At 43.9% G+C, this 115,343-nt stretch carries 94 protein-coding genes (1 of these 94 cut by a window edge); 40 read left to right on the top strand and 54 right to left on the bottom strand.

Annotated elements, in window-relative coordinates:
• Positions 1-751, bottom strand: the 5' end (the start) of a protein-coding gene (exaC, locus tag L4D05_RS14525; RefSeq protein WP_428794454.1) for an acetaldehyde dehydrogenase ExaC. 770 nt of this gene lie to the left of the window's left edge; 751 of the gene's 1,521 nt are visible here — the first part of the coding sequence; the start codon lies at positions 749-751; its stop codon lies beyond the left edge, outside the window.
• A 342-nt stretch (positions 752-1,093) separates the two neighbouring features.
• Here exaC and L4D05_RS14520 point away from each other — a divergent pair, with 342 nt between their 5' ends.
• On the top strand, positions 1,094-2,869 hold the full coding sequence (locus L4D05_RS14520; protein WP_428794453.1) for a sigma-54-dependent Fis family transcriptional regulator: 1,776 nt from the start codon (positions 1,094-1,096) through the stop codon (positions 2,867-2,869).
• Positions 2,870-2,945: 76 nt separating this feature from the next.
• On the opposite strand, the gene L4D05_RS14515 is transcribed toward L4D05_RS14520, so the two are convergent.
• The 11 genes from L4D05_RS14515 to L4D05_RS14465 all read right to left on the bottom strand — a co-directional run bounded on the left by L4D05_RS14515 (position 2,946) and on the right by L4D05_RS14465 (position 21,426).
• Entirely contained in the window at positions 2,946-6,002 is a 3,057-nt protein-coding gene (locus L4D05_RS14515; protein ID WP_428794452.1) for a polysaccharide lyase family 8 super-sandwich domain-containing protein, read from the bottom strand.
• Between the two features lie 270 nt (positions 6,003-6,272).
• Positions 6,273-7,517 (bottom strand): linear amide C-N hydrolase, encoded by a 1,245-nt coding sequence (locus tag L4D05_RS14510; protein ID WP_428794451.1) that lies wholly within the window; start codon positions 7,515-7,517, stop codon positions 6,273-6,275.
• Positions 7,518-7,833: 316 nt separating this feature from the next.
• The gene (locus tag L4D05_RS14505; protein ID WP_428794450.1) at positions 7,834-9,936 is read right to left on the bottom strand and encodes a hypothetical protein; all 2,103 of its coding nucleotides are present in this window, start codon (positions 9,934-9,936) and stop codon (positions 7,834-7,836) included.
• Positions 9,937-10,224: 288 nt separating this feature from the next.
• Complete coding sequence (locus L4D05_RS14500; RefSeq protein WP_428754346.1) at positions 10,225-11,208, bottom strand: FHA domain-containing protein; 984 nt, start codon at positions 11,206-11,208, stop codon at positions 10,225-10,227.
• Between the two features lie 107 nt (positions 11,209-11,315).
• Positions 11,316-12,062, bottom strand: a complete 747-nt coding sequence (locus L4D05_RS14495; protein ID WP_428794449.1) for a hypothetical protein — start codon at positions 12,060-12,062, stop codon at positions 11,316-11,318.
• A 173-nt stretch (positions 12,063-12,235) separates the two neighbouring features.
• Complete coding sequence (locus L4D05_RS14490) at positions 12,236-12,568, bottom strand: hypothetical protein (RefSeq protein WP_428754349.1); 333 nt, start codon at positions 12,566-12,568, stop codon at positions 12,236-12,238.
• Positions 12,568-13,800, bottom strand: coding sequence for a hypothetical protein (locus L4D05_RS14485; protein ID WP_428794448.1), 1,233 nt, complete (start codon positions 13,798-13,800; stop codon positions 12,568-12,570). The genes L4D05_RS14490 and L4D05_RS14485 overlap by 1 nt, the downstream gene beginning before the upstream one ends.
• Positions 13,801-17,946, bottom strand: coding sequence for a TOMM system kinase/cyclase fusion protein (locus L4D05_RS14480; protein WP_428794447.1), 4,146 nt, complete (start codon positions 17,944-17,946; stop codon positions 13,801-13,803). It lies immediately after the preceding gene.
• A gap of 288 nt (positions 17,947-18,234) precedes the next feature.
• On the bottom strand, positions 18,235-19,416 hold the full coding sequence (gene uxuA / locus L4D05_RS14475) for a mannonate dehydratase (protein ID WP_428794446.1): 1,182 nt from the start codon (positions 19,414-19,416) through the stop codon (positions 18,235-18,237).
• 133 nt (positions 19,417-19,549) lie between these two features.
• On the bottom strand, positions 19,550-20,335 hold the full coding sequence (locus tag L4D05_RS14470; protein ID WP_428794445.1) for an FCD domain-containing protein: 786 nt from the start codon (positions 20,333-20,335) through the stop codon (positions 19,550-19,552).
• 107 nt (positions 20,336-20,442) lie between these two features.
• Positions 20,443-21,426 carry a TRAP transporter substrate-binding protein gene (locus tag L4D05_RS14465; RefSeq protein ID WP_428794444.1) on the bottom strand — a complete coding sequence of 328 codons (984 nt, stop codon included), beginning with the start codon at positions 21,424-21,426 and terminating at the stop codon, positions 20,443-20,445.
• 299 nt (positions 21,427-21,725) lie between these two features.
• Between L4D05_RS14465 and L4D05_RS14460 the strand changes: the two genes are divergently transcribed.
• The 5 genes from L4D05_RS14460 to L4D05_RS14440 all read left to right on the top strand — a co-directional run bounded on the left by L4D05_RS14460 (position 21,726) and on the right by L4D05_RS14440 (position 27,011).
• Complete coding sequence (locus L4D05_RS14460) at positions 21,726-22,241, top strand: TRAP transporter small permease (protein ID WP_428794443.1); 516 nt, start codon at positions 21,726-21,728, stop codon at positions 22,239-22,241.
• An 11-nt stretch (positions 22,242-22,252) separates the two neighbouring features.
• Positions 22,253-23,554 carry a TRAP transporter large permease gene (locus tag L4D05_RS14455; RefSeq protein ID WP_428794442.1) on the top strand — a complete coding sequence of 434 codons (1,302 nt, stop codon included), beginning with the start codon at positions 22,253-22,255 and terminating at the stop codon, positions 23,552-23,554.
• 115 nt (positions 23,555-23,669) lie between these two features.
• Entirely contained in the window at positions 23,670-25,133 is a 1,464-nt protein-coding gene (locus L4D05_RS14450) for a fructuronate reductase (RefSeq protein ID WP_428794441.1), read from the top strand.
• A 12-nt stretch (positions 25,134-25,145) separates the two neighbouring features.
• Positions 25,146-26,552 (top strand): glucuronate isomerase, encoded by a 1,407-nt coding sequence (gene uxaC / locus L4D05_RS14445; protein WP_428794440.1) that lies wholly within the window; start codon positions 25,146-25,148, stop codon positions 26,550-26,552.
• Between the two features lie 210 nt (positions 26,553-26,762).
• Positions 26,763-27,011 carry a DUF3297 family protein gene (locus tag L4D05_RS14440; protein WP_250618544.1) on the top strand — a complete coding sequence of 83 codons (249 nt, stop codon included), beginning with the start codon at positions 26,763-26,765 and terminating at the stop codon, positions 27,009-27,011.
• 66 nt (positions 27,012-27,077) lie between these two features.
• Here L4D05_RS14440 and L4D05_RS14435 read toward each other — a convergent pair whose 3' ends face one another.
• Both L4D05_RS14435 and L4D05_RS14430 read right to left on the bottom strand, forming a co-directional pair.
• Positions 27,078-28,127, bottom strand: coding sequence for a HEAT repeat domain-containing protein (locus L4D05_RS14435; RefSeq protein WP_428794439.1), 1,050 nt, complete (start codon positions 28,125-28,127; stop codon positions 27,078-27,080).
• Positions 28,128-28,139: 12 nt separating this feature from the next.
• Positions 28,140-29,486 carry an anaerobic sulfatase maturase gene (locus tag L4D05_RS14430; protein WP_428794438.1) on the bottom strand — a complete coding sequence of 449 codons (1,347 nt, stop codon included), beginning with the start codon at positions 29,484-29,486 and terminating at the stop codon, positions 28,140-28,142.
• Between the two features lie 198 nt (positions 29,487-29,684).
• On the opposite strand from L4D05_RS14430, the gene L4D05_RS14425 reads away from it, so the two are divergent.
• Positions 29,685-30,413: a formylglycine-generating enzyme family protein gene (locus L4D05_RS14425; protein WP_428794470.1), complete on the top strand. Its 729-nt coding sequence runs from the start codon at positions 29,685-29,687 to the stop codon at positions 30,411-30,413.
• A 124-nt stretch (positions 30,414-30,537) separates the two neighbouring features.
• Here L4D05_RS14425 and L4D05_RS14420 read toward each other — a convergent pair whose 3' ends face one another.
• From L4D05_RS14420 to L4D05_RS14390, 7 genes are all read right to left on the bottom strand, one after another.
• Positions 30,538-31,455: a LysR family transcriptional regulator gene (locus tag L4D05_RS14420; protein ID WP_428794437.1), complete on the bottom strand. Its 918-nt coding sequence runs from the start codon at positions 31,453-31,455 to the stop codon at positions 30,538-30,540.
• A 77-nt stretch (positions 31,456-31,532) separates the two neighbouring features.
• Positions 31,533-32,846 carry a BatD family protein gene (locus tag L4D05_RS14415; RefSeq protein WP_428794436.1) on the bottom strand — a complete coding sequence of 438 codons (1,314 nt, stop codon included), beginning with the start codon at positions 32,844-32,846 and terminating at the stop codon, positions 31,533-31,535.
• Positions 32,843-34,567 carry a vWA domain-containing protein gene (locus tag L4D05_RS14410; RefSeq protein ID WP_428794435.1) on the bottom strand — a complete coding sequence of 575 codons (1,725 nt, stop codon included), beginning with the start codon at positions 34,565-34,567 and terminating at the stop codon, positions 32,843-32,845. The genes L4D05_RS14415 and L4D05_RS14410 overlap by 4 nt, the downstream gene beginning before the upstream one ends.
• A complete protein-coding gene (locus L4D05_RS14405; RefSeq protein ID WP_428794434.1) occupies positions 34,564-35,664 on the bottom strand; it encodes a vWA domain-containing protein in 1,101 nt (366 codons plus the stop codon). The genes L4D05_RS14410 and L4D05_RS14405 overlap by 4 nt, the downstream gene beginning before the upstream one ends.
• Complete coding sequence (locus tag L4D05_RS14400) at positions 35,651-36,172, bottom strand: DUF4381 domain-containing protein (RefSeq protein ID WP_428794433.1); 522 nt, start codon at positions 36,170-36,172, stop codon at positions 35,651-35,653. Before L4D05_RS14400 ends, L4D05_RS14405 begins: the two co-directional genes overlap by 14 nt.
• Positions 36,162-37,136, bottom strand: coding sequence for a DUF58 domain-containing protein (locus tag L4D05_RS14395; protein WP_428794432.1), 975 nt, complete (start codon positions 37,134-37,136; stop codon positions 36,162-36,164). Before L4D05_RS14395 ends, L4D05_RS14400 begins: the two co-directional genes overlap by 11 nt.
• Before the next feature lie 14 nt (positions 37,137-37,150).
• The gene (locus tag L4D05_RS14390; RefSeq protein WP_428794431.1) at positions 37,151-38,137 is read right to left on the bottom strand and encodes an AAA family ATPase; all 987 of its coding nucleotides are present in this window, start codon (positions 38,135-38,137) and stop codon (positions 37,151-37,153) included.
• Between the two features lie 174 nt (positions 38,138-38,311).
• Here L4D05_RS14390 and L4D05_RS14385 point away from each other — a divergent pair, with 174 nt between their 5' ends.
• The 3 genes from L4D05_RS14385 (at position 38,312) to L4D05_RS14375 (ending at position 41,517) form a co-directional block, all read left to right on the top strand.
• Positions 38,312-39,877 (top strand): arylsulfatase, encoded by a 1,566-nt coding sequence (locus tag L4D05_RS14385; protein WP_428754383.1) that lies wholly within the window; start codon positions 38,312-38,314, stop codon positions 39,875-39,877.
• 156 nt (positions 39,878-40,033) lie between these two features.
• A complete protein-coding gene (locus L4D05_RS14380) occupies positions 40,034-40,531 on the top strand; it encodes a magnesium transporter (RefSeq protein WP_428754384.1) in 498 nt (165 codons plus the stop codon).
• The gene (locus L4D05_RS14375) at positions 40,528-41,517 is read left to right on the top strand and encodes an efflux RND transporter periplasmic adaptor subunit (RefSeq protein ID WP_428754385.1); all 990 of its coding nucleotides are present in this window, start codon (positions 40,528-40,530) and stop codon (positions 41,515-41,517) included. Before L4D05_RS14380 ends, L4D05_RS14375 begins: the two co-directional genes overlap by 4 nt.
• Before the next feature lie 155 nt (positions 41,518-41,672).
• Here the strand turns inward: L4D05_RS14375 and L4D05_RS14370 are convergent, their stop codons facing one another.
• The gene (locus L4D05_RS14370; protein WP_428754386.1) at positions 41,673-42,104 is read right to left on the bottom strand and encodes a glycine zipper family protein; all 432 of its coding nucleotides are present in this window, start codon (positions 42,102-42,104) and stop codon (positions 41,673-41,675) included.
• A 227-nt stretch (positions 42,105-42,331) separates the two neighbouring features.
• On the opposite strand from L4D05_RS14370, the gene L4D05_RS14365 reads away from it, so the two are divergent.
• Positions 42,332-43,084: a GntR family transcriptional regulator gene (locus L4D05_RS14365; protein WP_428754387.1), complete on the top strand. Its 753-nt coding sequence runs from the start codon at positions 42,332-42,334 to the stop codon at positions 43,082-43,084.
• A 20-nt stretch (positions 43,085-43,104) separates the two neighbouring features.
• On the opposite strand, the gene L4D05_RS14360 is transcribed toward L4D05_RS14365, so the two are convergent.
• The gene (locus tag L4D05_RS14360) at positions 43,105-43,785 is read right to left on the bottom strand and encodes an SDR family oxidoreductase (RefSeq protein WP_428794430.1); all 681 of its coding nucleotides are present in this window, start codon (positions 43,783-43,785) and stop codon (positions 43,105-43,107) included.
• A gap of 303 nt (positions 43,786-44,088) precedes the next feature.
• On the opposite strand from L4D05_RS14360, the gene L4D05_RS14355 reads away from it, so the two are divergent.
• The gene (locus L4D05_RS14355) at positions 44,089-44,499 is read left to right on the top strand and encodes a DUF6515 family protein (RefSeq protein WP_428794429.1); all 411 of its coding nucleotides are present in this window, start codon (positions 44,089-44,091) and stop codon (positions 44,497-44,499) included.
• A 262-nt stretch (positions 44,500-44,761) separates the two neighbouring features.
• Here the strand turns inward: L4D05_RS14355 and L4D05_RS14350 are convergent, their stop codons facing one another.
• The 3 genes from L4D05_RS14350 to L4D05_RS14340 all read right to left on the bottom strand — a co-directional run bounded on the left by L4D05_RS14350 (position 44,762) and on the right by L4D05_RS14340 (position 46,581).
• A complete protein-coding gene (locus tag L4D05_RS14350) occupies positions 44,762-44,929 on the bottom strand; it encodes a hypothetical protein (protein WP_428754390.1) in 168 nt (55 codons plus the stop codon).
• A gap of 202 nt (positions 44,930-45,131) precedes the next feature.
• Positions 45,132-45,449, bottom strand: a complete 318-nt coding sequence (locus L4D05_RS14345; RefSeq protein WP_428794428.1) for a hypothetical protein — start codon at positions 45,447-45,449, stop codon at positions 45,132-45,134.
• Positions 45,436-46,581 (bottom strand): lipid-binding SYLF domain-containing protein, encoded by a 1,146-nt coding sequence (locus tag L4D05_RS14340; protein WP_428794427.1) that lies wholly within the window; start codon positions 46,579-46,581, stop codon positions 45,436-45,438. The genes L4D05_RS14345 and L4D05_RS14340 overlap by 14 nt, the downstream gene beginning before the upstream one ends.
• A 382-nt stretch (positions 46,582-46,963) precedes the next feature.
• On the opposite strand from L4D05_RS14340, the gene L4D05_RS14335 reads away from it, so the two are divergent.
• Positions 46,964-48,046, top strand: coding sequence for an NAD(P)H-dependent flavin oxidoreductase (locus L4D05_RS14335; RefSeq protein WP_428794426.1), 1,083 nt, complete (start codon positions 46,964-46,966; stop codon positions 48,044-48,046).
• On the opposite strand, the gene L4D05_RS14330 is transcribed toward L4D05_RS14335, so the two are convergent.
• A complete protein-coding gene (locus L4D05_RS14330) occupies positions 48,043-48,786 on the bottom strand; it encodes a class I SAM-dependent DNA methyltransferase (protein WP_428794425.1) in 744 nt (247 codons plus the stop codon). The genes L4D05_RS14335 and L4D05_RS14330 overlap by 4 nt on opposite strands.
• Positions 48,787-49,219: 433 nt before the next feature.
• Between L4D05_RS14330 and L4D05_RS14325 the strand changes: the two genes are divergently transcribed.
• The gene (locus L4D05_RS14325; RefSeq protein ID WP_250618517.1) at positions 49,220-49,480 is read left to right on the top strand and encodes a DNA polymerase III subunit epsilon; all 261 of its coding nucleotides are present in this window, start codon (positions 49,220-49,222) and stop codon (positions 49,478-49,480) included.
• Positions 49,481-49,606: 126 nt separating this feature from the next.
• On the opposite strand, the gene L4D05_RS14320 is transcribed toward L4D05_RS14325, so the two are convergent.
• The gene (locus tag L4D05_RS14320; protein WP_428794424.1) at positions 49,607-50,608 is read right to left on the bottom strand and encodes a Gfo/Idh/MocA family protein; all 1,002 of its coding nucleotides are present in this window, start codon (positions 50,606-50,608) and stop codon (positions 49,607-49,609) included.
• A 169-nt stretch (positions 50,609-50,777) separates the two neighbouring features.
• Here L4D05_RS14320 and L4D05_RS14315 point away from each other — a divergent pair, with 169 nt between their 5' ends.
• On the top strand, positions 50,778-51,338 hold the full coding sequence (locus L4D05_RS14315; protein ID WP_428794423.1) for a DUF2301 domain-containing membrane protein: 561 nt from the start codon (positions 50,778-50,780) through the stop codon (positions 51,336-51,338).
• Positions 51,339-51,445: 107 nt separating this feature from the next.
• On the opposite strand, the gene L4D05_RS14310 is transcribed toward L4D05_RS14315, so the two are convergent.
• Positions 51,446-52,354, bottom strand: a complete 909-nt coding sequence (locus tag L4D05_RS14310; protein WP_428794422.1) for a LysR substrate-binding domain-containing protein — start codon at positions 52,352-52,354, stop codon at positions 51,446-51,448.
• Positions 52,355-52,497: 143 nt separating this feature from the next.
• On the opposite strand from L4D05_RS14310, the gene L4D05_RS14305 reads away from it, so the two are divergent.
• The 4 genes from L4D05_RS14305 to L4D05_RS14290 all read left to right on the top strand — a co-directional run bounded on the left by L4D05_RS14305 (position 52,498) and on the right by L4D05_RS14290 (position 56,388).
• Positions 52,498-53,652, top strand: coding sequence for a DSD1 family PLP-dependent enzyme (locus tag L4D05_RS14305; RefSeq protein WP_428794421.1), 1,155 nt, complete (start codon positions 52,498-52,500; stop codon positions 53,650-53,652).
• A 1-nt stretch (position 53,653) separates the two neighbouring features.
• A complete protein-coding gene (locus L4D05_RS14300; RefSeq protein ID WP_428794420.1) occupies positions 53,654-54,571 on the top strand; it encodes an ornithine cyclodeaminase family protein in 918 nt (305 codons plus the stop codon).
• 276 nt (positions 54,572-54,847) lie between these two features.
• Positions 54,848-56,188 (top strand): MFS transporter, encoded by a 1,341-nt coding sequence (locus tag L4D05_RS14295; RefSeq protein ID WP_428794419.1) that lies wholly within the window; start codon positions 54,848-54,850, stop codon positions 56,186-56,188.
• Between the two features lie 65 nt (positions 56,189-56,253).
• Complete coding sequence (locus L4D05_RS14290) at positions 56,254-56,388, top strand: hypothetical protein (protein WP_428794418.1); 135 nt, start codon at positions 56,254-56,256, stop codon at positions 56,386-56,388.
• Positions 56,389-56,682: 294 nt separating this feature from the next.
• Here L4D05_RS14290 and L4D05_RS14285 read toward each other — a convergent pair whose 3' ends face one another.
• The 3 genes from L4D05_RS14285 to L4D05_RS14275 all read right to left on the bottom strand — a co-directional run bounded on the left by L4D05_RS14285 (position 56,683) and on the right by L4D05_RS14275 (position 60,681).
• Positions 56,683-57,069 carry a hypothetical protein gene (locus L4D05_RS14285; protein ID WP_428794417.1) on the bottom strand — a complete coding sequence of 129 codons (387 nt, stop codon included), beginning with the start codon at positions 57,067-57,069 and terminating at the stop codon, positions 56,683-56,685.
• Between the two features lie 218 nt (positions 57,070-57,287).
• Positions 57,288-58,481 carry an acetate/propionate family kinase gene (locus L4D05_RS14280; protein WP_428794416.1) on the bottom strand — a complete coding sequence of 398 codons (1,194 nt, stop codon included), beginning with the start codon at positions 58,479-58,481 and terminating at the stop codon, positions 57,288-57,290.
• A gap of 283 nt (positions 58,482-58,764) precedes the next feature.
• Positions 58,765-60,681: a DEAD/DEAH box helicase gene (locus L4D05_RS14275; RefSeq protein ID WP_428754400.1), complete on the bottom strand. Its 1,917-nt coding sequence runs from the start codon at positions 60,679-60,681 to the stop codon at positions 58,765-58,767.
• Positions 60,682-61,057: 376 nt separating this feature from the next.
• Between L4D05_RS14275 and rnb the strand changes: the two genes are divergently transcribed.
• The gene (gene rnb / locus L4D05_RS14270) at positions 61,058-63,082 is read left to right on the top strand and encodes an exoribonuclease II (protein WP_428794415.1); all 2,025 of its coding nucleotides are present in this window, start codon (positions 61,058-61,060) and stop codon (positions 63,080-63,082) included.
• 165 nt (positions 63,083-63,247) lie between these two features.
• Here rnb and L4D05_RS14265 read toward each other — a convergent pair whose 3' ends face one another.
• The 8 genes from L4D05_RS14265 to L4D05_RS14230 form a co-directional block, all read right to left on the bottom strand.
• Entirely contained in the window at positions 63,248-65,032 is a 1,785-nt protein-coding gene (locus tag L4D05_RS14265) for an exo-alpha-sialidase (protein ID WP_428794414.1), read from the bottom strand.
• 115 nt (positions 65,033-65,147) lie between these two features.
• Positions 65,148-66,236 (bottom strand): YjhT family mutarotase, encoded by a 1,089-nt coding sequence (locus L4D05_RS14260; RefSeq protein ID WP_428794413.1) that lies wholly within the window; start codon positions 66,234-66,236, stop codon positions 65,148-65,150.
• A 9-nt stretch (positions 66,237-66,245) separates the two neighbouring features.
• Positions 66,246-67,424 carry an N-acetylneuraminate epimerase gene (locus tag L4D05_RS14255; protein WP_428794412.1) on the bottom strand — a complete coding sequence of 393 codons (1,179 nt, stop codon included), beginning with the start codon at positions 67,422-67,424 and terminating at the stop codon, positions 66,246-66,248.
• 238 nt (positions 67,425-67,662) lie between these two features.
• The gene (locus L4D05_RS14250; RefSeq protein ID WP_428794411.1) at positions 67,663-68,499 is read right to left on the bottom strand and encodes a MurR/RpiR family transcriptional regulator; all 837 of its coding nucleotides are present in this window, start codon (positions 68,497-68,499) and stop codon (positions 67,663-67,665) included.
• Between the two features lie 220 nt (positions 68,500-68,719).
• Positions 68,720-69,610, bottom strand: a complete 891-nt coding sequence (locus tag L4D05_RS14245) for a dihydrodipicolinate synthase family protein (protein ID WP_428794410.1) — start codon at positions 69,608-69,610, stop codon at positions 68,720-68,722.
• A 150-nt stretch (positions 69,611-69,760) separates the two neighbouring features.
• Complete coding sequence (locus L4D05_RS14240) at positions 69,761-71,044, bottom strand: TRAP transporter large permease (protein WP_265673836.1); 1,284 nt, start codon at positions 71,042-71,044, stop codon at positions 69,761-69,763.
• Positions 71,045-71,052: 8 nt separating this feature from the next.
• Complete coding sequence (locus tag L4D05_RS14235) at positions 71,053-71,574, bottom strand: TRAP transporter small permease (RefSeq protein WP_265673835.1); 522 nt, start codon at positions 71,572-71,574, stop codon at positions 71,053-71,055.
• A gap of 73 nt (positions 71,575-71,647) precedes the next feature.
• Positions 71,648-72,613 (bottom strand): sialic acid TRAP transporter substrate-binding protein SiaP, encoded by a 966-nt coding sequence (locus tag L4D05_RS14230; protein WP_265673834.1) that lies wholly within the window; start codon positions 72,611-72,613, stop codon positions 71,648-71,650.
• 252 nt (positions 72,614-72,865) lie between these two features.
• On the opposite strand from L4D05_RS14230, the gene L4D05_RS14225 reads away from it, so the two are divergent.
• The 7 genes from L4D05_RS14225 (at position 72,866) to L4D05_RS14195 (ending at position 81,329) form a co-directional block, all read left to right on the top strand.
• Positions 72,866-73,549, top strand: coding sequence for an N-acetylmannosamine-6-phosphate 2-epimerase (locus tag L4D05_RS14225; protein ID WP_428754418.1), 684 nt, complete (start codon positions 72,866-72,868; stop codon positions 73,547-73,549).
• Entirely contained in the window at positions 73,549-74,409 is an 861-nt protein-coding gene (locus L4D05_RS14220) for an N-acetylmannosamine kinase (protein ID WP_428754406.1), read from the top strand. The genes L4D05_RS14225 and L4D05_RS14220 overlap by 1 nt, the downstream gene beginning before the upstream one ends.
• Positions 74,410-74,495: 86 nt before the next feature.
• Entirely contained in the window at positions 74,496-75,635 is a 1,140-nt protein-coding gene (gene nagA / locus L4D05_RS14215) for an N-acetylglucosamine-6-phosphate deacetylase (RefSeq protein WP_428794409.1), read from the top strand.
• A gap of 457 nt (positions 75,636-76,092) precedes the next feature.
• Positions 76,093-76,722: a heme-binding beta-barrel domain-containing protein gene (locus tag L4D05_RS14210; RefSeq protein ID WP_428754408.1), complete on the top strand. Its 630-nt coding sequence runs from the start codon at positions 76,093-76,095 to the stop codon at positions 76,720-76,722.
• A gap of 488 nt (positions 76,723-77,210) precedes the next feature.
• Positions 77,211-78,650, top strand: coding sequence for an ethylbenzene dehydrogenase-related protein (locus L4D05_RS14205; RefSeq protein WP_428754409.1), 1,440 nt, complete (start codon positions 77,211-77,213; stop codon positions 78,648-78,650).
• A complete protein-coding gene (locus L4D05_RS14200) occupies positions 78,647-79,345 on the top strand; it encodes an Lcl C-terminal domain-containing protein (protein WP_428794408.1) in 699 nt (232 codons plus the stop codon). The genes L4D05_RS14205 and L4D05_RS14200 overlap by 4 nt, the downstream gene beginning before the upstream one ends.
• A gap of 91 nt (positions 79,346-79,436) precedes the next feature.
• On the top strand, positions 79,437-81,329 hold the full coding sequence (locus L4D05_RS14195) for a cellulose-binding domain-containing protein (protein WP_428794407.1): 1,893 nt from the start codon (positions 79,437-79,439) through the stop codon (positions 81,327-81,329).
• Between the two features lie 189 nt (positions 81,330-81,518).
• On the opposite strand, the gene L4D05_RS14190 is transcribed toward L4D05_RS14195, so the two are convergent.
• Both L4D05_RS14190 and L4D05_RS14185 read right to left on the bottom strand, forming a co-directional pair.
• Positions 81,519-83,573, bottom strand: coding sequence for a di-heme-cytochrome C peroxidase (locus L4D05_RS14190; RefSeq protein ID WP_428794406.1), 2,055 nt, complete (start codon positions 83,571-83,573; stop codon positions 81,519-81,521).
• Between the two features lie 30 nt (positions 83,574-83,603).
• Positions 83,604-83,795, bottom strand: coding sequence for a hypothetical protein (locus tag L4D05_RS14185; protein WP_428794405.1), 192 nt, complete (start codon positions 83,793-83,795; stop codon positions 83,604-83,606).
• 300 nt (positions 83,796-84,095) lie between these two features.
• Between L4D05_RS14185 and ylqF the strand changes: the two genes are divergently transcribed.
• A complete protein-coding gene (gene ylqF, locus L4D05_RS14180; protein WP_428752254.1) occupies positions 84,096-85,034 on the top strand; it encodes a ribosome biogenesis GTPase YlqF in 939 nt (312 codons plus the stop codon).
• 133 nt (positions 85,035-85,167) lie between these two features.
• On the opposite strand, the gene L4D05_RS14175 is transcribed toward ylqF, so the two are convergent.
• The 4 genes from L4D05_RS14175 to L4D05_RS14160 all read right to left on the bottom strand — a co-directional run bounded on the left by L4D05_RS14175 (position 85,168) and on the right by L4D05_RS14160 (position 89,431).
• A complete protein-coding gene (locus L4D05_RS14175; RefSeq protein WP_428794404.1) occupies positions 85,168-86,103 on the bottom strand; it encodes a hypothetical protein in 936 nt (311 codons plus the stop codon).
• Positions 86,093-86,734 (bottom strand): DUF1007 family protein, encoded by a 642-nt coding sequence (locus L4D05_RS14170; protein ID WP_428794403.1) that lies wholly within the window; start codon positions 86,732-86,734, stop codon positions 86,093-86,095. The genes L4D05_RS14175 and L4D05_RS14170 overlap by 11 nt, the downstream gene beginning before the upstream one ends.
• A 16-nt stretch (positions 86,735-86,750) precedes the next feature.
• Positions 86,751-88,034, bottom strand: coding sequence for a peptidoglycan DD-metalloendopeptidase family protein (locus L4D05_RS14165; protein WP_428794469.1), 1,284 nt, complete (start codon positions 88,032-88,034; stop codon positions 86,751-86,753).
• A 452-nt stretch (positions 88,035-88,486) separates the two neighbouring features.
• Positions 88,487-89,431 carry an aldo/keto reductase gene (locus L4D05_RS14160; RefSeq protein ID WP_428752251.1) on the bottom strand — a complete coding sequence of 315 codons (945 nt, stop codon included), beginning with the start codon at positions 89,429-89,431 and terminating at the stop codon, positions 88,487-88,489.
• A 611-nt stretch (positions 89,432-90,042) separates the two neighbouring features.
• Between L4D05_RS14160 and L4D05_RS14155 the strand changes: the two genes are divergently transcribed.
• The 3 genes from L4D05_RS14155 (at position 90,043) to L4D05_RS14145 (ending at position 94,097) form a co-directional block, all read left to right on the top strand.
• Complete coding sequence (locus L4D05_RS14155; RefSeq protein ID WP_428752250.1) at positions 90,043-91,290, top strand: porin; 1,248 nt, start codon at positions 90,043-90,045, stop codon at positions 91,288-91,290.
• A 412-nt stretch (positions 91,291-91,702) separates the two neighbouring features.
• The gene (locus L4D05_RS14150) at positions 91,703-92,899 is read left to right on the top strand and encodes a porin (RefSeq protein ID WP_428794402.1); all 1,197 of its coding nucleotides are present in this window, start codon (positions 91,703-91,705) and stop codon (positions 92,897-92,899) included.
• Positions 92,900-93,200: 301 nt separating this feature from the next.
• Positions 93,201-94,097, top strand: coding sequence for a hypothetical protein (locus tag L4D05_RS14145; protein ID WP_428752248.1), 897 nt, complete (start codon positions 93,201-93,203; stop codon positions 94,095-94,097).
• An 85-nt stretch (positions 94,098-94,182) separates the two neighbouring features.
• Here L4D05_RS14145 and L4D05_RS14140 read toward each other — a convergent pair whose 3' ends face one another.
• Positions 94,183-95,064 (bottom strand): LysR substrate-binding domain-containing protein, encoded by an 882-nt coding sequence (locus L4D05_RS14140; RefSeq protein WP_428794401.1) that lies wholly within the window; start codon positions 95,062-95,064, stop codon positions 94,183-94,185.
• 91 nt (positions 95,065-95,155) lie between these two features.
• Here L4D05_RS14140 and L4D05_RS14135 point away from each other — a divergent pair, with 91 nt between their 5' ends.
• The 7 genes from L4D05_RS14135 (at position 95,156) to idi (ending at position 102,530) form a co-directional block, all read left to right on the top strand.
• Positions 95,156-96,037 (top strand): DMT family transporter, encoded by an 882-nt coding sequence (locus tag L4D05_RS14135; protein ID WP_428794400.1) that lies wholly within the window; start codon positions 95,156-95,158, stop codon positions 96,035-96,037.
• A gap of 91 nt (positions 96,038-96,128) precedes the next feature.
• Complete coding sequence (locus L4D05_RS14130) at positions 96,129-97,139, top strand: ABC transporter substrate-binding protein (protein WP_428752245.1); 1,011 nt, start codon at positions 96,129-96,131, stop codon at positions 97,137-97,139.
• A gap of 271 nt (positions 97,140-97,410) precedes the next feature.
• On the top strand, positions 97,411-98,304 hold the full coding sequence (locus L4D05_RS14125) for an ABC transporter permease (RefSeq protein ID WP_428752244.1): 894 nt from the start codon (positions 97,411-97,413) through the stop codon (positions 98,302-98,304).
• Complete coding sequence (locus L4D05_RS14120; RefSeq protein ID WP_428794399.1) at positions 98,304-99,542, top strand: quaternary amine ABC transporter ATP-binding protein; 1,239 nt, start codon at positions 98,304-98,306, stop codon at positions 99,540-99,542. The genes L4D05_RS14125 and L4D05_RS14120 overlap by 1 nt, the downstream gene beginning before the upstream one ends.
• 386 nt (positions 99,543-99,928) lie before the next feature.
• Entirely contained in the window at positions 99,929-100,447 is a 519-nt protein-coding gene (locus L4D05_RS14115) for a hypothetical protein (RefSeq protein ID WP_428794398.1), read from the top strand.
• 129 nt (positions 100,448-100,576) lie between these two features.
• Positions 100,577-101,749, top strand: a complete 1,173-nt coding sequence (locus L4D05_RS14110) for an MFS transporter (RefSeq protein ID WP_428794397.1) — start codon at positions 100,577-100,579, stop codon at positions 101,747-101,749.
• 232 nt (positions 101,750-101,981) lie between these two features.
• On the top strand, positions 101,982-102,530 hold the full coding sequence (gene idi / locus L4D05_RS14105) for an isopentenyl-diphosphate Delta-isomerase (protein ID WP_428794396.1): 549 nt from the start codon (positions 101,982-101,984) through the stop codon (positions 102,528-102,530).
• A 58-nt stretch (positions 102,531-102,588) separates the two neighbouring features.
• Here idi and L4D05_RS14100 read toward each other — a convergent pair whose 3' ends face one another.
• The 5 genes from L4D05_RS14100 to L4D05_RS14080 form a co-directional block, all read right to left on the bottom strand.
• A complete protein-coding gene (locus L4D05_RS14100) occupies positions 102,589-103,773 on the bottom strand; it encodes a hypothetical protein (RefSeq protein ID WP_428794468.1) in 1,185 nt (394 codons plus the stop codon).
• Positions 103,774-103,845: 72 nt separating this feature from the next.
• A complete protein-coding gene (locus tag L4D05_RS14095; RefSeq protein ID WP_428794395.1) occupies positions 103,846-104,538 on the bottom strand; it encodes an ABC transporter ATP-binding protein in 693 nt (230 codons plus the stop codon).
• 98 nt (positions 104,539-104,636) lie between these two features.
• Complete coding sequence (locus tag L4D05_RS14090; RefSeq protein WP_428794394.1) at positions 104,637-105,872, bottom strand: ABC transporter permease; 1,236 nt, start codon at positions 105,870-105,872, stop codon at positions 104,637-104,639.
• Positions 105,862-107,103 carry an ABC transporter permease gene (locus tag L4D05_RS14085; protein ID WP_428794393.1) on the bottom strand — a complete coding sequence of 414 codons (1,242 nt, stop codon included), beginning with the start codon at positions 107,101-107,103 and terminating at the stop codon, positions 105,862-105,864. The genes L4D05_RS14090 and L4D05_RS14085 overlap by 11 nt, the downstream gene beginning before the upstream one ends.
• Positions 107,104-107,171: 68 nt before the next feature.
• Entirely contained in the window at positions 107,172-107,921 is a 750-nt protein-coding gene (locus L4D05_RS14080; RefSeq protein ID WP_428794392.1) for an outer membrane lipoprotein-sorting protein, read from the bottom strand.
• 273 nt (positions 107,922-108,194) lie between these two features.
• On the opposite strand from L4D05_RS14080, the gene glgC reads away from it, so the two are divergent.
• The gene (glgC, locus tag L4D05_RS14075; protein WP_428752236.1) at positions 108,195-109,451 is read left to right on the top strand and encodes a glucose-1-phosphate adenylyltransferase; all 1,257 of its coding nucleotides are present in this window, start codon (positions 108,195-108,197) and stop codon (positions 109,449-109,451) included.
• A 145-nt stretch (positions 109,452-109,596) separates the two neighbouring features.
• Here glgC and L4D05_RS14070 read toward each other — a convergent pair whose 3' ends face one another.
• Together L4D05_RS14070 and L4D05_RS14065 are read right to left on the bottom strand one after the other, a co-directional pair.
• Positions 109,597-112,026 carry a chitinase C-terminal domain-containing protein gene (locus L4D05_RS14070; protein ID WP_428794391.1) on the bottom strand — a complete coding sequence of 810 codons (2,430 nt, stop codon included), beginning with the start codon at positions 112,024-112,026 and terminating at the stop codon, positions 109,597-109,599.
• 509 nt (positions 112,027-112,535) lie between these two features.
• Positions 112,536-114,116: a BCCT family transporter gene (locus L4D05_RS14065; RefSeq protein ID WP_428794390.1), complete on the bottom strand. Its 1,581-nt coding sequence runs from the start codon at positions 114,114-114,116 to the stop codon at positions 112,536-112,538.
• Positions 114,117-114,638: 522 nt separating this feature from the next.
• On the opposite strand from L4D05_RS14065, the gene L4D05_RS14060 reads away from it, so the two are divergent.
• Positions 114,639-115,247 carry a YMGG-like glycine zipper-containing protein gene (locus L4D05_RS14060; protein ID WP_428794389.1) on the top strand — a complete coding sequence of 203 codons (609 nt, stop codon included), beginning with the start codon at positions 114,639-114,641 and terminating at the stop codon, positions 115,245-115,247.
• Positions 115,248-115,343: the final 96 nt, after the last annotated feature.

The raw sequence follows: 115,343 nt of genomic DNA, 5'->3' as shown, positions 1-115,343 counted from the left end.
ATTTAAGAATATGGTGACCGATTTCCGTTGAACCTGTAAACGCAAGCTTAGCAATACGATCGCTGGTCGCCAGAGCTTGTCCAGCTTCACTGCCAAATCCATTAACGATGTTGACTACGCCTGCGGGTAACAATGCGCCGACCTTTTCCATTAGCACCAATATGGACGTTGGGGTTTGTTCTGCTGGCTTTAATACCACACAACAGCCCGCAGCCAGTGCAGGAGCCAATTTCCAAGCCGCCATAAGAATTGGGAAATTCCAAGGAATGATTTGACCTACAACACCAACCGGTTCAGGAAAGTGATAACTTGCCGTGTTCACATCTAGCTCTGCCGCGCTGCCTTCTTGCGCACGAATGCACCCGGCAAAATAGCGAAAATGGTCAACAACTAAAGGAATGTCTGCCGCTAACGTTTCGCGTACGGGTTTACCATTTTCCCAACTCTCTGCCACGGCTATCTCTTCTAAATTTGCTTCAATACAATCCGCGATTTTCAACAAAATATTGGCTCGTTCCGCCACACTCGTGCTCGCCCAACTTGCACGGGCGGCATGTGCGGCATCCAGCGCTAATGAAACATCAGCATCACTAGAGCGCGCTACTTGACAGTAAACTTCACCATTCACTGGTGAGATATTGTCAAAATACTCTCCACCAACAGGCTTGACCCATTCACCGCCGATATAATTATCATACTGATTTTTAAAGTTAATGACTGAGTTTGGGCTGCCCGGTTGTGCATAAATCATCGTGAGATCCTTCTGTATATTACATTACGTTGTGTCGGTTCATTGTTTAGGAAGCGTCTAAAAGTATGGCGATATTCGACGTGCGACTTAAACGATGCTGATGCAGCGAATGAGTCAGCACTTAAAATATGGTTTAAAACAGCCATCAAAAAATCAGCTTCACAAAACCAACAACGCAATTCACGCGCCAACTATGAAAACTTGCCGTCAACATGGCGCAACGCTATGATTACAATCCATTAACATAAAACACAATAATCGACAGGTGCGATATCGCGGGAATGCCCCCTTGTTCAACTGTTGCAAATTGAAACACCCTAACTGTCACAGGATGGAACATTCATGCGGCTACAACATGTTCACACTTCAGATTGGCTCTCAAGCTCATGGCACCGTAGTAGTGAAGCCGGACTCAAACAAAGAAAGCGCCCTGATGATATTCACTTAGCACCTTCCGTACTGAAACAGCGACGTCACCAGTCCTCTGCACTGATTAACGTCGTGGAGCGTTATGCTTTACCTTTGTTTAGCCAGATGTTTGCTCGAACGGACAGCCGTCTTATTTTAACAGACCAAGAAGGGGTGATATTGGCAAGCTGGGGACAGGAACGGTTTAAGGAAAAGCTCACGTCTATTGCGTTAAGCTCAGGGGCCTGCTGGCAAGAACAAATCAAAGGCACCAACGCCATTGGCACCGCATTAATTGAAGCAAAACCCGTGACAATTATCGGAGAGCAGCACTTTATTCACCAACATCGCTTCATCAGTTGTTCTGCTAGTCCTTTATTCGACCACCTTGGACAACTGATCGGCATTTTAGATATTACCAGTGAGCAGCAACAGCACGACACCACCATTCAAGTATTAGTACAAAGTATGGTGCAACAAGTTGAAAACCACCTTCTTGACACCATTCCAGATGGCTCGATCAGAATCGACCTTGCTTGCGACAAATCCCTATTACGCAGTGGTTGGCAAGGGATTGTTATTGCAAATGAATCTGGTGAAATATTAGCCCATAACCAAATCGCTACCCAACTATTAGACCAGACCCCTATATTAGGAAAATCAATAGATGCGTTATTGGATGGTTCGCTTTCCCCATCACCTTTAGTATTTCAAAAACAACACCTAACACCAAGTCTTCCCCGCTCTCAATCGTACACGGCCTCCAGTGATTTACATTTTGGCGAGCAATCTATTGAAGATGCGTGGCAACAAGCCAATCGAATTATTAATAACGACATTAGCCTGCTTATTTTGGGGGAAACTGGCGTTGGTAAAGGAGAGTTTGTTAAAGCGCTTCACAAGCAAAGTAAACACAAATCGTCACCGCTTGTTTCCGTCAATTGTGGGGCGTTGCCTAAAGACCTGATTGAGTCTGAACTGTTTGGCTACGCACCTGGCGCATTCACTGGAGCAAACAACAAAGGTTATCAAGGCAAAATTCGGCAAGCTGACAAAGGCATATTATTCCTAGACGAAATTGCCGACATGCCTCTTGAGGCACAATGTCGTTTATTGCAGGTATTACAAGATAAAACGGTGGTGCCTGTTGGTTCCAACCAACACTTTAACGTTGATTGCCAAATCATTGCTGCCACACATAAAGATCTTGAACAATTGATCGCCGATGGCCAATTTCGAGAAGATCTCTATTATCGAATTACGGGTCTTACCTTTAGAATCCCGAGCTTAAGGGATAGGCATGATAAACTGGCGCTAATTTCTCATATTCACCAGAAATATGTGTCCGTAAAACAAACTCTTTGCCCACAGCTCATGGCCTTGCTTTGTCATTACTCTTGGCCGGGTAACATTCGTGAATTAGACAATGTTCTAAAGGTCTCCACTTTGCTATCTGGTGATGAAGCCGTTCTTACACTTGATCACCTCCCGACACAATTAGCCGCACGTTTGACTTCAGAAAAGCCATCCGATGCGACAAGCCTTCATTTATCGGTTGTTACCACTCATGCCGATTTAAAAACTACCGTCGACGACACCTTACTGCAAACCTACAACGCGAACCAAGGCAATATCAGTAAAACCTCGCGGGTCTTGGGTATCAGCCGTAATACAATCTACCGAAAACTAAAGCAACTCGGCATTCTCTAATGCTCAAAAAAAGCACCGACCTTCTGTCAGTGCTTTGCCTTCATTTATCCGCTGATTATTTTGAGTATCGGTGCGCTTACCGTTCTCGTACGGTTATGGTCGCTGGCATCCCAACATAGAGCTCTTCTTTACCCGCATAGTCTTTAGAGTCCGTTGTGTCGGGAAGCTCAAACACTATCGTACTATTGGCATCATCGCTGCTTACCGTTGCTATTTGGCTCGGCGTATTAGTATTCACGCGGCCTTGTCTTGGGTAGTCATACTGCCCACTTTGGAGCGCTCGGTTTACACTCACAACGATTTCATTTTTTCCTTTTCTCACGCAAAACTTAAATCGCTTTCCTCGTTCTTCCATCGCATCTTTATCAACATGATGTAAAGGATCCTGAACCGTCACTTTCCACGTGCTTTGTGCTCTATTCATGATCACCAATGCCGGCTTATCGACCGAAACAGTCAAAGGATTCCCTTGAGGTATAGAGATTGTCTTTTCACCCGCAGTAAAGAAACTCATAGCGATACTCTCATTCGCGCCATCATGTTGATACATACCGTGTATTGATTCATCTGCTATCAAAGTAGATGAGCGCGTTAACCTTGTGACAATGCTAGGCATTTGATCTGCCGTTATATTAGGAACTGCCACATAGCGGTAATGTGAACGCTCTTCATTAGCTTGCGGCTCAACGCCATGATTAATCGCAAGGTGGATAACAGGAACATCACCACGAAGCGTTGAGTTGACGGCATCCCCTCCTCGCAACATCACATTGGTTTGTTCCGCTAAGCTTGCCATCACGACATAACCGACGTCCCCTTGATGGAACCACACAGTGCCTCGCACAGGCAGTACTTGATCAACATAACTGCCCATCTCGATTGTCTCAAGCTCTTCACCCTCTATTTGATAAGTCACATCGCTCTTCCACTCCACCTGATCAATGGTAGTAATAATGGGCTCATCGGATTCTTGGTTTTTTACTCGGGAAACTTGGCTTCCAGTCGCATAGGCAGCATCGCCAATAAAAAAGACCGATTTATTCGCTGATGCGGAGTTATAAGGTGATTCACTTGCGTATTTAAAACCAGCAACACCGATGTCACCGTCCGAAGCCACGCCAGAATAGTGATTTGGATTAAACAGCTTTAAGTCACTTTTCATCGGTAATTCGTCAATTCGAAGCTCCTCTGTTAGCCCTGGGAGCGCGTGCCAATCCCAGCTGTCCATCACATTTGAATACTCTTGACCATTGACTTTAATTTGCAGTATCCCACTGCCATTATGATAGCCGGTGTCTGGATCGAAACTTTCCGCACCGAGTGTCCTCGATGAGTTCATTTTAAAAGACATGTAATACGCGGGGCTGCCCTGCTCACCACTACGATGTACCAGAAAGTCACTATTCCAAAATGCCACACTTGCCGATTTTTCATGTACTTGGTTTAACAACTGATCACCCAGAGTCACTAAATCGGTTTCATTTTTTATTTCGGTATCATGGCTCTTAGCTTCTAGTATTGAGGCAATACCTTTTTGCATTTTTGTACTGCCAAATACTTCCGTAAGTGGAGAAGCATGGCTGCGACCACTTACTTGAAAGTCCAATCCGCCCTTATAGATTAGAGCTGGGTACACGTCAGTTAGGAAATAGCTAGAATCATTGTATGGCTGCGAGCTGACTTTCCATGGTGTATCGGCAAGCGTTTTCATTGCTGAAAAAGGCGTGTCGGTCATCCATTCAAAGCCATAAGCAAAAAACGCCATGTCTTGGCGAGAGCCTGTGTGATGCGAAATAGTACCATCAGGAAGCATGCCTGCCTGCCCATACTTATATGCATAACGAGCATTCGTTTCTAACCAAGTATTTAGGTCAGATAAGCTACCTTTTGGCTCCCATCCCGGAAGCAAGGTTGTATTTTGCTTCGCAAATGGCGCGTAGTCACGATACCACCACCTTTGATAGGTAAGAGGTCGATTATAGTCATGCCATAATGCGGCCATCATCACCCATGTCCGCATTCGGTGATGGCGATTGGCATCGGCCCATGCTCCGGGGCTGTGTGCAAGATCATTAGGCAAGTAGTATCGATTGAACTTTGGCCGCCTTTGCTTATACGGTAAGTCAAATGCGATCTGCAATAATTCATGGAAACGCTCTTTTGCTCTTATGGCCAAACTATCGCCCGAAGCAATGTCTTTTTCCATATCAACAACCATCATCAATCCGGTTGAACTCATTGGATCGGTAAATCGCCATTGATGCGTCACCATGTTGTGCATCAATGTTAACGTATTGGCAAAATCACGTACAGGGAAGTGATCAACATAACGAATAACCGCTAAGTACAAAGCATGTTGTAGATTTGCTCGCTCTTCTGGTATTCCATTAGGTCCATAAGTATCACTATCACCCAACGCTGCGGCTAATGCTCGAATTTGATGAGCGGCTAACGTTAACTCTTTGGCAAGTTGACGAGCGCCAATATCTAACCGTTCTCCTTCGCTATTGGCGTGGTAAAACTCAAATCCCGTAAAGGCGCCATTATTGTCGTTCAATTCGTCTATGTAATCTGCAACTTCGCTATCCTCGAAATAAAACACTTCCTGAAGTCGCTTGGACGATTGCATAAACTCAAACGCTCGCTGATAAAAGCCTTGCCATTGTGTTTGGGCGCCGACATTCACCGTTATGTCGTAACGTCTTTTCGCTTGGTTGGCCTGCATTAAAACAACTTGCAACGGATACGCACCTACCTCTAATGGCGTGGCCGATTGATAGACTAATTGACCAAACAAACGACCTTTACTATCGCGAACATTTTCAATCGTAAATAACGACGCTCCCTCACCAGAGCTTTCGGCAATACGATAATGCAAATCACTTGATACATTATTCGGTCGACGATTACCTTCAAAATTAATCCGACCAACCACCCGACTTCCCGGTGAAGCATCTTGGTTTATATCAAAATAATTCGAAGTCAGTGCACCCATTGGTGCTAAGGTATTTTCATTCTCTTGCGAAGAAACCCCATTATCGATATCAATTAAAAATGGATTGCCTTCCCACGCACGACAATGCCCCGTTGTAATTAACAACAGGGCAATCGCACTTATTACTTTACTTTTCATTATATCCCTACAGTACTGTGAATATTACAAAGCAGACAGTCGTCGGCTTAACGCAGGGATTTTATGTTTCATTCGTTACTTTAAAACTCTCTTAAAGTAATTTTACTGTCAACGACTAATTTATGAGAACACCGTTCAAACTCACTTGAACAAAATTCAAACTAGCAATTAACAACTTATATTAATCACACAGAATATAACGATTTGGTGAATACTATACTACTAAGTCTAGAACAATACTCGCACATCAAGGTAGCCTAAACATTGTTATTATACGCTTTCCGGTTGAGGCTCTTTTGATATTGTAACCTGACTCATAATATTGTTTGTTACATCAATAGATTGATGTTCACGCACAGGTAGTCGATATCGAACATCATTAAGTGCATCTAAGTCCAGTTTCTTCAAGTCAATTTTAAACACCTGAGGAGACCCGTACATACGAATAGAATAGACTTGATGAGTAAGATCCGACACCGTCGCCCATAAAGTGCGATCCGAACCATTGCCCGTTTCACTATTGATATGTTCACGACTTGTACCATCAGGTATATCTACGGTATTTAGAATGTGAAACGCCAAGTTGGTTGCTTCTACTGTGTCATCAGCTTGAAAAGCAAAATTTGTCATCATGGATGCACGAACAAAGCGGTCAACAGGCGTTGAGCTGCCCGGTAACCCCGTAAAGCCAGTACCTTGTGCTACTGTATGACATTCAAAGTTGTTGTTCAGCCCAAACGCATTTGGATTTAAGTTTTGTATATTAACGGGCGTAATATTCATATAGTTATTAATGACATTTTCTTGCTGCCATCCGATCACAGGATCGTTGGTCAAAACACCAATCGGCATTAAATCTGTAATCGTTAAACGTCCATGTGTATATTCCAGCACAATGCTGTGGCCGAGTCGGTCTTGAATCGGCATATGAAATTTAAACCCAGGCGGTAATGCGTCAGTAAATGGGTTGGAGACTCTTAATTTTTCCTCTCCATTATCGGCCATCACTGTCGACAGAGTACTTTCTTCAGATAAACGAATGTCTTCACGCCTTACATCAAGAGAATCAATAATATCCTGACACGAAGCGCAGTTTGACAAAATCCAGTTTGTTAAGCATGGATAGAGTAGTGTTTTCGAGTTTTTTTCCGCTACAAAAGGCTGATATTCACTTTGTGCCAACGTCATCGTGCCCGTTGTTAACCCTTGTGTATTTAAGCCATTCGTTGCAAAACTTTGTCTTAAACTGCCCATGGCCACAAAACCATATTTTCCTTTCCAGCTATAAAGCTGTTCTACGTCCGGTGTTTCAGTATTGATAGCAAAATCATTCAATTGCTCATCTGAAAGCCCAAGATCGGTTTGAATCTGACTCAGAACCTGACGTATATTTTGACTATACTGATAACCGGGCTTTCGAAAAAATATATCTGACTCTACATCTAAAGCAAACTCTAGTGTTCGACCAATTACCATATCGTTGTTTGTTGTTTTGATATAAAAGTTTGTACACATAACTAACCTTCCCTTGTAATATATTTACATGTTGATATACCAACCATGCTCATCATCGTTATCAAAATAACGTGCTTATTCTTATGATATGTTAATCGCCAGGTTGCTATTTTCTGAATTTCATTCGTGTGGAATTCATTCACTTAGCGAATATATATTTTAATAACCATGGTCCAATTATGCTATTACACTCTATTACAGCAAGGTAGGAGCTTATGATGGAGTCATCGAAATCGAAATTAATTAACCTACAAAATAATGATAAAAAATGACAAGGAGCACGCTTCCTTGTCATTGAATAATCAATTAGCCCAACCTAGTTTAGCTGTTGGTTACAATCACCAAAGCAGAGTGGTTGAGCATTAAGAAAGCCCCAAACAAAGTCTGTTTGTAGCACTTCTAAAGATTGGTTACCGTTGTCTTGGTAATACCATTTTTGATTGGGGATCCCATCATGCGACTGTTGATAGCCAAATTCACTGAATGTCGGCTCAAATACACCTAGGTGGAAGAAATTTGCTTTATCTCGCTCCCCCGCTTTCGTTGCTTCAATGAGTGCAACACCCGCCCTTGCATGACAACCAATACAACTTGAGTTAGACATAAATCCAGCCTCTGTGATCGAGTTCCCTAAATGAGTTGGTCGACCTTGGTTATCCGTGAAGTTCACCTGAGAGCCCTTCAAGCGATAGTTTTTCCAAGCAAAGTCCGATTTACTCGGAAGCACACTGACAGCTTGCGGTTTGCTTTGTGTTGCTATACCAAAATGCGACAATAACACCGTGAGTTGCTCTGTTGGCTTCCCTTCTGGGTACTGGAGATCGCGAGCGAATACCACGGAACTTTGAGCTAAATTGTCGCTTTTCTGCCATGGAGAAATATAGTTAGTGGATTCTCCAGTAACAGGCCTTATTGCCCTATACCCAAAGCTATCATTACAACCCGTAAAGTCGCAGCGCCCGGGGTTATTTTTATGCTCAAACGTCGTCCAGACCCAGCGGGGAATATCTTTCGAAGAGACATGAAAAGCCATTAACAGGTGATTATCCGTAATATGGCAATTTTTACCACTTTTCAACGTGACCGGTGTCTTGTGTATCTGCCTGATGTATTGATCTGAAGCTGCAAAGTCAACCATTTGCTCTGGATATTTTGCGCGCATCGCGCTGATCAATTTTTCACTTAGCCAGTTACTTTTAATCATTATTGATTGAGGAGGAAGGTCAACCGTTGCTAGCTTGCTTGAAGCAGAATTCGCCGCTGACTGATTACCAAGATGATAAGGTGCATTGTTAACTTGATTAGCATCGTTTCGACTATACACCGCTAACACACCATCACTATTATATAAATTGTTGCGATATAGGTACTCGTGAAACTCCTGATTTCTGATGGTCACTTCAGCATTAGTTTGGCGAAGTACACGGCCAATACTTTCAGGGTCGTTCGGCAAAATGGTATCGATCTCTGCAGAAGTACATTCATTGGCTAAATAGGTCACTATTTGGTCCCGTTTCTCCTTGATTACCGGATTACCCACTTTGATCAAACTCTCAAAGTTTTCCACGAATGACTGTACACTACTGCTATTAGCACTTTTTGCATTGGTGGCATGCTTCGCTTTTTCAATAAGTGCCTGTTGCTCCTCCCCTGGAAAATAAGGGCAGTTTTTAAAGTGAGCACTGTCTTGATTAACCACCTGATTAGGGTTGCAGCAATCCGTTGAATTTTCTGAACTACATAACGGTAACGGATTTTCGGGCCAATTTTGGGTCTCATCTGCCCATTTCACCCAAAACTCATCATCAATCACTTTAGTAAATAAGTACCACGAGAATAAATCTGGACAGGTCATCGCCGGATTAGTCACCCCGTCTCCAAAACTCAATCTCCCACTATCGACAGAAAGCTGGCAAAACTCCGCATCGCGAATATCAGCGTCAAAGTACATACCATAATCAATATTGGTGGGTATGATCTGAACGAGACCTTCTTTGCCACCTTTAGCATTAGCAAACGCTCCCTTACCATAATAGGTGCCACTCTCAACTGAACCAGTCGCAACTTTTGTCTCAATGACATTGCTACCAAGTGCATTTTCAAAGGTAAGCCTAAAATACCTTGAACCATTAGGGCACTCGCCCTCACAAGCATCAAGATAGTTTTCATCGCATGAAATTCGGTCTTTATAGCTTGCAAAAGTAAAGTCAGCACCATTGAACAAAGGGCCACTCACTGTGACGTTCACTGCTTCACATTGACCTGATTCTGAAGAAAAAACAAACGACCCCTTTGCCTTTCCACCATCATCAAAGATGACATTCCCCAGTGTCCATATGTTCGACTCGATACCGCTCGCCACGACAGGTCCAAGTGCCAGCGATGCCACTAAACCAATTAATATCCGTATTGTTTTCATCCTAGTCTCCAACTCTTTAACCCATGCCTGATTGCATAACCAGTGTAACGTCAGCAAACAAATGGCCTCTGCGCGTTATCCAGCGCAAACATTCTGTTCACCACAAGGATAATCACCACGGACAAAGAGTAGAGCGAAAACACGCAAGATGTTATTACGGGGTATTACAGCAGGATCTGTCGAGAAGTACGGCTAGCCATTTCGCCTAAGCAGCGAACAGCTAACCTATTGACTTTTATGAATATCGTAACGCTCAAAATGATAAGGAAGAGAGCAATGAAGTCATCACTATATAGATGTTGAATCTAATTCTAGCGCTTGCCCTTTGAACACTTTAAAATTGGTTGCTGCCAATCTCACTCGACCGCGTTTTCGCTCGATAAGCAGTGGCTCACAAATACCAGCAGATAACAGCTTGTCTGAAATCTGCTTCCTCGCCCTATGAATTTGAATATTGACATGAGATTCAGACAAACCAATATCTTTGGTTAACTGCTCTATGCTACGCCAGCCTTGTAGATCGGCTGGCAATGAATTAAGTCGATCTTGCCCTTTGTATCTCGCCAGCAACGCTGTTAAATAGTGATGAGTGCGTGTATCGCAATCAATATCACCATTGCGATTCTTTAATGTGAGTTCCGTCAACTCTTCATCTTGGCTAATGTTGAAGACATAACATAAGTCAGCGTCGACATTTTCGTTAATCGCGACGGTTTCATTAACAGTTTGATCAACACCTTTCATCAACTGCCACATTGAGTGAGAAAACTCCAACATCTCTCCATCTTCAATTTTATGAACCGAGGATTCCGATAAGTTTTCGCAATACCACTGCTTCTCACTGACGTCATAGTAAATGATCAATTCAGGTGAGGTTTCAGACGGTAAAAAGTGATATTGCTGTAATAAAATGGGCTTATAAGTTTTACTTTCATCGGGCTCAGAGGAAGACATAGGCACCAAAGCATCACAAGGTTTATCTAGGTTTTCGACCACGAAGGTAATGTCTCGACGATTTGCAAAACTGATCGTATCGTTGAGTGATAAGGGCTGCAATGAATTGGCAGTAATAGGTTGATTATTCAGCCAAATTCCATTTTTACTGATATCTCGAATATACCAACCTGCGTCTATCCACTCAATAATGCCATGAATTCGTGAAATTTCCGGACTATCAATGACGGTATCGACTGCCGAGGTCAAACGCCCAAACTGATGGAATGCTTTCAGGTAAACCTGATAATTTGTCGACTGTGATATTAAAAATGCCATATACGATCTCCTGTAGAAAGTGAGCCTCTCTGTTCAACCCCTATACCTAATCAAACAATACGCCATTCAACCTAGATAACCATTACATACCCATTACAACCTTGATCCTACTTTGTCGCACCGCTGAAAAGCCGAAAGCTACTGACTTTGGTGTACGATTTGATATTTGTCACCTCCCCATGCTTTAGCGAAAGCTTGACATGAGACAGTGCTAACATTGAAACATAGTCCACATTGTCAGGAGCTAATTGGTAGGACGTATTAGCAACACTCTGGATACTTTGAATCCAACCTTCAGGAAGGCTCATTACCTCCGACAGAATGTGGAATAGATCACTCCATCGATTTTCCACCCTGTTGATAGGGTGAAATTCGACACCAACAACGTGATACACCGTGGAGACATCGATTGAAAGCTTCACCTCAAAGTCATTCCGTACAGCACTAAAGATCGACGATAACGGATTAGACCCTAGCAATGCTGGGAACAGTTTATTGGCACTTTCTATTGATAGTGCACGACTACAAACCCTCAAGGTTGAAGGTTTTCTGGGCGTCATATAGCCAAAATGTTCAATCGGAACTCGACGCTGTAAAACTCGTAACCTACAGAGTAAAAACGGCAGAGATCTCTTTCTACCAACTTTTGCTAACACACGATGGTAGAAACGTCTTACCATCTCATTCTGCTTAATTGACACCGAGTATTTTTTACTGTCATCACTCGACAATGAAATAAATTCAGAAGGCGAGGATGTTAAATAATCAATTCGCTCGTAATCATATTCGAACCAATATAGTTGTCTGTCTCTATAGATAGAAAAAGCAACATCGGTTGGAGTCGGTAAAGTCAAACTCTTCTCAAAATATACGCATGCGCATAATCTATGTACTCGACACAGTTTATGCGCAAACATGATCTCTCTCTCATTCAACGCTATCGATTTGGAATGAGACACCGCACACACAGACCTAAAGCTGTTTGTCGAATTTGAGCTAGGGATACTTGTTAACCTCACCAATATTTCTACCAAGTAGCACTGTATGCGATGTCACCAAGCAAAAATTTAGTTTTATCTCTGTCCCCTTCTGCCATCGACTCAGTCAGGATTCTCGCACACCTCTCATTCAAATCAGCTTCGCTGATAAGAAAACTCTCCATTGCTTTTGAAGCCTCTTTTTTTGCCTGTTCGCCCTGAGCCTCCAATATATTGTTGACTAGACGAACCATTTCAGATTTTTTACCGTTATCATTTGCAAACGAGTCCATACAGTTCACTATAGATATACGCTCTTTAACTGATAACTCGACTACCGTGCTGGTATTATAATTATCTATCGTAATATTTTTAATCGTCATTACCTTTCCTTATGTAGTTGTTTTGGAAAAAACAAGAAATCTTCCGTTTTATTTTTCTTACCACCATTATGACATGACATACAACTTTCATGTTGTTCATATGGCTCGATTGCCGTATTAGATAAGTAAGATGGCATTATGCAAAGGTTACTATCACCAGCATTCAAATATCGACAAAACTTTTGTTGCTTAGTTGTTAACTTTTCACCCTCAACATCTAGTGCCCACTGGGTACCAACTTGAATATAATTCATCCAATGACTCATTTGGGATTTCAATGATGAAGTGCCTTCCATGTTACGCAAAACATACTGATAGTTTTCATACACCGATTCCGGAGAGTTAGTTAAATAATCTCCATACAAGCTATCAAACCATGGAACATAGGTATCAATTATCCTAGAATTCCCTCCCTTCCTGTCAAACTCATTAATCTTTGCACTTGATGATTTATCATACAAAGTCCAATATTTTTCTTTGTTAATGTTACTTTCTGTTGGTGCATTTAATCGATGTACAAACGTGCTCCAAACCCAATTAGGTTGTTTCACTGTTTTGTAAATCATATGCATAGAAATCAATCCGACTTTTAATGTACGGCAACCATTACCATCTGATTTCAGAGTAACGGCTTCAACGTTATAATAATCGCTACTTATATCGGAGCTCGTTAATTCCTTCCAAGCCAACTTGATAACCATTGAACCAAAATTATTCTGATCACCTTTTGGGAACGATAGTGGATGTGTTGGGTTTGAGTTTAGATAATCTACAACCCTTGGGCTAATTACGGTTTCATAATGAATTTTATTCCCTGAGGAATCCTTTAAATATTCAATGTTATACGATGGAACCGTTGTATCGACCAAGATACGTTTGCCCACCACATCACATCGCTTAACCACCTTATTATATTCAACCACTTGGTTGTCACCCTTTTGACGATAAGCATCAACAGTTAACCAATTAAACCAAATTGGTGGTTGTATCTTGTTGGTTTTGCTCGAATAAATCATTCCATTTATCGCTTCAAACTGTTGATACCCATATGATAATATCTCAGAATTCGTACTGTTTATATTTCCAAACCCTTTTAATGAAGACTCTTTTGATGGTATATCATAGACAACTTCATATTCAACATACTGCTCAGAATCATCATCTGCAGCCACGATACAACTATTAAAAGACAAATATAAAAATATAAAAATATTGAACTTTGTTCTAATCATTTATAAGCTCCTAAGGTATAGCTTTCGTAGTTTTTTAGAAGTTACAGTATCCAAAGAAAATGCATCTAATCTGACATTTTCCCGAACAAACCTCACCAATTCATACCTTTTCCCTAACGAATACAAGATCAAACAATGTTGATACACAACCTCAAAAATACCGGGCCACTCGCTCTCTCGACTACTCTGCAATATTGCTTTACAAAGTTCAGATTGATACACCCCCGAAACAGATCTAGTCATACGATATATTGCCGATAATTTAATAGAATATATAAACATTGTATTCCAAGTTAGACCCATACTCTTCATTTTGGATAATGCTTCTTCGCAAACATTGATACAGTCGGATAGATTTTTCATCCTAAGTAATTTAACAGCTAACATATACTCATATGTACTAATCACACAAACCCTTCCCAAGGAAATTTGTTCTTCAATATACTCACTCAAACTAGAAACATTGCCTTGATTCCATTCATATATCATATTTGACCCAAAGACTATCCACTCATTTTCATTCTGAGATGTAAACGAATCATAGTACTCTGACGAGATAGACACTATTCTCTTGTGATTTTTTGTATAAACAGAAATTAGAAATTCAAAATGTATTGCTAAATCTAAAGATAAACTACTTCCTACTAATTTAGCATGAATTTTTGACTCCTCTAATTTCTTGCTAGACAACGTATAATTTCCAGAAAGAGAGTCTTGTAATGCCCATGTGTATAATGTCGTAACTTTAGGATCTGCGCCAGTTTCAGTATGCAAATGTATATCTTTCTCTTGACTATAAAGCTCTAAAACCGTCGCCCATATCTTTTCTGAATTTTTAAACTCTCCTTTCAGCATCATTATATTTCCTATCAGAGGACCGTACATAACGATAGCAAGCCGTAAGCTTTCTCCTTCTAAGCCTTTAATTATATCGAGTACCAGTTCCATCGCCCTATCTGGGTAGCCATTAAACAAAAGGTCTTGGAACTTTAAAAAATTGGAGAATAAATAGTTTTGATCAGCAAACGTTGCGCTTACTGAGTCATCTGTGATGTCTGTAAATAGCGCTATTTCATCAACGACACTTCTTGCCCCATAGCCTGAAACACTGAGCTCAGAGACAGCTTTCAGTTTTTTCGCTCGTTGTTGCTGTGAATGATTACTTTCAGTCAACGATCTTTCAAAGCAATCATCTAGCATCTTTACAACTTCTAGAACATCAGAAATAGCAGATTGTGATAGTTTAGTTTCACCATAATCAAGCAGATATGGTATGGCCTGAGCATGCATTTCTGCATGAAAGAAGTGTAACGATATTGCATGATAATCTGCTGCACCTTGACCACTTTTCTGAAGTGCACTTGCAATCGCTTTGTGTTTGGACAGACGTTTATCCCCTAGCTGACTTTCATACGCCGCATCCCGAATCAAAGCGTGCTTAAAAATATAGCTATCCCCATCTACTTTACGCTGCAAAAATATCAACTCTGCGTTGAGCAACTCATTCAGATCCGTCTGAACTTGCGCTTCGTCTTTGTCGGAGGCAGCAACCAGTAGCTGATAGTCGAAACTGCGTCCAATACAAGCAGCAAGCTGAACCGTATCTTTAGCAAATGACAAATGCTCGAGTTGCTGTTGTAGTGATGCTCGTAGGGTTATTGGCACTAAATGTTGCCTATCTTTGTCGATAAAATCGACAACGCCATTCACTCTATGAACCAATTTTTGTTTTCGTAAACTAGATACCAACTCTTCAGCAAATAACGGAATACCATCAGTCCGTTCAATAAGTAACGCCAGTAATGCATTAGCTAAGGGTTGATTATCGAAAAGATCGTTAATGAAGGTACGTGTTTGTTCCTGACTGAGCTTACTAAGAGTGATAGTTGTCTTGGATAACGCCGCGAGTGACTGAGGTGCAGAGTTCCTTGATGTGTTAACCCAAGCATGATCGCTTTTTATAAACGCATCACTTTGCACTAGATCCAAAATGAATGTTTTGCTAGTTGGGTCGATCCAATGTATGTCTTCTAAAATAAAAAGGTGATGCGAGCCACCTTGCTTCGCCATACGCCTATCAACTTGACAGAGCAATAAGCGTAGGACCTCAAACAAACGCGCTTTTTGCAGTTCCGGTGACAAGCCACTGAGAGGCTCTAAACCTTCTAGCGGCAACCCTAACCAAGCTGATAATACGAGTAGAGCTTGCTTAGCGTGTTTATGGTCCAATGAGGTTTCTGCTATAGCCCGCTCAAGACGGTAAAGACTTTGTTCTTCCGTTAAGCCTGTCAGTGAAAATTTGTGCTTAACCATAAGTAATATGGGGTATAACGCATTATTTCTGTGCTCAGGTAAACATTGACCAATAAAGCATCGTCTCTCTTTTATTTGTTCTCTAAGCTCAATAATGAGTCGAGACTTTCCAATACCGGGCCCGCCCAAAAGATGAATGAGGCCCTTAGCACCAACGGAATGTCCAACCACGGACTGGCTGGAAATCGACACGCTTTGTTTTAACTCTGCAAGTTCAGTTTCTCTCCCTACAAATGCGCTGTGTTTGCGTCTGCCACGTAGAAAGCCAAACGCTTCAGACTGACGCTCCCCTCGTAACAAATAATACGCTTTCGCATCTTCATCACTCGTTCTTCTTGTTTGATTATCAAACAAGTACCCATCAAAATATGCGTAACTATCTAGCGTGGCATGAACTTGTTCAGTACATACTATTTGACCATATTTTGCTTTTCGTGCCAGATTCATTGCACTATGTGCCACTTTCCCCTCAGGGGCGCTATCAGAAATCGTCATCATCAAGCCGGTATCAATACCCATTCTTACTCGAGTTTCAATCGTATGACGTTGTTTTAATAGCGCATTTTTATTTGTGACATTACTGGCGATTTCTAATGCTGCTCGGCTGCATAAACGACTGTCATTGTCCGTTACATGAGGGTAGCCAAAATAAAACAGTAATGTGTCGCCTAAAGTACCAACATGGCTAGCACCATATCGAACGGCAATATCAATGCACTGTTGCATTTGGTCTCGGTGCAACATGTCCACAATATCTTGGTCAACAGCTGACACATGTGAAAATTCAGCGCCATTGGAGCTAATTATAAGAGCCAGAGCAACAATTTGTTTTCGTTCCGCTAAACGAGAAAATGAAATCGGTCCATCTGTGATAAGTGTTTCATCATGAACTTGTGAATTGAGCTTGAGGTTAGCGTTAGACGGCAATGGTTCTTCCAACACGCCGACTAAATTACTGAAATTAAACCCCATAAATTCATGATACAACTTAGCCGTGTCACTAGGTCTCTGTAGCGGTCTTTTATTTAAAACCCGCCTAAAAAAGTTCGCCGAACTATGACCGGCGAGAACTCCCAAAGGGACATTAGCTTGGCTAAGCTGCTGATGAAAAATTGAAGCTAAGCTCGTTCCTGTGAATGTCGGTACTCCGGTCAAGCATTCTAAAAATACCAACCCCCAGACATAGATATCCGTTTGCGGTAAGGGCGGCTCTCCCCTTAGCTGCTCCGGTGCACTGTATGTCGGAGTACCTAGTGTTTCTTGAGTGAGCGTAATACTTTTATAATCAAGCTGTCTTGCTTCGTTTTTTAGAGTGCCGATACCAAAATCTAAGACCTTTACATGTGTTTTTGCCCCAACTTGATACAGCATAATGTTGGCAGGTTTAATATCACGGTGAATCACACCTTTCTGGTGAGCGTGCGCTAATGCATCCAACACACACGACATAATTTCCGCAGCCAAACACGCATTGAGCGCGCCATGAGTTTGCAAATGCTGTTGTAGTGTTTCGCCCTCAATATACTCATAAACGGCGTAAATTAAGTAATCACCTTGCTGACCTTTGTCGATAAGCGTGACGATATTAGGGTGATTTAGTCGAGAAATTAACTCTGACTCTCGGTGGAAACGTGAAATATAACGATCTTTTTTGCTAACGCTAAAGTCATCGCTGAGAATCAAAAATTTTATCGCAACATACTTCCCTGTACTATGTTGCTGCGCCTTATAAACTTGGCCAAAGCCTCCCTCGCCAATCTTCTCTACTAGTTGATATTCCGTAGAGTGAAAACACGTTTCAACAGAACTCTTTGTCCTTTGCAAATTACCCACACTGTTCCTTAGCATTTGATAAATTGACAGAAACCGAAGTATAGGCAATGTATTGCCTATCTGCTGTAAATGTGGGAGTTTTTATTGACATTATGCATAACGTTACGACATACGCCACAAATTGCGTATTGATAAACCGCATTATTACAGTGCGATGTGACCATCGCGCATAATTATGCTGAAATTAAGCACGAAAAATCACCAAAACAACGAAGATTTGGAGGGCTAAAATAAAAATGGCCAATCATTTTCGATTGGCCACTTAGCGTCACGATACTTGTCGTTATTTTATTCGTAAAATGTTTTTCTTAATGCTAATTCAAGCCCACGAATCTCAGCGAGCCCTTTTAAGCGCCCAATACATGAATACCCAGGATTAGTTTTTTTCTTCAAGTCATCAATCATTTGATGTCCGTGGTCTGGGCGCATTGGTATCATACAAATCTGCCCGTTTTTCTTACGGCGATTTTCTTCTTTAAGCAGCGCATTTATAACATTATACATGTCCACATCACCTTCTAGATGAGCAGCTTCGTGAAAGCTCATTTGATTATCTTCACGCTGCGTTGAACGCAAATGAGTGAAATAAATACGCTCTCCGTAAGTATCGATCATGCTAACCAAATCATTGTCACCACGAACACCATAAGAACCTGTACACATTGTGATACCATTCATTTTACTTGGCACGGCGGTGACTAATGCTTCAATATCTTCAATCGTTGACACAATTCGAGGAAGACCAAGAATCGGACGAGGTGGATCATCAGGGTGAACGGCCAATTTCAGTCCAAACTGTTCGCAGGTTGGCATGAGTTCATTCAAAAATAAGACCATGTGCTCACGTAACTTTTCTTTATCAATTCCTTTATAGGTATCAAGTCGAGCTTGGAACTCCTCCAACGTATAACCTTCTTCTGCTCCAGGTAAACCAGCAATAATATTTGCAGTCAATTTATCTATATCGGTTTGTGACATCGACTCAAAGCGTAATTTAGCTTCTAACTGCTCTTGCTCAGTGTATTCAGCATTAGCATCCTGGCGCTTCAAGATGTGTAACTCAAACGCTGCAAATTCAACTTGGTCAAAACGCAACGCTTTTGAACCATCTGCTAATTCGTACTCTAGATCGGTGCGTGTCCAGTCTAGTACGGGCATAAAATTATAACAAACCGTGTCAATTCCACATTCTGCAAGGTTTTTTAACGACTCTTTATAATTATCTATCCAAAGTTGGTAGTTTCCACTGCGTGTTTTAATTTCTTCATGTACAGGGATACTTTCAACAACAGACCAACGAAAGCCTTTGGCTTCAATAATAGCTTTTCGCTTTAATATTTCTTCTTTTGTCCAAATTTCACCATTTGGAATATGATGTAATGCATTAACAATACCTGTTGCGCCTGCTTGCTTTATATCATCTAAAGATACGGGATCATTAGGACCGTACCAACGCCACGTTTGTTCCATGACAATCACCTTATTTAAGATGCACTTAACCCGCTCAAATTGACCAAGCTAAGCACTAACCACTTCTTAATATGCTGCCACAATTAGGCGACAGCGTAATGAAAGCTGAATTACATCAGCAATATGACTGCCCTTACTCTGAACCCTGTAAAATTACCGGATTAGAGCTGAAAAGATAGCCATCAAATTCTGGGTCATCAATGTCCGACAGTTCCAATAGTCGCTGTTTGACATTCTCAAGGTGTTGCCACATAGCGTTTTTTGCTGCGATGGGGTCTTTGCGCTGCAAAGCCGCGAGGATTTTTGCGTGATCGTCTAACCATTCTTCACGGTAGTCTTGTCCACTAATATGAGAATGTAGCTTCTTCCACATCGGACTACTTTCACGACGATTCCAGGATTGCTTCAGCATATCAACCAATACGGAATTCTGAGTCGCTTCTGCTATACACATATGAAATTTTTCATCACCGTTGCAATCGGCTGTTCCGCAAGCGAGTTCATCTCGCTCTAACTTCAAGGCTGCACGCATTTTCAACACATCATTTGGCGTTACCTGCATAGCGGCAAATTCTGCAATATTACTCTCTAGGAGTTGGCGTGCTTGAAGCATTTCAAAAGGTCCAGCATCATCACTAATTACGTTCTCACGCGAATGAAGTAAAGATGGAACATTGATCACGTAGACACCAGAACCTTTTTTTACTTCGACCAGATTCTCCAACTCAAGCATGATAATTGCTTCACGAGCAACGGTTCTGCTAACATTTAGACGTTCAGCGATATCTCGCTCAGGAGGAAGTCGATCACCCACTTTGTAATGACCGTTTATTAACTCTTGTCTTAATATTAGACCTATCTCTTGATAGGGTCGTTTTGGTTCAAAAGGCATCATGATGATATTGTCACTATATTCCATCTAACTTCTCTCGCCATCATAGCGACCAATATAAATTGGTCAACCTCTACATACGCTAATGTGGTAACACACTTTACTAGACTGCTATTTACATCAACTTTTGCGAACTATTTAACCGCTTTAATTTTGTCGATTAGTGTATTTAATGTTGGGTTCGACTTTTCGATATTTTGATACATCGGTTGAACAGCTTCAACAAACGCAGCTTTATTTGGCTCAACAAAGGTTACGCCCATTTTTTCCGCTTTTGCACGTTCCTTTGCTTCAGAATCCGCCCAAAGTTTCTTCATAAGTTCCGAAGAATCTGCCGCGGCCTTCATAAGTGCGCCTTGCTGCTCAGACGTGAGTTTATCGTAAGAAGCCGTTGATATTACAAGTACATCCGGCACCATCGTATGTTCATCCAAACTAAAATATTTCGACACTTCACTATGTCGGCTCAAGCTAAAGGATGGGATGTTGTTTTCAGCCGCATCAACTACACCCTGCTGCAAGGCAGTGTAGAGTTCACCATAAGCGAGTGGTGTTGGGTTACCACCCAGTGCTTTTACCATAGCAATAGCTGAAGGACTCGGCTGCACTCGGACCTTAAGCCCCTTCAAATCTTCAGGAGTATTAATTGGCTTATTCGTATAGAAACTACGTGCGCCCGCATCATAATAGGTAACCCCAATAAATCCGCTACTTGTTGAAGAATTCAATATTTCTCGTCCAACATCACCATCTGTGACTTGATAATAGTGTGTTTTATCACGGAACAAATAAGGCAAATTAAAGGCGGAATAAGCAGACGAAAATGCCTCTAACTCTGCAGCATTACTCTTAACCATATCGAGAGCGCCATTTTGCATTAATTCCATGGATTCGCGCTGTGTACCTAGCTGCGCATCAGGGTATATACGAATGCGTACTTCGCCATCCGTCATCTCACGCACTTCTTTTGCCATATAGTCCATTGCTTTGTGTACGGCATGGTCACGAGGGTGATTATGGCTTAGCTTTAATGTTGTCGTTGCGTAGGCAGAAGCCGCTACACCGAACGTCATTGCAACACCGACTACAGTACTTAAAACAGTTTTACGCATCATCATGGGTCTCTCTCCGTGGATTGGTTTTCCAATATGTAGGGTATTTATGCTTTCGAGCTTGATATTGGCAACCAAAATTAAAACCGTCAAATCAATATAGCGAATTGCTTGACCAAAATCACAGTCAAAACACTTTAATTGGTTAACCAATCCATTTGTGAGCAAGCTCACGTGACTCTATTAGTGACTATCTTATAATTTCACCAACATTGAACGGATATAATGACCCTATCTGGGACTCACTCTTCATATTGGTGAACCAGTTATCATGAAGTACGCATTTTTATCGAAAGGAAATAGTAATGAACAAATTGGTCAAATACATAAACAAGGGGCTGGCGGCATTTACCATCTCTCTTTCGACGTTCCTCGTATTCTGTGTAGTCTGGCAGGTTTTATCTCGTTATGTAATCGGTAAACCAAGCACGGTAACGGATGAACTTGCTCGCTATCTATTTATGTGGGTTGCTTTAATTGGTGCCGCCTACACTACAGGTCTTAAACGTCATCTAGCCATCGATTTATTAACGATGAAGCTCCAAGGCAAACGCAAGCTTATCAACGAGCTTATTATTCAAATCGCCATTGGCTTGTTTGCCTACGTGGTTTTGGTACATGGCGGTACACAACTCGCACTAAAAACACTATCAACCGGGCAATTGACTCCAGCCTTAGGAATGGAGATGGGCTATATTTATTTCTGCCTTCCTATAAGTGGCGCGTTGATGATTTTCTATTCCGTCGTGTTCGCTTGCGATCGAATAAAACAGATGATTTATGGTGAAGCGTTAATCACCGATACCCAACTTGATCAATAGAGGTTTCCACAATGGAATGGCAATTAATTCTTACGTTATTCGGTAGTTTCGCACTGCTTCTCACAATTGGTGTACCCGTTTCCTTCGCGATTGGATTATCATCACTTGCAACCATCTTAATGACTTTACCACTTGAGCCCGCCATTGCAGTTGTTGCTCAACGCATGGCCGCAGGGCTGGATAACTTTGCCTTGCTCGCAATCCCGTTCTTCATTCTTGCGGGTAACATCATGAACCAGGGTGGCATTGCGTTGCGTCTAATTAACTTAGCGAAGGTACTTGGTGGGCAACTCCCAGGCTCACTTGCCCACGTTAATGTAATGGCAAACATGATGTTTGGATCTATTTCTGGGTCAGCGGTGGCCTCTGCTGCTGCTGTTGGTGGAACCATGTCACCACTACAGAAAAAAGATGGCTATGACGAAAACTTCTCTGCTGCCGTCAATATTACATCTTGCCCTTCAGGCCTCTTGATCCCACCAAGCAACACCTTGATCGTCTTCTCGTTGGTATCTGGAGGAACCTCAATAGCGGCCCTGTTTCTAGCCGGTTACATCCCTGGCATATTGATGGGACTCAGTATTATGATTGTTGCTGGAATTATCGCTAAACGTCGGGGTTACCCTATTGCCACTCGTCCGTCTTTGGCAATGGTTTGGGATACTTTCTTAAAAGCGGCGCCTTCTCTTGCGCTTATCGTCATTATTATGGGTGGCATCATTGGCGGTATATTTACCGCGACCGAAGCCTCGGCGATTGCCGTTGTCTACACCTTTACACTCGCGGTCATAATTTATCGTGAAGTAAACTGGCGCCAACTTCCAAGCATCATATTAGAGTCAGCTGTTACCACCTCAATCGTTTTGCTGCTTGTTGGTGCGTCAATGGGTATGTCTTGGGCAATGGCGAATGCCGACATCCCGTATATGATTTCCGACGCACTATTAGCCATTTCCGATAATCCACTCGTCATTCTATTGATCATTAACGTTATTCTTTTGATTGTGGGCATTTTCATGGATATGACGCCAGCCGTGTTGATTTTCACACCGATATTCCTACCAATCGCACTGGATATGGGAATTGACCCAGTTCACTTTGGTATCATGATGACATTCAACTTAGCTATTGGTATTTGCACACCACCCGTTGGTAGCGCGCTATTTATTGGCTGTTCAGTAGCAAACATTTCTATTGATAAAGTCATTAAACCATTATTACCATTTTATGCGGCGCTTATTTTGGCACTAATGGCTGTCACTTTTATTCCTGAGCTTAGCCTGTTCCTACCAAACTTGGTTCTTGGCTACTAAGTGATTATTCATTGCTATTTCGGAATAGATGACTAACCCAATATTTTCAACTTAATTAACAAAATTTCATATTGATATCCCGCCGTGTATACGACGGGATTAAGGAATAAGCCAAATGAACACCCTCTCAAATACGCAACTAAACGACGAGATTATTCAGCCTAATTACAACCGAACCGCTTTAAAAACCAAAATTGTTCACCTAGGCTTTGGGGCCTTTCATCGTGCTCACCAAGCCCTTTTTACCGACGAAGTCGCCCAAAAATCGGACAGTGACTGGGGGATTTGTGAAGTGAACCTTTTCGGAGGAGAAGCGTTAATTTCCGCGCTTCGCCAACAAGATCACTTGTATAGCGTCGTAGAAAAAGGCGCAGAATCAACAACAATAAAGGTCATTGGCGCGGTTACTGAATCTTTCCACCCTGCATCTAACGGTATCAATACCATCATCGAAAAAATGGCAGAGCCACAAGTAGCCATAGTTTCAATGACTATTACTGAAAAAGGTTATTGCACCGACCCTGCAACAGGGCGTTTGGACAAGAATAATCCACTAGTCATCGCCGATCTTAGCAACCCAACTCAACCTTCATCAGCGCTTGGTTACATTGTCCAAGCATTGCAACTTCGACGAGAACGAGGACAGAACGCATTTACCGTAATGTCTTGCGATAACGTACAGGAAAACGGCCATGTTGCAAAAGCGGCTATCTTAGAGTTCGCAGCATTGCTAAATGTAGAACTTGCAGCCTGGATTGAAGCTCATGTCACTTTCCCTTGTACCATGGTCGACCGTATTGTCCCTGCGGCAACAGAAGAGACACTAAACGAAATTACCACCTTACTCGGTGTTCAAGATCCTTGCGGCATTGCTTGTGAACCATTTCGTCAATGGGTCATTGAAGACAACTTTGTTGCAGGTCGGCCAGAGTGGAATCTTGCCGGAGCAGAATTTGTTGAAGATGTCGTACCCTATGAGGAAATGAAACTACGTATGCTCAACGGTAGCCACTCATTCCTAGCTTACCTAGGTTACCTTGGCGGCTACGAACACATTGCAGACACCATGACAGACCAAGGCTACCGTAAAGCTGCTTTTGATATGATGATGCGCGCTCAGGCATCGTCACTCTCTATGCCAGAAGGCACAGACCTCAACGCCTACGCCACTTCACTGATTGACCGCTTTACTAACCCGAGCTTAAAACATAAAACGTGGCAGATAGCGATGGATGGTAGCCAAAAAATCCCGCAACGTATGGGCAGCAGTTTACAATTCCACTTAAATAACCAGACTGATTTTCGGTGGCTTGCGACAGGAATTGCGGGGTGGATGCGTTACGTTAGCGGTGTTGATGAACAAGGTCAAGACATTGACGTACGCGATCCTATGGTTCACCACCTTAGTGACATTTGTAGCCAGCACGGGCTCAACGCTTCTGTTGTTCCCGCCCTTCTTTCTATCGAAGCTATTTTCCAAACAGAAATTGGACAGAACGAACAAGTGATTGCAGCCGTCACACTTGCTTATCAGTCACTCATCGACAATGGCGCCAAAGCGACCGTTGCGGCTTTATAAAGGAATGAAACGATGAAAAACTTCTTATGTGACGACTTCCTACTAGGAAATGAAACCGCTCGACACCTTTATCATGAGCATGCCGCGCATCAGCCTATTTACGACTATCACTGTCATTTAAACACCGCCGATATCGCGCAAAACCGTCAATTCTCTAATTTAGCGCAAATCTGGCTAGAAGGTGACCATTATAAATGGCGTGGTATGCGCTCAGCAGGAATTGCGGAGCATTTTATCACCGGTGATGCATCAGACTACGACAAATTTCAAGCATGGGCAAAAACCGTTCCTCAAACGTTAGGTAACCCTCTTTATCACTGGACTCATTTAGAGCTGCGTCGTCCTTTTGGGATTACAGGAAAACTTCTAAGTCCAACAACTGCTGATAAAATTTGGCATGAGTGTAACGAGAGACTTCAGTCGGACGACTTCTCCGCTCGAGGAATTATGAAACAAATGAACGTCGTTATGGCAGGTACAACCGATGACCCTGTGGACACGTTAGCGCACCATAAATTGATTGCAAATGACGATAGCTTTGACGTTGATGTATTACCGAGCTGGCGTCCTGACCGAGCCTTTAAAATAGAGTTAGGCGGCTTTGCACAATACATGCAGTTACTTGGTTCTGTTGCCGATGTAGAGATCAACAACTTTGACTCTTTGTTAACTGCCCTCGATAAACGTTTAGCACATTTTGATGCTCACGGATGCCGAGCTGCCGACCATGGCATGGAGATTGTTCGCTATGCCGCTATTCCATCCGAGAAAATACTCTCTTCGTTAGTGCAACGTCGCATTAAAGGTGAAACTTTATCTGAAACCGAATGCGCCCAGTTTTCTACCGCGGTACAAGTCTGGCTTGGTAAACGCTATGCAAAACTGGGATGGGTGATGCAACTGCATATCGGCGCTCAACGTAATAACAATACTCGTATGTTTAAACTCCTTGGAGCAGATGCAGGATTCGATTCCATTAGCGATAGAGCTTTTGCTTTCGAATTAGCGAATTTACTCGACGCCATGGATCGAAGTAACGAGCTACCTAAAACCATTTTATATTGCTTAAACCCTCGCGATAACGAGATGATGGCAACCATGATTGGTAACTTCCAAGGGGGAGGCATTGCCGGTAAAGTACAGTTCGGTTCTGGCTGGTGGTTTAATGATCAAAAAGATGGCATGCAGCGCCAAATGGAACAACTCGCACAACTCGGCCTACTGAGCCAATTTGTCGGTATGCTTACCGATTCACGAAGCTTCTTGTCTTACACAAGACACGAGTACTTTCGGCGTATACTCTGCGATATGATAGGACATTGGGCTGAAAATGGTGAAGCACCAAATGATATGACGCTCTTAGGGCCAATGGTCGAGAACATTTGCTTTCACAACGCTAAGCGCTACTTTACTAAGTAAACTTCGTGATAATAGGCCATCACCTCGAAAAATGCTCACATTTGTCATGTTTTTGTGCCCTTTTAGACTGTGCGTCGAGGGCATTTTCACCATTGACTCATGATTGCTCTAAATATGCACGTTCTGAGTCATTTCTTTCCATCTCGATGGTGATATTTATCGAATTTTTGTCTACAATAACGCACTTTTTATTTATGTCAGGTCATGAACATGAACGACTCTAAGTCACAACCAGCTTTACCCGATCGCCTTGCAGGCAACCCTCGTAGCCCGCACCACGTAGCAGAAATTTTTGAGTATAGTATTGGTATCCGCCTAAATGGCAAAGAGCGTTTCGACGTAGAAGAATACTGCATCAGTGAAGGTTGGGTTAAAATTCCTTCACCTAAAGCGCTTGATCGTTGGGGCCAACCAATGCTTATCACGCTAAAAGGCACGGTTGAAGCGTTTTACAAATAAAACGAATTCACCAAACGAAAAAACCTCCGAAAGGAGGTTTTTTTATTATGCGGTATTACTTATCCATTAAGAATCCAAGCCTTTCTGTTGCTTTGCTCTTAAGTCTTCCAGCACATAAGGTGGGGCTATTTTACCAAGCTCATCTAAACATGAATTTGCATGCTCATTTCCATAGCGCACATAAATGTCACAAACAGCGTATAATTGCTCCGGGGCACCAGAAATTAAATACGCTTTTTCAAACGACTTTGTTGATTTATCAATGTCATACTCTTCTTGCAGCACACCATTTAAATACCAGTAGTAGCTATTGTCTTTTGCTAACGTTGCAGCCGTTTCAATCTCATTGGCCGCGTTCTTCTTTTCATCCATACGAACCAAAGTTAACGATTTAGCATAGTGGAGAGACGCCACATCTTCATTAATGCTTATTGCGGTATCGAGCGTTTCAATCGCCAATTTATCTTGATTTTGCGCGCGATAATTATCAGCAATATTTAACCACACTTGCGGGTTATCATCGTTTTCGATGAGCAACGTCTGATAGTGTTTGTCGGCCAGTGCCCACTCTTGGCTCCAGCGTAATACATCGGCTAGCAGCAACTGGGAATCAAAATCGTCTTTGTTGGCTAAATAGTCCTTAAGTTCTGCAATAGGTATTTGCAATTGTTGCTGCTGCTCTGGCGTAACATTGGCGTAATCGCGCACTAAGCTGGCGGTAGCCGTCACTCGCACTACCTCGTTGCTATCTATCAGTAATGGCGCAACAATACGCCAACGATGCTCGATCTGATAAGGCTCGGCACCAATTATGGCCGCTTCTCTAACCACGTAAGACGGGTCTTTTAGCCCTCGAACTACTGCCACCAGCGCGTTTTGACTAGGGTAATTCTCTAACTCTCTTAGTGCCTTGGAACGTACTTGTTCCGATTCGTTGATGTTCTGCGCGGTATAAGAGAGTTGACTCAGTTGCTGCTCAAGGGTTGTTGTCACGGTTTGCTCATCAGAAATTGTAGCAGGTCGTTCATTTGGAATTGTTCCAGATGGCGCAACATTGGCGGCGATAACGGATGCTGATGCAAGCGTCAGAAAAACACAGGCTAACGATTTTTTCATTTGAGTTGCTTCCTAAAATTTGCTGCTAAATGACGCTGTCACGGTGGTCTTTTTCGCGGACATCTCGACTTGGTGTTTGCGCAGTGCTTCATCACTAAACTTACCGTGAGTAACAGGGTGACCCGTCGCTCTTAAGATATAAGACAGCGCCTTATCGGCATGTGCAAAAAACTTATGCCAACCAGCGCATAAATAGTTAAGCCCCGGCTCGCCTGTTTTGGTTCTGATAAAACGGTTCTTAGGACATTCGCCATGGCAGGCAAATTTATAATCACAACTCTGACACTGGCTAGTTAATGTGCGTGATTTAGCAAACCCAAAATTTTGTTGGGCTGGGCTGTACGCCATCTCATCCAATTTTTGATGGTGAATATTGCCGATTTTGTATTCTTGGTAGACGTAGTGATCACAACTATACACATCACCATTGGGTTCCATTGCTAGCCCTTTGCCACACAACTCATTGAGCGTACATAGTGGGTTAGGACGACCAGTCCACGTTTCAACGCTCGCTTCAAAATACTGAACGAACACTTTACCGATGTCTTTTTGAATCCATTCATCAAATACCGCGATAAGAAAGTTCCCCCATGCTTGATCAGATACGCACCAAGGTTCTACGACTGAATCTTTATGGCCCGGGATCAGACGTTTATCGCCTTGCTTTAACTGGTCCGAAGCCGCCCATGTTTGCGGCGCTGTAGTTCGAAATGTTTTCTGCTCAACAATAGGGATAAATTGCATCTGAGGCGACTTAACGACATCGCGCAAGAATCGATAGACTTCTAGAGGGTTTTGACTAGTCAGATTATTCACGCAAGTTAATGTCGCAAACTTGACGTTATGTTTATGCAGTAACTCAACCGCATTCATCACCTGACGAAACGTACCGCGCCCTGCTCTATTGGTGCGATAAGTGTTATGAAGCAGTTCGGGACCGTCAATGCTCAACCCAACTAAAAACTGATGCTCAGACAAAAACTCACACCACTCATCATTAAGGAGCGTACCATTGGTTTGTAAGTCATTGGAGATCCGAATGCCTGCAGGACGATACTTCGCCTGTAGCGCGACAATTTTTTGAAAATACTCCAACCCAAGCATGGTCGGCTCTCCGCCCTGCCAAGAAAAAATAATCTCTGGTGTATTTTGTCCTTCAATGTACTGACGAATGTAAATTTCTAACGTCTCGTCATCCATTCTAGGAGAGCATCCTTTTTTGTATTCCAGCAAGTCCTGTTTGCTTAAGTAATAACAGTAAGTACAGTCGATATTACAAGCTGCGCCAATGGGCTTAGCCATGGCATGTAACCGTTTCGACGCTTTACCGTTAAATTGAGGGCCTTGAGTGATATGCATACTGGGAACACCTGAAATGAGTGGGTCATACCCATCATAATTCTGATACGTTTTCTTTGCCCGTTATACCCTTTATAACCAATTGGAATGACCAAAATCGGTAATCTAGTGCCCTACACAAGACTGGAGAACCCTGTCATGCCGACGTTGAAAAGTAAAACTTACCTTGGGTGCTGCGCCCTTTCATTAGCTCTTGTCATGACAGGATGTGCGACACAATCTAGCCACCCCATTGCCAAACTCATCAATGATGATTTAGTTTTGGTCGAAGGCGGGAACTTCGTGATGGGTTCTGATGAGGCGAGCGCTTCGAAAGCGGAGCAACCATCTCGAGAAGTCACTGTGAATAGTTTCTACATTTCAAAGTTTGAAGTGACTCAATCACTATTCGAGTCCGTTATGGGGTCATCGATGAGTTATTTCTCTGGCGATAATATCCCAGTCAATAATTTAAGCTGGCAACAGGCAAACTACTTCATTGACCGCCTCAATGAACTAACGGGCGAATCCTACCGACTCCCTACCGAAGCGGAATGGGAGTTTGCTGCAAGGGGTGGCAATAACAGTAAAGGTTATACCTATAGTGGCTCAAACGACATTAATGATGTCGCTTGGTATGCAGGTAATGCGAACAACCAAGCTCATCCAGTAGGCCTAAAAGCCCCCAATGAACTTGGGTTGTACGATATGACGGGTAACGTCGGTGAATTTGTTATCGACGCTTTTGATGATACTTACTATCGTTATGGACCAACCGATAATCCGAATAACGCTCAGGATAGCGATGTTAACCTTGCGCATAAATCGTTACGCGGTGGCAGTTTCTCTTACCCAAAACACGACTCTGAAAACTATCGTCGTGATTTTGCTAGCCAATCTATCATCATGTCAGATATCGGGTTAAGGCTGGCTAAAGATAGCCAGTAATCTTCGAATAGCGAATGTAGCCCAGCACAACGCGAGCGCTTGGACAAAGAAAGGGCATTCCGTATCCCACTCCCTTTCTTTTAAGCGCCCAGTGAAGACATACATCCCAATGACTACAGTTTAGTTAAGCCAGCCTTTCTTGGCTCCACATCTTGGCCGCTTTCTTAAACTTCCCCCTTAACCATCGATGACCACAATCATGGGTGCGACTTGGGTGCCAGATCATTGACAATCCCAAGTCGGGCAAGTCAAAGGGCAAAGGTACTGCCTTAATGTGGTACTTTTCTGCAAAGTCAGCGATGGTTGTGCCCGGTAGCATGCCAATATACTCAGTGCCTTCTATCACCGGTAACATTTCCACCGCCCCTGCTGCTCGATATACTACCCTTCTTTGTTGAAGGTCGCTGCAGTCTTCTACCTCTAATAAACTCCGTCTAGTATGCCATCGCGACACCACAACATGCTCCTCTTTAAGGAACTGCACCATGTCAATTGAGTCATCAATTCGAGGATGGTCTTGACTACAAACAACGGAAAGGTCTTCGTTATACAGCAATTCATGCTTTAAGGTTGTTCTCCCCTTCGGCGTCATATCCACGATCAAATCATAACGTTGTAAACGAAGGTCCGACTCATAATCTTCAGTGAACAACGGATGAACTTCCAAAAACACGTCAGGAGCAACTGCGCTGATCAGTTTTACGACAATAGGGATTAGATTGAAATTTGTGGGAGAAACACACGCAATAGAAAAAATACGTTTAGATTTCTTTGGATTAAAATCACGTGACGCCGACAACGTCGATGTATAGTTTTTAAGCGCTGCCGCCATCGCCGGGTAAATATCCCCTGCAAATGATGTTGGTTCTACACCAGACGAATTCCTATGAAACAAAGGATCATCGTAAATATCGCGCAGTTTTGCTAACGCTTTACTCACCGCTGGCTGGCTAATATCCATGCGGTTAGCCGCTTTCGACAAGTTTTTTTCTTCATAAATCGCAACAAAAATAGGGATGAGATTCAATTCAGTGTTTTTCATAAGCTTCCATAGCATCCCCACCAAAAGGCAGCGTTGCTGTTAAAATCGACACCGTCTGCAATATCATGTCACAGACACTATTGAGACTGCTCGCTGTTGGGCTCCTCTGGCAACGTAAGCGCAGGAGGACATATCCGTTTTCTTAGTGCAGTCAGCGCTGACCTGCCCTTTTTACTTGGTTTTGCCGCCTCTTCGCCTTGTTTTTGGCTCACTTTACGCCACACCTGCATTAACAAACTGGTGCTTTCTTTCCCTGCCTGCCACTGCCTAGCTTGCTCTTCCCAATGGTCATTGTTTGAAACCGTCGATAAAGTGACTTTCCCTTGGGACATTTTGAGCTTTCGATAGGTCAGTAAGCGTAACTGCGAAAAGTTATTATTTTTCAATGCAAATAGTAAATTAAAACTATCTGAAAAACCTTGCTGTTGAACACGTCTGTAAAGCAAAACGCCACCGACAATAAGCGTTATCAGTAAAACGGCTATACCAACAAGCCAGCGCTGATATTGAGTAACAAAAGACGAAAACGTATGACGAACCGAAATTGCTTTACCTTCTAACATCACTGTTTCCAGTGTTTTTTTGCTGCTGTTCCACCAGACAACATCGATATCTGGGAGTGTAAAGTTGCCTCCTTTTTGCAACACATAAGTATGCTGTTCAGTTCGCTGCGCTTTATACGCTCCCCTTTCATGGCTATCGCTTAGGCGAGGCGGTTGACGATAAACTTGATAAGCATGCGTTGCATCTTTGGGTATTAAGCTAGGAATAAGAATAGAAAGGGTATCGTCAGCGTTAAGTGTTACCGTGCGGGTAATTGAGTCTCCGGCCTTGAGCTCATCATTCGACGTCTCCCATTGCTGTGTTAGCGTCATATCACTCGCCGAAAGCCATGACTGTTGATCAGACAATTTTCCTATCGGCATTCTAACGTCAAACGACATCGGCTGCGTATATAACGTGCGAGAAGCGGAGCGTACATTTGGTGTCGATACCTGTGTTTGGATGGCGATCGGGGGTATAACAAATGTCCCAGATGTTTGTGGATATAATGTCACCTCCCAACGCTGCTTTGACCATGTGACGCCATTTTTGCGCTCTGTGGAATTGATGGCCATTGGGTTACGCTGTTTAGCAATAAGGTTTGGCACATCAATACGACTAATACGCGTCCCTCCCGTAAACCAACGTGGTGTCGCCACTTCAATCGACAAAACCACTTGCTCATTGACGGTAAAGTCTTGAGGCTTCGAGGCATTTTTCTTGCCTAACCAGGCCGACATTTTAACGGTCTGTGTCGTCGAACTGTCCTTCTCAGTGGCCAAGGCTGAATGAGACAGCATCGCGACTGTCGCAAGCAACACTAAAACGAATTTATATTTAAGGTTCACTTGCTGCCTCCCAACGCCATTTGATCGCGATATTGAAGTTGAAATTTGGCACGTAAAAATTGTTTTGGATCTGCCTCTACCCGCTTTAACCACTTATCCGCAAGCGCCTCGCTTCCCAAAATCTCGTTGGCATTCAACGTCTCTTTTTTCATCAATATACCCGAGGCCATTTCTTCTGCACCATCCGCCGTTTGGGGGTTGTCTCCTAATTCAATCGACTCTTCCATACTTTCAGTTGTGTTGGTTTGGCTCTCACTGACCCGATTAATTTCTTCAATAATACTTTCCATGACTTTCAGATTCTGCGTGGCGTTACTTCGCAAGGCGTCATCAATGGTATTAGACTCCAACACGCTACGAAGCATATTTCTTGCTGCTAGATATTCTCGCTGGCGAGCAAGGGCAATGGCGGCGTAATAATCGCCTTGCTCATTGTCCATTTTGAGGAACTCCGCATGCGCCAACCGATACTCCATACCATAATAGTAAGCCACACCTTTATATTGCGGTTGCGTATAATGGCGCGCCGCTTCTAGATAACGCTGTTGGTCAAACAGTCTCTGACCTTGCTGATCTTGAGTAAACCAAAGATCCATCCACCATTGATACCCTTTATCCCTTAACGTTCGCGTTTGTATGACTTCGTTGTCGCCTGTCTCAATGCTAGATGTCTCAACGCTAGATTCAGCGCTCTCCTGCAGTAATGAATCTTGGTTGGCAAAGGCTGTTGAAGGCGTGATTGTGGGTATAACCAACACGATAAGCAGGCACCATTGAACCAACCAGCCTTTTCTAAACCAAAGCAGCATCAGTAACGCAATGGGAACCAATAGGCCATACCCCATGTCTTTCCATGGCATGGTCGACTCTCCATTGATTTCCATATGCGTATCAATATCACGAGACAACGCCTGAATATCACTGCTATCAATACTAGTCTGAAAAAGGCGGCCATTGGCGGCATTAGCCAATTGCTTCAATGCCACTATATCTAACGGACTATTAGTGACAATGTCACGGTTCCCCATCGCAAGCACCAATAGTTGGGTAGAAGATGACGCAAATTCAGATTCAAAAGCCTTGACCGTTGCTGGGGTCGCACCATCGGTAATGAGTAGCACCGTGCTACCAGGCTGGCCGTCGAGTTGCTGTTTAATGATCGGTAAAGTGTTCTCTGCGGCTTTCCCCGCCACTGGCATTATTTGTGGGTCTATCGCCGCAAGAAACGGCGCAAAAACGCGGTTATCCTGCGTCGTGGGCATCGCTAAATGCGCCGAGCCGGAATAAACCACAAGCCCCGTTCGACCGCCATGTCGCATCTCTAGCAAATCGTGTATTTTATGCTTCGCGCGCTCTAAACGATTTGGCGCAACATCGGTTTGCAGCATACTTTCGCTAACATCAAGCACAATCATTAAGGACGCTTTATCTTCACCAAAGGGCGAGGCCTGACGTTGCCACGTCGGTCCAGAAGCGACGACAATAAGTAGAGTGGTACCGAGTATCAGCATTTTTAGCGGCAGTTGGTTATTCCATCCTTGTGATTCGATAGTCAATGCTTGCCGGAGATGTGACGGTAAAAATCGGCTATCTTCAGAATTCGCTTCTTGTTTCCACCGCACATAGAACACCACTGCCATCGGGATAAATGCCAATAGCCATAATGGTCGTATAAAATGAAACTGGGTAATAACCTGTTCTAACCATTGCGTGTCTATCATAACGTGTCTCCCGCTTTCTTATCTTCAGCGCTTCTTGGCTGAACGGGGAAAAATCGCCGGGTCACACTTGCTACAGTAAATGCCACCAACACTAAACCAATCACAATGGACACAAGATAGTGATGGATACTTTGCTTTGGTCTGAAACTGGTACTCTCATATAGCCTTGGCTCGAGTTCAGAGATTACCTGGTATGCTGCCGTTAGCGAATCACGATCGAGCGCCTCAAAAGACTCGCCTCCTGTTTCACTCGCAACACGGCGAATGGTCTCCATGTCCAACGCTTGTTCTCCAACGGTTCTCGGATCGCCCATTGCAATCATATGGATACGCACGCCTTTTACAGCGGCCACTTTGGCGGCATCAATTGGTTCAACAAAGCTTCCCGTATCATTGCCGTCTGTCAAAACAATCGCCACTTTTTCTCGCTCAGACTCATTACTGTTGTCTTCTTGCTGATTTTCAAACACCTTAATTGCCAGACCTATGGCATCGCCTAACCGCGTGCTTGGTCCTGCCATTGCCACACTAGTTTGTCCTAAAAGCTCTCGCCACGCTTTATGATCAGCGGTAAAAGGGGCTTGTACAAAAGCCGCGTCACCAAACAAGATCATCCCTAAACGGTCACCTTCTCGTCCATCTGCAAACTCGTTCAAAACGTCTTTAGCCGCATCTAAGCGCGTCACTTTCTTGCCTTGGCGTGAAATAAAGTCTTCTTCTGCCATGGAACCAGATAAATCCAGTACCACCATAACATCACGCCCGAAACTTTCTCTAAATTGCGGCGGCCCTAGCAACGTTGGTTTTGTCAACGCGATGACCACTAGCACCCACGCAACCAAAAGTACAGCACGCTGCCACCAACGCGCCTTGAGTTGGTGGGCGCCTTGGCGTGGCGGTTCCCCTAATGCATTGACGAGCAATTGGAAAAACGGTACTTTCGTCGCTTTTTTCTTGGTTCTATATGCGGGAATCAGATGATAAATGACTAAGGGTAACGGTAGCAATAACAGCCATAATGGATGGACTAGCTCTAAACTGCTCCATTGGAATTGACGGGCATCAAGGCCAGTAATGCCTAAACTAGCAAGTAACATGCGCGTCTCCAGAATCATGATGAAGAATCCACTGCTTTAACTCACTCACTAAGGCTTGCTTTTGTTCAGGGGTTAACGTTGATTTTGGATTAACGATACTCTCCATCCATTGCATGCCTAAATGCTCATCAACATGACAATGATCGTTAGGCGCCCAAACAGGGCTACCTGGATTCATACGGTCCAACGTAGTAAGAAAATCCACGCCATACAGCGCTGCAGCCTCTTTCTCTCTGTAGCGTAATACCGCTTTTATCACCAAAAATAATTGATACTCTGCTTTAGGTTCAAGCACGTTAACTTGTTGTATCGCTTGCAATGCTTCGCCACGATAACGATTTTTCCACCAATGCTTCACTAATTTGGCAATAACCACCAGCAATATAGCGACAAGCACCACTGCAACAATCTTCCAGCCTAATGTTTGAGGAAACCAGCTAATGGATTCAGGTATATCGACATCCACCATCTCTCGAAGGATGTAGGTACTTGGCGGTTTATGCTCCATCTTTGCAGCCTCCCACCGTTTTCTTAAATTGGGCGATGTGCTGCCCAGATGTATCCAGCTCGACTAACGGAATATGATAACGATGCATCAGTTTGGAAAGTTGCTCTCGCTTGGACTTAATGTGGTCTTGTAACTGACGATTGACGACCTGTAACATCGCATCATTTTGGATACTAACTTGTTGCGAGCCATTACCCATCACCCAACCTTGCGTTGATGCATGAGTAGGTAACTGCTGTTCAAACTGATCAGAGACCATGATGGCTAGTACGTCATTGTGCTGCTGTAGACGTTGTAAGTGAGAGATATTTTGAGTACTCGCATCACTCCAATCGCTGATCAATATTAACGTTGTCGACTTAAGCTTTAAGCGCAGTAATAACTGAACAATATCATCAAATTGAGTCCCTTCTGCATCGATACTCGCAGCATCAAGCGTTTGATTAGCGTGAGCAATGCGTTTTAACTGAGCCAAAAGATCATTTTGGGATCGTTTCGACTTGCTCCACGTCAAACGTTGGCTACCAGCGAGCAGAAAGCCAACTCTATCGCTGTCTTTTAATACCCGCCAAGCACACAATGCGGCGATTTCCGCCGCGACGACCGATTTCATCACTTGCACAGAGGAGAAAAACATCGCACTACGTTGATCAACAACAATCACAACATCTCGATCTTTCTCTTCGGTATAGGTGCGAACATGCGGCTTTCCTGTTCGCATCGTCACCTTCCAATCTAAGTTTCGAATGTCATCGCCGAGTTGGTAATGGCGCAGTTCTTCAAAATTGAGTCCGCGACCTCTAAACAGAGATTGATGTCGCCCTGACAAAGCACTTCCCGCTTTTAAGTTGGGAAGTAAATGAAAAGATTGAGATTGAGACTGTAAGCGAACCAATTGCGCATAATCGCAATAAATTCTCGCGTCGCGACTTACCGAACTTGGAGGACTGGTTGGGCTTATCATATCAATGACATCCTCTATCCGATTTCAACGCTATCAAGTAACGTGTCCACCACGGTTTGGTGGCTCACACCATCAGCCAAAGCGTCATAAGACAAACTAAAGCGGTGGCCAAGAACCATGGACGCCATTGCTCGTACATCATCTGGCAAGACATAATCTCGCCCTTCCAACCACGCATTTGCGCGGGCGCATTTATCCAAAGCGATGGAGGCACGCGGACTTGCCCCTACCGCTATCCATTCACTCAGCTTGCTGTCCGGGTAACGCTGAGGCTTACGCGTTGCCATCACAAGCGCCACAATGTACTTTTCAACTAAGTCTGACACGGCGATCTTCGGCAATTCGCCGCGTGCTTGAAGAATTAATTGAGGGTCAATCGGAGGTAAAGGTGACGCATGACCGGCTTGGCGATCAACCTTCTTCTCCTCACTTCGAACTAAACGAATAATGGCAAGTTCGGCATCATCTTCTGGATAATCCACGTTCACTTTCATGATGAAGCGGTCCATTTGCGCTTCAGGCAAAGGATATGTTCCCTCTTGTTCGACTGGGTTTTGGGTCGCGAGAACCATAAATAATTCTGGCAATGCGTGAGTTTGGTCACCAACCGTTACCGTTGATTCAGCCATTGCTTCTAGTAACGCTGCTTGCACTTTAGCGGGTGCTCTATTGATTTCATCCGCCAATACAATGTCATTGAATATCGGACCTTGCTGAAACGTAAGCTGTGGTTTGCCTTCTAACTCTTGATATACCTCCGTACCCGTGACATCGGATGGAAGTAAATCTGGGGTAAATTGAATTCGCCCAAACCGACTATTTAAGGCATTAGCCAATGCCTTAACCGAGCGTGTTTTTGCCGTACCCGGCAGACCTTCTAACAATATATGTCCATTCGTAAGCAGTCCGAGCACTAACGCTTTCACAACATGCTGCTGACCTACTACGTCTTGTTCAATACGAGTAATTAGTTCGGCGATTTTTAGTTGTGCTTGGTTCATGTCTTGTCCCATCGAGTTAGGTGTTATTGGATAGTACTCAAGCTGCCCATAACCTTTGGTTATAGTCACTATAAAGCGACGCTCGCTCGTAATAGGATTAGTTTAGTTGGCAGTAGGACGTTTCACAGAAATAACGTCCCAACGTCCAATCACAAAATAACAATTGGAGTCCCTATGACGACCCGTTTAAACAAAGCTGCTGTTGGAGTCAGCTTACTGGCTGCTTCTGGTGCCGCAGTCGCTGCTGAACAACCGAATATTCTTGCCATTTGGGGTGATGATATTGGTATCTACAACATCAGTGCCTACAACAATGGCATGATGGGATATCAAACGCCAAACATCGATCGCATTGCCAACGAAGGTGCATTGTTCACCGACCATTATGGACAGCAATCCTGTACTGCTGGTCGAGCTGCATTTCTAACGGGTCAAGAACCATTTCGTACCGGTCTGTTAACCATCGGTATGCCGGGATCAGATCACGGCATACCAGACTGGGCGCCGACCATTGCGGATTTACTCAAAGAGCAAGGTTATATGACCGCGCAATTTGGTAAAAATCACATGGGTGACCAAGATAAACACTTACCTACGAACCACGGTTTTGATGAGTTCTTTGGCAACCTTTACCACCTCAATGCCGAAGAAGAACCAGAAACGTATTACTACCCTAAAGATCCTGAATTTCGTAAAAACTACGGCCCTCGTGGCGTCATTAAATCGACCGCTGACGGAAAGATTGAAGATACTGGCCCTATGACTCGTAAGCGCATGGAAAACGCGGATGAGGAGTTTTTAGAAGAGTCATTAGCGTTTATGGAAAAAGCGGTCAAAGCGGACAAGCCATTCTTTATTTGGCACAACACGACTCGCATGCACGTTTGGACTCGTTTACAAGAAAAATACCAAGGTAAATCTGGTATCAGCATCTATGCAGACGGTATGTTGGAGCACGATGATCACGTAGGCGTACTGCTTGATAAGCTGGACGATCTGGGCATCGCCGACAACACCATTGTTATCTACTCAACCGATAACGGCGCGGAAACCGTATCTTGGCCAGATGGTGGTGCAACCCCTTTCCATGGCGAAAAAGGCACAACCTTTGAAGGTGGCATGCGTGTCCCTCAACTCGTCCGTTGGCCTGGTGTGATTGAGCCTGGGTCAAAAATTAATGACATCATGGCACACCAAGACTGGATCCCAACACTGCTCGCCGCTGCCGGCGACGATAAAGTGGTTGAAAAACTCGCGTCAGACAAAGGCGCAAGCTACAACAATAAGAACTGGCGCGTGCACCTCGATGGTTATAACTTCCTGCCTTATTTTGAAGGCAAAGAAGACAAAGGCCCTCGTGACTCTCTATTGTACTTCTCTGCTAATGCTGAATTAAACGCGGTTCGCTGGAATGACTTTAAGATCTCGTTCGCATTACTAGAAGGTAACATCACTGATGCGGTTCGCTTCCAAACAAACTGGCCTCAGGTTGTTCACTTACGTGCCGACCCATTTGAAAAAGCGCCACACGAGTCAGGTATGTACCTTCGTTGGATGGCAGACAACATGTGGTTGTTTGTACCAGTAGGCGGCAAAGTTCAGGAGTTCATTGCGACACTACCTGATTACCCAATGCAAAACAGCCAAGTGCTCAACCCAGGTAACTTCAACCAGAACACTTACATGCTTCAAGGAAAATTAAAGCAGCTTGAACAAGTTAGCCAGCAAGTCCTGAAGTAGTCGAAGCTACTCATTACCTTAAGTCCAAGCCGCTAATAAAATTAGCGGCTTTTTAACGAAAAATAAAATGAAGGTAATGGCACAAAACACCCGTTATAAACTGCTTGCATGGTAGTCAATAACCGTGAAAACCTACAAACTAAAACGAGAAACTGTATGAACGCAATAAGAAATATAATGCGTATCGTCATGGTGATAACTAAAGTACTGATGAAGTTCTCAGCCTTTATGCTCACTATGTTATTAGGCGCTTATTTGTTAGCGCCTATGGGAACCATCAACTCTAAAGATGTTGATATGGCGACTTTTACCAACACGCCAAACGACGCCATGATGGTCATTTTTAATTCAGAATATTTTAGTGGTTATCTATTTTCCGTCACCATTGCCCTTGCTATCTTTGTGATCTATTTACTGTGGCGGGTTCATGAGGTTGCCGTTCACAGAGCTCACGAGAAAAGAAGCTCGCATATCCAACTGGTCTTCGCCCTGTCACTTTGTGGATTATTTTTACATAAAGCATGGTGGGTACTCGCGATTATTATTGCATTCGCTAACTGGGAACACATTGGCGCATCAATTAGCCGCGTTATAAAAAATAGTCGTACTTCAAACTTAGAGAATTCTACAGACCCACACGAGGCTCAATCATGAAAGAAGTGATGATTCCTTATATCCTCATTATGTGGATTCTAGTCTCGACAGGCGCAATAAAATGGACGCTAAAAAGTGCGTTTTGGATTATTTCTGGCGGTGCACTGATACTTGTCGTGTTAGGTGTCCTCTCTCGATTATGGGCTCCGGTCGATTTAACCTACTCTTCAACGATCAAAGCGCCTCACTCGGTCTTATCCCCTCTGCTACGTGAACAGATAAATGAAATTCACGTCGACCATAACCAAGTGGTCAAAAAAGGCGATGTCATCTATACCTTAATCGACACCACTTCCTATGCTGAATTAGAAAAAATTAAAGCATCAATAGTGAAACAAGAAGAATCGATTGCTCAAATGAAGCGTGACCTTCATCGAGCTAAAACTTCACCAGAGATCTTTAAAGAACGTGATGTTGAAAATTACGCTTCTCAACTTAGAATTTCTGAGTCTTCTCTTGCTTCATTACACGCCGATTATGATCGCGTGGAATTCGAACAAGACAGAAAAACGGTACGTGCCCCGTTTGATGGTCAGGTCGCAGTGGTCAATGTCGCCGATGGCAGTCGTGTGGGCAACATGCATATTTATGATACGTCTCGTAAGTTTCTGGAGATGCGGATCCCAGATCAAACATTCCGATACGTTAAAAAAGGCCAATTTGCTGAATTCTATGTCGATGCCTACCCAGGTGAAGTGTTCCGTGCTCGTGTTCACAGCTTCACTGCGGGTACTGGAGAATCGTCAATATCGCCAATACAAGGTCCACAAAGCGTGCGTCAGCATGTGGGGGCGAACACCAGCACTCACGGACGCACGGTCGTGCTTGAAATCATTGAACCTGAGGGAAAAATCATTCCTATTGGAGCGACGGGATCAGCATGGATTGCAGCGACTAAGCCGCATGCTTTCTTTGGGTTTATTGATGTAATTGGCGCAGCAACAGTGCGTTTGCACTCTTATAAATCTTACTTAAACGCCATGTGACCCCTTTGCTCATACGCGAAGAGAAAGGTCAGTAAGAAATGAAGAAAGTATGACGTAAGAAGAGTAATAAATGTTCAAGGTGTATCACTCGCGATATGTACCTTGAACATTGATTTAAATACGATAAGAATCATTAATGGCTAACCGTCAAAGTACTAATTTAACGCCACGTACTGACGTTCTACCATGCAGTTTCTCATCACCGTTTTGTAGTTATTCATATTACTACTCTGCTGCGCCGACTGCTTCGCGTTGCCTTGGACGCGCCCAACAACCAAACCGCCAGCAGCGCCAATTTTCGCCGCGTCAGAACCGCTACCACCCGAAATTGCGCCGACAGCAGCGCCCGCCGCCGCACCTTTTAATAAACCACGAACACCAGAGCCTTGATTGCTCGTGACCGATTCTTGCGTATGGTTTGCTAATGTTTGGCAGTGAGCAAGCTCTTGTTGAGCCACCTCAGCAGTGACATTGTTATAAGTAAAAATCAGCTTGGAGGTAGGGTCAACAATATCCCCACCCGTAGTTTCAGCAATGGAAAATGGCGATGCAATAACCATCATCGCAGATATAAGGTGCTTATTCATGAGCGCGCTCTCTAACTTGTTAATTAATAAGATTTGATAATCATTAAGGCTTATTAACGAGTCAGTGAGTTTGAATGAAACCCTATCGTTTCAATACCGTAAAAATACTGTTTTTTGATAACACTATTTTTTATGACAAATAGCAATAACATTCAGTAATTTTACTGTATTTATGATTTTATAAATATGGACAATAAATGAAAATACATAACCATAGGTCCTCTTCCTTGAAGACTAGTAAACACAAAGCAATGGCTTATCTAACACGAGATATCCTCAATCAAACCATTGCACCAAATGAACGGCTCGTTACTCAAGATCTTTCCAATCGATACGGTCTTGGCCTATCTCCCATTCGCGAAGCGACACAAGAGCTTGCTTCGATGGGTTTTGTTGACTACAAACCCAATATAGGTGCTTATGTCACACCACTGACGGCGATCGAATTGCGTTCCCTAATACAATTTCTGATATTCCATTTTGATAACTTCAGTTCCCCTACGCAGAACAGCCCAGTCACTCACGAAGAAGTAATAGAGTCGGATGAAAAATACTCAAAGCAACACGCTGAGGTTATTATCCACTTCATACAACTGAAACAAGAATTAAATAACAAAGATATTCAGCGTGTAAACGCGATTATCATTGAAGACCATTTTATCGCACTGTTGTCATTACTTCGAAACCAACACGTCGCCAAAGTAGTAGACCTGTTTTTTGACTCCGTATTGACCAATCTACGCCGTTATATTCGGCTTTATATAATGCATGATCCCAAACAGTGCTCGCAACTGCTGCCTATTAATACAATGGAACAAATCATGGTCGCCTTTACCCAAGATAACCATCTTGAATGCGCGGAGCTCGTTGTTCAATACCTTGAGAAGCTACTAAACCATCTTCTCCCGGCATTTTCTTGGGACTCAGGCCATGGAATAACGATATCACCGAACACGCGAATGTCAGGTGATATCGTCTAAGATTTCGATCACAACAGATGTTACTCGAGTTCAACGGGTGGACGGAATGTCATTTCATGCATAACAATATCCGCGGGCAGTTCAAGCAACTGTGCAATGGTTTTGGCTACGCTGGTCGGATTCATGTATTCCGGACGCTCAGCCTCGCGAAAATTGGTATCCGTACCACCGGGAAATAGTGATGTCACTTTAATGCCATGCGGCTGCGCTTCTTTCATTAAGATAGCGCTAAAACCTGCAAGACCTTGCTTCATAGCAGTATAGATGCTCATGGTCGCATTCGCACGCTTAGCCACTGTACTGATGACATTGATAATTTGTCCTTGTTGCTGTGGCTTCATCACTTTCAATGCTTCACGACAAAGTAGCGATGGCGCTCGAAGATTAATGGCATACTGCGCTTCATATTCTTCGAGTGTAAAGTCTTCAATTGCGCATTTTCGTGAAATCATACCTGCGTTATTAATTAACACATCTAAGCCACCTAAATGTGCACACGCAGACGTAAACATATTCAAAACATCGTCCACAACACTGAGATCGGCAACAATAGTATGGCAACCTGTTATCGCGCTGAGCTCATTCAGTTTTTGCGCATTTCGTCCTGTAGCAACCACGTCGTGCCCTTTTGCACACAATTCGACCGCTAATGCGTAGCCTATACCGCTTGTTGCGCCTGTTACTAGAATTTTCTTTTTCATGAGAGCCCTTAACTGTCTTCAAAAGGAGAACGAAGTTACTCGCTAAGCTGCTGAGTAACTGATCGGCTAAGTGTAATATTATCTGCTAACGTTGGTCTGTAAGATAACAGCGTCACATCACATTCTGGTAAAAAACTGTCGTTGTGAATAACTCTAAAGATCTCTTACATAACTGAGACTTATACTGACTACCGTCTATATTGACGTCCAATGCAAACCCTACCAACTACTGACATCCTCTTCACTTAGATTCACTCATCATCAATAAAAATAGGCGACTTACTATTATTAGGTGCAGAATTTATGAAGAAAAATACCCGCTATATAATCGGTATAACTTTGCTTGTCCTTTCTTGCAGTAGCATGGCTGACCCATGGAAAAAGCACAAACATCATCGGCATCATCGGCATCATAAAAAGGAAGTCCACGTTGTGCACCACTATGACCGACACCGCCCACCCGGTTCAGCCGTATTTCTTGCCATCGCGGGCGTATCTTATGCCTTAATTAATGGTCAATACTATAAAGAGAGCGATGATCATTATGTGGTTGTAGAGAAACCACCGAAAAGACGCTACCGGTTAGGTCAAGTGATCAGAAAGTTGCCAGAAGGAGCGACAGCAGTAAATAAAAAAGGACAACAGTACTTCGTTTCAAGGGGTGATTGGTTTTTACCCACGGGTCAGGGGCGTTTTGTGGTCGTTAGACCGTAATAAATAGCATGGTAGTTAGGCGTTTATTGTCGAGGCTCTATAAGCCATAGCGCTCGCGGATGAGGGAAAAACGTAGCGGAATTGACTATGTGTGAAAAACTCACTGTAAAACGCTTATTGTAAATAAACTTAGTGTAAAAATATGTCCAAGTACTCGTAAAAAGATCACTAAGGGACTAGAGGTAATCAAACAGGGAACGTACGCGATACTCATGATAATTCTATGAGTATCGCTCGGTTTCATGTCCCTGAAAACGAAGTATTACATTACCCAAGTAAGGCTAAGTAATAGAACCACTGCTGACGTTGCTAAAAACATTGTCGCAAGGGATACGATCTCTACAAGCGTTGATGTTTCTTTCGTTGCAGTTTGGACTGCTTCTGTTTTTTCTGATGAATTGTCGAGTGTTGATAATAGTGCTGAGTTCATTTTATGTACCGTTTTGTAATTTGATTTCAAGAACAGGACAAATTTTACTCTAAATGTGACGTAGGTCAAACATTATTTGGTAATTAACTTACTAATTATATTCATGTTCGCTTATTAGAAAAGCTAATGCTTTCCCATACGCATCGCCACCGAATCTCACTATCGTCTTACGAATGTTGCCCATCGCTGTTAACGCTATTTATCAAAAACGTCGATTTAATGCGGAAATGAATTGGCGTTTCCTATCACTTTTCCAGCCGTATTCCATCATTAAGGACCAATCACGATTAAAGTTGTAGTTCGCACCAACAAGGCCAGCCCACTTATCGGTATTGCTTTGTTTAACCTTATAGTCAATACCAACCCCACTGTAGGTGTAAGTCCCTGTCAGAGTTAGCGTGCTATCGAGATAAGTTGCACCAGTATATAACGCCACAGATTGTGAGCCGATAGTAGGGATCACTTTACCCACTCGAGGCGAAACATTGAGAATCAGCCCTTCGGCATCATTTTTTCGCATAAGTAAATGAAATTGGTAGGGTAACAAAATAATCATTCCACCCGGTCGCTAAAACGGTGCCTAACGTATAATTATTTCCGTCAAGCTGAGCAGGCACGGTAACCTCTGGATTTGCATCCTTTAATAAACACACTTTTGGTCTTTGCAGAGGAGGTAAGCTACAGTCAGCTTCCATTTGATCAATCAAGTCGTTACCACTGAATTTAATCCCTATATCAGCCGTACCACTGATTTTCCCCACTGCGCCAAACACATTCATGAATGGAAACACCCAAGCATCAAGTTTGAGCTGAGGTGATTGTGTATTGTTGCTGTTGTTATCAAAGGAAACAAACTCTATCGGATACTTCTGAGAGCCGTTTATCCCCACATTAAGGTCTGTTATGTCCATATACTGAAATGTATCGGTGTAAATAACGCTAATACCATAAGGCTTAGGCAGTGAATATCCTTTATCAATCACCTCTTGAGCAAAAAACGGCAGTGCTCTATCCCACTTCTTTGCACCCTTGGTTGGAGCAGCGGTGTTTAAGTCTTTATTGGCAATACTAATATCACCAACTCCGGTTTCCGTTAAGTCATAATTCACTGAACTCGACACCACCCTTACGCTACCAATCGCTGACGCACCAGAGCTTGTGATTAAATAGATTGGTACATCATCATCACCCGCTAGAGTAGTACTGGCATGAGAGCTACTTTCCCCTAAGCTCACATCTGCCCCAATTGAAAATCGCCACACACCTGCTCTATAGGACTCCAACGATTGCTCATCATCAAAGATAAGCAGAGCCTCATTGTTGCCCAGAGCTAATCCAGCCCCGACATCGTAACGATCAACATCAATGTAGGTCACGCTACCATCTTGATTATTATAAATCGCCCCAATACCCGTGCCCCCGCCGATGACAGGCACTTTGACTCCCGCCATACTGACTGCCGCATAGCCGTACGCTTCATCGACTAACGTAGGAATTTCACTGTATTCATCACTCAATTTTTCAACAATTTGTGCGGATGTTGCATCTATCTCATCACGAACGGTTTGTCGCTCATCGGGAGGAATATTACTGCTGCACCCAAGTAGCGCTAGGGATAACAAAGAACCTAACCAGCGTAGACGTATCTGCATTCCTCAGAACCTCATTGTTATTATCACAGTACTTTTTATTATTACTGTGCTATCGACACTATGGCGGCACATCCTACTAAAACCCACCCACTAGAAATACCGTACTTTTACTATTGGCGAGGCAACCCTCTGCTTTTGTATCCCTTATATTCATCACAAAACCCAAATACTCATTTTCAGTTACTAATAGTAACCATACGCCATGACTAACAATTTTTCGCCATGCCTCAGAAGACTATTTGTTGTTACTTCACAACTTCAGTCGAAATACAGAGTCAGTCACCATGCCGTGAACTATTATTTTTCGCTTACCGACAACGACACAATGGATGTGGAAAAAGGGCATGTTTAGCTGAAGATACCCAAATAAAGGAAAGTGGTGATGCATAAAAAGATCAACAACGCAGACAAATTTAAGGCGCTAATTGGAACCGATTTACCCATTATTCAAGCACCAATGGCAGGCGTGCAAGATCACCGTCTTACCGTTGCGGTTAGTCAGGCTGGAGGACTTGGTTCACTGCCATGCGGCATGTTAGATATCGACACCATTGTCAATGAGATTAAAGCCATCAAGGCTAAGACGTCGTACCCTTTCAACCTCAACTTCTTTTGCCATAACATGCCGAATTATGACGTAGAGAAGCATAATAAATGGCAGCGAGTCCTCACGCCTTTCTTTAATGAATTAGACATTGATAGCAATACCCTAACGACAAGTGCAAGTAGAACGCCGTTCAATCATAGTATCGCCGATGCGATTGAGCCCTTCGCCCCTGCGGTGATTAGTTTTCATTTTGGTCTTCCTAGCCCGGAACTCATTAGCCGAATAAAAAATTGGGGAAGCAAAATCCTGTCAACCGCAACCACCGTTCAAGAAGCAATATGGTTGGAGTCTAATGGAGCGGATGCGATTATTGTGCAAGGTGTAGAGGCTGGTGGACACCGGGGAATGTTCTTATCTGAAGATCTTTCCACTCAGACGGGGCTTATGGCGCTTCTTCCGCAGGTTATTGCTCAAGTCAATGTCCCTGTCATCGCCGCAGGAGGAATAAGCGATCAATGTGGTGTAGAGGCAGCCCTTATTTTAGGAGCAAGTGCCGTTCAAGTAGGTACCGCCTATTTGTTATGTCCGGAGGCTAGCACCTCCCAACTCCACCGTGACGCGATAAAAGCAAATAGGACACAATCAAACACGGCAATAACCAACTTGTTTACTGGTCGTCCAGCAAGGGGCATTGTCAATCGAGTCATGCAAGAACTCGGCTACATCAATAACCATGTCCCGGATTTTCCGCATGCTTCTATAGAGATGAGTCAATTACGCACAAAGTCTGAGAAACTCGCATCCAGTGATTTTTCACCACTGTGGTGCGGGCAAAATACCATGGGATGTGCAGAAATCTCAGCAAAAGACTTAACCTTGCATTTAGTTAATCAAAGATCAGCGTCACTGCATGATTAAGCTTTTACACAAACGATGATCGCATTACCCGAACGTTGGTCCCAAGGTAATATCTTATCGTAATCGTGTTCAAAAACATGAACCTCAAACCAAGGTTTCAGAAGGTCTGATATTTCTTCAATGGTGAATGCAACCATTGGGTGCTCATCATGCCAAGATAATGTCTCGTTGGCGGTATGCTTTTCAATATTGAGTTTCAGTGATTGCTTTTCACCATGCCCTGCGTAGTGCCAACCAGAGCAGAAACTAAAGGTCTCTCCAAGATGTTGAGTACTGTGCTTAACAAAAGAGCGGTTGTCGATTTTAAGCCTGTCCACCACATTAAAGCAAAACACACCACCACTATTGAGCGCTTTAAATACGTGATGAATACAATCTTGGAGCTTTTGTAAGCCATCGCAATAATGAATCGAATATAAAAAACAGGTTATCAAGTCTAGTGGTTGGGCGACGTTAAAATCGCTCATGTTTTGCAAAGTAAATTGTGCTTCAGGGCATCGTTGTGCTGCGATATCAAGCATAGGTTGGTTGATATCTAGCCCACTACTTTGGTAGCCAAAATCAATAAAATGACGTACGTGAGGGCCAGTACCACAGGCTAAATCGAGATGTGATTTACCCGAATTGCCAAATATTTGGTGCAACCTTTGAACACAATGACTCTGAGATTGATAGTCAATATCAGCGCACATAAGATCGTAGTAATGGGAAAGGTCAGTATAAAGGGCGTTAGCAGACATGGTGGCCTAGTCGTGGTAGACATAATTTTTTGGTGGCGCATCGTATACGACTTTACTGGTTTCCCTAACAAGATATTGCCTCAATGGCTTATAAACCCGAGCGACAGCATCTAAGAATCTATTAAATTCAATAAAAACAAGTGGTTAACAATCATCTTTCTAAGGAGGTATGAGATTTACTGACTATTTATCATGTAAGATTTATCTGAGAAACACATTTTGGGTCATTTGCCACCTAGATAGCTTGTTAGACCTTCACGGCAAAGCACGAATTTATTAATAGACGATTGGCTGCACAGCCCATATAGAATAGGGCTTCCAGCGTGTTATGTGATAACATACGCCCATCAGCTTTATGAATGTGCAACTGATCTCATTTGTTTGACTGATCATGGTAGCAATCTGCTATGAATTAACTAATGAGGATAAAGTAGTGAGTAAATTAACGGCAGAGCAAAGAAAAGCTCGTGATGATGAGCGCTTTTCACAACGTGTGGCAGAACGCAGAGAAAAAGGCGAAGACGTTATCGCCTATGCCCTTACGACAAAAAAAGCCGTGAAGTTTTTAAGTAAGTCTGAGAGAAAAGAACTCAACCGTAGAAAGCTTGCTAATCAAGAAGAAAAGCAACTCAAAGAAAAAGAAGAACTTAAGCGAATTGAAGCGTCATTCACCAACGACACTGACGCTGAATAAATTAATTAACCTTAATCGGTGAACGGTAAGCCTAGTATCGACATCATGCCTTTAACAGGAAGAGTGTCGCGACTAGGCTTTTTCAATGTTACCGCTTCTCTAGCAACCCTATTTAAAATCAATTATTCACGATTTACTGTTAAGTAACTCAGCATAACCACCTTCACGCAGCGCTTTCTCCATAATATTGACCACACGACGACTGGTTGTGTGATTAAGTAACTCAGATCGAGTCTCACTGATTAACAATAACGATGATATATGCTCAATTTCATCCGCAAATCCCCCACCTTTTACTGGCATTGATATCTGCTTGAGCTGACCTTGATATGTTATGTCTATCGTCGTCGGGTTCCACCACTTACCATGAATAATAATTTCTAGCTCTGGACCACGGATAATGGCTTCTCGAGCGAGATCTCGAGTAATGGAAGCGCCAATTTTACCTTCCAGCGCACCTGAAAAAGTAAACGTAGCGTTTTCATCCACTTCACTTTGAGAATTATCTTGCGCAAATTCAACCTGTGGTTCAGTCACCGATACTCCGGCCAGTTGGCATAAATCCGCGTACAACCACAGACCATAAACGCCAACATCTAACGTCGCACCACCACACAATTTAGGGTTGAATAAATGCCATGCACTGTCAAATTCATGCCAATTACCAAATGAAGCTTCCACGGACCTAATGACAACGTTTTGCTGTCTAATAAATTGTTTCATTTCACGATATGCAGGGAATGTGACGCTCTTCATGGCTTCAGCTAACAGTAATCCGTTCTCTTCAGCCAATGCTGCCATCGCGTCCCAGTCGGCAAGATTGGTCAATGCAGGCTTTTCAACGAGCACATGTTTACCGCTGTTTAAAAACAGCTCAATCAATTCTTTATGAAATGGGTGAATGGTAGCAATATAAATGGCATCGACTTGGCTGTCTGCCGCTAGGTCTACGTACGACCCATAACTCGTATCACAGCCATATTGTTCTGAAAACTGCTGTGCTCTGCTCAGATCTCTCGCCGCTACAGCGTAAAGTTCTGCATTTTCCACCGACCCAGTTAAGTCCTTAACAAATCGATGAGCAATATTACCCAGACCTGCAATGCCCCAGCGTACTTTGTTATTCAAACGACTCTCCTTCACGGTTTTCCTACAAATAGCAATTTTATTAGGTTATTTTCCCCATCTCAGGCAAGCTAATCAAGCAAACCTGCCATTATTCTTTATGATAACTATATTGACATTGCTACATGAATCACCAATCAGCGCAACATTCACCAACCAAATGGATTAACTTATGGCAAACCCTGAACATCGTGAAGAATTGGATAAGCTCGACAAAGTGAGCGTCTGTTTTTATCGGTTTGGTATCTCTCTATTTTCTGTTGCCTTATTTGGCTGCGCCTTTATCGCGTCACATCAGCTTAAATTAATCACACTGCCTGGCAATGCATCACAAGTGGTGATATTGGTATTTTGTCTTGCGAGCGTGTTCACCGCTGCGAACTTGCATGTTTACAGCAAACACGTCCGAGCGATTATAGTTTGGTCCACGTGGCTGGGTTTATTGATCATGCTATATGCCGCGCAACAAAACCTATACTGGCTCGCGCTTGGTTTTTTCTTCGTTACTTTTTCCGGTATCGCCCTAAAAGAGTCATTCTGTTTTAAGGTTTACGGTCTAAAATTGGTGCCGCTATTTCTCGCGATGAACACCCTTTTCATATTTCTGGAATACTGGCAAGGCGTACTCGTTTTCTCTTCTATCACTGGGTTAATCATGATGTATCTGGCAGTACAAAAATGGCGAATGCCGCTGCATTTTGATATTGGTATTAAAGCCAATTATGAAATTTAGTATACAGCCATACAGAATTCAAAAAATGTTCCTATTAGCAATAATGGTGTTCTTATAACTTGTAATTAATTGAGGCGACTTAGCAAGTCGTTGATAGCTGTTCTGCATTACTTCCAAGGCACAGGCGCCAATCGCTGCTTTAATAACGAGATAAACCCAGAGATACGAGCGGAACGTTCTTTCTCTGGGCTGCTTAACAGGGCGACGATATTAGCGTTAGGTAAAGAATAATCCGGTAACAGGCGCACCAGCTCACCACTATTAATTTGAGGTTGAACGTCCCATTCCGATCGCATGATGACGCCTAAGCCCGCCATAGCCCAGTCCTTAATCACTCGACCTTCGTTACTTGCCAACGCCGGATTGATTCTGATTACTTCATGTTTCCCATCTTCAACATGGGTAAACTGCCACAATGTGACGTCCTCATTATTCTCTCTTAGCGCAATACACTGATGTTTAACTAACTCTTGCGGGGTTTCAGGGCACCCCATTGCTTGAATGTAAGTTGGCGATGCGCAAATAAAGCGCTGATTCGTCGCCAGGGTGATCATTTTTAATGATGAGTCATTTAACGCGCCAATATAAATAATGATGTCCCACTTATGGTGACTCGACCAAATAGGATTGTCGGACAGCTCCAACTCGATATCGAGTTGCGGGTGTTGCCGTTTATATTCCCCCAGCAACGGAGCAACATAATCATTACCAAAACCAAGCGGAGCCAAGACTCTCAGCTTGCCACACACCAGTTCTTTTCTCTCATCAAGCTGTTCTTGTAACTCATCCAACTCTCTAAGAATAGAAAGCCCTCTCTCCAACAAGATCTGCCCTTCTTCTGTCAGGCTCACGACTCGTGATGGTCGCTGGATAAGCTGAATCGATAATTTTCGCTCTATGTGCTGGAGCCTAAGAGTGACAGAAGGCGGCGTGATATTTAAAGCTCTGGCCGCATCGGCTAACGTTCTATGATTAGCAATCGTGGCAATAAATTTAAGGTCTTCCGTCGTGATCATTTAGCTCAAACCTAATCTATGAGTTAGTAAATATTAATGTAAAACAAAACATAGTTTTTAGATACTGTTTACTCATCAACAGATTTGGTGTCTTTGAGATACATCAATCTAATTTAGCGTCTGATACATTAGGTAATGCCACTATGCTTCAAAATTCAGATTTAAAGATTCACTACGATAAGTTGGATACACCATTCTTATTCGTCAATAAACCAGTATTTCTTAATAACTTAACAAGATTGCGTACAGAAATAGAGGGACTCAAGTGTGAGCTGCGACCACACTTTAAAACCCTCCGAGCCCTTGAATCAACACCGTATCTACTGCCTAAAAAAAGTTCTCCTATTACCGTCTCTACCATGAAAGAAGCGGAAGCACTGGCAAGCGCAGGCTATCGCGATATCATTTACGCGGTTGGTATTGCAGCGTCTAAGTTACCGCGTGTCGCTAACCTCTTATCCAAAGGCATCGAGATCAAAGTCATACTAGACAGTGTCGAACAGGCTAAGCTCCTGAATGAATTCAGCATAAACAACCATTGTGCTATCTCGGCACTAATAGAAATAGACTGTGATGGACATCGAGGTGGCATCACACCTGACGATCCTACATTGGTCAAAATTGCTCAATTGTTGGACCGTGGTGCAGCCTGCTTTCAGGGCATACTCACTCATGCCGGAGAGTCTTATCAATGCTTTGATCAAGCATCATTACGCGCAGCAGCCCAAAACGAAGTCGACGCGGCAGTCAACGCAGCCCGTCACCTTCGCGCCGCCGATATTATCTGCAACATTGTCAGTATTGGCTCGACGCCTACCGCACACAGCTACCAAAATTTAGATGGCATCACCGAAGTGAGAGCCGGAGTCTATGGCTTTTTTGATCTCGTCATGACAGGAATTGGGGTGTGCACGACCCATGATATTGCCGCGAGTGTTGTCACCACAGTGATCGGTCATAATAAGGAAAGAGGCAGCCTTTTTATTGATGCGGGATGGATGGCGCTCTCTTCTGATCGGGGAACGGCTAGTCAACCAAAAGATTGCGGGTATGGTCTATTAACAGATAGCGCAGGTAAGGTTCTCGACAACCTGCAAGTCACCACCGTAAACCAAGAGCACGGTATTATTGAAGCCGTGGACGACAACAACATTAATTTTGATAATTTCCCGATTGGTTGCCGCTTACATGTCTTACCTAACCATGCTTGCGCAACCGCTTCAATGCACCAGCACTATCACGTGTTTGATATACAGACGAATGCCTACGATGTATGGACCAGAGTTCAAGGGTGGTAACATGATTTATTTAAGCGAAACACAAACAGCACAATTAATCTCTCACGAGCTCGCCTATGTTGCAGTAAAGGAAGCGCTCGTCGCCGCAACAAACAGTGAGACGCAGTTGTTTCCCGTTGTCAATGCACAGGGTCCACAAGTCGACTCCATGTTTTCACTAAAGTCTGCCTGTACTGAAAATTTGGTTGGTTGGAAAACCGGAAGCTACTGGCCAGATAACCATCAGCATGGCATACCTTGCCATGGTACGACCGTTTTTTTATTAAGCCCAGAAACGGGTGAGTTAGTTGCAGCGGTCGCTGCGAGTCAAGTCAATGCCTACCGGACTGCTGCTGCGGATGCAGTTGCCGTCGATTACTTAGCTAGAAAAGATGCATCAGTATTAACTGTGTTTGGAACAGGCCATCAAGCTCAGTATGAAGTATCTGCCATTGTCGCCATTAGACCAATATCTCGGGTCATTGTGGTTGGCAGAAACAAAAGTAATACCGACATATTTGTTGAAAAGCTCATCAAAAAAGGCATTCCTGCCGAAGTGGGCACTGCTCAATATGGTTGTGAGCAAGCCGATATTATTGTTACCGCTACGACAGCGACCGCGCCATTATTCCAAGCCGACTGGGTTAAGCCTGGCACCCATATCTCTGCGATGGGCGCAGATAAAGTTGGCAAGCAAGAGCTACCAACGGAACTCTACCCGCGTGCAAGACTATTTTGTGACTACGAGTCTCAATCTGTTGTTATTGGCGAGTTCCAGCATACGACCAATGCTTCTATTACAGAAATTGGAAAAGTCATTACCAGTGTCGCTATTGGGAGTGCAAATACCGACGATATTACTATTTTTGATAGTTCAGGTATCGCAGTTCAAGATCTGTTTGTTGCAGCTAAACTACTTGAAATGGCGCAATCTAAATGATGACTAACATCACGTCAACGCAATACTAAGACCATATCGTAGCACCACAAGGGCGATTCATATGGTTCTCTTTCTAGTATGAGCTAATACGGATAATCAAACACTGTATCCCATGAATATATTGTAGCTATGGTCATTAGTTCACTTATAACCACATGTTTGCTAAATCAGGATGGTTTTTCACAACAATCTCCTGATTTAAAAAAAGAAACGTTTACTATCAAGCAAAAAAGGGTATATACCTAAACTTCTACAATTAAAATAACTGACTAATTAATGACGCTCAAAGAAATCCTTCAAATTGGTAATGTTCGCTACTTCTTAATGTTTCGAAGCAGCTACTTTGCACGCTTTTACTACCCCGTATTCACCCTACTCTATTTGGATTACGGCTTAACCCTGTCTCAGTTTGCCATGCTAAATGTGGTTTGGGCCGCCACCATTGTTCTGGCAGAAGTGCCATCCGGCGCATTTGCCGATACGTTAGGCCGAAAAAAGCTTGTCATGTTGTCTTCGATTGTCATGTTTATCGAAATCGCCATGATAGCTCTGGTGCCCACAGGCGATCCCAACTTGGTGTTCATCGTATTTTTGATCAACCGAATATTAAGTGGTTTAGCGATGGCTTTGGCCAGTGGTGCCGATGAAGCGCTGGCCTATGACACCTTAAAAGAACAAGGCAAAGAAGACCTTTGGCCGCGAGTGTTACAAATCCAGATTCGTATTGCTTCCACCGTGGGTATCTTTGTCACTCTGCTTGGGGCTGCAATGTACGATGTTAACTTTATGGCTAACATTTTTCACTTCCTCGGGTTCTCGGCACCAGAAAGTACCCAAGACCTCATGCGCATCCCCGTCTTTGCCACTTTAATTGTCGCAATGATCGCCATTTACGCAGCGTTCAGCATGAACGAAGACAACAAACCACTGCCAAGTGATAGCACGAAGGCGTCCACAACGATGGCAAGCTTGAGGCTCACGTTCGCCACAGGGAAATGGGTACTTTCCACGCCTTATGTACTGTTCATATTGCTCTATTACAGTTTGTTCGAACACATTTCGCGCATGTTTTTAACGATGAACAGCCAATATTATCGCGCGATTGATATCCCTATCATCTATTTCGGCTTTATTGGCGCAGGAATAAGTGTGCTTCAAATTCTATTAGCAGGGAAAAGCCGTAAGCTAGCAGAAAGCATGGACCCAATAAAATTCATACTTGTCATGGGCTTAGCAAGCATGGCCACTTACTATTGGATCAGCCTTGGGTGGTCAATTTATGGGGTCATACCCGCGCTGCTTCTCATTTTCATTATTATGACGATGAACATTTTCATCAGTTATCATCTCAACAAAAAAACCGCCTCTCACAACAGAGCAACCGTACTTAGTTTTAAGGGTTTGATGTTTAACCTTGGATACGGTTCGATTGGTATTTTATACGCCTATTACTATAAGCTCGTGTCTCAAGGCTATACGGCGCAAGAAATCGAACAGAACATTGACTTTCTAGCGTCACTGTCTTCATTTTTCTACTATTTTACCTTTTTGTTTATCTCAATCAGTGCCGTATTTTATGTTAAAAATAAAAGGAAAATGATTTTTGGAAACACCTGAACAACACGTTACTGGTCGCCTTTTGATATCTATTGACGGTCACTTGATATCAAAGTTTGATTCCTATGATGTACGTCATCGCTATTGCTGAATATCTGGGTCAATTTACTATTGGCCATTTTAAGCCTGTTGTGGCTCTAGGGCATGCTTGGGGTACTGGTCAATCTGCCACTCACGATCATATGTATTATTACATTTGAGGTTCGCTCTATTGCTACAATGATGGCGAATCTCACAGCGTTTAAGGACACTAAAGGCATTGTGTTAACCATCACCACACCGCCCTTCTGAAATAAGGACTCGGCAAAAAAGCAAAAGCGAGTTCTAGGCTCGCTTTTGCTTACTCATTCAATGGCAACAGTTCAACAGACGGCCTCGTAACCACAAACGCTTCATTAGGCCACAACCTATTAATATTATGTGTACCAACACGTTTTGGGGCATAACTTAGCCAGCAAATAGTAAGCTGGCTATAAAGTATTCAAGAGGTTAATTTATTGTTGTTCAACGTAAATTGCTTGGCCACTTATAGTTTGCTCTGATACGGGAATCAGGTACTGGTAATCTGTGCCTTGCCCACCTAGCATCACTGAATTGTTACTGCCTGTCGCTCCTAGTAAAACCCCATTTGCACCAAGTTTTGCTGCCTGATTTTTCAGTTCCTCAATAGCATAGTCAATGGAACTTTGCTTAGTTAGACCAGCGTCACTTGAAGCATTGACTAAGGCGATTGTTTCATATATCTCTGGCGGTTCAGCATAGAAGCGTACTGATCCTGGATCGATAGGCTCTCTTGCTTCGCCCACTAGTATAGAAGATCCAGAAGCACATCCAGTGAGAGCAAGGACGAACGCAAGTACGAGTGATTTATAGGTTCTCATTTTAAACTACTGCTATATGATTATTTGAGCACAACATTATACAGCCAATTATCAGCATCATGAGAAAAAGTATCACCATCTACTTACCTTGATTCGCGACAAGCAACAGACACAAACACGGAAAGGGGCAAATACTGTAAGGTAAAGCTGTCTCAGCTACCTAACCAATTAAAAAAGCGAGCTCTAGGCTCGCTTCTTACTAACAAATTGTGAACTGATTACAGTAATTCTACCGACTGCTGAGCAATCACAAACTCTTCATTAGTTGGCACAACTAATGCCACTGCGCCTAGCAATTCTGATTTACCAATGATGCCTGCCGCGCCAAAACGAGCAGCTTCATTGCCTTTCTCGTCTTCAACAAAACCTAGTAGCTTAAGGTTACGCATGATCTCACGACGGATAGGAAGCGAGTTTTCACCAATGCCGCCCGTGAAGATAACTGCATCTAAGTGGTCAAGCGGAATCAGGTAAGAACCAATGTACTTCGCCACACGGTATGTAAAGACTTCAAACGCTAGCTTAGCACCCTCATGACCGTCCTCCATCGCTTCTAGCACGCCACGAGCGTCAGAAGTGATACCAGACACGCCTAAGAAACCAGACTTCTTATTAAGCGTCTCAAACACCTTCTCTTGGCTCCAGCCTTTCTTCATCAAGAATTCAATAATTCCTGGGTCAAGGTCACCACAGCGTGTGCCCATCATCAAACCTGATAACGGGGTAAAGCCCATAGACGTATCCACACTGTTACCGTTACTAATGGCACATACAGATGCGCCATTGCCAAGGTGAACAGAGATAAAGCTTGATTCTTCTACTGGCTTGTTAAGCATTTTCGCAGCTTCTCGGCTAACGAAGTAATGGCTAGTCCCGTGGAAGCCGTAACGACGGATACCATATTCAGAATACAATTCACTCGCGATAGCGCCTGTGAACGCTTTTTCAGGCATTGTCTGGTGGAAAGCCGTATCAAATACTGCAAATTGAGGAAGCGCTGGGAACGCTTCGATTGCAGCACGAATACCAATAGCGCCCGCTGGATTATGCAATGGTGCAAGATCGGCAAGTTTTTCAATTTCTGCAGTTACTGCTTCATCAATACGTACTGTCTTAGTAAATTTCTCACCACCGTGAACAATACGATGACCGATTGCAACGATGTTACTCGCTAAACCTAACTCTTCCGTTAAACCAACTAACTTACCGATTGCTAGCTTGTGATGGTTTTCTTCACCTTCTACTGCGATTTCGGATTTTTGCCCGTTAAATTTCCAACTCATACGAGCATCGGCTAGACCAAAACATTCACCCAAGCCACTTAAGACTGCCTCACCGCTTTGAGAATCGATAACGGCAAACTTGAGAGATGAACTACCAGAGTTGATGACGAGAACAAACGAATCAGACATGCGAAAATGTATCCTGTTATTGAGCATTAGTGGAAGAACGCCTTCCTAATATATTCTACACGTATTATTCAATAATTTTTGAATCTTTCAACTTTCTTTTAAATAAACATTTGTATCAAAATGACATTTGTTGATGATGATCAATATTTAAATTAATTCACCCATTGAATTTAATCAAAGAACCTAACCCTTTTGGGTTAACAGTCTGCATGTGCGAATCTTATAGACACAAAAAAGCCGAGCATTCGCTCGGCCTTCAATTAGTGTTTAATGCTCAATCGCATTAAGACTCAGTGTTGCGTGATTGACCACGCTCACCACGGTGGCTACCACGGTGGTCGCCGCCACGGTTACGGTCGAAACGACGTTCACCTTCAGCGCGTTGACCACGGTTGGCACCGTCACGGTTACCACGGTAGCCGCCGCCTTCGCGACCGCCTTCACGGTTGCCGTCACGTTGACCACGATGGCCTTCACGACGTGCACCACGGTGGTTGTCACGACCGCCGTCACGACGAGGACCGCGAGATTCACGGAAGTCGTTGAATTCAACAACTACTGCGCCTACTTCTTTCTGACGAATGCGAAGCTTACGAAGTTTGCCAGCAACGTCAGATGTCATTTGCTTAGGCAGTTGAACGTAAGTTTGACCTTTATCTAGCTTGATAGCACCGATAGAGCCTTTAGTCAGACCAAGTTCGTTTGCTAGTGCGCCAACGATGTCTTTAACTTGAACACCTTGCTCACGACCTACTTGAAGTTGGTATGTATCCCAATCTTGAGTGTTGAAGCTACGACGACCATCACGGCCAGCATCCGGGTTATCACGACGCTCTTTACGACGCTTCTTGTCACGTTCAATCGCTTCGATCATTGGATCTGGACCAACGTAGAACAATGGACGCTTACCTTGTTGACGCTTAAGTAGAATCGCTGCAAGTGTTGCTGCATCGATTTCTAGACTTTCTTGTAGCTTTTCAACTAGCTCAGCAAAGTTTTCTAGTGACTTGTGTTCTTTCTCTTTTTCTAGCTCAGCACCAAGCTTAACTAGACGAGCTTCTGCAACTTGGTCACGAGGAGGAAGTTGAATCTCTTCCATTTGAGACTTAGTTACACGCTCAATCGTACGCAGCATACGGATTTGGTTTGTGCGAACAAGAAGGATAGCTTTACCCTTACGTCCAGCACGACCAGTACGACCGATACGGTGAATGTATGACTCAACATCGAATGGGATGTCGTAGTTAAATACGTGAGTGATACGTGGCACATCAAGACCACGAGCAACAACGTCTGTTGCTACTAGGATATCGATTGAACCCTGTTTGATGTTGTCAACAGTACGCTCACGTTGAGATTGAGGAATATCGCCGTGTAGTGCTGCAGCGCTAAAGCCACGTGCACTTAGCCAATCCGCTAGACGCTCAGTATCTTGACGAGTACGAACGAAAACGATAGAAGCATCAGTCTCTTCAGTTTCTAGTAGACGAGCCATTGCTTCGTCTTTTTCTACGCCTTTCACTACCCAGTAGTTTTGAGCAACTTTATCAACCGTGTGGTTAGTACCCGCAACGTCGACACGTGCTGGATCACGCAAGTAGCGGTCAACAATTGTTTTTACCATTGGAGGCATAGTTGCAGAGAACAGAACGCGTTGTGCTGTTTCTGGCGCTTTTTCTAGAATCCAAGTAACGTCGTCAACGAAGCCCATTTTTAGCATCTCATCCGCTTCATCAAGAACGAATGTGTGAGCTTGGTCTAGGTGTAGACGGTCACGAGTTAGAAGGTCTTTAACACGACCAGGTGTACCCACAACAATGTGAGCACCGCGGCTTAGAGCACGCATTTGATCAACGATAGAAGCACCACCGTAGATCTCTAAAACTTTCAAACCTTTGATATCACGACCAAGGTTTTTGATTTCAGCAGCAACCTGAATCGCAAGCTCACGTGTAGGAGCCATGATGATCGCTTGAGGTTTGTGTTGGTTAAGATCGATTTTGTTAAGAAGCGGCAAAGAGAATGCTGCTGTCTTGCCCGTACCCGTCTGAGCTTTACCTAACGCATCTCTTCCTTCTAGTAATAGAGGAATTGCAGCCGCCTGGATTGGAGTTGGCGATACAAAGCCCATAGAGTCTAGAGCTGAAAGGATGTTTTCGTTAAGCGCTAATTCATTGAATTGAATTACAGAATCTTGCATTGGGATCCCATTAAAGTAAATATAAACACAGGTCCCATGAGCTCTACCAATTCCAAACTGATCCAATACTGTCGAAATGACAATAGATAAGAGCTGATTCCATTCAGATGCGGAAAAGTGACAAATCGCATCAAGCCACTAGGGACGTAAACAAGGAGGCGGATTATTCCCTAAATGCACAAAAAAAGCCAGAAAAAATTGAAATACATCACAATTTTCTTCATACATCGTCATTATTGAGTAATGTGCAATCGAATTGGCAACTTTTTAAGCGCTTCCCTCTTATATTACTGCGCTTTCACCCTTGAGTTTCAACTAGGCATTAACCTAGCCTTTGGGTATAGTGTTGGCACTTTCATTGCTAAGAAGTAGATACATGTTTCAAGATAACCCGCTACTCGCTCAACTCAAACAGCAGATTCAAGAGAACCTTCCTAAAAAAGAAGGCACAATCAAGGCAACCGAGAAAGGTTTTGGCTTTTTAGAAGTTGATGCTAAAACCAGTTTCTTTATTCCACCACCGCAAATGAAGAAATGTATGCATGGTGATAAAGTCGTGGCTATTATCCGAACTGAAAATGATCGTGAATTAGCAGAACCACAGGAACTGGTAGAGCAAGGTGTCACTCGTTTTATTGGACGAGTAAAACGCTTTAAAGGCCGTCTCAATGTCACGCCTGACCACCCTGCCCTTAAAAAGCTATCACTGAAAGCGAAAACGCAAAAAGGCATCAAAGCCGATGACCTTAACGACGGTGACTGGGTTGTCGCACACGTTATCAACCACCCTCTAAATGGGGACAGTGGTTTCTTGGTTGAAATTTCTAAGAAGATTACCGATGGTGACGACAAAATTGCGCCTTGGTGGGTCACGTTAGCGCAAAATGACTTACCTAACAGTGAACCTACTGGTCTAGAGTCTTGGGAAATCAAAGACGACTCAGCATTAGAGCGTACTGATCTTACTGCCATGCCATTTGTTACCATTGATGGTGAGTCTACCAAAGACATGGATGACGCGCTGTATGCGAAGAAAAAAGACAATGGCGACTTTGAAGTCACCATCGCCATCGCTGATCCTACTGCTTATATTACACCTGAAGATGAAATGGACGTTGTGGCTCGCCAACGTGGCTACACCATCTACCTGCCAGGTCGCAATATTCCAATGCTTCCTCGCGATCTCGCTGACGATGTCTGCTCACTGATTGAAAATGAACTGCGCCCAGCACTTTGCTGCTCAGTCACCGTAGATAAAGATGGCGTTATTCAAGATGACATCAAATTCTTTGCGGCAACCATGAAGTCTCATGCAAGATTGGCTTACCAACACGTATCCGATTGGTTAGAGACTGGCTCAAGTGATACTTGGCAACCAACTAACGAAATCGCGACGGTTGTCCGTGACCTCTACGACTTCTCTTTAGCTCGCGCAGCATGGCGTGAAAATAACGCAGTGGTTTTCCCTGACCGCCCAGATTACCGCTTTGAATTGAGCGAAGATAATGATGTTATCGCTATTCACGCTGACTCACGACGTTGTGCTAACCGCCTTGTTGAAGAAGCCATGATCACTGCTAATATTTGTGCGGGTCGTACGTTAAAAGAAGCGTTTGGCTTTGGCGTCTTCAATACTCACGCAGGTTTTAAAGCGGAGAAAATTAAAGACGTACTCGAGTTGGTTAATCCAGTAAACGAAGAGCCTATCTACACCGATGAGCAAATCACTTCATTAGAAGGTTTTGCTGCATTACGTCGTGATTTGGGCGGATTAGACTCAAGTTATTTGGATAACCGCGTTCGCAAGTACCAAGCCTATAGCGAAGTGGGTAATGAGCCACTTCCTCACTACGCGATGGGACTTGATGTCTACGCAACTTGGACATCACCAATCCGTAAATACGGCGATATGGTCAACCACCGTCTTCTTAAAGCACATATCACTCAATCTGAGCCAACCCAAAAGCCTGATGATGTATTAGGTGATGAACTGGCAATCCACCGTAAGCACCATAGAATGGCGGAACGTACAGTGGGTGATTGGCTCTATGCACGTACGTTGGTCAATGAACCTAAAAATGGCACCGAGTTCACTGCGGAAATATTCGATATTAACCGCGCTGGCATGCGTGCCCGTTTAACAGAAAATGGCGCAGCGGTATTTATTCCAAACTCGCTCATTGTGAATAACAAAGAACGTATTGTAAGTAATAACGAAAATGGCACCGTGTCGATCGATAAAAACCTCGTTTACCGACTAGGCGACACACTCAAAGTCGTGCTGTCAGATGTGAATTTAGAAACACGTAGCATTGTCGCAAAACCAGTTGAAGTGTTTGCTGAGCCCGCGCCAAGCAATGACGTAAACGCGCCAGAACAAAACGCTCCATCAGAGAAGTAACGCTTCACGCATAACTCGGTCATAGCAGACATGTTCATTAGTTTGTCTACCATGTTCATTAATTTCTCTATATAGAAAGAAAGCCAGTAGAATCCTACTGGCTTTTTATTGGCTTGTAATTTATTGATTTGTAACTTTCTGGCTTATCACTTGACTGTTCGTTAATTAGTTGACGACATTGACATCAATAATCATCACTCGAATTTCCGTACTGGATGCGGCTTCATAAATGACCCCTAGGGTTTCATCACCATTCACACCTAAATCTTGCAATACGACAATATCTGAATAGGCACTATAGCCATCTCTAAATTGAGTACGCTGCGTGAAATCGTAAACACCGCTGCCGTTATCTACTGCACTCCATATTGCCAGATCGTTTCTATCAGAACTGATTGCACCGTTTCCTTGCGGCCCTGACATGAGCACTCGATTGTCGCCGTAACGAGCCAAGCCGATATCCACTTGATCCAATTTGAAAAAAATCGAACCATTTACTGAATTGCGCGTTTCTGTAACTTCAACCCAACTTACCCCATCGTCTTCGCTAATATAGTGGTAACGATTAAAGTTACCCGTCCCAGTGACACCATCGTTACGAGCAGACATGAGCAACCGTCCATCATTGAGCTGCACCATATCTGCCTCACTTGGCTCTTGAGCATAGGTCGGGGTTTGCTGGCCGGCGTGCCAAGTTGTGCCATGGTCATCACTATATATAGAGACGACCGACAGATGGGAGAAAGCATCAAGAACAATAGCAGGGAAAATTAATCGACCTGATGCCAATTGAATACCTTGACCTGGGCCGGCGTTAATGCTCTTCCATCCAGGATCACCTTTCCCACCGCTTGCGCCTGTTTTAGTCCATCCCTGCTCACCTGGATGATTAACCACATTGCCATTTTCACGTCGCATTAAACTGGCATTAAAATCACCCTGTAATACATTCGCCACAGTGAACGAAACCGATTTATACGCTGAACTTCCTTGCGTGGAAGAACAGCCATTCCCCCACGTGACTGTTTTCGATCTGTGTGATTGTCCAGCCCATTGGCTGGCAATTAACGTACCATCGACATAGAAACTCGCATGAGTTCCATCGCCAGTAATACGATAATCATGGTAACCACCAATATCGAAACCTAACGGGTACTCGAGATTTTGACCATTCGCGTACAACACCGCTTTGACTGACTTGTCCTCGTTCACGACTAAATCAACCAAAAATCGCGTGGTACCGTTACCGTAGTATTGAACGTTACAAGAGCCATTTGCCACTCTTGACTGCCACCCTAACTCCCAACCGTTACTGTTTGCTTGGGTAATGACACTCGATGCCGGTGTTAGTGACCATGTTGCTCTACCATTAATAGCCGCATCTCCGTTAGCAAACCAGTTCACATCGCGAACTTGGTCCAACACATCCGTTGCGGCAGACCACGTCTGACCATGATCATCACTCACGCGATAAAGCAATTTATGGTTGGGGTCATCAAACGGCACGCAGTTGCCATTTTGAGCGCAATCGATATCCCACTGCGTATAAAAAACAAACAACCGCCCTGAAGTGGAATCTAAAATAGGTCTAGGATCAGAAAACGCCTGACCAGACACTTCATGGATCGCTTGATAAGCGGACCATGTTTGCCCGTTATCCACTGAACGTCGGCTTTTTATACTGGTCGCTACGCCATTGCCCGGATCCCCAGATGTACCGCGACCTTCGGCAAACGCCACGAGTGAACCATCAGCAGCGACGATCATTGATGGTATTCTAAAGTGGCTGCTGCCTCCTTCTCCCCCTTTAAAAACCACCACATCTCGAATATTTGGGGCGATAGCATTCGCTGGTGACGTCATTAGTAATAGCGTAAACAGCAACGATGCCAGCCACGCCACTTTCATCAAATCCGTCATCCCTTTTATTGACTTTATAAATTCTTGCACTGTCTTTCTCCTTGTTGATACAGAAAACGACACGCACCACCACAGACATCGAGTATCCAGAGAGGATACTCACAAAGTGTTTATCGTTTAAATATTGTTGGCGATAGCTCTCGACTTACATAACGACTTGCAAAAGCGCACATTGCGTCGACGCATGCCCCTTACCGTCTTCTCCCCCGATAACTAACATACCCAGATCTGTCGAGACACTCATCCCGTATGCACATGCACGGGGCAACCGGCCTATGCGCTGCCATTGCCTAGCAGAAAATAACCACACATCGTCGCAATAGGTCTTGGTTAACCCCTGATGGGTATACCACTGCTTCTCTTTCGCTCTTTGTTGACTACCAATAAAGTAAGCGCCACCCGCCACTAAATACCCAGAAGTTGTTAGTCCGGAAAAAGCACCCGCTACACCTTCATGTTTGGGAAACGACTGCTGAATACAGGGCAATAAATGGCTAACGACTGGATGGCGAGGATGGAACGTGAACTGTTTAACTTGAGTACTGCGTAATCCTGGTTTCACTTCACCTTCAATCAAAACCACCTTATGCCCATCATGAATCAAACTGGCACCACAATTAGCGGGGTATGGATTTTTCATTAAGACTTGCCACGTTTGAGTTTGGCAATCGAACAACCACACATCCTGATTCCATTGGTAATCTTCTGGTGCCATTGACATATATTCGACTAACGTCGCTTGATGTTTAACTGGATCTTCCTGCGGATCGATTAAAGACAAACGCCGAACAAAATCGTCAAACAACGGTTTGTTATAGCCGCCAAAAAATGCGATTTTGTCAGGACTAATCTCACAGGCATTGGCACCTAGCAATCCAACAGGGGTATCTGAAGACACTCTAAGCCACTGACTTTCTTCAAAGGCAACGGATGCACCAACCTCTAAATAATATCCATCCGTCAGCACTTGAGTTGTAAGGCTGTTTTCGGCTAATCCAGCACCAGAAAATACCCAGATACGGTGCTCGGTCGCCACCATAACTGCGTCGTTTCGCTCTGAAGCAGGAAAGGTGGGCAACGGCTGCCAGCCTTGATGCAACGTCTCTAAATCTAAATAAAAAAGTTGCGTTCCAGCACTTCCTAGCCCAGCAAAGACTCGCTGACCAACACGCGCCGCGACACCATTTTTTATAGCGATGGGAAAATCAGGATAAGCGGTTATTGACAGAGTCATGATGCGCTCCTAATTCGTCACTTGAACCGATTTACCATCCCAAGACAGTAAGTACACTTCTTTACGAGCCTCACGTTGTTGATCTTCCCCGCCAATAATGAGAACCCCGTTTTCCGTGGTAAATGACGCCCCATAAGCTAGCCCATGCGGTAAACTTGTCGATTGTGACCAAAGCCCATCAGAGAGCACGTAGGTTTCTCGGTTAAATGCTTTGCCAAATCCGTTATGGGCAAACATGTTACCTTGCTCAAAAGCGCCTTTCGCACCATGAAAGTTGGCCCCGCCAGCCACAATCATGACACCATTACTTTCACCTGCGTATGCCCCTGCTACTCCTTCTTGCACACTCTGGCCAGTAGGTTGAGGAAGATCATGCAAACTTACCCATGGTTGCGCCGCACCAAACCGGAATTGCTTCACCTCAGCCGTTCTCAGCCCTGGTTTAATTTCACCGCTAATCAACGTTGCCATTGGCCCTTTCGTTACAATGGCAGAGCCACAATTAGGGATAAATGGTGAAGCCCCTAAATCATCCCAACGGCCAGTTTGAGGAGAGTAGCTCAACACATTCTGATTCCATTTATAATCTAGTGGCTTCATTCCCATGTAATCATCAACAATTTTCTGCCATTTTTTAGGCTGCGTTTCCTTATCGGTTGCATTAATCTCTGAAAGATATTGGTCAAAGTAACCCTTGTTGTAGCCGCCAAAAAACAGCACCTGCTTCCCATCGGGAGAATAAGACGCCGCTCCTAATAAACCTACTGGTGTTTCCGTCTCAACCTGCGACCACTCATTGCTCTTAATGTCATAGCGGTACACCGTATCAAACAAAACAGGAGCAGCATCGTTAGCACTTTGCTTTCCTGAGCCACCAAAAATATAAATGTTGTTATCAACGACTGTCGCGGTTGCACCACTACGAGAAGGGCCGGTAAACGTCGCTTGTTCTCTCCAGCCTTGCGTTACATTATCAAGGTCAAGCATATAGAACCCTTTACCTGCTGAGCCAAGTCCAACGTAAAGCTTGTTGTCAACCTGGACACCGACGCCACTTTTAAAACCAACCGGCAGATCCGGCCATTGTTGGTTGGCATATAGCGATGCGCTACATAAAAGTGTGAGACTACCAAGGATTGAAGTCGCAAGAGCCGGGATTCGGGTACGGCGTTTAGTGAGATTGTCCATTCTAATTATTCCTTTTATCTATACCATGATGCCAAGAACGCTCCAGCCAACGTGAACGTCATTTGTTTAACTTTCATACACAGTATTGATCAAAAAAAATAATTTTTACAAGATCAAATTAACAAAAAAATAATCTTTATTGAGAATAGCAATAATTTTCGAGGTGAAGATGCAAACCAAGCGGCACATAAAAGAAAAGCCCGCCGAAGCGAGCTTATTAAACTAGATAATCAGAGTACTAACTCGTCATTAGAGGCATAACCACTTCCGCAGTTTCTTGTACGGATTCTGAGTATTCAGGGTAGGTTTCAAGCAGCTTATTGACTAGCACATCCACCAGTAACAGCGCGCCCACTTTTGACGCAAAAGCCCCGCCAGTCAAGGGGCCCTCTGGCCTTGCGGCAACCAACATTTCGCTCGAAATAGCCGATAATGGGCTATGACTAATATTCGTTAAAGCGATCACAGGAATATTGCGTTTGTAAGCTTGTGTGGCAGCATGGACCACTTCTTTTGTCGATCCAGAACTGGATACCGATATCCATAAGTCGCCCTCACTACAGCGAACGGCGTTCATCGCTGCAAGATGAGTATCTTCATACATGGTGACTTTTTTACCAATCCTTAGTAATCGGAAAGATAAATAGCGCCCTACAATACTCGACGCTCCAACCCCAACGCAGCTAATAAAACTGGCTTCATGAACAAGCGCACAGATTCGGTCTAATGATTTTCTATCTATAAGCTTGGCGGTATCTTGTAAACTTGCTACCGCGTTTTGAGCAGACACATCACATACGTCTCCATCAACGATGGGTGCATTGCGCGTCGCGGTTTGGCTTAAATCTATCGCAAGCGCCATACGAAAGTCTGAATACCCTTTGTACCCCATATCACGACACAGCCGGACTACTGTCGCTTCACTGGTTTGAGTATTCTTGGCAAGATCGGTGATTGTTTGAAACTGCACGTCATGCGCATTTTCTATAATGTAATCAGCGACGATTCTTAATTTTTTACTCAACGGCTCAATATTAGAGCGCATCCTGACTAAAAGGTTTTTAGGCGAATTCACAATAGCCTCTTTCTCATGTTGGCATAGCTTCTGCTAGCGTAAAAATAACAGACTCAGGAAAACAATGACATAGCCCTAAGTATTTAAGCAGTAAATTAGTAGATTCAACAAATAAAGCTGCAATTTAATGGTTAGAAACCATACAAAAAGGGGATTTCCCGTGAAACGATGCCCCTCTTTGTATCGCTCATTACAGACTTAAATTCTTAGAAAACGGGTTTTATAAGAAATCAGCATCTCGCATTTTTGCTATAACATCGGCTTTCTGTGTTGTCGTTAAAGCGCGAATAGGCGAACGAGAATCACCAACATCAATATCATGTAACGCCATCGCCGCTTTACCTGCAGCCACACCACCGTACTCAACTAATACCCGAATAATGGCGATAACCTTATCCATTAGAGCGCTAACCTGCGCTTGATCACCACGATTAAACGCTTCAATGATCTCTAAATATAGAGGCGCTGCGTAGTTATAGGTGCTACCCACCGCACTCACTGCCCCAACTGCTAGGCCTGCAGGCAAGAACTCATCAACACCAAACGGTACGTCAAATTTCCCATCAGCTACCCGAACGCAACGTTGATACTCATAAAGGTCGCTATGATTAAACTTAGCGCCGGACAGATTAGGAATGCGATCGTTACCTTGAATAAGGAACTGCTCCAAATCGACATTCACCCCAGACATTCCAGAATGATAATAATAGAAGCCCTTCGACGGTGCAGCCGCCGCAACTTGAGCACAATATTCAACCAAATCTTCTACATTACCCGGCTTAAAAAAGCAGGGACCAATGGCAGATGTCGCTAGGATATCAAGCGTGTCGGCATGGCGAGTCAATTCTAATGTATCAACAATGCTCAACGCCCCGGTATGTACAATTAGATCTAACTTACCATCCGCCGCTTTCTCCCAGCGCTTGGCAATGGTTTTTCGCTCTTCGACCGAGCAGTGGATCCCTTCACCTGTTGTTCCACAAATGTATGCGCCAGTAACGCCCTGTTCAATAAGGTGTGCCGCTATCTGATCAATCGCCCCAAGATTAACGCGATTTGCAGAATCAAACGGCGTATGAGGTGCAGCAATTAAGCCTGACAATTTTTTCATCTTCATCCCTTAAAAATAACATCTATATATTCTGGTCATATCGATGGAACAGAGGTCCCTATTCCATCTTATAAGTTGGTCTCGTTTCTTTTTAAGCACTAGCGTGATACTCACTTGAATAACCTAATGCTCAAATGGCTCATTACTTGGCTACTGCCCGTATCCCAACATAAGTTCTGGTAGGAACAACGTAAATTGAGGGAACACCGCAATCAGCGCCAACACAATAAACAAAGGCACCAACAATGGAATAACGCCTCTTGTTAACGTGTGGAATGGAATGTCACCGACTTTAGAAACGACGTACAACGCCATCCCCATCGGCGGTGTCAAAATACCAATCATTAAATTCAAAATAGCCATGACACCGAAATGCACCGGGTCAATGCCTACCGCGGCCGCAACGGGTACTAAAAACGGAACCAATAACAGCAACAGTGCCAGCGACTCAATAAACGTACCCAAAAACAGCAAGAGTAAGTTGATAAGTAGCAATAGAACCAGAGGGTTATCACTAATGGTCAGGAAATAATCGGCCATCATCTGTGGCAATTGTTCACGCGCAACAATCCACCCAAACACCGTTACACCCATCACCATTAGAGCCACTACCGCTGTGGTGTTAACCGTTTCTTTTAAAATATGTACAAAACTAGAAAGTGTTAATTGACGATATACCACCGTACCCAAAAATAGCGCATATAAAGAGGATACAACCGCCGCTTCTGTTGGTGTGAACTTACCAGAGAAAATACCGCCGATAATAATGACGGGGGTTAATAGCGACAAAAACGCTTCTTTAAGTGACTTAAACTGGTCTCGGCGAGATGCACGAGGTAGCGTCATATAGCCGCGTTTCTTACAAATGACATAGCTCATAATCATGAGCGATGCCGCGCACATTAAACCCGGTATTGCACCTGCGAGAAACAATGCGCCAATGGACGTATTAGACACGACACCGTAAATAACTAACGGAACCGATGGTGGCACCAGGGGACCAATAATGCATGATGCCGCCGTAAGTCCACCAGCAAAATCGTCGTCGTATTTTGCATCTCTCATCGACTTAATTTCTAACTGCCCAAGACCACCCGCGTCGGCCAAAGCCGAACCAGACATTCCAGAAAACAGCAGGCTTGCCATGATATTGACATGCCCTAAGCTGCCCGTAATGTGGCCAACCATAGATTTGGCGAAATTAAAAATTCGCTCTGTAATACCAGCACTGTTCATTAGGTGCCCAGTTAATACAAAGAACGGAACAGAAAGTAAGGTAAAGTTATTGATACCCCCCAGCATTTGCTGAGCAGCGAAGTTAATACCGGTACTTTGTGTCAATAGCAAAAATACCAGCGCGACAAAAATGAGTGAGAAGCCTACTGGCATCCCTGCAAAAAGAAGGGCTAACCAGCCAAAAATTGAACCTGCCATATCGAATCCTACCTAGCCATTGTTTGCGAGCTCTGCTCACACTCTACTTCGTCGTTGCGACGAAAATCCTTTACGAGCTGAACCATTTTTTCCACTTGGCGAACCACCATAAACGCCCCACCCACTGGCAAGCTGTAGTTCATCCATTTACTGGATATTTCCAATGTAATCAGTTCAAAAAATGCGGTACGTTGCACGTGTTGATAACCAAGGTAGACGATGGCGAAAATAGAAGCTAAAACCGCCAGTTCCAGAGTGAAAGCCAGTACAAAGCGAGTATTGTAGGAAAGCTTATCCGAGAAAAATGTGATTTTGACGTGTGACCCGCTTTTGATTGCCAATGCGCAACCAATTAACGACATATACATAAAGAGCAGCCTTGCTAACTCTTCGCTCCAAAGGGATGGGTCATTTAACAGCCATCGTGTGCCTATTTGCCACGTCAACACTGCCAGCAACACCGCCATTAGAGGAACCGTTATAATTTCTTCTATATTATCAATAATCTTACGTAACATTTTTAGCTCCAAGGCTGGCCCCTAATGGCCAGCCAAGCTTGTTTACAACCAAAGTAAATCGCGACCTATTGTTTAGGCTTAGTCCTTACATTCCGGCTAATTTTTTCACAATCGGCTGACCAATTTTTGCTTCAAACTCTGAATACAGTGGCTCCATTGCTTGACGGAATGGTGCCAAATCAGGGTAAGTGACGTTAACCCCTTCAGATTCAAAGAAAGCGACCAATTCAGCTTCTTGTTGTTTCACTGAAGCCGTATGCGCAGCCCCCGCTTTTGCTACGGCTTCAGTGACAACATTACGCTCTGCATCAGACAACTTCTGCCATGTCGTATCTGAAATGATCACCATTTGATCGTTAACAATATGATTAGTGATGGCTAGGTTCTTTTGAACCTCGTAAAACTTCATCGTTTTAATTGTTGGAAGTGGGTTCTCTTGACCATCTACCGCATTGGTTTGCAGTGCCAAATACACTTCAGAGAACGCCATGGGTGTTGGAGAGGCGCCAGACAGCTTCGCGTAATTCAAGTTTGGTTTGGCATTTGGAACACGAAGTTTCAATCCTTTAAAATCACTGATCGATTCCAATGGTCGGTTTGATGTGGTTTCACGAGTACCGTTGTACCATGTGTCCAAAGCACGCCAGTTAAATTTAGTCAGCATTTCCTCACGGATGCCTTGTCCAAAGTCCGATTCAAACATACGGCGCAGATGCTCGTAATCCTTAGCGACGTAAGGCAACGTAACAGCTTCAGCTCGTGGGATCCAAAGACCCATTCGCCCAAACTCTGCATAAGTAATGTCCAAATCGCCCATGCTTAACTGTTGCAACATTGCTCGGTCATCACCAAGCTGTGCGCTTGGAAAAAGTGATAGTTTCAATTCACCATCACTAAGCTCTTCAATGGTATCGGCAAGCAATTTAGCTGACGTGTACTCAACCGATCCAACCGACGCCTGCATACCCATTTTTAGTGTTGTTGCTGCTTGTGCTGAAACTGCAAATCCGAGTGTCAGCATCGCGATGGTAATTTTGTTCATGGCTTTCATATTGTTCCCTTATATTTATTTTCTACCTGATTTCACCACTTTCAAAAAAAAATTTTATTTTGTTTGAAAAAAATCTTCGTTATGGATTATCATAGCGGTGAAGATTATTTTCAAACCTAGATTTAACAAAATGTGATCACGGGCAGATATTCGAACCAGATAACATTCAAAGTACTCATCTAGTGCCCTTGTCCATTTACATTTTTTTGTAGTAACACTTGATTTGAGAGGTCCACCGTGAGAGATAAAGCGATTAACATCAATGATTTAAAAGGAATTCTTAACGGACAGACTGTCGTTTCTATACAACCTGTAGATGGCAGCCCGCTTGCTAAAACCGAGATTGTGGTGGCGATGGCTCAAGCCGCCGAACAAGCAGGGGCTCGAGCGTTAAGAATTGAAAGTGTCCGTAATGTTAAAGCGGTTTCGGCTCACGTGGGTATACCAATCATTGGAATTGTGAAGCGAGACCTAGTCGATAGCTCGATAAGAATCACGCCATACTGCAGTGATGTGACCGCATTGGCCGAGGCTGGCGCGACCATTATTGCCTTTGACTCCACCGACAGACCAAGACCAGAAAGCAGAGAATCCATTATCGCTACTATCAAAAAATCGGGCTGCTTTGCGATGGCAGATAGCGCCTGCTTTGAAGATGGGCGCTGGGCTCATGAACATGGTGTTGAAATCATTGGTTCTACCCTATCGGGTTATGTCGGTGACGTCGAACCTACTGAGCCAGATTTTGAACTTGTTAGACAGTTTTCGCAGGCGGGATTCTTTACAATGGCGGAAGGTCGATATAACACACCAGAACTCGCCGCCAAGGCCATTGAATGCGGCGCCACGGCAGTCACCGTTGGTTCTGCCCTCACAAGACTAGAAGTCGTGACTGGTTGGTTTAATCAAGCTACGCGCGCTGCCGAGGTACACTAATGAACACCCTTGCTATAGATATTGGGGGCACAAAGATTGCTCTGGGATTGATTAAAGACGGGCAACTTGACGAACGAATACAGATTCCTACCACCCGTGCGCTTTCAGCAGAGCAGTTTGCTGGCTACATTCTCGAACACTGCCAAACGTGGCTTAACCAGGTGGATAAAATCGGCGTGTCGACAACAGGCCTAGTCACCGAGCAAGGTATCAGCGCCATCAACCCCGATACACTCGCCTTCCCTACCCCATTTCCCCTTCAGCAAGCACTGGAAAAAGCGACCAATAAACCAACGCTCATGCTAAACGACGCGCAAGCCGCCGCTTGGTATGAATATTTACATATTGGTCATGGCGCTAACAATATGGCATACCTCACAGTATCGACTGGTGTTGGCGGTGGACTCATCATCGATGGAAAGCTCCATCGAGGCCACAACAATTTCGCGGGACATATTGGTCATATGGTTGTTGACCCAAACGGGCCTTTATGTGGATGTGGTCTACAAGGCTGTGTTGAAGCCCTAGCCTCCGGCACCGCAATACAAAAGGTGGCTCGCCAACAAATATCGGCTTGTATCACTAATGTTGAATTATTCCAACGAGCTCACCACGACACACAAGCTAACGCTATTATTGACAGTAGCGCGCAAGCCATTGCCACCGTATGCAGCAATTTAAAAGCCAGCCTAGACTTAGATATTATCGTCATTGGTGGTGGCGTTGGCCTTGCCGATGGATATATTGAAAGGATAAGGCGCTACATAGCAAACAAACCCGCGGTCTTTCAAGTCACTATCACCAAAGCAAAAGGCAACCATGACGCCTGCTTACTGGGCGCTGCTGCGCTTTTTGACTAGAACATACAATTTCGCTGACACATACCATACTGTCAATGAGTAGAATGCCGACCAGACGCAATATTAGCAAGAGACAAGGATTCCGTATGACACTACACGCTATTTCCGCTCACCGCATTTTTGATGGCGAAACCATGCACTTGGATTCTGCCTTACTTTGGGAGAACCAGCGCATTATTGGTATCGTACCTAACGCCTCTGTCCCTAGCCATGCGCAGATTAGTCACTACCCGAATTCAACGGTCACCCCGGGATTTATCGACCTTCAAGTCAACGGGGGTGGCGGGGTCATGTTCAATCAGGACACTGACGCGGACGGTATTCGCACCATTTGTGACGCTCACCGAAAACATGGCACTGCGTATTTATTACCCACCCTCATCAGTGACAGCCAAGATAAAATCAATCAAGCCTTAATCGCTACCGAAGACGCACTGAATGCCAATATTACCGGTGTGATAGGCGTTCATTTAGAAGGCCCATGGCTGAGCCCCAACAAAAAAGGCGCTCATGACAGCCACCACTTCTATGACCCTAGCGTCTCGTCATTAAAAGCGCTGACTTGGCCAACTCATGGCAAGGTGCTCATCACATTGGCACCAGAAGAGGTCAACCACGAAGCCATAGAGTGGCTATCCCAGCAAGGCATTATTATATCGTGTGGGCACAGCAACGCGACTCAAAGCCAATTAAATCCAGACACATTATCTTATATCAATGGCTTTACTCACCTCTACAACGCCATGTCTCCTTTTACTGGCCGCGAGCCTGGAGTGGTCGGCAGTGCACTAATGACAGACCACGCTTGGTGCTCAATCATTACCGATGGTATTCATGTCGATCCAACGAGTGTGAAATTAGCGCAGCGAATAAAACCAAAAGGAAAGTTAGTAATAGTGACGGATGCCATGGCAACGGTGGGTAGTAGCGACGACTATTTTGTCCTAAATGACGAAGTAATTCGGGTTGTTGATAATCAGCTAGTCAATGCCAATGGCAGTTTGGCTGGGGCTCATATTGGCATGGACCAGTCCGTCGCCTATGCCATTAGTTGGGGTATTGATGAGTGCGAAGTATTCAAGATGGCATCAACCTACCCAGCTCACGCATTACAAAGTGAACAAACTCTTGGCTACCTTAAGCCTGAGTATATCGCTGCAGCAACTATCCTAGATCAACACTACCAAACCGAAGCCGTCATCGTTGACGGGAAACTCTTTACTTAACCTTCAGCTTGCAGAGCTCTTTAATTAACGCTAGCTCTGCACATTAAGCCGCTTAGGCCATACTTTTCCCCCTATGAAAATATGGCCTATTTTTTATCCCAAGTGCTCAGGTTTGACCTTTCACTTATTATCTGAAATCAGGCATAACACCCACATAAGTAAAACGATACATTCAGTAACGCGTTCGCGTCACCACTCGTTAATGTTAGTTATATCAGTTATTTACTGTAATCCAATCACAGCAGCCTATAATCAACACAAATAAACATCACTAGCACCATATTTCAGGCAAATACATTTCACAATAACACTTACATCCCGCAACATTTCCTAATGTATATTTTCATTTTTTATTGTTCTTTTAAAAATAAATTGATTTCGATTAATTTCTAAAGCAAATTAACAATCTATTATACCGGCATAACAACGAAGTAAATAAAACATACAGGAAGTAAAAATGAAATTAGCAACAACTTTAGCCTTAACATCTTTAGCATTAACGCCTATGTCATCGTACGCCGCTCACAATGTGATTAACGGTTTAGACTTTGGCCCACTAGCTCAACTCGTCGGTACTTGGAAAACAGCAGAAACAGGCGGTGTTGATATGTCTCCTGCTCAAGCTGGCACACCACAGGGTAAAGGCGCTCCAGCTGTGACTCCATTTTATGAAGTCATGACATTCGAAGTGGCCGCTGACGCTGTGAACGCTAGCAAACAAACACTTGTTGCCCTTTATTACAAGCAAGAAGTATTCAGAAAAAAAGACGATTCTAAATTCCATGACCAACGCGGTTATTTTATTTACGACCAAGAAAACCAAATTGTTTACAACTCTTTCTGTGTACCAAGAACAACGTGTGTAACAGCAGAAGGCCCTGCCGGAAATAACATGACATTAAAGATGTCAGGTCGTGGTGTTGCTGAGTCTAATTTTATGACTGAAAATGCAAGTACGACTGACTTTACAATGAATCTAAATATTGAGGGTGACAAACTCACTTACTCTCAATCTACTATGCTAAAAATCTACAGTGGTGTATTTGCTCATACTGATGCGTCTGTATTAGAGCGTGTAAAAGACTAGTCCTTATTAATTCAGACCTACTCAGGTACGTATTATACGTTTTAACGTATAGACCATTGAATTGATATATTCCCAAAGTCCCTTGCAAAGAGGGACTTTGTATTTAATCTAGCCCAAAAAACAAAGCCATATAGCACTTACCCTTTCCTCGCTACCTCTTCCTCTACGACCCGTCTACCCATTAGTATCCGTTCAATTCTAAAAGATCCACACAAAAGCAGCTTACCCCTCAATTTACCCAACTTTCGCCGCATAGAGATCGCATTAAAACTTCGAAATACGTCGCAAAGTTTGGCAATTCCCCTCCCCTTATTGTAACTAAAACCTACAACAGCCTAACCACTACCTATAGTTCATGAAATTTTTCAAGAGTCCGGCGCATGAACACCCATTTCTGGCTACCATCCAAGCAAGTCATCAGATGCCTCCATTTAGTCACGGTGCTGTGCATCCTAATAAGCCTAACAAGTGGTATTAGATTTACACTCATGACGGAAGAACAATGGCAATTTTTATCCCCTGTTCTGCTTCAAGGAGATGTCTACACGTGGCACTTTCTTTCAGCCTCATGCTTATCAATATTGTCCGCTGTCTACGCGACTTTCAAATGGAGAAGTTACCAACATCGTCGTCGTGATACTCATACACCCAGTCGCTACCATCGACTCACACGATATTATGGCATCACGGTTTTGCTCCTAACCATTTTGTCCGGTTGGCTCCACTACCTTGACACAGCTCTAATCCAAACCTCACGCCTACATTTATACTCCGCTATTGGCATTATCAGCTACTTAGTACTACATAGTTGGGTCTATGTTATTCAGCTAGGAAAAAACAGCGTTCATTGGCTACTCCCCACGCCTACTCGCGGGCTTACGCTTCGTCTCCTTAGCTTTACCACCAGTATCATTGTCCTTTCGCTGTTACTTTTCTACACCCTATTTTTCCAACCACCCTTCTATAAACTCAACGCTTTGGAAATCAACAATCAATCTTTATTTGTTGTCGATGGCGTGAAGTCTGAGACTTTTTGGGATAACTCACCCATTTTGAAAGTTCAGACCACCGGCGGCGACAATTTCCAAAATGGTCAAACAGAAATTAGCGTCCAAGCCGCCTACAACTCTGAAGAGCTGATTTTTTATTTTACTTGGCAAGACCCATCTCACAGCCTTGAACACCTCCCGCTAGTGAAAACAAATGGCCGTTGGAAGGTAAAGCAAAGCCAATTCGATACCTTTGAAGAGTCGAGATTTTACGAAGACAAGTTTGCCGTCATGTTCTCTCAATCATGCGAATATGGGGGCGATGGAAGTGTCAAGCTAGGACCAAAACCTTTGGATCATGCACCAGCCAACTGGCATGGCAAAGGCTATCACTATACAAGCGGAAATCTAAAAGATCTGTGGCACTGGAAAGCCGTCAGAACCAATCCTATGGTTCAAGCCGATGATAGCTATATCGGTCCTGCATTAGCGCCAAGGCCGGGACAAAAGCGATACACCGCAGGCTACTACAGCGATGCAAAAGAGAGCGGCGGATACACGATGAACTGGCAATGGTTCCAAACTGAGCACATCATACCCAAAAGGCTGCCTACCGCTTCCTTTTCTTCAGCACAATCCCTCACATGGTTTGGCAGCGAACCTTACACACCACAAAACGACCACTACCCCGAAGGCACACTCCTACCATCCGTCATTTTGCAATCCAATCAGTTTGAAGGCGATCGTGGCGATGTTCGTGCATTCGCGACTTGGAACGACGGAGTATGGTCGTTAGAAATGGCGCGGAAAAAACAAACAGGCTCTCAAACCGATCTTCCCTTCCACGGTACGGTGTGCATGTGGGTTGCTGCGTTTGATCAAAGTCAGATCGGCCATACTCGGCACCAAAAACCAATACAATTGGTGCTTCCGCTATGAAACTTCGAATCTTAAGCTCACTGTTATTATTCGTCTTCGTCGTAATAGGACTATTCGTATTTCCCCATCAACGACCTAGCGAACCCGCATCAACTCGATATTCTAAAATCTCACTCAACGGTTTATTTGTCTCGCCTTGGCAAGGGCCTTGGTCATGCATTTATGACCAAAAGACTAAGCTACTTTGGGAGAAAAAAACCGATGATGAAGGAGTGCATCATGCTAATTGGACCTACTCATGGTTAATCAATTCCAATCCATTTGAGTCCGACCTAAAAAGCACACAAATACCGAAAGGGACAAGCAAAATACAAGGTGCACCCAATAAGGGGGATTGCCACTTAGTTGGACAGCAATGTGATACCCAAGATTTAGTCGATGCCACCAATAACGAACAATTATGTGGCGCGACACGATGGCGACTCCCTACCTATCACGAACTCAATTCCATTAGGACCTCCCGCCATAGAATAGGAACGGCAACGATCGATACTGATTTCTTTCCTTTCATCCTATCTGGGGATTACTGGAGTGCAACTAAGGAACCAAAGCTAGACGCTATTTATTCCCGCCATGGCAAAGGTGCGAGAAGCGTCAACTTCTTTAATAATAACGACTTACGACTGCCATACCAAAATGCGGCTTTCGTCATATTAGTCTCTGACGATATCTCGCACTTAACGATCACCGATTAGCGATCACCTATTAACTGTTCACTAATAACTAATAACTATTCACCTAAACAACCAACACGCTCAGTTAGCTAAAAACAATAAGGAAACGACAATGAAGGGTCTATTTTACCTTGCTACTATTATCATATTCACCCTCTCCTCCTCAGCCAACGCGGAGGCGATCTACCACCGACTCATTTGGGATAACTCCCCTCAATTTGAAGCCACAATTGGCTACACACCCACCACCAACGCCGAGTACTATGTTACTTATGGATTTTCGCCCAATGAACAGAATTGGCAGTCAAAGTCTCCTCATACCTCTACAACCTTCGACAACACGCTAAAAAGCGAATTTGTCACCCTATCTTCACTGCCCGCCAACTCTCCCGTTTACTATCGTGTCTGTTCAAGCAGTGGCTGTGGTGAAAGGTTGTGGTTCAAAACCGCCCCTACCGATAACAGCCCTTATACGGCGATAGCGGGAGGAGACACTCGAACAGGTTGGACGACAAGACGCAAAGGCAACCAGCTCGTTGCCAAAATAAGACCTCTGTTTATTATGCATGGTGGCGATTACACCAATGCCAACACCGCTAGCGAAATGTCTGAGTATTTGTTGGATTGGCAGCTAACCTTTTCAAATGATGTTATCGAAGGCACGGCTTACAAACGCATCTACCCATTTATTGCCACTCATGGTAATCACGAAGATCGCAATTACAACACGTTATGTCAGGTATTTGGCGTAGATTATAATAGTGATAATCACTGTGATGCCAAAGACACGTTCGGCGCATTTAATATCTCGCCATTGCTACGGGTCTACACGCTCAATAGTCAATTTAAAAATAGTGGCTGGTCTAGCTATGCCAACAGCATGAACCAGTGGCTTTCACAAGACTTATCGACAAATGCCAGCTCAGCAAAATGGAGAATGGCGCAGTACCACAAACCCATGTATCCCCATTACACTGGAAAGTCAGACAACACAATTCTGGTGAGTTGGTGGGCACAGCTTTTCTACAATCATGGGATTAACCTTGTGGTTGAGTCTGACACTCATATCAATAAAATCACACAAGCGCTCAAGCCTTCAGGCAGTGGCTTTACTAGCACGACAACGGGTGGGACAGTCTATGTTGGTGAAGGTAGTTGGGGTGCACCTGCTCGTTCCGCCAATGATCCTAAAAGTTGGACAATCGATCTAGCCAGCATCCAGCAGTTTAAAGTTATCAGTGTCACGCAAGAAAAACTCACGGTTCGCACCGCACAATTTAGCTCAAGCGCAGAGACACTAACGAAATCACAGCGAGACCTCGACCCATTAATGCTGCCCGGAAGTATTCAGTGGTGGTCAGCCAGTGAAATAGGAGACTCCCTTGTTCTAAGCAAAGCAAACAACGGACTCAGCATTATAGATTCTGGTAATGGCGGCCCAGTTGATCCCCCAACATCCAAGGAAATAGCCATCGGCGAAACCAAGTCTGGGCTAGCGGGTTCATCGTCTGCGGAGATTCACTTCTCTATCCCAGTGCCAGCAGGAACCAAAAACCTGTCTATTTCTACCAGTGGCGGTTCTGGCGACGTCGATCTTTATGTTAACCCGGGTCAAAAAGCCAGCTCAACTCGCTATGATTGCCGCCCTTATAAAAGCGGTAACTCAGAGTCATGTCAATACACTACTCCAACGTCCGATACTTACTTTGTCATGTTAAAAGGTTACTCAAGCTTCTCTTCTGTCACGCTTAAAGTGACGGGTGAAGTCGATGGCAATACTGGTGGGGGAAATGGTGGCGGTAGTGGTGGTGGAAACGGAGGTGGTACTTGCGACGTTACCGGTATTAATATCTATCCAAATTGGCCACAACTAGACTGGCAAGGCAACCCGAGTCACGCAAGCAGTGGTGATAAAATGGTTTATCAAGGCAGTGTCTACCAAGCCAAATACTGGACTCAAACCATACCCGGCAGCGACAACAGCTGGAGTACAGTTTGCCAATAAAATAGGCGTAAGACCCATCAGATGCATTCGTTGATGGGTCTTTATTGGTTAGGGGCCTTATTATTCTTTTACTGTGAATCTGTTTTCTTCAACTCACAAACTAAAAAGTGAGCTCGATGAAAAAAGACAATGCTCATTTAATACTGAGCATTGTCAACGATAGGCATACCGCTACGAGTAAGTATTTCGTTACAAGGTTTTCATATACTCCACTAACGTTTGCTTTTCTTGAACGGACAGTTGCGTGCCATACACATGGCCCTGATTATTATTACCCAACAAAGACGTATCAAGCATTGAAGAGTGCTCCGTTTCTTCATTGACGAAACCCACGTTAACAGGATCAAGTTCGCGACTTCCTACGTAGAATGTTTTTAAACGTTCTTTTGGCGGCGTAAGCAACTCCATCAAGCTCAATACTGACCCATTATGTAGATACGGAGCCGTTGCCCAAATACCATTAAGTGGCCGTGCTTTATACACCTGTCCTGTTAGGACTTCTTCGTCAACTGGACTCTGTTTTTTGGACTCAAAAAACTGGGTTATTTGACTGTCTATATCTTTGGCTAGCGCCTTGCCTTTCACCAACTTAATCGTGAGCTCAAGCGCTTGAGAACATTTGGTTGAACCAGCTCGATACGCCTCACACCTTTTATACACCTTAATGAGCTCACCATAAGCATCTTTGAGAGCCGCAAACTCAGCGACCACTTCTGCTTGCTGGAGTGCTTTATCTTTATCAGATACGTTGATTCCGTTGTTCTCATTAGCCGCTAACTTGCCTCCCATATACTGTACGAATGCGGCTCGTGCGGCATCTTCAAGTTGATCGATAGCACTACCAACCACAGAATTAACCAACGGATTAAGACCAAGAGTGGTATACCCTATCGTTGGCCCCGCCACGATTGCTTCTTTACGACCTTGGTAGTTATCAGCGTTTCTCAACGCCACTAAGTTTAAGATCTCTTGAGAGTCGGTTTGTATTTCCGAAAGCGGCGTTAATACGGCTTGGTAATTTTGCCCTTCGTCAGCACGCGCAACAGTAGTGTGACAACTTGCACATTCTTTATCATACAGAGCTTTCCCTGCTTGGCTTTTGTCTGTATCAATCTGGAATGCCGCTAACTTAGCTTCACTCGGCCATTGTGGGGATCTCAGCTGCGCAACGCGAGCTTCTAATAGGCCCAATCCGTTAAAGTCTATCGAGCTACTATAACCAAGCCCATGGCTCTGGCTATTGATATCGATTTTTCCATAAACCCCCAGTACCTCACCACCATTTCGAATCAAAGCTCCAATACTTAACGGCCCGTTAGGCGCAAATCCCGTCCACTGAACATAATCAGACTGATGCGTTCCCCAGATAAAAGGATAACTGACGGGCGCATTTGCTGGCCGTGCATTTGTGGGTTCAGAAGTAAACACACTCAAGACTTGATTAAAGATCGCGCCAATTGCATCTAACCTCCCGTAACCATAGGGCACTTGTTGAACGCTAGAAATATTGATCATGTTACGATTACTCAATACGACAATTTGTTCCTGCAACGCCTGCTTTAATGCCGCTTGTTCGGAGCTTGATGTATTCTTGTCTAGCAACATGTTGTCAGCAAAGCGGGAAAATTTTTCAGGATCAGCCAACGTTGCGGTTAGTGCAGACACCAAATCGACATTAAATGTCTGAAAATCCGCCATTGTCGGCCCACCATCAATTCGCATTCGCAAATCTTGGTAGGTAACTTCCGTTGTATGACAAGCTGCACAGGTTAACCCCACCCACGCTTTTCCATCGCTACCCACATCTTTTGCAAAGCCAACACTTAAACCATCCGGATTCAGTTCGCTTGCCTCACTCGCGATATAACCATACTGTTGAATATTGGCATCACTGCGAAAAAGCTCCACGCTGTCACTCTGCTCTAAGTGTAAGTACCACTTATATGGAAGGATCTGGGAGCCTTGGGTGGTATAGTAAAATTCTTGCTGCGATGCTAGTGTCCACCCTTGCTGCAAATTCACAGCACCGTTAACACTATCCGCGACAGGTTCAGGATAAACGAGTTCTGATCCCGTTTGATACGGAATCAAATCGAGTAGACCCTTTGCCTCCATCGCCAGTATCCTTTCTCCTATCAAGCTACTGTCTATTTTTTGCTGTTCTATAGTATCCGCGGCATGGGTACTGTCAGCTACTAAACCAATCAAAACCGCAATCAACAAACTAAAATTGCACATTTTCATAATCTTACCTATCTCAGTTAGTTAAAAGGGTTAAACCGTTTCCGACTGTTTTAGCGCAACCCTTAGCGAAGGTTTTTTCTGCAGTCGCGTATTAAGCTCGTCCTCTGTGCTATACCGCTTTACCGCGCCTTTCCATGTTTCTAAGACCGGAATGTTCCGCATCCCTTTGGCAGAGAACCCATCTTGTTCATTAACATTCATGTGGTTTGATTGTTGACTCATGGTCATTCCCTTATCGGCTGCTGCTTTTTTTGAAACTATCTTCAAAAACTAATACAAGAGGAATGAAAGGGTTATTACAGCTCATTACAACAACAGATAACTCAACAAAGCAGAACAAAAGCATACACTTCCCTTCAATCGCCTGTTTTAACTCGAAATACGAGGCGTATCTCAACATCACAGACAAAGCCTCTACTAGATTTTTATTATCAATTAATTGCAATCAAACAGCGCTAACCCTTTACTATCTGTAAGATCCCCCTAAAATGGGCAAAAAATTTAACACTGAGGTTTTCATTCATGTCCATTCAATGGTTTCCGGGCCACATGCACAAGGCACTTAAAGAAATTGAGGAAGTGATTCCGCAAGTCGATGTCATCATCGAAGTCCTTGATGCTCGTATCCCTTTTAGTAGTGAGAACCCAACGATCGCGAGCCTACGTGGCGATAAGCCCGTCGTTAAAGTGTTGAACAAACGTGACTTAGCCGATCCAGAAAAAACTGAGTTGTGGATTGCACACTTAGAAAAAGAGCAAGGCGTGAAAGCCATTGCGATTACCACCAGCAATCAGCACGAAGTGCAGCAGATTCTTGAGCTTTGTCGAAAGCTGGCTCCAAATCGCGAAGCGATTGGTAAAAACATTCGTACCATGATCATGGGTATCCCTAACGTGGGTAAATCCACCATCATTAATAGCCTTGCGGGTCGCACTATCGCCGTTACTGGTAACCAGCCTGCGGTTACTCGCCGCCAGCAACGAATCAACCTGCAAAATGGGGTCGTGCTGTCTGATACCCCAGGAGTACTGTGGCCAAAAGTGGAAAACCCGCACAGTGGATTCCGCCTTGCGGCTACCGGTGCAGTAAAAGATACCGCGATTGAATACGATGAAGTGGCCTTTTATACGGTTGAATACCTTGCGCAGTACTATGCAGAGCGACTTAAAGAGCGCTACCAAATTGATGAAGAGCTACCAGAATCTGACCTAGAACTCATGGAGCTGATTGGTAAGAAGCGTGGTGCGCTGCAATCCGGTGGTCGTGTCAATCTTCACAAAGCTTCTGAGATTTTGTTGCATGAGCTACGCAGTGGAACGCTTGGACAAATTACGCTTGAGCTGCCTGAAATGATCACCAAAGAGTTGATTGAAGTCGAGATTGAAGAAGCTCGTAAGACAGAAGCGAAAATTAAGAAAAAAGAAGAACGCCGTAAGCGCTATTTGAAGAATAAGCGCTAGTTATTACCACTATCCGCTCAAAAGTCACTCAATAAAACGCTCTCTTTAATGAGAGCGTTTTTTTTATTCGCCAACCCTGCCTCTCGAGACAGATCCGCGCCTTTAGGTAACGCACTACCTCTAAATCATACCACTAGAATATCGGTGACATTGTCACCTTTGCATTTACTAACAATGTCCAGCCTAATCCCATATAAAAGAGATTAATTGCTAGCACGGTTATACTTTGCCAGTTTTCATGCGCTAGTGGTTCTGCGCCGTTGTCTTTTGTTTGAACGACAAAACGGCGTTGGACACTTAGCGCTAAAATAGAGACCAACAGCAAAGATAAAAAACTGCCCACAAAGCTGGCAATTAACAATAGGTTTGCAATGGATTGTTCGAACCACATAGCGGTATAGAGAAATATAAGGCTAGTACTTAGACATGGCCGAAGCGCCACAACCAGCATTACCCCATAGGATGACGAAATATTGGACGCTCTGCTAGTAAATAGCATGGACGGTTCAATCTGCTTTACTTGATCGCTTTGCCTCAACAAAAATACCACTCGTTTAAATACACCAACTAGCCCGATTGCGAGCATACCTGCACCAACCCACTGATTAAGATTGCCCACTAACGTTATAGTGTCTTTAAACCCTAAGACTAAAACCCACTGCAAGGCAGATGCCACCAGCCAAGTACTAAGACCCTGCACGACATTGATTACCAAAGCAAAACCAGCTACCCGGCGTAACGTCGGTTTAGAGGTGTGCATAGCAATAAGCAATACCGACTTACCATGACCAGGACCCAGTGAGTGGACAAAACCGTAGCCACAAACCGCAAGAACCACCAGCCATTGTGAGCCGCTCCACCCACTTACGCTGAACAATTGCCCCCCTTCTTCTGGCTGATTCACCTCAAGGGCGTCAGTGAGGTGCTCTAACAACGTCCGTTGCAGCGATAGAAAATTCCAACGAAGGTAAACCCAGTTCTCAGCAATCCAATACAGTCCACCTATCAGCAACACGCTTAAAAGCACTATCGTGCAACCAAGCTTAATTCGATGTCGATTATTTACCACAATAGATACTCACCGTTTGGCTAAAATGCTGGCCCAGCTCCACATCTTCTTCGCTGTCTCTTGCGAGCGACATGGCGTAATTTTGAATGTCTTGCGATGGCGAGGGTTGTGCTAAGCCAATGTGGCATTGCGAAGATACTGCCGAACTCAGCTTAACCGATTGCGCTGATTTCCACGCGATATCAATGAAATACGTATTGTCATAGGTCTGAATGGCCAAACTTTGGTTCGAGAGTTCAACTGATTTGGATAGCGGCAACAAAAATACTAGTACCATTCGCTTGCCACGTTTTGTTAAGGAGTACGATGTGGGTATTCGAAATTTAAGCGGTGTTCCATTCAAGTACAAATAGGTAAAATAATGAGTATTGAGCAAATTCGACATTAAACGCCGCGCTTCTTGTGATGCACGCTCCTCACTCTCGAAGATAGAAAAGTCGCCATCCAACGCATAGGCACTGGTGAATGGGTCAAACACCCACTCCATTTCAAGACTCTCCATCTTAGTTCCTTCACCATGAATGGTTAGGGTATGACTTATCCAAGAGTGAGGGTGAGCATAGCAAACGGATGACAGTAACAGCGCAGCCATCAGCAGCGTTACGAATGTCATGATTCTACTTTTTGTCATCACAATGTCTTCGTAGCTATGAAGCATGCTGATCCGCCTGCTCCTCATTACGACGCAACCAATGCTCTGAAGACACATCATCAAACGTAGCAATCAACATCGCGAACGAATCTTGCTCTTTGTCTGCTATCGATTGTGCTAATGGCAAATCAACACGCATTGGATCAACTGGGCGGTTACGCACTAGCACCTCAAAATGAAGATGTGCGCCAGTAAGACGACCAGAAGCACCAGACAAAGCGACCTTTTGGCCTCGCTTAACAAATTCACCCGGTTTTACCAAAAATCGACTTAAATGCAGATAGCGCGTTTTATAGATACTATTGTGTTCTATCACTAAGTATTTTCCTGCGTAAGGATGCTCTTTTAACGCCAGCACTTTTCCATCTCCTATGGAATATATTGGCGTACCAACCGGAGTGGCAAAATCAGTACCGTTGTGAGGAGTTATCCTTCCCGTGACTGGGTGTTTTCTGTGGCGATTAAAAGGCGATGTAATTCTGCGATATTCTTTAGCAATGGGGTATCGGTTAAAAGCCTGCTCTAAACTGTTGCCATCACGATCATAAAATCGTCCATCTTCAGCTAAAAAAGCCGACACAACGCCCCTCGCTAAATAAAAGCGTACACCTTGTATCTCCGCGTTTCCGGTTGAATGCGAACCTAGGTACTGTTCATTCACCAATACTTCAAATCGGTCGCCATGTCGTAAATCCCGAGCAAAGTTAATTTTCTCTGCCATGACACGGTTGATAATGGCGATTTGGCGAGAGCTCAACCCTTGCTTATTGGCAGATACAGAGAAACTTCCAACAATTTCGCCTATGTACATACGCGGCTTCCACTGCCCCTGCTCTTCTATGAAGTCATAATGAAACAGTGTCTGGTTTGGTTCTTCATCATTGTTGATACGAGAATAGACTGATCGTTCAACAAGGCTATGGTGATAAGTCAGTGCGATGAGCTGACTTGTTGACCTATCGACAACAAACTCTAAGCGCTTCTTTGGCACAAGATTATCGAGCTTTAAACCTGAGATATCCGCCGACAGCAGTTCAGGTATCGTTGCGAGCGGCAGGGACAGCGTTTCGAAAATCGTACTTAACGAGTCGCCGGATTGAATAAGGTAATGGATACGTTCAACATTGGCCATGTTGAGCTCGGATGCCGATTCAAGATCTGAATCAAGCAAAAGCTTGGTGTCAAACGCGGTGACTTTTACGATGTAGTTGTCGTTCTGCGAGTAAGTCGCGAGTGAGAAGGCATCTGCAATAAAGGAGCGACCACTGGTAAGTATCATGCCAACAAGAATAACAATGAAACAAATTAGGCTAATGGCCAAAGGAAAGGGTCTGTACAACATAGGTAATGAGCGAATCACGTAAATTTGTTACGTTATAACATAACAATACAAGAAAGAACAATCAAAGTGCGTACTTTAACGACATGCTCATTTCTAGTCGTTTCTAAGATGTTCTATGGTTCTATGGTTCTATGGTTCTATGGTAAAGAATACATAGAGAGAGAAAGAGAGAAAGAAAGAAACAAAGAAATAAACTAATAAAGCAGTCGTCTTTTATTGACAGACAAAGGGTAAGTCCGATTTCAGGCACAAAAAACCGCACGGCATAATGAAGTGACTTCATTTAGGTAGTTAGACCTAGCACGTGCGGTTGTTTTTAAGGCGCTAAACGGAAACGTTAAAACATTCAATTCGTCTCTGTTTGTTATTGCCCGTTTATCGAATGATGGTTATGGCACACCATGACCTTTAGACGCAACCCAAACTCGGTACCATTGTTCGCGAGTAAGTTCGATGTCCATCGCTTCGACAGCCGCTTGAACACGGTCAATTTTCCCTGAACCGATAATTGGTAATGGATTTGAAGGTAAACGTCTAACCCAGGCAAAGATAACTTGGTCGATACTACTTGCGCCCACTTCTTGACGAATCGCTTCAAGTTCACCGCGTACACGTTGCGCTTGATCTGACTGCCCAGAGAATATTTCGCCACCTGCAAGCGTAGACCATGCCATTGGAGAAACACGTAGCTGTTGCAACTGATCCAGCGTGCCGTCGTGAGCAACGTCAAAATTCAACGGATTAATTTCCACTTGGTTTGTGACTAGTGGCTTACTTAGACGGGATTGAAGTAGATCAAATTGACGAGGAGAGAAGTTCGAGACACCAAAATGCTTCACCTTGCCGACTTTATGCAGCTCGGTAAACGCTTCTGCCACTTCATCAGCGTCCATCAACACATCCGGACGGTGTATCAATAACACGTCAATTTCATTAATCCCAAGTCGCTGCAATGAATTATCTACAGACTGGTAGATGTGTTTTGCACTGGTGTCATAATGATTAATCTTGCGATCAGCGAATTTTTCGCTGCATAGATTAATATCACATTTAGTAATGATTTGAATCTCATCCCTGATCTGGCTATCTAACGCTAACGCTTCACCAAACAACTGCTCACATTCATAGTTACCATAAATGTCTGCGTGATCAACGGTCGTCACGCCTAGTGCGATATGCTGTTTGAGAAAGGTCAATCGTTCCTGAGGGGTCATTCCCCAATCGGCTAGTCGCCAATACCCTTGAACCAACTGTGATAATTCTGGCCCACTTGGCGCGGTGGTGACTTTCGAAACTGCTTTTGAATCCGATGCTGAAACCACTGTTGAAACCATAGGTTTACTCCTTATATTAGCCTAGCGATATCCTAAGCTTGTTTCACCTCACCCTCAATGGCTAATTACCGCATTTGGTGGATAGCACCCTCATTTATCCCATAGCTCGCCCCAAAACCACATCTAAAAAGGTAAAAAATCATCAACACAACCAAAGCAACCTCACCCCCCACGCAAAAGACTTGCGCCTGACGCACTCAGCCACCCGCAACGCCTCAAACTTATAACCCCAAAGAGTTATTTTTATCATTCACAGAAGTAATACAAAAAACTAAATTAAAAACCATGCAGTTATAACGAGAAACATCCAGTTAACATCAATCTTATTTTCTGCCAGTTACCCCCTACCAACTATTGACAAACATAATAGTTAGAAAATCATCGGTCCAATTTATGTGACCTAGATTAAACACCTGTTTGAAAGAAATATTTTACACTTAACTCAAATGGCACGCAGATGAATTCGCGAGCTGGAATACAAGAAAAATATACAAAACTGAAATACTAGCAATATGTAAACCTGTCCCCCAACAGTGGTATTTAAAAATAGAATTTATTTTTAAATGGGGTAATAAACTCCCAAAATGGATAACAATAAAAAGGAAATAACTATGAAAGGTCTATTTAAACTTTCGACACTTGCAATCAGTGTATTTGCCGCTTCGCAAGCTGGTGCGATTGAGCTTTATAATAACGAAGGAACCGTTGTTAATATGACAGGTGCTATTGCTGCACAAGTCAGTAAATACGACTACGATGAATCAACGATCATTGGTAACCCCGCAGGTCTCGACTACAACAGCGACGCGACCCATATTGAAGACCCAGGCTCTTATTTTGGTTTTGATGTAACGCACACTATCGGTAAATGGTCAGCACTGGCACGTTTAGAGTGGGATGTGAACTTTGGTACCAAAACGGACATCAATGCTGATTTCACGGAACAAGAAGCCCTTAGCGACCGAATCACTTACGCAGGCTTTCGTCATGAAGACTTTGGTAGTGTTACCATTGGTCGCCAAGAAAGCCCATACATGAAGACAGATAAAGGTTACTACGCCTACTGGGCAGGCGGTTTAAATATGATGCAATCCGATGAACTAGGCAGCCGCCGCTCACCAAACACGATTGTATGGCAACACGATTTTGACAACTTGTACGTGGGTCTTCAATACCAAGCGAAACGTTCTGTAGACAACATTAAGTTTGGTAATGGATTGAACTTTGGTTCTTTCTTGGTTGGTGGTGAGTTCGACGGTACTAAGTTGAAATACGGGCCTGCAATCCAAATTGATGATGGATTCGGTGCTGCAGTAACTTATACATTTGACACTGCAACTTACGTGGCCGTTTCTTACAACCAAGCGAATGGTATCAACGGTAAAATGTACGACTACCTATCAGAAGGTGATTATGGTGTAACGCAATCAGGAAATATCACTGCAACAGACGCAGACATTAAGCAATATGCTATCGCTATTGAACAGCACCTAATGGACGGTGCTTTATCGTTATCAGCTCGATTTGAGCAATTCGAAGCTAAAGATGGTCTTAACGCGTTTGACAGTAGCACACATAACTTCGGCCTAGGTGCCAACCTATATGTATCTGAGAGTGTACGTATTTATGGTGGATATGAAATGGCCAAGGAAACGGATAATAAAACAGATTCAACTACTTCAGAAGTCTCAATGTTTAATATTGGTACAGCGTGGGCGCCAGTACCATGGGGTGAAGTGTACCTAGAGAGCTACACTGATGATCTTAAGCTAAACAAAGCAGCTAACTATACGACCGGTGAAATTGGTGCAGAGTCAAAAGGCACACACTTCTTCCTAGGCGCAGCGGTATTCTTCTAAGCCTAATCTAGATAAAACGTATCGACCATTCCAGCCCTTAAGTTCCCTTAAGGGCTTTTTTTACATCTCTCCAACAACACTAAATCGTCATTTCTATTAAAGTTCCATCAACTATTTTGCTCACAAATCAAACAAGCTGCCCCATCAATTAAACTTATTAATACAACACCTCAATTACACCCTGATAATCGAATGCATAAAAACTTATAAAAAAACAAACTGTGATAACCCTCATGAATGCAATGGCATTTTATTAATAGACTGCTTGTGATTATTACTGGTTATTAAGACGATTGGTCATATTAACAAATATTATACATATCAATAATCGAAGTATTACCTAATTAATAAAGTAGTCGCTAGTGTTTTAAACAAACACTCGCTTTTAATTACCTAATATAAGTACAAAAATATGAAGCATTTAAATTTTTCGCACGCCCTTTCCCTGCTAACTTTGGCAACTTTTTCTTCCACTGCAGTAGAGCTCTACAGTGATGACAACACAGAGCTGACGATGTACGGCGCTATTGCTGCCCACCTAAGTAGTTATCATTATGACCCAGAATCTCCTATGGGGAGTGGCAGCGCCATTGGTTACGAATCGGGTAACCTCTATATCGAGGATCCCGGCTCTTGGATTGGATTCGACGTCACCCATACCCTCGGAGATTATCGCGCCATTGTTAAACTTGAATACGATGTCAACTTTGGCACTCAATCCGATGAATCCGATGTCGCTTTAGCCCAGCGACAAACCTATGTAGGCTTTGGCCATACGACCTATGGCGACATTACGATTGGTCGCCAAGAAAGCCCCTATGTAAAATCCGACGTCGGTTACTACGCCTATTTTGCAGGCGGATTAAACATGATGCAGTCAGACCAGCTGGGCAGTCGTCGAACTAAAAACACCCTGATATGGAAAAAAGAAACCGATAACTTCTATATTGGGCTGCAATATCAAGCCAAGCGGTCCGAAGACCACATTGGATTTGGTAACCGTTTGAACTTTGGTGCATTTCTACCGGCAGTGAGTGACGAAATCACCATCGATAGTGGTTTTGGCGCGGCCACTAGTTACACTACATCCTTTGGTACTTATTTTGTCGCAGCCTATAACCAAGCCAATGATATCTCAGGAAAAGTGATTGATTTACTCGGCGATGCAGACCAAGAGATCACCCTAAGTAATGCCAATATCAAACAGTTGGCACTTGGCGTAGAGCACCACTTTTTAGACGGCGGCGCTTCCCTGTCTGCTAGATTTGAACGATTTGAAGCTCGCAACGGCACCGGTGGGACCGACTTAAATACCACCACCGACAACTTTGGTCTAGGCGCAAACCTATATCTTTCAGAATCTGTGCGCATTTATGGCGGATACGAATTTGGTATTGAGCGAGACAACAACACCAATGCCGTTGCTACCAAAACATCCATGTTTAACCTTGGCACCGCATGGGCGCCTGTTCCTTGGGGAGAGGTCTACCTAGAGTCATACTCTGATGCTGTCACGTTAAACAACTCAACCAATTGGGTAACAGGTGGGATTCATGACTACTATGGCAGGAACACTCACTTCTTCCTTGGCGCGGCAGTATTTTTCTAACTAAGGACAGCCTAAACAGCTAACTCCAAACAACTGATTCCAAACAACTGATTCCAAACAAAGAAGCCCAACTAAACATGGAAACAAGAGGCCATTTCTCTTGTTTCCTCTTTCTCCGGCCCCTTCCCTCCTCACACCAATCTCATACCGACCTCTAGGAACCAGGAACGCCCTATTTCTCTTTTATTTTCCGCTCATATCCATACCCTTTCCAGTGTCTTTCGAGAAAGATCACAACAAAGTGCTATTATTTTACATAGAGTTGTATTGATTAATTACTAGACAGCAAGGAAGGTAAGGTATGTACGACCTAAAAAAAGAGTATGACCAGTTCGGCCCTTGGTTGGTCGAAATCAAATCTGAACAAGATATTCCTCCGCAATTTTCCGAGCAACAGCATTTCTTTGACGATGCCGTCTACAGTTTCAAAATACCTGTTCATCAAGAACGCAGGAACATGAAACCGGGTATGTTGCTCTACCCTGAAGTGGTCATCATTCAAAAAGACTTCATTTTGCATCTAAAGATCGATGGCGAGCGTATTCAGGCTGAAAAAATGTGGTATACCGATGTACTTTTTCTCACTCATGGAGGAGATTTACTCGATAACTATATCGGACTACAGTCCATTCAAGGTGAAATGGTGATCAAGTACAATCTTGTCTCTCAAGACGTTGCTAGCCATGTCATAAAACTGCTACGCGAAATGGTATCACCACGTACGCGTTACCCAGTTTCCAATGAGTTAAATGACCACAGTTTGCAAGACAAAGTGACCTACAGCTTCTATTGCGGCACAGAAAAAGCACTAGACCCTTTGCACATTTTGGCCTATCAAAGCGAGTTCTCTCTCACTGAACGAAAACGAAGTAGCCTCATGGATTTATACCATAACTTCGTGCAGTACAAACTTCTCCGATCGATGATCATGACCGATGGCGTCGATTTGATCATCGCCAATCAGGGCAAACACATTATTGATATCAAGGATGCCAATTATAAATTTGGTCATACCTTTATACGTTTGGGGCTTATCGAAAGTATCTCATTGAAGCCGCACCCCAACTTTCCCGAATTAAATGTGTTGATCATTAAAGTGGCACTGTGTGAATTCACCTTAGCGGTCGATAAAGATTTTTCTATCGATAAAGTGCTGCAACTGCTGCATAACACCCATCAAGTAGAAGAAATGGTTTAATCGAAATTTCCTGACGCTCACGCTATCTGCTGCGTAGTGTCAGGAGCTCCGCCGCCGTAGCTAGTAAGTCGCAATCCACGTACTATTAAACGCATTGCTGTTGTAGCCAATTCGCCAACTTTTTGATTTCAGGTTGACGAGCTCGACTGGTTTTATAAACAAAGTAAAAATTGTCCCCTGTTTCTAAACCATGTGACGGTATCATGACTAAATCTTGCAGATCTCTCTCAGTCATCATATAGCCGTTAGCAAACGTGATACCTTGGTCATATTTAGCCGCTTCCACAGCCAACAACATGTGACTAAAATGCTGCATATCGAGGTCTTTAGGCTGCGTGATACCCCCTGCTTCGCACCACTTTTGCCAATCTCTGCCCCTTTCCCGAAACACCGAGTCGGTTGACAGTATCGGGTAGTCCCAGATTGCTTCTGGTAACGGTTTATCGTGGATTTCTTTCCATATTTTTTGGCTACAAACCGGATAAAGAACTTCGTTATATAGCGGTTCAGCGACGTAATTTCGCGCGGGCTGTTCAACGGTAATAAAGCAATCTCCGGTTTTGTCGGAAAGATCAGGATCCTCTGCCACCATGTTTAACGTCAACTCAATATCTGGGTACAGTCGCTTGAATTCAGACAAGCGTGGTATTAGCCATTTTACGGCGAGAGAGCTATATAGAGCCAAACGGATCGTCCCTTGCTCACCCTCTCTAATTCGTTGGCTTGCTTTGGCAATAGACGCGATAGCAGGACTCACTTCTTCTAAGTACTGCTCGCCACATTCCGATAAGGTCAATTTTCTCCCTTGTCGAATAAACAGTACCTCACCCAAATAATCCTCAAGTAGGCGGATCTGATGGCTCACTGCACTTTGCGTGACGCTCAGCTCTACCGCGGCGGTCGAAAAGCTTAAATTTCGAGCCACTGACTCAAAACAGTGCACCGCTCTCAATGGAGGTAGCTTCATTATCTAAATACCTCATGCTAAGACAATATTTATCATTTAACTTCATCCTAAAAGATCCCTATCCTCTGGTAAAGCTACGAAGGAGAATTCTATGAAAACTATGTCAGTCACCACCGCAATGTTATTGCTTGTTTTTGGAAACCAAATTGCGATTTTGTCTGATGCGATGATTAAGAGTGTGGGCAATGATGTAGCGGTCTTCCAATTCGTTTTCTTTCGTCAGATTTCAGCGGTATTGCTTTTATTACCTCTCTTTTTGCTTAGTAAGCCGAAGAACCTAACTGCAGGGCTTAAATGGCACATTGTCCGCGCGCATGTCTGGCTGTTTGGCGCGGTATTCATGGTTTATGCCATTTCATCCATGCCTTTAGCCACCGCTAACGCGATTTTTTATGCCGCACCGTTAATGATGTTGCCGCTGGCTGCCCTATTCTTTGGCGAAAAACTCTCTTCACAAACCATTGCAGCGGCAATTATGGGATTTGCTGGAGTCCTGGTAATTATTCGCCCCGATCAAATCGATTTTGCCGCCCTTGCCGCTTTGGTGGTCGCACTCACTATTGCCGTGAACAATTTACTTATTCGTAAATTGCCCAAGGAACAATCGGTCGTGCACACGCTACTCATTACCAACCTAGTTGGCATCCCAGTATCCCTATGCTTGGTGTATATGGAGGGGGAAACTTGGGACTGGAGCGCTTTTCCTACCGCAGCAGCTTCAAGTACTTTTATTTTGATATACGCCGCGACGTGCGTGTTGACGTATCGCGCCGTAGACAGCAATAAAATCGCCAGTGCCGAATACAGCGGACTGATTGGCGCTGTGGCTGTTGGTCTATTATGGTTTGGGGAGATGCCTGATATCTTCATGGCAATCGGAACCTTGATGATCGTTGTGCCTATTATATGGCTAACTAAACGAGAAAAAAGACGCAACCGATCGCATATTAAGTCAACATTAATTGACAATTAGTGATCTAGGTGTGAACAGAATGTGAATGAGGTTTGTAATATTTTTTCATATTTCATATACTTAATTGTGAACCCTGATATGGAAAATCATTATGAAACACCTTGCAAGGAAATTGCTAATCTCTTCACTGTTCGTCGCTTCATCCCTCCAAACCGTCTCTGCTAGTGAATGTGAACCCGTCACCATCGCTGACATGAACTGGAACTCAGCTACTCTCATTGCCAATATCGATAAGTTTATCCTAGAAAACGGTTATGACTGCCCAACAGAACTTGTTCCTGGCGATACCATGCCAACTGGCGCATCCATGATTTCAAAAGGTCAGCCAGATATTGCCCCTGAGTTTTGGAGTAACTCCATGCGTGAAGCACTGGATGCGGGTGTAAAAGAAGGTCGTATTAAATACGCAGGTACAACACTGTCTGATGGCGGAGAAGAAGGCTATTGGGTACCCGCTTATATGGTAGAAAAAGATCCGTCTCTTGCTACCATTGAAGGCGTAATCGCTAATGCCAAGCTCTTCAACCACCCTGAAGATCCAGCTAAGTCAGGCTTTTATTCCTGTCCAGCAGGCTGGAACTGCCAAATTTCAGCAGGCAATCTATTTACCGCACTTAATTTAGAAGACGCTGGATTTGAAGTCATTGATCCAGGTTCAGGCGCTGGCTTATCTGGTTCAATCGCTAAAGCTTACGAGCGTGGCGAAGCATGGTTTGGCTACTACTGGGCACCGACTGCTGTATTGGGTAAATACAAAATGGTTAAGGTCGATTTCGGCAGTGGCGTTGACGCTGAACACTTCAAAGAGTGTATTACCAGTGAAGACTGTTTAACCCCTACAGCGACAATGTACCCACCTTCTGTTGTAGAAACGGTTGTGACAACGTCATTTGCAGAAAACTCGCCAGCCGCGATGGAATACTTCGCTAAACGTGAGTTCAGCAATGAGCAAATGAATGGTCTACTGGCTTGGATGGAAGATGAGCAAGCTGACGGTGAATTTGCCGCTGAGCATTTCATGAAAGAATACAAAGATACATGGGCTGCTTGGCTACCTGCTGATGTTGCCGCTAAAGTGCAAGCTGCTATCGACGCATTGTAATTCGAGCGTAATTACTATTCATCGTAGCGAACGAGCATTGATCATTGACGAGTGTTACCTGTTTCGATCAATGCTCTCTTTATAAGAAAGATAAGTATGGTCGCCTTTGGATTAGCGTAATTCTTCACCTTTTAGGCAAAGATGCTAAACCAAGCGACCTTTTTTGCTATTGAGCCATGGTTTTCCTTTTAAGGGGTAACCAATGACAAGCCTTTGTGGTGATGCATTAAAATGGCAAAAAATAGTGGCATAAGTGGTCAAGGAGTGACAGATGTCCGATGCCAGCTGGTTGAGTGAAATTCCTCAACTTGATAGAAAACAACTACTCGATATACGAAAAACACTTGATGGTGCATATAGAGAGTTCTCCAGAGAATACGGAGACACTATTGAATCGCTATTCGATCCTCTTCTAAGCTTCCTAATTTGGTTTGAAAAACTGCTTCTCGGTAGTCCATGGTGGCTTATCATTGGCATTTTGGCAGGTCTGGCTTATGTCGCTAGTCGCTCGTGGAAGCTCACCCTTTCCGTTGCCGTCGCCTTCTTTTTGATTGGTTTCTTTGGTATGTGGGACAATACCATGCGAACCATGAGTATCATTCTCGTCTCAACCTTTGTCGCTATTGCCCTGGGTATTCCCACAGGGATACTAATGGCACAATCGAAAAAAGCCCGAGCCGTCATCACCCCGATTCTCGATATCATGCAAACGATGCCTGCTTTCGTTTATCTTATACCCGTCGTTATGCTACTCGGAATCGGTAAAATTCCGGGCGTTATTGCCGTTGTTATCTATGCGATTCCACCGGTTATCCGTTTAACCGATCTTGGAATACGCTTAGTTGATAAAGATGTGTTAGAAGCCTCTACGGCCTACGGCGCAAGTCCGATGCAGCGCTTATTTGGTGTACAGGTGCCACTGGCGATGCCAAATATTATGGCAGGTATTAACCAAACGATTATGATGGCGCTAGCGATGGTGGTCATTGCATCCATGATTGGCGTGAAAGGGTTAGGTCAACCGGTACTTAAGTCTATTACTAACCAATACTTTACTCTTGGTCTTCTAAACGGCCTCGCTATCGTAGCTCTGGCTATTATCTTTGACCGCGTCTCGCAAAGCTATGCTAAGCGTACGCAAGCACATTTAGGAGGACGAGACTAATGACTCAGCCTCAACCTATTATTCAGATCAAAAATCTGTACAAGATCTTCGGCCCGAAAGACAAATCCTACTTACAAGCAGTAAAAGACGGCGAAAGCAAAGATGATCTTCTTGCTAGAACTGGTCATACCCTTGGGCTGCAAAATATTAATCTTGATATTTATCCCGGTGAGATATTCGTTATTATGGGATTATCGGGGTCTGGTAAGTCGACGATGATTCGTCACTTTAACCGCCTCATAGATCCATCAGAAGGCGAAATCATCGTCGATGGTTCTGATGTAATGAAACTCTCTAATCAAGAGCTACGTGACTTCAGACGCCATAAAATGTCGATGGTATTCCAGCGTTTCGGGCTACTACCGCACAAAACCGTTATCGACAACGTCGCTTATGGATTGCAAATTCAAGGTTTAAGTAAAGAAGACCGTTACGCAAAAGCGGGAGAATGGATTAGAACCGTAGGGCTTGATGGGTATGAGCAACAATACCCTAGCCAACTCTCTGGTGGACAACAGCAACGTGTCGGGCTCGCTCGAGCACTATGTACTGACGCCGATATTTTGCTAATGGATGAAGCCTTTTCTGCACTCGACCCGTTAATTCGAAGTGAAATGCAAGATCAACTGATCGAACTGCAAGAGAAACTACATAAAACCATCATCTTTATTACCCATGATTTGGATGAAGCACTACGAATTGGTGATCGCATTGCAATACTTCGTGATGGTGTTGTCGTCCAGCAAGATAAGCCGGTAGATATCTTGTTAAACCCAGCCGATGATTACGTCGAAGCATTCGTAAAAGACGTCAATCGAGCAAGAGCACTTACTGTTGAAACTGTCATGCAGCCGCCTATTGCTCGTATTACCGCAGAAACACTGGGGGAAGCGATTACACAAATGCGCCGATCGTCAGAAGACTATGGTTATGTCGTCAACGATGATGGTTACCAAGGTGTAATTACGCAAGAAACGTTAGACCAAGTCGAGCAAAAAGATTATCACAAAGAAATCCCGTCTCAGATGCTTGACGATGTCCCTGCCGTTCAAAGTGATGCGCTACTTGAAGCCGTTATACCTGAAACACTAGACAGTGATCATCCACTGCCTGTTGTCGACGACAACGGCGACTTACAAGGTCACCTTTCAAAATCAACACTTGCCGATGTGTTAAGTGATAGTTCTCAATCAGACGATGAAGCGAAGCCGTCTGCGGTAAAGAATAACGCTGCATAATCGCAGCGCTGATACTGAGCATTGAAAACACCCTACATATAACACTTAATCACACCTCTTTGCTTGTGATTAAGTGTTATTCGTTTACCACCGAAACCTTCACTAAACATACCCTTAAAAAACACGCCAACCCCATTTCATCAGCACAAGAAATAGTATTCCTAGCCACTATATAATGCATCAAGCACCATTTTGCTCACCAACATATCTGACACTCAAATGCCACTGCTTATATTTTAAACACCAATACACACAATCGATACCGTACGGCCGCTTATTCCAATAATTCAGATAGTTGCCTCACACCCCCTAGTGACCCGAAATCCATGTGTCTATAGAATGCGCGCCCAAACCGTTTTACTTTACTCCCTACAGAGAACCTGAACATGAATCAAGTATTCAATTCTGCACATATTACAAAAACTGTCCTACTTACACTTTGGATTGTCGCGGGCACCGCTATTCTTCAAGAGCTTGGCATTCACGACAAATGGCCAGCTTTCCTTGCACTTATTTTCTTCTTTGAAGCAAAATTCGATCTAAGCAAATTAAAGAACATCTTTGCGGCAGGTGTTGCTGGTATCGCAATGGGTATGTTGATCCCTTCTGTTCTTGGCGCATTAGCACCGTACGTAGGCGGTCTGAACGCATTTTACATCTATGTAGGTGGCGTAGTACTGATTACTATCGGTTTAGGTCCTGTTGCACACTTTGCGTTTAGCTACATTACGTTCGCGTACGTTGTTATGTGTATCCTACATAAAGATCACGTTGTTGAGCACGGTTTCTCTTGGATGGCGACAGGCCTGTTAGGCGGCGCAATGTACATTGCTGGTGTGACTGTTATCGCTAAGTTCCTAGCTCAGAAACAAGCTAAGGCAGAACTGCAAGCAGCTAACAGCTAACAGCTAACAGCTAACAGCTAACAGCTTGATAAGGCCTTGATATTCAACTATCAAGGCCTTTTTCTTTCATTTTATAGATATTTCTTGTACAACAGTCAGTGTCTTAGCCCCAACTCCGGATACTACTCAATGAAAAACCTGCCATGGAATGCTTGGTTACTCGCGACCGTTCAACCTTTTGTGCTATCCGTTGGAGCACTCAATGTGTTTCTTGGTGGTATTATTGGTGCAGCCCTGCACGATTCACCCGCTTATGCGACGCTTCCTGTCACCACTTTGATCCTTGGCGTCTCACTGAATGTTTTCCCTGCTGCAAAAGTTCAACGTCTTATCGGTCGGAAGAATGCTTTTATTATTGCTGCAATCGTCAGTAGCCTAGCCGCGTTTTTTGCCAGTTGGAACATTGAACAAGGCCACTTTTGGGGCTTCACACTCAGCACTTTTATCTTGGGTACCCAACTCTCCTATGTAGGCCAATACCGCTTTGCGGCGATAGAGAGCTGTAACAGCCCTTCTCAACATCCATCCGTTATTAGTTTAGTTTTGGTCGGCGGAATCGCCGCGGCATGGGTAGGTCCGGAGCTATTAAATTTAGGGCAAATGGTCGCCGTATTCGACTCGGAATTTGCCAATGCCTATGTTGCTCTAGGAATACTCGAAGCGGTAGGGGCGTGTATTTTAGCTATCGCCATGAAGCCGCTCGAAGTTAGAGAAACCGATAGCAATTCGGGGCCTATGCGTACCATCCCACAGCTTTTTCAACAGCCTATATTATGGCTAGCGATCGGTTCTGGATTGACAGCCTACGCGGTGATGGCATTTTTAATGACAGCAACACCGCTGGCAATGTCGGAGCATGGGCACGATATCCAAAGTGCAAAGTGGGTTATTCAGAGCCACGTTATGGCCATGTACCTCCCTTCTCTAATCACCCCATTAATTATTAAGCGCATTGGTCTCTATAGGCTTATCACGGTAGGGTGTGTGATTTTCCTTGGCTGTATCGCTGTTGGCTTAGCTGGCCACTCTGTACATCATTACTGGTGGGCGCTTGTTGCTTTGGGAATTGGTTGGAACTTTTTATTTATAGGCGGAACCAGTTTACTACCTCAAACCTATCAATCTCATGAACGATTTAAAGTCCAAGCGGTGAATGACTTTTCCATTACCACGTTTCAGGCTGCCGGATCATTAGGCGCTGGAATAATATTGTTTTCGCAAGGTTGGACCTGGATGCTGTTAGCCTCACTATTCCCAATCGCGTTACTTATGTTGCTCAATTTTACCGTCAAGAAAGCTTAGTCCGCCACCAGCAATGATCGCAACACACCCATAGCCATTACTTGTTACCTTGGCTATGGGTACCATTAGATTATTCTGAAAATCGTCAACACTACGCCTATTTTAACTAGCGTGCTATAAATGGAATTATGCTATAGTCGCCCGCACTCGCGGAAGGAGCATCGTGAGTTATCTTTACAAGTAAACAAGGCTTGGAGCTTTGCTCACTTTACAAAGCGATAAGGCAAACGATATGTATGACGACGTGGTGATTATTGTAGATCGATTAGGCAATCAAATTGGTGTAGAAGAGAAGTTAAACGCTCATCGATTAGGCCTAAGGCATTTGGCGTTTTCCGTATTGCTTTATCGTAAAACCAGTAATGGCTTCGAATATTTGCTGCAAAAACGAGCAACAAGCAAATACCACAGTGGTGGTCTTTGGAGCAATACCTGCTGCTCTCATCCACGCCCAAACGAAAAAATCACGCAAGCTTCTTCTCGACGCCTTAATGAAGAGTTGGGAATTGAAAAGAAACTCAATTTTGAAGAAATTGGGTGCATTAGTTACTGTGCAAAATTCTCTAATGGACTAACGGAAAACGAGCTCGACCATGTGGTTATTGCCAATATCAATGATATTAGTACCCAATTAAATCCCGATGAAGCTAGTGAGTGCCAGTGGTGGAAAGAAGACGAGCTCGACGCTAGATTACTTACTCATCGCGATGAATTTACCGCTTGGTTTACGCTTGTTTATAACAAAGTGCAGCAGCATCTTCATAACCAAGTAGCTAAGTAGCTAAGTAGCTAAGTAGCTAAGTAGCTAAGTACGCAAGGGTAACCATTTGCTATTAGCTTTAAAATGACCATTTTATATTAGCAAACAACAGTGTAGAGGGCGTTTCTCCAAACAAGCTCTCTACGCTACCATCAAATCTCTGCACAACGGTGAGCAATTGCCAGTCATCAGCCAATGAATAACGGTTAGACACACCAATAAAATACGACCCATCTTGATAGTAGCTTGCCGACGCCGTGAACTGACTCAGCGGTGACAGATCAAAACTCACGTCGGCATACCCTGTATAGCGAGTAAAACTAAGTGTTCTTGCCGTCAACGGTAAGGTTAAATAAGCCGCGGCATCAAACGCTTGTTGAGGTTCACTAATGTATAGAATTGAAGCCCGAGCAAGCCAATTACGTTGTCCGCCAAAGCTATAGTCCGTTTCTACACTAGACACTATAGTTTGTTGATAAGTTTGCCCTTGATAGTGCTCTAACCACGGGTCGAACCAAGTCAATTCTCCCCGAATACCCGCCCCTTTAATATCCCCTGCAAAACCAGCTCCGAGTACATTATCCACCCCCGAACGTCCTAGCAAAGTTTGTATATCCCAACCTTGATAGTTAAAGAGATACCGGGCGGAATAACGCTGTAAATTACTGTCTTTACTTGGGCTGTAAACCACATCTAAACTACTGGCAAAACCCAACTTCCGACTAATAGAAATGGCATCGGTTCCCGGTCTTTCTTCATAGTCAAAGTCATAGATTGAATACGCATTGTACAGATCGTTTGGATTCCATATCGTATTCATCGCCCAATTAATACGATAGCGCCCAACACGAGAGCGCCACCCCTCTCCCTGCCAATCCAAATACAAGCGGTCAAATTGGCTATTTACGATAACCTTGTCGTTATCCACAATATTACGTGATAGATCAAAATACCCGGCATCCCACTCTGTCACTTGTGAATAATAGGGCAACGACACACTGTCTCCCATCAGTACTCTATTACGCATCCCCGCATTAAAACGAAATGACGGAGTAAAGCGGTACTCATAGTTAAAGCGTTGATGAATAAGGTGATCCAATGCGTTATCACTATGATCAGCTACCAACCCCGTTGCCATATATTTAACGTACCCCCCTAGATCCCAGTTACTCTCCGGCACGAGCCCTGGGATCTCCGCTTTGACCTTTATCATGTAGCAGGCTGCACCCACAATAAAAATGGTCGTTACTAATTTCTTTAGCATCATTGAATCATTACGCCTGCTTGTGCCGTGAGGTATGGGTAGATCGTTAAACTGACGATTAACAACATGCTATTATTGACCACTTTGCAACGTGTCTGACACGAGCTGCCCGTCTTCAAACACAATCACTCGTTTTGCTCTCTTAATGACTCGAGGATCATGAGTAGAAAAGATGAATGTGGTCCCCTCTCCTTCATTTAGCTTTTGCATAATGTCTAACAGTTCACTCGTGCTTTTTGCATCTAGATTTGCTGTTGGCTCATCCGCCATTACAAATCGGGGCTTAGACGCAAGCGCACGCGCAACGGCCACTCGTTGCTGCTGCCCACCCGACATCTTCGCTGGACGTTTATGCTTTTGATTCGATAGTCCAACCTGATCCAGTAATTCATTAGCACGTTGACGACATTTGCCCTCATCTACGCCTTGTAACTGCATAACAAACTCTACATTCTCCATCGCCGTCAATACTGGTAGCAAGCTGTAGTCTTGAAAAATGAAACCGATATGATCACGTCGAAATGCAATACGTTGTTTCTCAGATAACCCAACAATATCTTGCCCATCAATGATAATCTGACCTGACGTTGGCTCATCAATACCGCCTATCATGTTAAGTATGGTGGTTTTTCCTGAGCCTGAAGGCCCCATAATCGCGACAAACTCACCCGGTTCGATCGTCAGAGACAGCGCTTGCACGGCATGAACTGGAAATTCACTATCAGCATTATAAATCTTGGTTAAAGCGCTCATTGATATTGTCATAACTTAAACACCCACTAATCGATAAATCATCGCATTCCACACCATAAATTGAAAAGTCATACGCAAAAATCCGATTTGTTCGCTAAGGAGTCCCATTACTAATTTCTCTCTGCCATAGCTTCTACGGGTCGTTGCTTCAAAATTTGCCTTGCCGGATACAGCGCTGCGATGCTAGACGCAAACAGAACCGTAATAAACACCATTAAGTACTGGTCCACACTGACCTGAGGATATAAAACCGTATCTACGCCATATACTCCAAGACCGTCTGAATGTGAACCAAGGGAAATTCCGGTGACGTTCAATACCCCAATAACGAGTGCACTGCTAAACACACCTAGTACCGCCCCCACACAGCCCAAAAACAATGTCTCTGAAATTATTAGCATAAAAATCTTAAACTTAGGCATACCGACGGCCATCAATACACCAAACTCTTGAGTGCGTTCAAACACTGACATCAGCATAATATTGATAATGCCAAACCCCATTGCGACAACAAACACAATCAGCATCACTTGATTGCTCACATCCATGGTTGCCATCATTGACGCAAGTAATGGCTGTATATCAAACCATGCTCGGGCTTCATTCTCTGGCGGTAAATAAGTATTGATCTTGGTTACGAGTGTCGCAATGGATAGCCGACTCTCTGCAGCAATTTCAGCGGCAGCCAAAATAGAAAACTCATGTACCTCAGACAAGTGGGCAATGGCTTGAATGTCCGATTTTTGAACTAAAACATTACCTTCGTCATAACTGGTCGAAGGCGTTTTAAAAATGCCTTTAACACGAAATGCGGCGCCCGCGACTTCACCGCCTTGGTCTGTCAACGTCAGAACTACTTTAGAGCCCACTCTTAATTTTAATCGCTCCGCGTTCCTTTCTGATACCAAGATAGGGTGTCGTCCTGCTCCATCAAACCACGACCCATCAACAATATGTTGGGACAGTGGGGTAAAATCCGCTTCTACCTCGTAATCCACGCCAACAATTCTTACCCCACGAGTACTACGAGCAGACGCAATCATTCCATCAACTAAAAAGCGGGAGCTCCATTTCAATACGTCGGGTTGATTATCTAAACGTTCCGCGATCGCTTGAGCATCAACCACGTAGGCATTAATATCCGAATTTTCTTTAAACTGCTTATTTTGAATCTGTAAGTGACTGGTTTGCCAAGCAATAGCGTTGTGTACCATGTTATCGACAAGCCCATTCATAAAGCCCATCATAGTAATAACACCAGTCAAACCAAACACCATTGCCCCGAGCATGATGCTGGTTCGTAGTTTATTTCTCCAAAGGTTTCGCCACGCCAATTTAATGATCATGACCACCTCCTTTTAACGCACTAACCAGGTTAAGGCGTAGCACTTTCCAAGTTGGACCGATTAGACAAATGAGTAACATTAGTGTGACCGCAAGCGCCTGATTGATAATAAGCCCCAAGTTAAGATAGACGGGAAGAATAGGTTCAAATCCAGCTTCCAGCATGACCTTAGCGGCCTCGCCAGTGATATGAATAGGATTAAAATAGAAATAGCCAAGAATTGGCATGGCGACGGCGATACCAAGCGCAATCCCTAAAATACAAATAAAGCTTGATTCAATAAATAACAAAGACACCAACTTTCCTCGGCTCATGCCGGCCGCTAACATAACCGCAAACTCTCGTTGGCGCTCCAATGTCATCATCATGACCGTCGCAAACAAACCAAAGCCGACAATGCCATAAAGCAAGTAGATGAGAAAAATACCGCCAGCTCGATCCATCTCTATTTGTTGCGCCATTTCTGGTGAAAGATCTTTCCAATCTCTTATTCGAATGTCATCACCAAAATGATCTGTTAATGATGCTTCTACCGAATCAACGTCGCTAAGTGTTTGTGTGTGTAAAACCCAAGATGTCAGTTGGTTTCCGGTACTGTATAAACGCTGCGCCTCGCTTATTGGCATATAAACGAGCCGATTATCCAAACTCATTACCGGAAATTTAAGGAGCCCATTTACAGTGTAAAGACCCGAAGCCGTCTGCCCTTGGTAGCCTTGTCCATACAATATTATCTCGTCACCAACTTCTAATCGTAGATACTTGGCTAGTCCTTCACCAATGAGTACACTGCGACCTTTTTCAGACTCACTATCAAAAATAAAACGTCCTTGGGAAACCTTTTCACGAATGCCGGAGTAACGATCTTCAAGTTCAGGATTAACACCCAATACCATGACCCCTTTGGAACGATCGCCCGCCGCTGCTAATGCGACACTTTCTAGCCTCGGTAATATATATTCGATTGATGCCTCTGACTTAAGGAATTCAAAATCATTCAAATTACCCGACAATAGATCATCAATACTCCCATTGTCTGCATAATCAGGATCTTGTAACTGAATCAACCCGGTATAAAAGCGAGCGGCATTATCGATATTGGCGTTATAACTCCCTTCCTGAAAGCTTCGTGTCAGCAACGACAGACAAAGCGCTAGCCCCAGCGCAGAAGCCGTTAATATCGTCCTTCTTTTTTGTCGCCACAAATTACGCCATGCGAGCTTAACAAGCATTGAGTCCCCTTTGTTACTGTTTATCACCGTTACTGTTTATTATCACTCGCTGTCTGAGTACTTAACGATTATCTCAAGGTTTTCATTTGGCTTTGTGAAAAGAAACTATCTTCAATCGCAAAGTCAAATTGCGCCGCATGGGTAATCATTTCGGTCTTATGACCCGGTTTATCCGCAGGTACCATTTCCATGCGCGTCGCGACCATTCGATTACCTAAAGTCTTAACGTCAAAACTCTGCATCGTGCTGACTTTTTCATCAAACTCATCGTAAAACTCAGCTTTACGCTGTAAATAGGACGCTTGCGAAATCCAAAGCCTTACTTTACTCCAGACAACAGGGGCATCTGGCCTAGCGACCGCATCAATCACCCAAGTGTCCACACCGTCGAAACTTTCTTCACCTACCAACTGATGGGTATAGTCCACTACAATGGATGACTGGTTGATGAGATCATCGTTGGTAAAATCTGACCCCATCCAAGACTGCCCTAACATTGAAGGGGCAATCTTGATCACTCGTTCGATATTGGGAATCCAGTTCCACATTTCTCTGTCTCGCTTAAGCGATGCCGACCCCTTGTCTTTGGCCGGAGCTGTCACCAGAACAAGCGATAAGGTTTGGTTTTTAGTCCAACTTTTCATGCTCATACTACGAGTCCACTCTGGCCGAATGATCCTCATCGTCAACTCTGAATAACTGGAGTCTCCGCGCATCGATTTATCTGATTGCTCGATGATCTCTGTCGGAGTCTGAGCGAATAACCATCCGCTAGGTAACCAACAAGATAACAATAGGATGTGAGTTATCCATTTCATACGCGTTGACCTTTCTTATAATGGATTCGATACAATGAACTATAACAATTTCAAATAGTAAGATATGTGATCTCTCTCGTTACCCCCTCCTCTTTTCCATTGATTTTGTCTATTTATGTTTCTGCCATCGTCAATGCCCAAAACCGGTGCATAGATAAAACACGTTTGATTAAGATGGTGCAAATAGCAATAACCTCGCTATGTTTTCCCCACAAATTCAACGAGTTATAAATTGGCTTAGTTTTTGTATGGTTTGTCCTACACTACTAATACTTGTCACGTTCACAATGGCACCACTCAAGGAGAGTCGCTATGCAAGATGTTCTCGCAATCGTACTAGCAGGAGGGGTTGGATCTCGCCTAAGCCCTTTAACCGATGACCGAGCAAAGCCAGCCGTGCCATTTGGTGGAAAATATCGAATTATTGATTTCACACTTACCAATTGTCTTCACTCTGGACTGCGGCAAATATTGGTGCTAACACAATATAAATCCCACTCTTTACACAAGCACATACGAGATGGCTGGTCGATATTGAATCCTGAATTAAAAGAATTCATTACGGTTGTTCCTCCACAAATGCGCAAAGGTGGTAAGTGGTACGAAGGCACCGCTGATGCGATTTATCACAATATGTGGCTACTCTCTCGCAGTGAGGCTGAACATGTGATCGTCCTTTCTGGTGATCACATATACAAAATGGACTACGCCGCCATGATCGACGCCCATAAACAATCAGGCGCAGAACTTACCATCGCTTGTATGGACGTCCCGAGGGAGGAAGCCTCGGCTTTTGGTGTCATCGAGACAAAAAGTAACCAGCAAGTGATTAGCTTTAAAGAAAAACCCAGTGACCCAGCATCGATGCTAACGAATCCATCAAAATCACTCGTTTCAATGGGCATATACGTATTTAACATGAACGCCCTAAAAGAAGCACTGCATCAAGATGCCGAAATTGAGTCTTCAAGCCACGATTTTGGTCATGATTTAATTCCCAAATTGATCGATAGTTTAGGAGTCTACGCGTATTATTTTGGTGAAGAGACTGGCAGAGTTGCAAAAGATTGTTACTGGCGAGATGTAGGGACCATTGACTCATTTTATGAAGCGAATATGGACTTGCTTGAACCAGTCCCCCCTATGAATCTCTACCAAAATAATTGGAGAATTCGAACTTATGAACCTCAGCTCCCACCAGCTAGAACCGTCTCCTCCGCTACTGGAAACGAAGGAATTTTTATCAATTCCATTATTTCGAATGGCGTGGTGAATTCAGGGGGCTCAGTACATCGTTCGATATTGTCATCCAACGTAAGAATTAACGATGGTGCCACCGTTGCTGATAGCATTCTATTTGATGGGGTTACGGTTGGGGAGCAATGTCAAATTAGTAACTGTATTATCGACAAGCACGTCCTTATTCCCCACGGTACAATCATTGGTCAAAACGCTGCCGAAGATGCGGCGCGATTCACTATTTCTGATAAAGGGGTCGTCGTCGTTTCAGAAGGTTACGTGTTTACTTAAGGTTACGAGTTTATTCAAGGTACGTCGCTACTTAATATAATCCCGCCTTACCATACAGGTCAGGCGGGATTTTTATTGTTTTAAGTAAGCTTATTAGCCGTGGCATAGCATACTGAATAACGCGACTCTTAGCGTAGCGTTGAGATTACAACGTACACACCTCTTCCCAGCTACCATCACTACCAGGAACAGAGTTCGTCCACCATTTAGCCTTATACACCACGCCGTTGTGACTCATTTGGTCACCGCCACTGGCATGACTCGGGTTCCCTTGCCAATCCGTTTTTGGGAAGTTAGGGTACGCATTCACACCTGTTGAGCTGCACGTCCCAGGGGTTCCGCCGTCACCACCGCCATTATTGCCACCACCTGTTGTTAAGTCACCAAGAGGGAGATCAGGCTGCTCAAATGCAAACGCATAATCCACACCATTCACATTAACCGTATAATTGGCTGGGCCAGAGATAGGTAAGTAGTAAACCATATCTAGCTCATACGTTGCGCCTGCGGGTAAGTTTTTCCAACTTGGTAGCGTAAAGGCCACGCGGTGCATCGGCCCATCAAGCCCGCCGATATTATTTGCTCGAGTATGACCAGAGGCAATGACTTGAAGGCCGCCGCCAGACTGATCTTTTGCGTTATCCGGTGCAGATACAGGAATATCGAATTGGAATTCAGTGCCACCCGGTATATCGCTGCCAGTGTTATTGGTAAAGGTTACTTTAGGGTTGATTGGATAGTTTTGGTCACCGACTTTGAAACCACCAATGGAAACGGAAATATCTACCGCTTCCGTTGGTATCACGCCAGTGGCAACGCTATTTCCATAAGGTGTCGCACTAAGGAATTTATCGTACATTGCCTTGGTCATGCTATTACCCATATGGTATTCACCATTACCCGACGCACAGGCTTGTTCAGTAAGATCGATCGCGCCACGATTTCCGTTTGCGTCAAAGATGTAGCAGTTATAGTCGCCCGCCAACTCCCAGAACATGATGCCACCAATTTCTTTATCAATGACGTAGTTCGCTTTGGCATTGATTGAATCAACATCCTCTGTCGACAGGAACACTTTTTTATCCGCGTTCCATAACCATGGCGCGACAGCGACACTGTCATAGTGACGAGTATAATTCCCGAACAAAACATCATCAGGATCATTAACCGGATCTAGACCGTAAGCGGTTGCATAAGAACCCATAATGCCTTTTTCTAAGTTCTTTGCATGCCACATAGGGTTAGAACCTGCCCCCATTTCGACACCATTGGCATCCTTATCATGCCACATGTTGTCTATGCCTAATGCACCATAGCCACAATTGTTCTTCTCACCTTCACCTGTACCAGCTGCACATTCTGCTTGATTAGGTAACGGTGCACGCCCCCAAAGTCCATCCGTGCCGCCAGTAACATTTTGCCAGCCACGTGTGTAATAAGGTACGCCAATATTAATTCGACCCGCTGGCATGGAACCGCGGAAATAGTGGTAAGCCCAATCGGTATTTAAATACCCTATACCACCATAGGCGGCCGTTCCATATACATTCCACTGAGCCAACTCTGAGTCTTTGCCCGTATCATACAAAGCAGCATTATGACCCACATGATCATTCCAAGCGCCGTGTAAATCGTAAGACATGATGTTGACGTAATCCAAATACTTGGTTACTGCCATGGTTTCCATTCCTCTCAACAAATAGCCGGAGGATGGCGCTGCAATGGTCAACATATAGTGAATGCCGTCTTGCGCACTGGCTGCATCCAATTTTTCACGGAGTACTTTCATCAACACATAATAAGAGTTCATTAAATAGGCACGTCGAGATTCCGAGAAAGCCACATCGTCTGGATTCCCTGCTCCTGCCATTGATGTAGGGTACTCATAATCAATGTCTAGCCCGTCGAACTGGTAGGTTCGCATCATTTCTACCGCAGAAGTGGCAAAGGTCTCGATACCTTGTTGGTTAATCGATCCATCCGCATTGGTTGTCATCGTATAGAAGCCGCCATCGGCCACTCGACTACCGTCAGCCGCAAAGTGACCACCAGTCTCAGCCCAACCACCAATCGAGATCAGGGTTTTTACACCATGCTGCTTTTTAGCCGTGGCTAGTGCACCAAAGTGACCTTTAAAACCTAGAGTCGGATCGACCTCGACACCAGGCCATTCCTTGTTTACCGCTGCATTGTTAGGATCGTTAACGTCACCAACATTAACCTTACCATCAGACCCAATACTGACAAATGCATAATTAATATGGGTCAATTGTTCCCAAGGAATGTCATTCACTAAGTAAGAAGATTGAGGATCATCGCCTGAACGCCAGCTGGTAAAGTAACCAATGACACGTCTAGGGTGATCCGCCCCCATTATTTCACGCCCTTCAGTATCATACGCAGTACAATATGGCACATCGATACCCGCTGTTTTATAGAGCCCATCCGGACGACATTCCGAGTTTGCTACTGGTACCGCATTCGCTTGCATGTGGAAGGAAGTAGAGCAGATAGCCGCTAAAATACTGACTTTGCCCCACTTTCTCGTGCGTTTAATACTATTAGTGAATTCCATTACCATTCTCTCCTTGGATAGTGTGTAGTTCTGGTTCTGCCATCGTTATCGATCCCTAAAGCGCAGCGCACTTCTTAACAAGGCATTTACATTAACCAGATCCACTTTAGCTTTGAAGAAAATAAAGTGTGTGCTTTTTGCTCCTATTGAGTATTTTGTAGGCGAAAAAACCAAATTGACTCGCAATTAAATGCGTAATCTATGTAAACCGACACCACTTATTTTGCAGCGATAATACACTTATCAATTACGATAAATCACCAAAATATGTTTAATTAATGGGACGATTCTCTCCTTTAGTCATGCTATCAAAACAATCTATTTTCAATGCTCGCACTATTTTCCTAACGCATCAGGCACCCAACTCAATATAAATTAAGCCAATCAATAGATCAGAATGAATACACCAAGACAATAACAATGTTATGAGTTTGGTTTTTACATTCCTCAACCCCGAAAAAAGGAGCCAACTGGCTCCTCTGATTAAATCTATGACAACAAACTCAGTCTTATCGATATTCAGGCAGTTCCGTTTTTAAGCCCTTTATCAAACTAAAACACATCAGCAGTAATACAAATACGAACGGAAGCGCTGTCGCCACAACGCCGGATTGCAACGCTTGTAATGCTTCTTTACCACCAATCCACAACATGACACCCGCTATTGCGCCTTCAATACAAGCCCAAAAGATCCGTTGCGGTACTGGAGCATCAATCTTACCACCAGCCGTTATACTGTCGATGACCAAGGAACCCGAATCTGATGAGGTAATAAAGAACACCAAAATCAGTACAATTGAAATCACTGAAAGTACTTCACCATATGGCAGAGCGTCGTACACGTGAAACAAAGTCAGTGAAATATCCGTGAGTCCTGTCGCGCCGAGTTCACCAATATTGTTCATGACTTGATCAATCGCGATACCACCAAACACCGACATCCAAATCACAGTGACCACGGTTGGGATACAAATAACCGCCAACAGAAATTCTCTAACCGTACGACCTTTAGAGACACGAGCGATAAACATCCCAACAAATGGCGACCATGAAATCCACCAAGCCCAATAAAAAACAGTCCAGCCATGCATCCAAACAGTATCATCACGACCATGAGGAATGCTTAGCTCGACAATATTCCCTAAATACCCCAACGTGGTTGTCCAAAGAGAAGACACAGCCACGTCAAAGCTAACGGCGGTCACAAACACCAACAACAAGAATGCTAAGATCATATTGACGTTACTGAGTACCTTTACCCCGCCATCAATACCACGAATAACAGAAACAACAGCGATCATTGTGACAAACACAATGACACCAAGCTGCATCCCTATTCCGCCATTTAGGCCAAATACGTAGTTAATGCCACTTGTTGCTTGCTGAGCGCCTAAACCAAGAGAAGTTGCCAGACCAAATAATGTGGCAAGCACCGCCATAATATCAATGATATGCCCTAACCAACCCCACGCTCGATCACCAAAAACGGGATAGAACGCTGAGCGGATTGAAAGTGGCAGTCCTTTGTTATAAGTAAAGAAGGCTAGAGATAGCGCAACAATGGCGTAGATACTCCAGCCATGAAAGCCCCAGTGAAATAATGTCGCACCCATAGCAAGTGACTTTGCCGCTTCCGTATTAGGTTCAACATTAAGTGGGGTGCCCCACCAATCGGTGAAATAAGCGGTCGGTTCTGCTACGCCCCAAAAGAGCAAGCCGATACCCATACCAGCCGCGAATAACATCGCTAGCCAAGAAATTGTGGAATGTTCTGATTTAGCCTGTTTGCCACCAATTCGAATTTTGCCTAACGGCGAAATAAGTAAAGCTAAAGCAAAAAATATAAAGAAGTTGGTCACCCACATAAAGAAGACGTCAAAGTCTTGGATGATGCCGTTTTTAACACTGTTTAATGCGCTAAGCGCTGTGGAAGGTTCAACGATAAGAAGTGAAAGTAGACAGAGAATAACCAGTGCGGCGCTTGTCCCGAATACTGGGTTATGAATATCAAACCCCCATTTTTGTACATTGTCCTGACCGACCTGATAGTCCGTCGTCTCAATACTATATTTCTTTAATGCTTTTTCCATAAATACAACTAATACGCTTCCTACTTGTTTTACTCACATGAGAAAACAAAAAAACCGCCCTCCATTTATTTAGAGCTCTAATTAATAATTCGGCGCAGATGCTAACACATGTTTAAAAATGGTTCAAATCCAACCTATTCTAGAGTAAATGACCACATATACACTCATATACAGACATAATAAATCGTTACGTACTCTAAGTAATTTTATTTATGTCATTTTTCATCGGAATATGGCTCACCATTAAAGGCACAAAACTCACAAGGGGGTTTAGGCATTATGCTGAAGATCCATGCTCATCCGCTATAGTATTCACCAACAAAGACCCAACCCCACTCCTTCCATATCTCTTGGCTATGTATTGTGAGGTGACAAGCCAACCTGCGTAGTATCAGGTCACAAAAATACCTCTTTTTCGATATTAAACTGATCGAACAAAAAACAGTTGCCCTATACTTGTTCAATAGTACAATTTTGAATAACAAGATTTTCAATAACAATAAGTTACCTAGGGATTATGCCATGAAGAAACCTTCTATTATTGCCATCACTATTCTGTCTACTTTTCTGTTTGGCTGCGGAGCCAATACGACACAAGGTGCCGCAGAAGGAGCAGCCGCTGGCGCTGTATCAGCTGGGATGCTAGGCGCTCTCACCGACCTTATTGTTGATGGAGAAGTTAATACGTATCGTCTTAGCCGAAATGTCACTGCGGGCGCTTTAGCAGGAGGCACAGCAGGGGCTGTCGATGGCTACTCAAAGGACCAAAAAGAAGAAGCAAAACAAGCGGCGCAACAAGCTACAAAGCCTAAGCCAACACTAGATTTTGGTCCGGATATAGACGCCTCAGTTAACGCACTGATCGCTTGTCAATATGACGCAGCATTTCGCTCAGCACTGGCAGCAGAGCAAGCGTCTCAGCAATCTTATCAAGAGGCAGGCGTCGCAATGCAAGCACTCATTGACTATGACAGAGATAACTCACAAGGGGTGGATAATGCCGTCAATCGCTTCATCAAGTTAAGCCAGTCGGTCAACTCTAGTCAAGATGCGAAAACGCAGCTGCAATCTCTGCATAAAGAGCTACAACAAGAGCGCCAGATTGCTGGAAAGCCACCGACATGTAGCTAAGTATTCTTACCTATTTTTGGGGTTTCCCTTGAACCCCAAAAATACACCCCCACCATAGTATTAATTCATCTTATATTCTCAACCTATCATTTCTCT

Source organism: Vibrio nomapromontoriensis (assembly GCF_050337205.1).
GTDB classification, from domain to species: Bacteria; Pseudomonadota; Gammaproteobacteria; order Enterobacterales; family Vibrionaceae; genus Vibrio; species Vibrio nomapromontoriensis.
The sequence above is the reverse complement of the archived record's forward strand: the minus strand, read 5'-3'. Positions and strand labels throughout refer to the sequence as shown.

Coding starts and splice junctions, on each gene's coding strand:
- L4D05_RS14485 (WP_428794448.1), bottom strand. CDS start 13,800: ATGATTAGAACAAAGTTCAATATTTTTATATTTTTATATTTGTCTTTT.
- L4D05_RS14465 (WP_428794444.1), bottom strand. CDS start 21,426: ATGATGATGCGTAAAACTGTTTTAAGTACTGTAGTCGGTGTTGCAATG.
- L4D05_RS14520 (WP_428794453.1), top strand. CDS start 1,094: ATGCGGCTACAACATGTTCACACTTCAGATTGGCTCTCAAGCTCATGG.
- L4D05_RS14275 (WP_428754400.1), bottom strand. CDS start 60,681: ATGCAAGATTCTGTAATTCAATTCAATGAATTAGCGCTTAACGAAAAC.
- L4D05_RS14255 (WP_428794412.1), bottom strand. CDS start 67,424: ATGGACAATCTCACTAAACGCCGTACCCGAATCCCGGCTCTTGCGACT.
- L4D05_RS14160 (WP_428752251.1), bottom strand. CDS start 89,431: ATGGTTTCAACAGTGGTTTCAGCATCGGATTCAAAAGCAGTTTCGAAA.
- L4D05_RS14110 (WP_428794397.1), top strand. CDS start 100,577: ATGAAAAACCTGCCATGGAATGCTTGGTTACTCGCGACCGTTCAACCT.
- L4D05_RS14390 (WP_428794431.1), bottom strand. CDS start 38,137: ATGAACCAAGCACAACTAAAAATCGCCGAACTAATTACTCGTATTGAA.
- L4D05_RS14370 (WP_428754386.1), bottom strand. CDS start 42,104: ATGAATAAGCACCTTATATCTGCGATGATGGTTATTGCATCGCCATTT.
- L4D05_RS14515 (WP_428794452.1), bottom strand. CDS start 6,002: ATGAAAAGTAAAGTAATAAGTGCGATTGCCCTGTTGTTAATTACAACG.
- L4D05_RS14305 (WP_428794421.1), top strand. CDS start 52,498: ATGCTTCAAAATTCAGATTTAAAGATTCACTACGATAAGTTGGATACA.
- L4D05_RS14195 (WP_428794407.1), top strand. CDS start 79,437: ATGAAGGGTCTATTTTACCTTGCTACTATTATCATATTCACCCTCTCC.
- L4D05_RS14290 (WP_428794418.1), top strand. CDS start 56,254: ATGATGTACGTCATCGCTATTGCTGAATATCTGGGTCAATTTACTATT.
- L4D05_RS14090 (WP_428794394.1), bottom strand. CDS start 105,872: ATGATCATTAAATTGGCGTGGCGAAACCTTTGGAGAAATAAACTACGA.
- L4D05_RS14310 (WP_428794422.1), bottom strand. CDS start 52,354: ATGATCACGACGGAAGACCTTAAATTTATTGCCACGATTGCTAATCAT.
- L4D05_RS14200 (WP_428794408.1), top strand. CDS start 78,647: ATGAAACTTCGAATCTTAAGCTCACTGTTATTATTCGTCTTCGTCGTA.
- L4D05_RS14190 (WP_428794406.1), bottom strand. CDS start 83,573: ATGAAAATGTGCAATTTTAGTTTGTTGATTGCGGTTTTGATTGGTTTA.
- L4D05_RS14220 (WP_428754406.1), top strand. CDS start 73,549: ATGAACACCCTTGCTATAGATATTGGGGGCACAAAGATTGCTCTGGGA.
- L4D05_RS14470 (WP_428794445.1), bottom strand. CDS start 20,335: ATGGAATATAGTGACAATATCATCATGATGCCTTTTGAACCAAAACGA.
- L4D05_RS14505 (WP_428794450.1), bottom strand. CDS start 9,936: ATGAAAACAATACGGATATTAATTGGTTTAGTGGCATCGCTGGCACTT.
- L4D05_RS14405 (WP_428794434.1), bottom strand. CDS start 35,664: ATGTTACTTGCTAGTTTAGGCATTACTGGCCTTGATGCCCGTCAATTC.
- L4D05_RS14455 (WP_428794442.1), top strand. CDS start 22,253: ATGGAATGGCAATTAATTCTTACGTTATTCGGTAGTTTCGCACTGCTT.
- nagA (WP_428794409.1), top strand. CDS start 74,496: ATGACACTACACGCTATTTCCGCTCACCGCATTTTTGATGGCGAAACC.
- L4D05_RS14345 (WP_428794428.1), bottom strand. CDS start 45,449: ATGCGAAAAAATGATGCCGAAGGGCTGATTCTCAATGTTTCGCCTCGA.
- L4D05_RS14450 (WP_428794441.1), top strand. CDS start 23,670: ATGAACACCCTCTCAAATACGCAACTAAACGACGAGATTATTCAGCCT.
- L4D05_RS14240 (WP_265673836.1), bottom strand. CDS start 71,044: ATGGCAGGTTCAATTTTTGGCTGGTTAGCCCTTCTTTTTGCAGGGATG.
- L4D05_RS14155 (WP_428752250.1), top strand. CDS start 90,043: ATGAAAGGTCTATTTAAACTTTCGACACTTGCAATCAGTGTATTTGCC.
- L4D05_RS14420 (WP_428794437.1), bottom strand. CDS start 31,455: ATGAAAAACACTGAATTGAATCTCATCCCTATTTTTGTTGCGATTTAT.
- uxaC (WP_428794440.1), top strand. CDS start 25,146: ATGAAAAACTTCTTATGTGACGACTTCCTACTAGGAAATGAAACCGCT.
- L4D05_RS14435 (WP_428794439.1), bottom strand. CDS start 28,127: ATGAAAAAATCGTTAGCCTGTGTTTTTCTGACGCTTGCATCAGCATCC.
- L4D05_RS14245 (WP_428794410.1), bottom strand. CDS start 69,610: ATGAAAAAATTGTCAGGCTTAATTGCTGCACCTCATACGCCGTTTGAT.
- L4D05_RS14065 (WP_428794390.1), bottom strand. CDS start 114,116: ATGGAAAAAGCATTAAAGAAATATAGTATTGAGACGACGGACTATCAG.
- L4D05_RS14095 (WP_428794395.1), bottom strand. CDS start 104,538: ATGACAATATCAATGAGCGCTTTAACCAAGATTTATAATGCTGATAGT.
- L4D05_RS14140 (WP_428794401.1), bottom strand. CDS start 95,064: ATGAAGCTACCTCCATTGAGAGCGGTGCACTGTTTTGAGTCAGTGGCT.
- idi (WP_428794396.1), top strand. CDS start 101,982: ATGTATGACGACGTGGTGATTATTGTAGATCGATTAGGCAATCAAATT.
- L4D05_RS14460 (WP_428794443.1), top strand. CDS start 21,726: ATGAACAAATTGGTCAAATACATAAACAAGGGGCTGGCGGCATTTACC.
- L4D05_RS14100 (WP_428794468.1), bottom strand. CDS start 103,773: ATGCTAAAGAAATTAGTAACGACCATTTTTATTGTGGGTGCAGCCTGC.
- L4D05_RS14120 (WP_428794399.1), top strand. CDS start 98,304: ATGACTCAGCCTCAACCTATTATTCAGATCAAAAATCTGTACAAGATC.
- L4D05_RS14440 (WP_250618544.1), top strand. CDS start 26,763: ATGAACGACTCTAAGTCACAACCAGCTTTACCCGATCGCCTTGCAGGC.
- L4D05_RS14395 (WP_428794432.1), bottom strand. CDS start 37,136: ATGATAAGCCCAACCAGTCCTCCAAGTTCGGTAAGTCGCGACGCGAGA.
- L4D05_RS14375 (WP_428754385.1), top strand. CDS start 40,528: ATGAAAGAAGTGATGATTCCTTATATCCTCATTATGTGGATTCTAGTC.
- L4D05_RS14230 (WP_265673834.1), bottom strand. CDS start 72,613: ATGAAAGCCATGAACAAAATTACCATCGCGATGCTGACACTCGGATTT.
- L4D05_RS14135 (WP_428794400.1), top strand. CDS start 95,156: ATGAAAACTATGTCAGTCACCACCGCAATGTTATTGCTTGTTTTTGGA.
- L4D05_RS14430 (WP_428794438.1), bottom strand. CDS start 29,486: ATGCATATCACTCAAGGCCCTCAATTTAACGGTAAAGCGTCGAAACGG.
- L4D05_RS14150 (WP_428794402.1), top strand. CDS start 91,703: ATGAAGCATTTAAATTTTTCGCACGCCCTTTCCCTGCTAACTTTGGCA.
- L4D05_RS14340 (WP_428794427.1), bottom strand. CDS start 46,581: ATGCAGATACGTCTACGCTGGTTAGGTTCTTTGTTATCCCTAGCGCTA.
- L4D05_RS14115 (WP_428794398.1), top strand. CDS start 99,929: ATGAATCAAGTATTCAATTCTGCACATATTACAAAAACTGTCCTACTT.
- L4D05_RS14490 (WP_428754349.1), bottom strand. CDS start 12,568: ATGACGATTAAAAATATTACGATAGATAATTATAATACCAGCACGGTA.
- L4D05_RS14355 (WP_428794429.1), top strand. CDS start 44,089: ATGAAGAAAAATACCCGCTATATAATCGGTATAACTTTGCTTGTCCTT.
- uxuA (WP_428794446.1), bottom strand. CDS start 19,416: ATGGAACAAACGTGGCGTTGGTACGGTCCTAATGATCCCGTATCTTTA.
- L4D05_RS14170 (WP_428794403.1), bottom strand. CDS start 86,734: ATGACAAAAAGTAGAATCATGACATTCGTAACGCTGCTGATGGCTGCG.
- L4D05_RS14500 (WP_428754346.1), bottom strand. CDS start 11,208: ATGGCATTTTTAATATCACAGTCGACAAATTATCAGGTTTACCTGAAA.
- ylqF (WP_428752254.1), top strand. CDS start 84,096: ATGTCCATTCAATGGTTTCCGGGCCACATGCACAAGGCACTTAAAGAA.
- L4D05_RS14260 (WP_428794413.1), bottom strand. CDS start 66,236: ATGACTCTGTCAATAACCGCTTATCCTGATTTTCCCATCGCTATAAAA.
- L4D05_RS14380 (WP_428754384.1), top strand. CDS start 40,034: ATGAACGCAATAAGAAATATAATGCGTATCGTCATGGTGATAACTAAA.
- L4D05_RS14300 (WP_428794420.1), top strand. CDS start 53,654: ATGATTTATTTAAGCGAAACACAAACAGCACAATTAATCTCTCACGAG.
- L4D05_RS14350 (WP_428754390.1), bottom strand. CDS start 44,929: ATGAACTCAGCACTATTATCAACACTCGACAATTCATCAGAAAAAACA.
- L4D05_RS14145 (WP_428752248.1), top strand. CDS start 93,201: ATGTACGACCTAAAAAAAGAGTATGACCAGTTCGGCCCTTGGTTGGTC.
- L4D05_RS14410 (WP_428794435.1), bottom strand. CDS start 34,567: ATGATAGACACGCAATGGTTAGAACAGGTTATTACCCAGTTTCATTTT.
- L4D05_RS14080 (WP_428794392.1), bottom strand. CDS start 107,921: ATGAAATGGATAACTCACATCCTATTGTTATCTTGTTGGTTACCTAGC.
- L4D05_RS14085 (WP_428794393.1), bottom strand. CDS start 107,103: ATGCTTGTTAAGCTCGCATGGCGTAATTTGTGGCGACAAAAAAGAAGG.
- L4D05_RS14335 (WP_428794426.1), top strand. CDS start 46,964: ATGCATAAAAAGATCAACAACGCAGACAAATTTAAGGCGCTAATTGGA.
- L4D05_RS14060 (WP_428794389.1), top strand. CDS start 114,639: ATGAAGAAACCTTCTATTATTGCCATCACTATTCTGTCTACTTTTCTG.
- L4D05_RS14185 (WP_428794405.1), bottom strand. CDS start 83,795: ATGAGTCAACAATCAAACCACATGAATGTTAATGAACAAGATGGGTTC.
- L4D05_RS14360 (WP_428794430.1), bottom strand. CDS start 43,785: ATGAAAAAGAAAATTCTAGTAACAGGCGCAACAAGCGGTATAGGCTAC.
- L4D05_RS14425 (WP_428794470.1), top strand. CDS start 29,685: ATGACAGGATGTGCGACACAATCTAGCCACCCCATTGCCAAACTCATC.
- L4D05_RS14400 (WP_428794433.1), bottom strand. CDS start 36,172: ATGGAGCATAAACCGCCAAGTACCTACATCCTTCGAGAGATGGTGGAT.
- L4D05_RS14210 (WP_428754408.1), top strand. CDS start 76,093: ATGAAATTAGCAACAACTTTAGCCTTAACATCTTTAGCATTAACGCCT.
- L4D05_RS14205 (WP_428754409.1), top strand. CDS start 77,211: ATGACGGAAGAACAATGGCAATTTTTATCCCCTGTTCTGCTTCAAGGA.
- L4D05_RS14330 (WP_428794425.1), bottom strand. CDS start 48,786: ATGTCTGCTAACGCCCTTTATACTGACCTTTCCCATTACTACGATCTT.
- L4D05_RS14280 (WP_428794416.1), bottom strand. CDS start 58,481: ATGTCTGATTCGTTTGTTCTCGTCATCAACTCTGGTAGTTCATCTCTC.
- L4D05_RS14165 (WP_428794469.1), bottom strand. CDS start 88,034: ATGATACTTACCAGTGGTCGCTCCTTTATTGCAGATGCCTTCTCACTC.
- L4D05_RS14295 (WP_428794419.1), top strand. CDS start 54,848: ATGACGCTCAAAGAAATCCTTCAAATTGGTAATGTTCGCTACTTCTTA.
- L4D05_RS14125 (WP_428752244.1), top strand. CDS start 97,411: ATGTCCGATGCCAGCTGGTTGAGTGAAATTCCTCAACTTGATAGAAAA.
- L4D05_RS14315 (WP_428794423.1), top strand. CDS start 50,778: ATGGCAAACCCTGAACATCGTGAAGAATTGGATAAGCTCGACAAAGTG.
- L4D05_RS14510 (WP_428794451.1), bottom strand. CDS start 7,517: ATGTGTACAAACTTTTATATCAAAACAACAAACAACGATATGGTAATT.
- L4D05_RS14070 (WP_428794391.1), bottom strand. CDS start 112,026: ATGGAATTCACTAATAGTATTAAACGCACGAGAAAGTGGGGCAAAGTC.
- rnb (WP_428794415.1), top strand. CDS start 61,058: ATGTTTCAAGATAACCCGCTACTCGCTCAACTCAAACAGCAGATTCAA.
- L4D05_RS14285 (WP_428794417.1), bottom strand. CDS start 57,069: ATGAGAACCTATAAATCACTCGTACTTGCGTTCGTCCTTGCTCTCACT.
- L4D05_RS14130 (WP_428752245.1), top strand. CDS start 96,129: ATGAAACACCTTGCAAGGAAATTGCTAATCTCTTCACTGTTCGTCGCT.
- L4D05_RS14385 (WP_428754383.1), top strand. CDS start 38,312: ATGACGACCCGTTTAAACAAAGCTGCTGTTGGAGTCAGCTTACTGGCT.